This window comes from Streptomyces sp. NPDC005402 (genome assembly GCF_040606575.1).
In the GTDB taxonomy this organism is placed as follows: domain Bacteria; phylum Actinomycetota; class Actinomycetes; order Streptomycetales; family Streptomycetaceae; genus Streptomyces.
The window spans coordinates 57672-171207 of record NZ_JBEXFB010000021.1; the positions used below are offsets into that span (position 1 = coordinate 57672).

104 protein-coding genes, 2 pseudogenes and 1 riboswitch (2 of these 107 only partly in view) are annotated in these 113536 nt (G+C 71.5%); of the genes and pseudogenes, 77 read left to right on the top strand and 29 right to left on the bottom strand.

What is annotated here, in order from left to right; translation table 11 throughout:
- From mltG to nusB, 9 genes are all read left to right on the top strand, one after another.
- On the top strand, positions 1–90 hold the final stretch of the coding sequence (mltG, locus tag ABZT02_RS33335; RefSeq protein WP_356024235.1) for an endolytic transglycosylase MltG. The gene continues 1671 nt to the left of window position 1, outside the view; only the last 90 of its 1761 coding nucleotides appear in the window; its start codon lies off the left edge, out of view; the stop codon is at positions 88–90.
- Positions 71–910: a shikimate dehydrogenase gene (locus tag ABZT02_RS33340; RefSeq protein ID WP_356024238.1), complete on the top strand. Its 840-nt coding sequence runs from the start codon at positions 71–73 to the stop codon at positions 908–910. The genes mltG and ABZT02_RS33340 overlap by 20 nt, the downstream gene beginning before the upstream one ends.
- A gap of 226 nt (positions 911–1136) precedes the next feature.
- Positions 1137–2321: a chorismate synthase gene (gene aroC / locus ABZT02_RS33345; protein ID WP_356024240.1), complete on the top strand. Its 1185-nt coding sequence runs from the start codon at positions 1137–1139 to the stop codon at positions 2319–2321.
- On the top strand, positions 2318–2830 hold the full coding sequence (locus ABZT02_RS33350; protein ID WP_356024242.1) for a shikimate kinase: 513 nt from the start codon (positions 2318–2320) through the stop codon (positions 2828–2830). The genes aroC and ABZT02_RS33350 overlap by 4 nt, the downstream gene beginning before the upstream one ends.
- The gene (aroB, locus tag ABZT02_RS33355) at positions 2827–3918 is read left to right on the top strand and encodes a 3-dehydroquinate synthase (RefSeq protein ID WP_356024244.1); all 1092 of its coding nucleotides are present in this window, start codon (positions 2827–2829) and stop codon (positions 3916–3918) included. The genes ABZT02_RS33350 and aroB overlap by 4 nt, the downstream gene beginning before the upstream one ends.
- 291 nt (positions 3919–4209) lie before the next feature.
- Entirely contained in the window at positions 4210–5115 is a 906-nt protein-coding gene (locus tag ABZT02_RS33360; RefSeq protein ID WP_356024247.1) for a Pro-rich N-terminal domain-containing protein, read from the top strand.
- 133 nt (positions 5116–5248) lie between these two features.
- Positions 5249–6352, top strand: a complete 1104-nt coding sequence (locus tag ABZT02_RS33365; protein WP_356024249.1) for an aminopeptidase P family protein — start codon at positions 5249–5251, stop codon at positions 6350–6352.
- Between the two features lie 52 nt (positions 6353–6404).
- Positions 6405–6971: an elongation factor P gene (gene efp / locus ABZT02_RS33370; protein WP_057614159.1), complete on the top strand. Its 567-nt coding sequence runs from the start codon at positions 6405–6407 to the stop codon at positions 6969–6971.
- Between the two features lie 2 nt (positions 6972–6973).
- Entirely contained in the window at positions 6974–7408 is a 435-nt protein-coding gene (gene nusB / locus ABZT02_RS33375; protein WP_355756529.1) for a transcription antitermination factor NusB, read from the top strand.
- Between the two features lie 184 nt (positions 7409–7592).
- Here the strand turns inward: nusB and bldD are convergent, their stop codons facing one another.
- Positions 7593–8093 carry a transcriptional regulator BldD gene (bldD, locus tag ABZT02_RS33380; RefSeq protein WP_003956405.1) on the bottom strand — a complete coding sequence of 167 codons (501 nt, stop codon included), beginning with the start codon at positions 8091–8093 and terminating at the stop codon, positions 7593–7595.
- A 253-nt stretch (positions 8094–8346) separates the two neighbouring features.
- On the opposite strand from bldD, the gene pyrR reads away from it, so the two are divergent.
- The 14 genes from pyrR (at position 8347) to ABZT02_RS33450 (ending at position 25010) form a co-directional block, all read left to right on the top strand.
- Positions 8347–8922, top strand: coding sequence for a bifunctional pyr operon transcriptional regulator/uracil phosphoribosyltransferase PyrR (pyrR, locus tag ABZT02_RS33385; protein WP_356024251.1), 576 nt, complete (start codon positions 8347–8349; stop codon positions 8920–8922).
- A gap of 87 nt (positions 8923–9009) precedes the next feature.
- Entirely contained in the window at positions 9010–9987 is a 978-nt protein-coding gene (locus ABZT02_RS33390) for an aspartate carbamoyltransferase catalytic subunit (protein WP_356024254.1), read from the top strand.
- 5 nt (positions 9988–9992) lie between these two features.
- Positions 9993–11279: a dihydroorotase gene (locus ABZT02_RS33395; RefSeq protein WP_356024256.1), complete on the top strand. Its 1287-nt coding sequence runs from the start codon at positions 9993–9995 to the stop codon at positions 11277–11279.
- On the top strand, positions 11276–11854 hold the full coding sequence (locus tag ABZT02_RS33400; protein WP_356024258.1) for a hypothetical protein: 579 nt from the start codon (positions 11276–11278) through the stop codon (positions 11852–11854). The genes ABZT02_RS33395 and ABZT02_RS33400 overlap by 4 nt, the downstream gene beginning before the upstream one ends.
- Positions 11851–13020 (top strand): glutamine-hydrolyzing carbamoyl-phosphate synthase small subunit, encoded by a 1170-nt coding sequence (gene carA, locus ABZT02_RS33405; RefSeq protein ID WP_356024261.1) that lies wholly within the window; start codon positions 11851–11853, stop codon positions 13018–13020. Before ABZT02_RS33400 ends, carA begins: the two co-directional genes overlap by 4 nt.
- On the top strand, positions 13013–16321 hold the full coding sequence (gene carB, locus ABZT02_RS33410; RefSeq protein ID WP_356024264.1) for a carbamoyl-phosphate synthase large subunit: 3309 nt from the start codon (positions 13013–13015) through the stop codon (positions 16319–16321). The genes carA and carB overlap by 8 nt, the downstream gene beginning before the upstream one ends.
- Before the next feature lie 51 nt (positions 16322–16372).
- Complete coding sequence (locus ABZT02_RS33415) at positions 16373–17482, top strand: quinone-dependent dihydroorotate dehydrogenase (protein WP_356024267.1); 1110 nt, start codon at positions 16373–16375, stop codon at positions 17480–17482.
- Positions 17479–18318, top strand: coding sequence for an orotidine-5'-phosphate decarboxylase (pyrF, locus tag ABZT02_RS33420; protein WP_356024269.1), 840 nt, complete (start codon positions 17479–17481; stop codon positions 18316–18318). The genes ABZT02_RS33415 and pyrF overlap by 4 nt, the downstream gene beginning before the upstream one ends.
- A 324-nt stretch (positions 18319–18642) precedes the next feature.
- The gene (locus tag ABZT02_RS33425; protein WP_003977346.1) at positions 18643–18966 is read left to right on the top strand and encodes an integration host factor; all 324 of its coding nucleotides are present in this window, start codon (positions 18643–18645) and stop codon (positions 18964–18966) included.
- A gap of 59 nt (positions 18967–19025) precedes the next feature.
- Complete coding sequence (gene gmk / locus ABZT02_RS33430) at positions 19026–19619, top strand: guanylate kinase (protein ID WP_356024271.1); 594 nt, start codon at positions 19026–19028, stop codon at positions 19617–19619.
- A gap of 65 nt (positions 19620–19684) precedes the next feature.
- The gene (gene rpoZ / locus ABZT02_RS33435; protein WP_003988945.1) at positions 19685–19957 is read left to right on the top strand and encodes a DNA-directed RNA polymerase subunit omega; all 273 of its coding nucleotides are present in this window, start codon (positions 19685–19687) and stop codon (positions 19955–19957) included.
- A gap of 113 nt (positions 19958–20070) precedes the next feature.
- Positions 20071–21273, top strand: coding sequence for a bifunctional phosphopantothenoylcysteine decarboxylase/phosphopantothenate--cysteine ligase CoaBC (coaBC, locus tag ABZT02_RS33440; protein WP_356024274.1), 1203 nt, complete (start codon positions 20071–20073; stop codon positions 21271–21273).
- A 240-nt stretch (positions 21274–21513) separates the two neighbouring features.
- On the top strand, positions 21514–22722 hold the full coding sequence (metK, locus tag ABZT02_RS33445; protein ID WP_356024277.1) for a methionine adenosyltransferase: 1209 nt from the start codon (positions 21514–21516) through the stop codon (positions 22720–22722).
- Positions 22723–22847: 125 nt separating this feature from the next.
- Positions 22848–25010, top strand: coding sequence for a primosomal protein N' (locus tag ABZT02_RS33450; RefSeq protein ID WP_356024279.1), 2163 nt, complete (start codon positions 22848–22850; stop codon positions 25008–25010).
- A gap of 146 nt (positions 25011–25156) precedes the next feature.
- On the opposite strand, the gene ABZT02_RS33455 is transcribed toward ABZT02_RS33450, so the two are convergent.
- The gene (locus tag ABZT02_RS33455) at positions 25157–25705 is read right to left on the bottom strand and encodes a hypothetical protein (protein ID WP_356024282.1); all 549 of its coding nucleotides are present in this window, start codon (positions 25703–25705) and stop codon (positions 25157–25159) included.
- Positions 25706–25974: 269 nt separating this feature from the next.
- Between ABZT02_RS33455 and fmt the strand changes: the two genes are divergently transcribed.
- Together fmt and ABZT02_RS33465 are read left to right on the top strand one after the other, a co-directional pair.
- Entirely contained in the window at positions 25975–26907 is a 933-nt protein-coding gene (gene fmt / locus ABZT02_RS33460) for a methionyl-tRNA formyltransferase (protein ID WP_356024285.1), read from the top strand.
- A gap of 138 nt (positions 26908–27045) precedes the next feature.
- Entirely contained in the window at positions 27046–28464 is a 1419-nt protein-coding gene (locus tag ABZT02_RS33465) for a transcription antitermination factor NusB (protein ID WP_356024287.1), read from the top strand.
- A 1-nt stretch (position 28465) separates the two neighbouring features.
- Here the strand turns inward: ABZT02_RS33465 and ABZT02_RS33470 are convergent, their stop codons facing one another.
- On the bottom strand, positions 28466–30622 hold the full coding sequence (locus ABZT02_RS33470; protein ID WP_356024289.1) for an MMPL family transporter: 2157 nt from the start codon (positions 30620–30622) through the stop codon (positions 28466–28468).
- 134 nt (positions 30623–30756) lie between these two features.
- On the opposite strand from ABZT02_RS33470, the gene rpe reads away from it, so the two are divergent.
- From rpe to ABZT02_RS33510, 8 genes are all read left to right on the top strand, one after another.
- The gene (gene rpe, locus ABZT02_RS33475) at positions 30757–31443 is read left to right on the top strand and encodes a ribulose-phosphate 3-epimerase (RefSeq protein WP_356024291.1); all 687 of its coding nucleotides are present in this window, start codon (positions 30757–30759) and stop codon (positions 31441–31443) included.
- Between the two features lie 78 nt (positions 31444–31521).
- Positions 31522–32565 (top strand): sugar-binding domain-containing protein, encoded by a 1044-nt coding sequence (locus ABZT02_RS33480; RefSeq protein ID WP_356024293.1) that lies wholly within the window; start codon positions 31522–31524, stop codon positions 32563–32565.
- A gap of 40 nt (positions 32566–32605) precedes the next feature.
- On the top strand, positions 32606–32974 hold the full coding sequence (locus tag ABZT02_RS33485; protein ID WP_356024296.1) for a ribonuclease domain-containing protein: 369 nt from the start codon (positions 32606–32608) through the stop codon (positions 32972–32974).
- Positions 32971–33273: a barstar family protein gene (locus ABZT02_RS33490; protein ID WP_356024298.1), complete on the top strand. Its 303-nt coding sequence runs from the start codon at positions 32971–32973 to the stop codon at positions 33271–33273. Before ABZT02_RS33485 ends, ABZT02_RS33490 begins: the two co-directional genes overlap by 4 nt.
- A gap of 132 nt (positions 33274–33405) precedes the next feature.
- On the top strand, positions 33406–34848 hold the full coding sequence (locus ABZT02_RS33495) for a GuaB1 family IMP dehydrogenase-related protein (RefSeq protein WP_356024469.1): 1443 nt from the start codon (positions 33406–33408) through the stop codon (positions 34846–34848).
- 68 nt (positions 34849–34916) lie between these two features.
- A complete protein-coding gene (locus ABZT02_RS33500) occupies positions 34917–35447 on the top strand; it encodes a GNAT family N-acetyltransferase (protein WP_356024301.1) in 531 nt (176 codons plus the stop codon).
- 411 nt (positions 35448–35858) lie between these two features.
- Positions 35859–37316: an amino acid permease gene (locus ABZT02_RS33505; RefSeq protein ID WP_356024303.1), complete on the top strand. Its 1458-nt coding sequence runs from the start codon at positions 35859–35861 to the stop codon at positions 37314–37316.
- 10 nt (positions 37317–37326) lie between these two features.
- Entirely contained in the window at positions 37327–37779 is a 453-nt protein-coding gene (locus tag ABZT02_RS33510) for an Lrp/AsnC family transcriptional regulator (RefSeq protein ID WP_007380661.1), read from the top strand.
- On the opposite strand, the gene ABZT02_RS33515 is transcribed toward ABZT02_RS33510, so the two are convergent.
- Together ABZT02_RS33515 and ABZT02_RS33520 are read right to left on the bottom strand one after the other, a co-directional pair.
- The gene (locus tag ABZT02_RS33515; RefSeq protein WP_356024306.1) at positions 37748–38230 is read right to left on the bottom strand and encodes a hypothetical protein; all 483 of its coding nucleotides are present in this window, start codon (positions 38228–38230) and stop codon (positions 37748–37750) included. The two genes, ABZT02_RS33510 and ABZT02_RS33515, sit on opposite strands and share 32 nt — an antisense overlap.
- A 104-nt stretch (positions 38231–38334) precedes the next feature.
- Positions 38335–39075, bottom strand: a complete 741-nt coding sequence (locus ABZT02_RS33520) for a GntR family transcriptional regulator (protein WP_356024308.1) — start codon at positions 39073–39075, stop codon at positions 38335–38337.
- Between the two features lie 214 nt (positions 39076–39289).
- Here ABZT02_RS33520 and ABZT02_RS33525 point away from each other — a divergent pair, with 214 nt between their 5' ends.
- The 8 genes from ABZT02_RS33525 (at position 39290) to ABZT02_RS33560 (ending at position 48614) form a co-directional block, all read left to right on the top strand.
- A complete protein-coding gene (locus ABZT02_RS33525) occupies positions 39290–40444 on the top strand; it encodes an extracellular solute-binding protein (RefSeq protein WP_356024310.1) in 1155 nt (384 codons plus the stop codon).
- A complete protein-coding gene (locus ABZT02_RS33530) occupies positions 40441–41337 on the top strand; it encodes an ABC transporter permease subunit (protein ID WP_356024312.1) in 897 nt (298 codons plus the stop codon). The genes ABZT02_RS33525 and ABZT02_RS33530 overlap by 4 nt, the downstream gene beginning before the upstream one ends.
- Positions 41325–42137: an ABC transporter permease subunit gene (locus tag ABZT02_RS33535; RefSeq protein WP_356024315.1), complete on the top strand. Its 813-nt coding sequence runs from the start codon at positions 41325–41327 to the stop codon at positions 42135–42137. Before ABZT02_RS33530 ends, ABZT02_RS33535 begins: the two co-directional genes overlap by 13 nt.
- Before the next feature lie 3 nt (positions 42138–42140).
- Complete coding sequence (locus tag ABZT02_RS33540) at positions 42141–43190, top strand: ABC transporter ATP-binding protein (RefSeq protein WP_356024317.1); 1050 nt, start codon at positions 42141–42143, stop codon at positions 43188–43190.
- Between the two features lie 43 nt (positions 43191–43233).
- The gene (locus ABZT02_RS33545; protein ID WP_356024320.1) at positions 43234–44643 is read left to right on the top strand and encodes an HAD-IA family hydrolase; all 1410 of its coding nucleotides are present in this window, start codon (positions 43234–43236) and stop codon (positions 44641–44643) included.
- A 105-nt stretch (positions 44644–44748) separates the two neighbouring features.
- Positions 44749–45972 (top strand): MFS transporter, encoded by a 1224-nt coding sequence (locus tag ABZT02_RS33550; protein WP_356024322.1) that lies wholly within the window; start codon positions 44749–44751, stop codon positions 45970–45972.
- A 115-nt stretch (positions 45973–46087) separates the two neighbouring features.
- Entirely contained in the window at positions 46088–46876 is a 789-nt protein-coding gene (locus ABZT02_RS33555) for a carbon-nitrogen hydrolase family protein (RefSeq protein WP_356024325.1), read from the top strand.
- Positions 46877–46916: 40 nt separating this feature from the next.
- Positions 46917–48614: an NAD(P)/FAD-dependent oxidoreductase gene (locus ABZT02_RS33560; RefSeq protein ID WP_356024327.1), complete on the top strand. Its 1698-nt coding sequence runs from the start codon at positions 46917–46919 to the stop codon at positions 48612–48614.
- 242 nt (positions 48615–48856) lie between these two features.
- Here the strand turns inward: ABZT02_RS33560 and ABZT02_RS33565 are convergent, their stop codons facing one another.
- The gene (locus ABZT02_RS33565) at positions 48857–49543 is read right to left on the bottom strand and encodes a DUF5995 family protein (RefSeq protein WP_356024329.1); all 687 of its coding nucleotides are present in this window, start codon (positions 49541–49543) and stop codon (positions 48857–48859) included.
- A 172-nt stretch (positions 49544–49715) separates the two neighbouring features.
- On the opposite strand from ABZT02_RS33565, the gene ABZT02_RS33570 reads away from it, so the two are divergent.
- The gene (locus ABZT02_RS33570) at positions 49716–50852 is read left to right on the top strand and encodes a glycoside hydrolase family 6 protein (RefSeq protein WP_356024471.1); all 1137 of its coding nucleotides are present in this window, start codon (positions 49716–49718) and stop codon (positions 50850–50852) included.
- A gap of 82 nt (positions 50853–50934) precedes the next feature.
- The gene (locus ABZT02_RS33575; protein ID WP_356024332.1) at positions 50935–51393 is read left to right on the top strand and encodes a thioesterase family protein; all 459 of its coding nucleotides are present in this window, start codon (positions 50935–50937) and stop codon (positions 51391–51393) included.
- On the opposite strand, the gene ABZT02_RS33580 is transcribed toward ABZT02_RS33575, so the two are convergent.
- On the bottom strand, positions 51353–52564 hold the full coding sequence (locus ABZT02_RS33580; RefSeq protein WP_356024334.1) for an MFS transporter: 1212 nt from the start codon (positions 52562–52564) through the stop codon (positions 51353–51355). The genes ABZT02_RS33575 and ABZT02_RS33580 overlap by 41 nt on opposite strands.
- Before the next feature lie 112 nt (positions 52565–52676).
- Here ABZT02_RS33580 and ABZT02_RS33585 point away from each other — a divergent pair, with 112 nt between their 5' ends.
- From ABZT02_RS33585 to ABZT02_RS33630, 10 genes are all read left to right on the top strand, one after another.
- Positions 52677–53921: an ROK family transcriptional regulator gene (locus tag ABZT02_RS33585; protein WP_356024336.1), complete on the top strand. Its 1245-nt coding sequence runs from the start codon at positions 52677–52679 to the stop codon at positions 53919–53921.
- A gap of 296 nt (positions 53922–54217) precedes the next feature.
- A riboswitch (FMN riboswitch) is annotated at positions 54218–54348 on the top strand.
- 145 nt (positions 54349–54493) lie between these two features.
- On the top strand, positions 54494–55099 hold the full coding sequence (locus tag ABZT02_RS33590; protein ID WP_356024338.1) for a riboflavin synthase: 606 nt from the start codon (positions 54494–54496) through the stop codon (positions 55097–55099).
- Complete coding sequence (locus ABZT02_RS33595; protein ID WP_356024341.1) at positions 55096–55737, top strand: nicotinamide mononucleotide transporter family protein; 642 nt, start codon at positions 55096–55098, stop codon at positions 55735–55737. Before ABZT02_RS33590 ends, ABZT02_RS33595 begins: the two co-directional genes overlap by 4 nt.
- Positions 55734–57077: a bifunctional 3,4-dihydroxy-2-butanone-4-phosphate synthase/GTP cyclohydrolase II gene (locus ABZT02_RS33600; protein ID WP_356024343.1), complete on the top strand. Its 1344-nt coding sequence runs from the start codon at positions 55734–55736 to the stop codon at positions 57075–57077. The genes ABZT02_RS33595 and ABZT02_RS33600 overlap by 4 nt, the downstream gene beginning before the upstream one ends.
- Positions 57078–57101: 24 nt before the next feature.
- The gene (gene ribH, locus ABZT02_RS33605; RefSeq protein ID WP_356024345.1) at positions 57102–57587 is read left to right on the top strand and encodes a 6,7-dimethyl-8-ribityllumazine synthase; all 486 of its coding nucleotides are present in this window, start codon (positions 57102–57104) and stop codon (positions 57585–57587) included.
- A gap of 34 nt (positions 57588–57621) precedes the next feature.
- Positions 57622–57894 (top strand): phosphoribosyl-ATP diphosphatase, encoded by a 273-nt coding sequence (locus ABZT02_RS33610; protein WP_020117406.1) that lies wholly within the window; start codon positions 57622–57624, stop codon positions 57892–57894.
- A gap of 44 nt (positions 57895–57938) precedes the next feature.
- Entirely contained in the window at positions 57939–58796 is an 858-nt protein-coding gene (gene hisG, locus ABZT02_RS33615; protein WP_356024347.1) for an ATP phosphoribosyltransferase, read from the top strand.
- Between the two features lie 14 nt (positions 58797–58810).
- A complete protein-coding gene (locus ABZT02_RS33620; protein ID WP_356024349.1) occupies positions 58811–59269 on the top strand; it encodes a PH domain-containing protein in 459 nt (152 codons plus the stop codon).
- 179 nt (positions 59270–59448) lie between these two features.
- Positions 59449–60783, top strand: coding sequence for a hemolysin family protein (locus ABZT02_RS33625; RefSeq protein ID WP_356024352.1), 1335 nt, complete (start codon positions 59449–59451; stop codon positions 60781–60783).
- The gene (locus ABZT02_RS33630; RefSeq protein WP_356024354.1) at positions 60780–61856 is read left to right on the top strand and encodes a hemolysin family protein; all 1077 of its coding nucleotides are present in this window, start codon (positions 60780–60782) and stop codon (positions 61854–61856) included. Before ABZT02_RS33625 ends, ABZT02_RS33630 begins: the two co-directional genes overlap by 4 nt.
- Positions 61857–61963: 107 nt before the next feature.
- Here ABZT02_RS33630 and ABZT02_RS33635 read toward each other — a convergent pair whose 3' ends face one another.
- Together ABZT02_RS33635 and ABZT02_RS33640 are read right to left on the bottom strand one after the other, a co-directional pair.
- The gene (locus tag ABZT02_RS33635; protein ID WP_356024357.1) at positions 61964–63829 is read right to left on the bottom strand and encodes an AAA family ATPase; all 1866 of its coding nucleotides are present in this window, start codon (positions 63827–63829) and stop codon (positions 61964–61966) included.
- Between the two features lie 432 nt (positions 63830–64261).
- On the bottom strand, positions 64262–64882 hold the full coding sequence (locus tag ABZT02_RS33640; protein WP_356024360.1) for a hypothetical protein: 621 nt from the start codon (positions 64880–64882) through the stop codon (positions 64262–64264).
- A 244-nt stretch (positions 64883–65126) separates the two neighbouring features.
- Here ABZT02_RS33640 and ABZT02_RS33645 point away from each other — a divergent pair, with 244 nt between their 5' ends.
- From ABZT02_RS33645 to ABZT02_RS33655, 3 genes are all read left to right on the top strand, one after another.
- The gene (locus tag ABZT02_RS33645) at positions 65127–66488 is read left to right on the top strand and encodes a peptidase C39 family protein (protein WP_356024362.1); all 1362 of its coding nucleotides are present in this window, start codon (positions 65127–65129) and stop codon (positions 66486–66488) included.
- Positions 66489–66631: 143 nt separating this feature from the next.
- Positions 66632–66772 (top strand): SCO1431 family membrane protein, encoded by a 141-nt coding sequence (locus tag ABZT02_RS33650; RefSeq protein ID WP_356024364.1) that lies wholly within the window; start codon positions 66632–66634, stop codon positions 66770–66772.
- 66 nt (positions 66773–66838) lie between these two features.
- Positions 66839–67501, top strand: a complete 663-nt coding sequence (locus ABZT02_RS33655) for a TetR/AcrR family transcriptional regulator (protein WP_356024366.1) — start codon at positions 66839–66841, stop codon at positions 67499–67501.
- A gap of 61 nt (positions 67502–67562) precedes the next feature.
- Here the strand turns inward: ABZT02_RS33655 and ABZT02_RS33660 are convergent, their stop codons facing one another.
- Positions 67563–68795 (bottom strand): glycoside hydrolase family 18 protein, encoded by a 1233-nt coding sequence (locus tag ABZT02_RS33660; protein ID WP_356024368.1) that lies wholly within the window; start codon positions 68793–68795, stop codon positions 67563–67565.
- 343 nt (positions 68796–69138) lie between these two features.
- Between ABZT02_RS33660 and ABZT02_RS33665 the strand changes: the two genes are divergently transcribed.
- Positions 69139–70311 (top strand): acyl-CoA dehydrogenase, encoded by a 1173-nt coding sequence (locus tag ABZT02_RS33665; protein ID WP_356024370.1) that lies wholly within the window; start codon positions 69139–69141, stop codon positions 70309–70311.
- A gap of 337 nt (positions 70312–70648) precedes the next feature.
- Positions 70649–71348: pseudogene (locus ABZT02_RS33670) on the top strand (phosphotransferase).
- Between the two features lie 10 nt (positions 71349–71358).
- Here the strand turns inward: ABZT02_RS33670 and ABZT02_RS33675 are convergent.
- Positions 71359–71793: a hypothetical protein gene (locus ABZT02_RS33675; protein WP_356024372.1), complete on the bottom strand. Its 435-nt coding sequence runs from the start codon at positions 71791–71793 to the stop codon at positions 71359–71361.
- A 268-nt stretch (positions 71794–72061) separates the two neighbouring features.
- On the opposite strand from ABZT02_RS33675, the gene ABZT02_RS33680 reads away from it, so the two are divergent.
- The 4 genes from ABZT02_RS33680 (at position 72062) to fxsA (ending at position 76193) form a co-directional block, all read left to right on the top strand.
- Entirely contained in the window at positions 72062–72502 is a 441-nt protein-coding gene (locus ABZT02_RS33680) for an Lrp/AsnC family transcriptional regulator (RefSeq protein WP_004002750.1), read from the top strand.
- 119 nt (positions 72503–72621) lie between these two features.
- On the top strand, positions 72622–74208 hold the full coding sequence (locus tag ABZT02_RS33685) for an amidohydrolase (protein WP_356024375.1): 1587 nt from the start codon (positions 72622–72624) through the stop codon (positions 74206–74208).
- 551 nt (positions 74209–74759) lie between these two features.
- On the top strand, positions 74760–75554 hold the full coding sequence (locus tag ABZT02_RS33690; protein WP_356024377.1) for a polyprenol monophosphomannose synthase: 795 nt from the start codon (positions 74760–74762) through the stop codon (positions 75552–75554).
- A 72-nt stretch (positions 75555–75626) separates the two neighbouring features.
- Positions 75627–76193: an FxsA family membrane protein gene (fxsA, locus tag ABZT02_RS33695; RefSeq protein WP_356024380.1), complete on the top strand. Its 567-nt coding sequence runs from the start codon at positions 75627–75629 to the stop codon at positions 76191–76193.
- A gap of 104 nt (positions 76194–76297) precedes the next feature.
- On the opposite strand, the gene ABZT02_RS33700 is transcribed toward fxsA, so the two are convergent.
- The 4 genes from ABZT02_RS33700 to ABZT02_RS33715 all read right to left on the bottom strand — a co-directional run bounded on the left by ABZT02_RS33700 (position 76298) and on the right by ABZT02_RS33715 (position 79765).
- Positions 76298–76672 carry an RNA polymerase-binding protein RbpA gene (locus ABZT02_RS33700; protein WP_003977404.1) on the bottom strand — a complete coding sequence of 125 codons (375 nt, stop codon included), beginning with the start codon at positions 76670–76672 and terminating at the stop codon, positions 76298–76300.
- Between the two features lie 268 nt (positions 76673–76940).
- Positions 76941–78287 (bottom strand): MFS transporter, encoded by a 1347-nt coding sequence (locus ABZT02_RS33705; RefSeq protein ID WP_356024382.1) that lies wholly within the window; start codon positions 78285–78287, stop codon positions 76941–76943.
- Between the two features lie 60 nt (positions 78288–78347).
- Complete coding sequence (locus tag ABZT02_RS33710; RefSeq protein WP_356024384.1) at positions 78348–79115, bottom strand: glycerophosphodiester phosphodiesterase; 768 nt, start codon at positions 79113–79115, stop codon at positions 78348–78350.
- Positions 79112–79765, bottom strand: a complete 654-nt coding sequence (locus ABZT02_RS33715; protein ID WP_356024387.1) for a hypothetical protein — start codon at positions 79763–79765, stop codon at positions 79112–79114. Before ABZT02_RS33715 ends, ABZT02_RS33710 begins: the two co-directional genes overlap by 4 nt.
- Before the next feature lie 101 nt (positions 79766–79866).
- Between ABZT02_RS33715 and ABZT02_RS33720 the strand changes: the two genes are divergently transcribed.
- Positions 79867–81366 carry a PLP-dependent aminotransferase family protein gene (locus ABZT02_RS33720; RefSeq protein ID WP_356024389.1) on the top strand — a complete coding sequence of 500 codons (1500 nt, stop codon included), beginning with the start codon at positions 79867–79869 and terminating at the stop codon, positions 81364–81366.
- An 84-nt stretch (positions 81367–81450) separates the two neighbouring features.
- On the opposite strand, the gene ABZT02_RS33725 is transcribed toward ABZT02_RS33720, so the two are convergent.
- Both ABZT02_RS33725 and ABZT02_RS33730 read right to left on the bottom strand, forming a co-directional pair.
- A complete protein-coding gene (locus ABZT02_RS33725) occupies positions 81451–83094 on the bottom strand; it encodes an ATP-binding protein (RefSeq protein ID WP_356024392.1) in 1644 nt (547 codons plus the stop codon).
- Positions 83095–83134: 40 nt separating this feature from the next.
- Positions 83135–83329 carry a hypothetical protein gene (locus ABZT02_RS33730; protein WP_007380617.1) on the bottom strand — a complete coding sequence of 65 codons (195 nt, stop codon included), beginning with the start codon at positions 83327–83329 and terminating at the stop codon, positions 83135–83137.
- A gap of 216 nt (positions 83330–83545) precedes the next feature.
- Here ABZT02_RS33730 and ABZT02_RS33735 point away from each other — a divergent pair, with 216 nt between their 5' ends.
- From ABZT02_RS33735 to ABZT02_RS33755, 5 genes are all read left to right on the top strand, one after another.
- Positions 83546–83938, top strand: coding sequence for an ankyrin repeat domain-containing protein (locus ABZT02_RS33735; protein ID WP_356024395.1), 393 nt, complete (start codon positions 83546–83548; stop codon positions 83936–83938).
- A gap of 300 nt (positions 83939–84238) precedes the next feature.
- Positions 84239–85657 carry a HEAT repeat domain-containing protein gene (locus tag ABZT02_RS33740; protein WP_356024398.1) on the top strand — a complete coding sequence of 473 codons (1419 nt, stop codon included), beginning with the start codon at positions 84239–84241 and terminating at the stop codon, positions 85655–85657.
- Between the two features lie 192 nt (positions 85658–85849).
- Positions 85850–86983, top strand: a complete 1134-nt coding sequence (locus ABZT02_RS33745) for a glycosyltransferase family 1 protein (RefSeq protein ID WP_356024400.1) — start codon at positions 85850–85852, stop codon at positions 86981–86983.
- Positions 86980–88143, top strand: coding sequence for a glycosyltransferase (locus ABZT02_RS33750; RefSeq protein WP_356024403.1), 1164 nt, complete (start codon positions 86980–86982; stop codon positions 88141–88143). Before ABZT02_RS33745 ends, ABZT02_RS33750 begins: the two co-directional genes overlap by 4 nt.
- A 31-nt stretch (positions 88144–88174) precedes the next feature.
- Positions 88175–89026 carry an SGNH/GDSL hydrolase family protein gene (locus ABZT02_RS33755; RefSeq protein ID WP_356024405.1) on the top strand — a complete coding sequence of 284 codons (852 nt, stop codon included), beginning with the start codon at positions 88175–88177 and terminating at the stop codon, positions 89024–89026.
- Between the two features lie 106 nt (positions 89027–89132).
- On the opposite strand, the gene ABZT02_RS33760 is transcribed toward ABZT02_RS33755, so the two are convergent.
- From ABZT02_RS33760 to ABZT02_RS33780, 5 genes are read right to left on the bottom strand one after another with little or no spacing between them, the layout of a single operon-like run.
- Positions 89133–90002, bottom strand: coding sequence for a biotin-dependent carboxyltransferase family protein (locus tag ABZT02_RS33760; RefSeq protein ID WP_356024408.1), 870 nt, complete (start codon positions 90000–90002; stop codon positions 89133–89135).
- On the bottom strand, positions 89999–90610 hold the full coding sequence (gene pxpB / locus ABZT02_RS33765) for a 5-oxoprolinase subunit PxpB (RefSeq protein WP_356024410.1): 612 nt from the start codon (positions 90608–90610) through the stop codon (positions 89999–90001). Before pxpB ends, ABZT02_RS33760 begins: the two co-directional genes overlap by 4 nt.
- Complete coding sequence (locus tag ABZT02_RS33770; protein ID WP_356024412.1) at positions 90607–91365, bottom strand: 5-oxoprolinase subunit PxpA; 759 nt, start codon at positions 91363–91365, stop codon at positions 90607–90609. Before ABZT02_RS33770 ends, pxpB begins: the two co-directional genes overlap by 4 nt.
- A gap of 59 nt (positions 91366–91424) precedes the next feature.
- Positions 91425–92246, bottom strand: coding sequence for a putative hydro-lyase (locus ABZT02_RS33775; protein WP_356024415.1), 822 nt, complete (start codon positions 92244–92246; stop codon positions 91425–91427).
- Positions 92243–93538, bottom strand: coding sequence for an MFS transporter (locus tag ABZT02_RS33780; protein WP_356024417.1), 1296 nt, complete (start codon positions 93536–93538; stop codon positions 92243–92245). Before ABZT02_RS33780 ends, ABZT02_RS33775 begins: the two co-directional genes overlap by 4 nt.
- A 130-nt stretch (positions 93539–93668) precedes the next feature.
- Here ABZT02_RS33780 and ABZT02_RS33785 point away from each other — a divergent pair, with 130 nt between their 5' ends.
- The 4 genes from ABZT02_RS33785 to ABZT02_RS33800 all read left to right on the top strand — a co-directional run bounded on the left by ABZT02_RS33785 (position 93669) and on the right by ABZT02_RS33800 (position 101713).
- Positions 93669–94364, top strand: coding sequence for a GntR family transcriptional regulator (locus ABZT02_RS33785; protein WP_356024420.1), 696 nt, complete (start codon positions 93669–93671; stop codon positions 94362–94364).
- Between the two features lie 132 nt (positions 94365–94496).
- A complete protein-coding gene (locus tag ABZT02_RS33790) occupies positions 94497–96026 on the top strand; it encodes a hypothetical protein (protein WP_356024422.1) in 1530 nt (509 codons plus the stop codon).
- 91 nt (positions 96027–96117) lie between these two features.
- Entirely contained in the window at positions 96118–96996 is an 879-nt protein-coding gene (locus ABZT02_RS33795) for a hypothetical protein (protein WP_356024424.1), read from the top strand.
- A gap of 37 nt (positions 96997–97033) precedes the next feature.
- Positions 97034–101713 carry a hypothetical protein gene (locus tag ABZT02_RS33800; protein ID WP_356024426.1) on the top strand — a complete coding sequence of 1560 codons (4680 nt, stop codon included), beginning with the start codon at positions 97034–97036 and terminating at the stop codon, positions 101711–101713.
- Between the two features lie 78 nt (positions 101714–101791).
- Here ABZT02_RS33800 and ABZT02_RS33805 read toward each other — a convergent pair whose 3' ends face one another.
- The gene (locus tag ABZT02_RS33805; protein WP_356024429.1) at positions 101792–102331 is read right to left on the bottom strand and encodes a hypothetical protein; all 540 of its coding nucleotides are present in this window, start codon (positions 102329–102331) and stop codon (positions 101792–101794) included.
- A 432-nt stretch (positions 102332–102763) separates the two neighbouring features.
- On the opposite strand from ABZT02_RS33805, the gene ABZT02_RS33810 reads away from it, so the two are divergent.
- The 4 genes from ABZT02_RS33810 (at position 102764) to ABZT02_RS33825 (ending at position 107537) form a co-directional block, all read left to right on the top strand.
- Positions 102764–105781, top strand: a complete 3018-nt coding sequence (locus ABZT02_RS33810) for a nitrate- and nitrite sensing domain-containing protein (protein ID WP_356024431.1) — start codon at positions 102764–102766, stop codon at positions 105779–105781.
- Entirely contained in the window at positions 105778–106200 is a 423-nt protein-coding gene (locus ABZT02_RS33815) for a roadblock/LC7 domain-containing protein (protein WP_356024433.1), read from the top strand. Before ABZT02_RS33810 ends, ABZT02_RS33815 begins: the two co-directional genes overlap by 4 nt.
- 9 nt (positions 106201–106209) lie before the next feature.
- The gene (locus tag ABZT02_RS33820) at positions 106210–106605 is read left to right on the top strand and encodes a DUF742 domain-containing protein (protein WP_356024435.1); all 396 of its coding nucleotides are present in this window, start codon (positions 106210–106212) and stop codon (positions 106603–106605) included.
- A gap of 326 nt (positions 106606–106931) precedes the next feature.
- Positions 106932–107537, top strand: coding sequence for an ATP/GTP-binding protein (locus ABZT02_RS33825; RefSeq protein WP_356024438.1), 606 nt, complete (start codon positions 106932–106934; stop codon positions 107535–107537).
- Positions 107538–107610: 73 nt separating this feature from the next.
- On the opposite strand, the gene glpK is transcribed toward ABZT02_RS33825, so the two are convergent.
- The 5 genes and pseudogenes from glpK to ABZT02_RS33850 all read right to left on the bottom strand — a co-directional run bounded on the left by glpK (position 107611) and on the right by ABZT02_RS33850 (position 112704).
- A complete protein-coding gene (gene glpK, locus ABZT02_RS33830) occupies positions 107611–109122 on the bottom strand; it encodes a glycerol kinase GlpK (RefSeq protein ID WP_356024441.1) in 1512 nt (503 codons plus the stop codon).
- Positions 109123–109205: 83 nt separating this feature from the next.
- Entirely contained in the window at positions 109206–109931 is a 726-nt protein-coding gene (locus tag ABZT02_RS33835) for an MIP/aquaporin family protein (RefSeq protein WP_356024443.1), read from the bottom strand.
- 379 nt (positions 109932–110310) lie between these two features.
- A pseudogene (locus ABZT02_RS33840) lies at positions 110311–111044 on the bottom strand (diguanylate cyclase); the annotation flags it as partial.
- Positions 111045–111091: 47 nt separating this feature from the next.
- Positions 111092–112282, bottom strand: a complete 1191-nt coding sequence (locus ABZT02_RS33845) for a lipid-transfer protein (RefSeq protein ID WP_356024445.1) — start codon at positions 112280–112282, stop codon at positions 111092–111094.
- Positions 112279–112704 carry a zinc ribbon domain-containing protein gene (locus tag ABZT02_RS33850; RefSeq protein ID WP_356024473.1) on the bottom strand — a complete coding sequence of 142 codons (426 nt, stop codon included), beginning with the start codon at positions 112702–112704 and terminating at the stop codon, positions 112279–112281. Before ABZT02_RS33850 ends, ABZT02_RS33845 begins: the two co-directional genes overlap by 4 nt.
- Before the next feature lie 135 nt (positions 112705–112839).
- Between ABZT02_RS33850 and ABZT02_RS33855 the strand changes: the two genes are divergently transcribed.
- Positions 112840–113376 carry an NUDIX domain-containing protein gene (locus tag ABZT02_RS33855; RefSeq protein WP_356024447.1) on the top strand — a complete coding sequence of 179 codons (537 nt, stop codon included), beginning with the start codon at positions 112840–112842 and terminating at the stop codon, positions 113374–113376.
- A gap of 3 nt (positions 113377–113379) precedes the next feature.
- Here the strand turns inward: ABZT02_RS33855 and ABZT02_RS33860 are convergent, their stop codons facing one another.
- Positions 113380–113536 carry the 3' portion of a TIM-barrel domain-containing protein gene (locus tag ABZT02_RS33860; protein WP_356024450.1) on the bottom strand. 2210 nt of this gene lie beyond the right edge of the window, so the window shows 157 of its 2367 coding nt (coding positions 2211–2367); its start codon lies off the right edge, out of view; the stop codon is at positions 113380–113382.

Genomic DNA, 113536 nt, shown 5'->3' on the forward strand with positions numbered 1-113536 from the left:
ACCGACGGCGTGAAGACCACCGAATTCGCCAAGACGCACGCTGAATTCCTGAGGCTCAAGGACAAGTTCGATGCAAGCACGGGCAGTTGACGCCCGCCGGGCCGCCGTTCTCGGCAAGCCCATCGCCCACTCCCTCTCGCCGGTCCTGCACCGGGCCGCCTACCGGGAGCTGGGGCTCACGGGCTGGTCGTACGACCGGTTCGAGCTCGACGAGGCCGCGCTGCCCGGGTTCGTCGAGCAGCTCGGACCGGAGTGGGCCGGGCTGTCGGTGACCATGCCGCTCAAGCGGGCGGTCATCCCGTTGCTCGACGGGATCAGCGACACGGCCGCCTCGGTGGAGGCGGTCAACACGGTCGTGTTCACCGAGGGCGGCCGTCGTCTCGGCGACAACACCGACATCCCGGGGATGGTCGCCGCCCTCAGGGAGCGGGGCATCGAGCAGGTCGACTCGGCGGCGATCCTCGGCGCGGGCGCCACCGCCTCCTCCGCGCTCGCCGCGCTGGCCCGGATCTGCACCGGCGAGGTCGTCGCCTACGTGCGCAGCGAGGCGCGCGCCGCCGAGATGCGGCAGTGGGGCGAGCGCCTCGACGTCGAGGTCCGCACCGTGGACTGGGCGAATGCGGCCGAGGCCCTGGGTGCCCCCCTGGTGATCGCCACCACCCCCGCCGGGGCGACGGACGCCCTCGCCCAGGCCGTACCGGAGCGCCCCGCGGCCCTCTTCGACGTGCTCTACGACCCCTGGCCGACCGAGCTGGCGGCCCGCTGGTCGATGATCGGCGGAGCCGTGGTCAGCGGCCTCGACCTACTCGTGCACCAGGCGGTGCTTCAGGTCGAGCAGATGACGGGCCGCGGGCCCGCGCCCGTGGAGGCCATGCGCAAGGCGGGCGAGCACGCGCTGGCGGCCCGCTGAGCCCCTCGGCCAAGTGATCGCCGCGATCCGGAACGCGGCGGAGCGGATGGTCCCACTGCTCGGTACGCGGGTCCGTCCGTCTGCTGGACCTGTGACCGGCTGTCGCCGCCGAACGTGGGAGGATCGGACGTGGCGGGCCGGGGCCGCGCACCTGGTCGCGCCGTTGCCGTACGCGAGGACGCGCGTAAGCAGGGCAGTACCAGAGCGCGAGCACTGAGGAGCACCGTTGAGCAGGTTGCGCTGGCTGACCGCGGGGGAGTCCCACGGTCCCGCACTCGTCGCGACGCTGGAGGGCCTTCCCGCCGGCGTGCCCATCACCACGGAGCTGGTGGCGGACCACCTGGCGAGGCGTCGGCTGGGCTATGGCCGCGGTGCCCGGATGAAGTTCGAGCAGGACCAGGTCACCTTCCTCGGCGGTGTCCGGCACGGTCTGTCCCTCGGTTCCCCGGTCGCGATCATGGTGGGCAACACCGAGTGGCCGAAGTGGGAGCAGGTCATGTCGGCCGACCCCATCGACCCGGAGATCCTGGCGGGCCTCGCGCGCAACGCCCCGCTGACCCGCCCGCGCCCCGGCCACGCCGACCTCGCGGGCATGCAGAAGTACGGCTTCGACGAGGCCCGGCCGATCCTGGAGCGCGCCTCCGCGCGGGAGACGGCGGCCCGGGTGGCGCTGGGCGCGGTGGCCCGGTCGTACCTGAAGGAGACGGCCGGCATCGAGATCGTCTCGCACGTGGTCGAGCTGTGCTCCGTGAAGGCCCCGGCCGGTGTGTACCCCACCCCGGCCGACGTCGAGAAGCTGGACGCCGACCCGCTGCGCTGCCTGGACGCGGACACCTCGAAGGCGATGGTGGCCGAGGTCGACCAGGCCCACAAGGACGGCGACACCCTCGGTGGTGTGGTCGAGATCCTGGCGTACGGCGTGCCCGTGGGCCTGGGCTCGCACGTGCACTGGGACCGCAAGCTGGACGCCCGCCTCGCGGGTGCGCTGATGGGCATCCAGGCGATCAAGGGTGTCGAGCTCGGTGACGGTTTCGAGCTGGCGCGGGTGCCCGGGTCGAAGGCGCACGACGAGATCGTGAACACGCCCGAGGGCATCCGGCGGGTCTCCGGCCGCTCGGGCGGCACCGAGGGCGGGCTGAGCACGGGTGAGCTGCTGCGGGTGCGGGCCGCGATGAAGCCGATCGCGACCGTGCCGCGGGCCCTGCAGACCGTGGACGTGACCACCGGTGAGGCCGCGCAGGCCCACCACCAGCGCTCCGATGTGTCCGCGGTCCCGGCCGCCGGCATCGTCGCCGAGGCGATGGTGGCGCTCGTCCTGGCGGACGCGGTGGCGGAGAAGTTCGGCGGCGACAGCGTGCCCGAGACCCGCCGCAACGTGCAGTCGTACCTCGACAACCTGGCCATCCGATGAGCCCTGTGGTGGTTCTCGTCGGTCCGATGGGCGTGGGCAAGTCCACCGTGGGGCGGTTGCTGGCCGAGCGGCTCGCGGTGGGATACCGGGACACCGACGACGACATCGTCGCCGAGCAGGGCCGCGCGATCGCGGAGATCTTCGTCGACGAGGGCGAGCCGGCCTTCCGGGCGATCGAGAAGGCCGCCGTGCGGCGGGCGCTCGCCGGGCACGACGGCGTCCTGGCGCTCGGCGGCGGCTCGATCCTCGACCAGGACACCCGTGCCCTGCTGGCCGGTCAGCGGGTGCTGTACCTGTCGATGGACGTCGAGGAGGCGGTCAAGCGCACCGGCCTGAACGCCGCGCGTCCGCTGCTCGCGGTCAACCCGCGCAAGCAGTGGCGCGAGCTGATGGAGGCGCGCCGCCACCTGTACGAGTCGATCGCCACGGCGGTCGTGGCCACCGACGGCCGCACCCCCGAAGAAGTCACCGAAATCGCGCTGGACGCACTGGAGTTGAAGGAAGCATGAGCGAGGCAGTGACGCGCATCCAGGTCGGCGGTACCGCGGGCAGCGAGCCGTACGAGGTCCTGGTGGGACGTCAACTCCTGGGTGAGCTCGGCGCGTTGGTCGGGGAGAAGGCCCAGCGGGTCGCGGTCATCCACCCCGAGGCGCTAGCGGACACCGGTGACGCGCTGCGCGCCGACCTCGCCGGGCAGGGCTTCGAGGCCGTCGCCATCCAGGTCCCGAACGCGGAGGAGGCCAAGACCGCCGAGGTCGCCGCCTACTGCTGGAAGGCGCTCGGCCAGTCCGGCTTCACCCGCTCCGACGTCGTGGTCGGCGTCGGCGGCGGCGCGACCACCGACCTCGCCGGGTTCGTGGCCGCGACCTGGCTGCGCGGGGTGCGCTGGATCGCCATCCCGACGACCGTGCTCGCCATGGTCGACGCCGCGGTCGGCGGCAAGACCGGCATCAACACCGCCGAGGGCAAGAACCTCGTCGGCGCCTTCCACCCGCCCGCCGGCGTCCTGTGCGACCTGGCCGCGCTGGACTCCCTGCCGGTCAACGACTACGTCTCCGGGCTCGCCGAGATCATCAAGGCCGGTTTCATCGCCGACCCGGCGATCCTGGAGCTCATCGAGTCCGACCCGGAGGCCGCGCGCACCCCGGCGGGCCCGCACACCGCCGAGCTCATCGAGCGCTCGATCCGGGTCAAGGCCGAGGTGGTCTCCTCCGACCTCAAGGAGTCGGGTCTCAGGGAGATCCTCAACTACGGCCACACGCTCGCCCACGCCATCGAGAAGAACGAGCGGTACAAGTGGCGGCACGGCGCCGCGGTGGCCGTAGGCATGCACTTCGCCGCCGAACTGGGCCGTCTGGCGGGCCGGTTGGACGACGCGACGGCCGACCGTCACCGTACCGTCCTCGAATCCGTGGGCCTGCCGCTGCACTACCGTTACGACCAGTGGCCCAAGCTCCTGGAGACCATGAAGGTCGACAAGAAGTCCCGTGGCAACCTGCTGCGGTTCATCGTCCTCGACGGACTGGGCAAGCCCACCGTTCTGGAGGGCCCGGACCCGGCCGTTCTGCTCGCCGCGTACGGCGAGGTCGGCCAGTAGGTCCCGCGACGGGCGTTGCGCCGGATTCGCCTTGCGTCAGGGGCACTTCGGGGCGCCCCCGGCCGTTTCACCAAACGTGGGCCGGGGACGGTACCGTTCGGTGGCGAGCGGGGTATGCACCACCCCGTAACCAGCGCCGATCAGCCTGACGCGAGCGAGCCGGAGGGGCGCGTCGGAGGCGAGAGGACGAGCGAGCGGAGGCCTTCGGGCCGCGCCCGGTCGGACTCCCGGCACCGACGCGAGCGTCCCGGAGGCGAGCAAGCCGAAAAAGACGAGACGGAGTGGCACCGGATGCAGCACGCAGTGGGTTCTCCGCTGCCGCCGCCCCATCAGCCGGGGCACGGACCGGCCACCGGCTGGTCGCCGGCCGCACACCACCCGGGACCGCATCACCCGGGTGCGCACCAGGGCTCCGCCCCGGTGCCCCCACCGCCGCCGGCACCGGGCTTCTCCCCGGCTCCGGTCCCGCCGACACCACCCCATTCCCAGGCACCGCCGACGCCGCAGCACTCACCGGTCCCGCCCGCGCCGCAGCACTCACCGGGGCCGGTACCCGACACCACCGGCCATGTGCCGCTGCCGCCCGGTGCCCCCGTGGGCGCCCCCAGCACCCCGCCCGTCGCCGCGCCCGACCCCGCGGGCACCACCCTCGCGGTGCTGCTCATCGGTCCGGCGGGCGCCGGAAAGACGAGCGTCGCCAAGTACTGGGCCGACCATCGCCGGGTCCCCACCGCCCACATCAGCCTCGACGACGTACGCGAGTGGGTCCGCTCGGGCTTCGCCGACCCGCAGTCCGGCTGGAACGACCACTCCGAGGCCCAGTACCGCCTCGCCCGCCGCACCTGCGGCTTCGCCGCCCGCAACTTCCTCGCCAACGGCATCTCCTGCATCCTCGACGACGCGGTCTTCCCGGACCGGCCGGTGGTCGGCCTCGGCGGCTGGAAGCGGCACGTGGGCCCAGGGCTGCTGCCGGTGGTCCTGCTGCCGGGCCTGGAGATCGTCCTGGAGCGCAACGCGGAGCGGTCCGGCAACCGCCGCCTGACGGATGAGGAGGTCGCGCGGATCCACGGCCGGATGGCCGGCTGGTACGGCTCGGGTCTGCCGATCATCGACAACTCGCAGATGGACGTACCGCAGACGGCGAGGGTCCTGGACGACGTACTGGCGAGGTCCATCGCGAGCCCGCCGAGCTGGTAGTCGCAGGGGATCCGCACCTGCCCAGGGGCGGGGGACCGCGCGACCAGCCCCCACCCCGCCCGCGGCCGGCAACGAACCCCCACTCGGCCTCTCCCGAACGGCGCCGCACCGCCATGGCTCCTACGCTCGTGTCATGTCAGAGGTGTACGCCACCCGTAGAGCCCGCCTGAGAGACCGCTGCCAGGCCGGCGGCAGCCAGTCCGCGCTGATCTCCCGCCCCGCCAACGTCCGCTACCTCGCGGGCGCCGCCCCCCGCGGCGCCGTCCTCCTGCTCGGCGCCGGTGAGGACGTGCTGCTCTGCCCCGGACCCCTGGACGACCGCACGGACGGCCGTCCCGACGAGGCCCTGCGGCTCCACACCCTGCCCGGCGCCGGTGGCGACCCCGCCGTCGCGGCGGCCGACCTCGCGGAGGCACGGGGCGGGGGGTGCCTCGCCGTCGAGGAACACCACCTCACCGTGGCCCGCCACAGAGCCATCCGCTCGGTCGTCCCGCGCCTGCGCCTCGCCGACCTCGGCGGCGCGGTCGAACAGCTCCGCGTCATCAAGGACGAGGAGGAGATCTCCTGCCTGCGGATCGGCGCCGAGATCGCCGACCAGGCGCTCGGTGAGCTGCTGGAGTCCATCCTGGTCGGCCGCACCGAGCGGCACCTGGCCCTCGAACTGGAGCGCCGCCTCGTCGACCACGGCGCCGACGGCCCGGCCTTCGCCACCTCCGTCGGCACCGGCCCGAACTCCGGCCGCCCCGCCCACCACCCCACCGACCGTCGCGTCGAGGAAGGCGACTTCCTCTCCGTCTGTCTGGGCGCGAGCTACCGCGGCTACCGCTGTGAGATCGGCCGAACCTTCGTCATCGGGACGTCCCCGGCCGACTGGCAGATCGAGCTCTACGACCTCGTCTTCGCCGCTCAGCGGGCCGGACGGGAGTCACTGGCACCCGGCGCCGCCTACCGTGACGTGGACCGTGCGGCACGCCAGGTACTGGAGTCCGCGGGCCACCACGAGGGGCTCCCGACCCTCATCGGACACGGTGTGGGACTGGAAATCGCCGAGGACCCGCAGTTGGCCCCCGCGGCCATGGGTAAACTGGACGCTTGCGTGCCGGTCACCGTCGAACCGGGGGTCCACCTCCCGGGACGGGGCGGCGTCCGGATCGATGACACGCTCGTCGTACGCCCCGAGGCGGACGGCGGACCCGAGCTACTCACCATCACGACCAAGGAGCTGCTCGCACTATAGGCAACGTGCGTGCGCCGGGGTCGTCCACGTCAGTCCAGGAGATTCCGCAACCGTGGCTTCCACGAACGACCTCAAGAACGGCCTGGTGCTCAAGCTCGAAGGCGGCCAGCTCTGGTCCGTCGTCGAGTTCCAGCACGTCAAGCCCGGCAAGGGCCCCGCATTCGTGCGCACCAAGCTCAAGAACGTGCTGTCCGGCAAGGTCGTCGACAAGACGTTCAACGCCGGCGTCAAGGTCGAGACGGCCACTGTCGACAAGCGCGACATGCAGTTCTCGTACATGGACGGCGAGTACTTCGTCTTCATGGACATGGAGACCTACGACCAGCTCATGATCGACCGCAAAGCGGTCGGCGACGCCGCCAACTTCCTGATCGAGGGCTTCACCGCCACCGTGGCGCAGCACGAGGGCGAGGTGCTCTTCGTCGAGCTGCCGGCCGCCGTCGAGCTCGTCGTGCAGGAGACCGAGCCCGGCCTGCAGGGCGACCGCTCCACCGGTGGCACCAAGCCCGCCACCCTGGAGACCGGTCACCAGATCCAGGTCCCGCTCTTCATCACCACCGGTGAGAAGATCAAGGTCGACACTCGCACGAGCGACTACCTCGGCCGGGTGAACAGCTAACCGTGGCTGCCCGCAACACGGCCCGCAAGCGCGCCTTCCAGATCCTCTTCGAGGGCGACCAGCGCGGCGCCGACGTCCTGACGGTCCTCGCGGACTGGATCCGGCACTCCCGGAACGACACCCGGCAGCCGCCGGTGAGCGAGTACACGATGCAGCTGGTCGAGGGCTACGCGGAGCACGCGCGGCGCATCGACGAGCTGATCGCGCAGTACTCGGTCGGCTGGACGCTGGACCGGATGCCGGTCGTCGACCGCAACATCCTGCGTCTGGGCGCCTACGAGCTGATCTGGGCCGACGAGACGCCGGACGCGGTGGTGCTCGACGAGATGGTGCAGCTGGCCAAGGAGTTCTCCACGGACGAGTCGCCCTCGTTCGTGAACGGCCTGCTGGGCCGGCTCAAGGACCTGAAGCCGTCGCTGCGCCGAGACGAGGCGTGAGTCGAGACGCTGAGGCGCTCGACGAGACGCGAATCGCCTGAGGGCCCGCAGCGTGACCGCTGCGGGCCCTCAGGCGTCCTCGTACGTGTGAGCTCCACCAGGCCCGCAGAAAGCCGCCGGGGTGGCCGGAACCGTGAAGTTCCGGCCACCCCGGCGGCACGTTTCTGCTGAGGCTGGGAGCGGCTCAGCTCTCCTCGTGGGACACCGCGCGACGCGCGTCCGCGTCCAGCACGCCCCAGCTGATCAGCTGCTCGGTGAGGACCGAGGGCGACTGGTCGTAGATGACGGCGAGTGTGCGCAGGTCGTCCTGGCGGATCGAGAGCACCTTGCCGTTGTAGTCACCGCGCTGCGACTGGATCGTCGCGGCGTAGCGCTGGAGGGGGCCCGCCTTCTCGGCCGGGACGTGGGCCAGCCGCTCCAGGTCGAGGACCAGCTTCGGCGGGGGCTCGGCGGCCCCGCCCGGAGTGGTGCCGGGCAGCAGCTCCTGCACCGGAACGCCGTAGAAATCCGCCAACTCGGCAAGACGCTGCACGGTCACCGCGCGGTCGCCGCGCTCGTACGAACCGACCACGACCGCCTTCCAGCGTCCCTGGGACTTCTCCTCGACACCGTGGAGGGAAAGGCCCTGCTGGGTGCGGATGGCCCGGAGCTTGGCCCCGAGCTGTTTGGCGTATTCGCTGGACATATAGCTCCCCGGACACTGGATCGACGCGGCCGCAGTGGTTTCGAGCCGCGCGTCTGGTAACTCACTGTGAGGTTACGCAGCGTGACTCTTCTGCGTCAAGCCGAATGGTCCACACCGACTCTTCCGTGAGAGTGGTGGCTGATTGGGCCAAGGGGGTGATCAGGGGCCTCGTTCGGGCCTGATACGGTGGATGGCGCAAATCCGACGTCCTTTAAGGTCCGTCCCGTGAGGCGGAGAAGGAGGTCCGTTTCGTATGGACAAGCAGGACACTTCCGACCTCATCCAGGCGTCCGATGCCCGGCCCGTTCTTGAGGGCCCCGACATCGCACGCGTGCTGACCCGCATCGCCCACGAGATCGTCGAACGCGCCAAGGGCGCCGACGACGTGGTGCTCCTCGGCATCCCCACCCGAGGCGTCTTCCTCGCCCAGCGGCTCGCCGCGAAGCTGGAGGAGATCACCGACCGCACGATTCCGGTCGGTTCCCTCGACATCACCATGTACCGCGACGATCTGCGCATGCATCCGCCGCGAGCGCTGGCCCGTACCGAGATCCCCGGTGACGGCATCGACGGCCGCCTGGTCGTCCTCGTGGACGACGTGCTCTTCTCCGGGCGCACCATCCGCGCCGCCCTGGACGCCCTGAACGACATCGGGCGACCCCGCGCGGTGCAGCTCGCGGTCCTCGTCGACAGAGGCCACCGTGAACTGCCCATCCGCGCCGACTACGTCGGCAAGAACCTCCCCACGTCGTTGCGGGAGACGGTCAAGGTCCAGCTCGTCGAGGAGGACGGTCGCGACACCGTGCTGCTCGGTGTGAAGCAGACCTAGCAGCAGGTGTGCCGGGGCACTTCTTTCGGTGTGCCCTCACCTGCCCGGATCCTCCCGATACCTGAACTGCCTTACGGAGCCTGACAGATGCAGCGTCATCTCATCTCGGCCGCCGACCTCACCCGCGACGACGCCGTCCTTCTCCTCGACACCGCCGAGGAGATGGCCCGGGTCGCCGACCGGCCGATCAAGAAGCTGCCGACCCTGCGCGGCCGCACGATCGTCAACCTCTTCTTCGAGGACTCCACGCGTACGCGTATCTCCTTCGAGGCCGCCGAGAAGCGGCTCTCGGCGGACGTCATCAACTTCACCGCCAAGGGCTCCAGCGTGTCCAAGGGCGAGTCCCTCAAGGACACCGCCCAGACCCTGGAGGCCATGGGCGTCGACGCCGTCGTCATCCGCCACGGCGCCTCCGGGGCGCCGTACCGGCTCGCCAACTCCGGCTGGATCGACGCGGCCGTCATCAACGCCGGCGACGGCACCCACCAGCACCCCACCCAGGCCCTGCTGGACGCGTTCACCATGCGCCGCCGGCTCGTCGGGCGGGACGCCGGGATCGGCCAGGACCTCGCGGGCAAGCGCATCACGATCGTGGGGGACGTCCTGCACAGCCGCGTCGCCCGCTCCAACGTCGACCTGCTGCACACCCTCGGCGCCCAGGTCACCCTCGTCGCCCCGCCCACCCTGGTGCCGGTCGGCGTCGAGACCTGGCCCTGCGAGGTGGCCTACGACCTCGACAGCACGCTCGCCAAGTCCGACGCAGTGATGATGCTGCGCGTCCAGCGCGAGCGCATGAACGCCGCGTTCTTCCCCACCGAGCGCGAGTACTCGCGGCGCTACGGCCTCGACGGTGACCGCATGGCCCGGATGCCGGAGCACGCCATCGTGATGCACCCCGGCCCGATGGTGCGCGGCATGGAGATCACCGCCGAGGTCGCCGACTCCGATCGCTGCACCGTCGTCGAGCAGGTCGCAAACGGAGTCTCCATCCGGATGGCCGTTCTCTATCTGCTGCTCGGTGGAAACGAGCCTGCCGTCAGCCACACCCGTATCGAGGAGAAGTAAGTCACATGAGCAAGATCCTGATCCGTGGTGCGAAGGTCCTCGGCGGCGAGCCGCAGGACGTGCTGATCGACGGCAACGTGATCGAGGCGGTCGGCACCGGGCTGTCCGCCGAGGGCGCCGAGGTCGTCGAGGCCGCCGGCAAGGTGCTCCTGCCGGGCCTGGTCGACCTGCACACCCATCTGCGTGAGCCGGGCCGCGAGGACTCCGAGACCGTACTGACCGGCACGCGTGCGGCGGCGAGCGGCGGCTACACGGCCGTGTTCGCCATGGCCAACACCTTCCCGGTCGCCGACACCGCCGGTGTGGTCGAGCAGGTCTACCGGCTGGGCCAGGAGCACGGCTACTGCGACGTGCAGCCCATCGGCGCGGTCACCGTCGGCCTGGAGGGCCGCAAGCTCGCCGAGCTGGGCGCCATGCACGAGTCGGCAGCCGGTGTCACGGTCTTCTCCGACGACGGCAAGTGCGTCGACGACGCCGTGATCATGCGGCGCGCGCTGGAGTACGTGAAGGCCTTCGGCGGGGTCGTCGCCCAGCACGCGCAGGAACCGCGGCTGACCGAGGGCGCCCAGATGAACGAGGGCATCGTCTCCGCCGAGCTGGGGCTCGGGGGCTGGCCCGCGGTGGCCGAGGAATCGATCATCGCCCGGGACGTCCTGCTCGCCGAGCACGTCGGCTCCCGCGTGCACATCTGCCACCTGTCGACCGCCGGGTCCGTCGAGATCGTCCGCTGGGCCAAGTCCCGCGGCATCGACGTCACCGCCGAGGTGACCCCGCACCACCTGCTCCTCACCGACGAGCTGGTGCGGTCGTACAACCCGGTCTACAAGGTGAACCCGCCGCTGCGCACCGAGCGCGATGTGCTCGCCCTGCGCGAGGCGCTGGCCGACGGCACCATCGACATCGTCGCCACCGACCACGCCCCGCACCCGCACGAGGACAAGGACTGCGAGTGGGCCGCCGCCGCCATGGGCATGGTCGGCCTGGAGACCGCGTTGTCAGTGGTGCAGGAGACCATGGTGGACACCGGGCTCCTCGACTGGGCCGGGGTCGCCGAGCGCATGTCCGTCACGCCCGCCCGCATCGGGCGGGCCACGGGACACGGCCGTCCCGTCTCGGCTGGTGAGCCCGCCAACCTCACGCTGGTCGACACGGAATACCGTGGCTCTGTGGACCCCGCGGGCTTCGCCTCGCGCAGCCGCAACACTCCGTACGAGGGGCGTGAGCTGCCGGGCCGTGTCACGCACACGTGGCTCCGGGGCAAGGCCACGCTCGTCGACGGGAAGCTCACGTGACATCTGAAACCCTGCTGGCCGCCGGTCTCGCAGCCGAGAGGAAGTCGGCCGAGGTCACCGACTGGGCCGCCCGCATCGGCTGGCTCGTCGGCCTCGCCCTCTTCGTCGCGCTCGTCTACTGGCTGATGCGCGAGGGCTGGAAGTGGCGCGGCACGCTCCAGGGCGACCTGCCCGAGCTGCCCGGCGCGCCGGACGACCCCGGCCCGGCGAGACTGGCCATGAGCGGCCGCTACCACGGCTCCACCACCGCCGGGCAGTGGCTCGACCGGATCGTGGCGCACGGCCTCGGCACCCGCAGCCGGGTCGAGCTCACGCTGAGGGACACGGGACTGGACGTCGTCCGCCCCGGAGCGACCGACTTCTTCATCCCGCGCGAGGCCCTGCGGGAGGCGGTGCTCGGCAAGGGCATCGCCGGCAAGGTCCTGACCGAGGGCGGCCTGCTCCTGGTGACCTGGGCGCACGGCGAGCGGCTGATCGACTCGGGGTTCCGCTCGGACCACGCGGCCGAGCACACCGAGTGGATCGACGCCATTAACTCCATGATCAACAAGACGGAAACGGAAGGCGCACGATGACGACCTCCACAAGGGGGGCCTCGAAGGTCCCCGCGGTACTCGTCCTGGAGGACGGCCGGATCTTCCGCGGCCGTGCCTACGGGGCCGTGGGGGAGACCTTCGGCGAGGCCGTGTTCTCCACCGGCATGACCGGCTACCAGGAGACCCTGACCGACCCCTCGTACGACCGCCAGATCGTCGTCGCGACCGCCCCGCAGATCGGCAACACCGGCTGGAACGACGAGGACGACGAGTCCCGCCGCATCTGGGTCTCCGGCTACGTGGTGCGCGACCCCGCGCGCGTGCCGTCCAACTGGCGGGCCAAGCGCTCCCTGGACGACGAGCTGGTCGCGCAGGACATCGTCGGGATCTCCGGCATCGACACCCGCGCCCTCACCCGCCACCTGCGTGAGAGCGGCTCCATGCGCGCCGGGATCTTCTCCGGCGAGGCGATCGCCGCCGAGTCCGAGCTCGTCGCGCGCGTGCAGGCCCAGCCGCACATGAAGGGCGCCTCGCTGTACGAGGAGGTCGCCACCAAGGAGACGTACGTCGTCCCCGCGGTCGGCCCCGACGGCGAAGCCGTTCCGATCGGCAACGCGAGGTTCACCGTCGCCGCGATCGACCTCGGCATCAAGGGCATGACCCCGCACCGCATGGCCGAGCGGGGCATCGAGGTGCACGTGCTGCCGGCCACGGCCACCGCGGACGACGTCTACGCCGTCGGCCCCGACGGGGTCTTCTTCTCCAACGGGCCCGGCGACCCGGCCACCGCCGACGGCCCGGTCGCGCTCATGACCGCCGTCCTGGAGCGCAAGACGCCGCTGTTCGGCATCTGCTTCGGCAACCAGATCCTCGGCCGGGCGCTCGGCTTCGGCACCTACAAGCTGAAGTACGGCCACCGCGGCATCAACCAGCCGGTCCAGGACCGTACGACCGGCAAGGTCGAGGTCACCGCGCACAACCACGGCTTCGCCGTGGACGCGCCGCTCGACAAGGTCAGCGAGACGAAGTTCGGCCGCGCCGAGGTCTCCCACGTCTGCCTGAACGACGACGTCGTGGAGGGGCTCCAGCTGCTCGACCAGCCGGCCTTCTCCGTCCAGTACCACCCCGAAGCGGCAGCGGGCCCGCACGACGCCGCCTACCTGTTCGACCGCTTCGTATCTCTGATGGAGGGCCAGCGTGCCTAAGCGCTCCGATATCCAGTCCGTCCTGGTCATCGGCTCCGGCCCGATCGTCATCGGCCAGGCCGCCGAGTTCGACTACTCCGGCACCCAGGCGTGCCGCGTGCTCAAGGCCGAAGGCCTGCGCGTCATCCTCGTCAACTCCAACCCGGCGACGATCATGACCGACCCGGAGATCGCCGACGCCACCTACGTCGAGCCGATCACCCCGGAATTCGTCGAGAAGATCATCGCCAAGGAGCGCCCCGACGCCCTGCTGCCCACCCTGGGCGGCCAGACGGCCCTCAACACGGCGATCTCGCTGCACGGGGCCGGCACCCTCGACAAGTACGGCGTCGAGCTGATCGGCGCCAATGTCGAGGCCATCAACAAGGGCGAGGACCGCGACCTGTTCAAGGACGTCGTCGAGGAGGTCCGCAAGAAGATCGGGCACGGCGAGTCCGCCCGCTCGGTCATCTGCCACTCCATGGACGACGTCCTCAAGGGCGTCGAGACGCTCGGCGGCTACCCGGTCGTCGTCCGCCCGTCCTTCACCATGGGCGGCGCCGGCTCCGGCTTCGCGCACGACGAGGAGGAACTGCGCCGCATCGCCGGCCAGGGCCTGACCCTCTCGCCGACCACCGAGGTGCTCCTGGAGGAGTCCATCCTCGGCTGGAAGGAGTACGAACTGGAGCTGATGCGCGACAAGAACGACAACGTCGTGGTCGTCTGCTCCATCGAGAACTTCGACCCGATGGGCGTGCACACCGGTGACTCGATCACCGTGGCCCCCGCCATGACCCTCACCGACCGCGAGTACCAGGTCCTGCGCGACGTCGGCATCGCGATCATCCGTGAGGTCGGCGTCGACACCGGCGGCTGCAACATCCAGTTCGCGGTGGACCCCGAGGACGGTCGCGTGATCGTCATCGAGATGAACCCGCGCGTGTCGCGTTCCTCGGCGCTCGCCTCCAAGGCGACCGGCTTCCCGATCGCCAAGATCGCCGCGAAGCTCGCCGTCGGCTACACGCTGGACGAGATCCCCAACGACATCACCGAGCAGACCCCGGCCTCCTTCGAGCCGACGCTCGACTACGTGGTGGTCAAGGCCCCGCGGTTCGCCTTCGAGAAGTTCCCGTCGGCCGACTCCACCCTCACGACCACCATGAAGTCGGTCGGCGAGGCCATGGCGATCGGCCGCAACTTCACCGAGGCCTTCCAGAAGGCGCTGCGCTCGCTGGAGAAGAAGGGGAGCCAGTTCACCTTCGTGGGCGAGCCCGGCGACAGGACCGCCCTGCTGGAGGAGTCCGTACGGCCCACCGACGGCCGTATCAACACCGTCATGCAGGCCATCCGCGCGGGCGCCACGCCCGAGGAGGTCTTCGAGTACACGAAGATCGACCCCTGGTTCGTCGACCAGCTCTTCCTGATCAAGGAGACCGCGGACGAGCTGGCCGAGGCCCCCGAGCTGACCCGCGAGCTGCTCGCCGAGGCCAAACGGCACGGCTTCTCCGACCAGCAGATCGGCGAGATCCGCGGCCTGCGCGAGGACGTGGTGCGCGAGGTGCGGCACGCCCTCGGCGTACGCCCGGTCTACAAGACGGTCGACACCTGCGCGGCCGAGTTCGCCGCGAAGACGCCGTACTTCTACTCCTCCTACGACGAGGAGAGCGAGGTCGCGCCCCGCACCAAGCCCGCGGTGATCATCCTGGGCTCGGGTCCGAACCGCATCGGCCAGGGCATCGAGTTCGACTACTCCTGCGTGCACGCGTCCTTCGCGCTGTCGGACGCCGGGTACGAGACGGTGATGGTCAACTGCAACCCCGAGACCGTCTCCACCGACTACGACACCTCCGACCGGCTGTACTTCGAGCCGCTCACCCTGGAGGACGTCCTGGAGATCGTCCACGCCGAGCGGCAGGCCGGCCCGGTCGCGGGCGTCATCGTGCAGCTCGGCGGCCAGACCCCGCTGGGCCTGGCGCAGGCGCTCAAGGACAACGGCGTGCCGATCGTGGGCACCCCGCCCGAGGCGATCCACGCCGCCGAGGACCGCGGCGCCTTCGGCCGTGTCCTCGCCGAGGCGGGCCTGCCGGCCCCCAAGCACGGCACCGCCACCACTTTCGCCGGCGCCAAGGCCATCGCGGACGAGATCGGCTACCCGGTCCTCGTACGGCCCTCCTACGTCCTCGGCGGGCGCGGCATGGAGATCGTCTACGACGAGACCCGCCTGGAGTCCTACATCGCCGAGTCCACCGAGATCAGCCCCTCGCGGCCGGTCCTGGTCGACCGGTTCCTGGACGACGCCATCGAGATCGACGTCGACGCCCTCTACGACGGCCAGGAGCTCTACCTGGGCGGTGTGATGGAGCACATCGAGGAGGCCGGCATCCACTCCGGCGACTCGGCGTGCGCGCTGCCGCCGATCACGCTGGGCGGCTTCGACATCAAGCGCCTGCGGGCCTCCACGGAGGCCATCGCGCGCGGGGTGGGCGTCCGGGGCCTGATCAACATCCAGTTCGCGATGGCCGGGGACATCCTCTACGTCCTGGAGGCCAACCCGCGCGCGTCCCGCACCGTGCCCTTCACCTCGAAGGCGACCGCGGTGCCGCTCGCCAAGGCCGCCGCCCGCATCTCGCTGGGCGCGACCGTCGCCGAACTGCGCGCCGAGGGCCTGCTCCCGGCCAACGGCGACGGCGGCGAGCTCCCGCTGGACGCGCCGATCTCCGTCAAGGAGGCCGTCATGCCGTGGTCGCGCTTCCGCGACATCCACGGTCGCGGTGTCGACACGGTCCTCGGCCCGGAGATGCGCTCCACCGGCGAGGTCATGGGCATCGACTCCGTGTTCGGCACGGCGTACGCCAAGTCGCAGGCGGGCGCCTACGGCCCGCTGCCGACCAAGGGGCGCGCCTTCATCTCCGTCGCCAACCGGGACAAGCGCTCGATGATCTTCCCGGCGCGCGAGCTCGTCGCCCACGGCTTCGAGCTGCTCGCCACCTCCGGCACGGCCGAGGTCCTCAAGCGCAACGGCATCAACGCCACGGTCGTGCGCAAGCAGTCCGAGGGCACCGGCCCGAACGGTGAGAAGACCATCGTCCAGCTCATCCACGACGGTGAGGTCGACCTGATCGTCAACACCCCGTACGGCACCGGAGGCCGCCTCGACGGCTACGAGATCCGTACGGCGGCCGTGGCGCGGTCGGTCCCGTGTCTGACGACGGTCCAGGCGCTCGCCGCCGCCGTCCAGGGCATCGACGCCCTCAACCACGGTGACGTGGGTGTGCGTTCACTCCAGGAACACGCGCAGCACCTGACCGCGGCCCGCGACTAGCAGCCCTGAGGGGGACACCGGAAACGGTGTCCCCCTCTTCATGAGGACACCATGTACAAGATCTTCTTCAATCTCGTCTTCCAGCGCATGGACCCCGAGAAGGCCCACCACCTCGCCTTCCGCTGGATCCGGCTCGCCGTCCGCGTCCCCGTGCTGCGCACCTTCGTCGCGGCCGCCCTCGCGCCCCGCCACAGGGAACTGCGCACCGAGGCCTTCGGGCTGCGCATGCACGGCCCCTTCGGGCTCGCCGCGGGCTTCGACAAGAACGCGGTCGCGATCGACGGCATGGCGATGCTGGGCTTCGACCACATCGAGATCGGCACGGTGACGGGGGAGGCCCAGCCGGGCAACCCCAAGAAGCGGCTGTTCCGCCTCGTGAAGGACCGCGCGCTCATCAACCGCATGGGCTTCAACAACGAGGGCTCACTGGCCGTCGCGGCCCGCCTGGCGTCCCGTGAGGCGGTCTTCAAGACCGTCGTGGGCGTCAACATCGGCAAGACCAAGGTCGTCCCCGAGGCCGAGGCCATCGGCGACTACGTGAAGTCGGCGCAGCGCCTCGCGCCCTTCGCCGACTACCTCGTCGTGAACGTGTCGTCGCCCAACACACCCGGTCTGCGCAACCTGCAGGCCACCGAGGCGCTGCGGCCGCTCCTGACCGCCGTCCGTGAGGCCGCCGACCGGACCGTCACGCACCGCCGTGTCCCGCTCCTGGTGAAGATCGCGCCCGACCTCGCCGACGAGGACGTCGACGCGGTCGCCGACCTGGCCGTCGAACTCGGCCTGGACGGCATCATCGCCACCAACACCACCATCGCGCGCGAGGGACTCGGTCTGAAATCCGGACCGGCCCTGGTGAAGGAGACGGGCGGCCTCTCCGGAGCACCCCTCAAGGAGCGCTCCCTGGAGGTCCTCAGGCGCCTGTACGCGCGCGTGGGCGACCGGATCACCCTGGTGGGCGTCGGGGGCGTCGAGAACGCCGAGGACGCCTGGCAGCGCATCCTGGCGGGTGCCACGCTGGTCCAGGGCTACAGCGCCTTCGTCTACGAGGGGCCCTTCTGGGCGCGAGCCATCCACAAGGGCCTCGCCGCGCGCCTGCGCACGAGCCCGTACGCCACCCTCGCCGACGCGGTCGGCGCCGACGTGAGGAAGACCACGGTATGACCGAGCCCTTCGGCGCCCGTCTGCGCCGCGCCATGGACGAACGCGGCCCGCTGTGCGTGGGGATCGACCCGCACGCCTCGCTGCTCACCGAGTGGGGCCTGAACGACGACGTGGCGGGTCTGGAGCGGTTCAGCCGCACGGTCGTCGAGGCGCTGTCCGACCGGGTCGCCGTGTTCAAGCCCCAGAGCGCGTTCTTCGAGCGTTTCGGCTCGCGCGGCGTCGCCGTCCTGGAGAAGACCGTCCAGGAGGCCCGCGCGGCCGGTGCGCTGGTCCTCATGGACGCCAAGCGCGGTGACATCGGCTCGACCATGGCCGCGTACGCGGAGGCCTTCCTGCGCAAGGACTCCCCGCTGTTCTCGGACGCGCTGACCGTGTCGCCGTACCTCGGCTACGGCTCGCTCTCGCCGGCGATCGCGCTGGCGCGCGAGAGCGGCGCGGGTCTGTTCGTGCTCGCGCTGACCTCCAACCCGGAGGGCCGCGAGGTCCAGCACGCGGTCCGCCCGGACGGCCGGAGCGTCGGCGCGACCATGCTGGCCCATCTGGCCGCCGAGAACACGGGGGAGGAGCCCCTGGGGTCCTTCGGCGCCGTCGTCGGGGCCACGCTGGGCGATCTGTCGTCGTACGACCTGGACATCAACGGTCCGCTCCTCGCGCCCGGGGTCGGCGCGCAGGGGGCCACCCCGGCCGATCTTCCCCGGGTCTTCGGGGCGGCGATCGGCAACGTCGTCCCGAACGTCAGCCGGGGGGTGCTGCGGCACGGCCCGGACACCGCTGCGCTGCGCGAGTCCGTCGCACGGTTCGCGGACGAGATCCGGTCCGCGCAGCCGACGGGTTGAGGCGGTCGTCGCAGGACCGGATGAAGCGTTGGCGACGGTCGTCGCGGATGTTCGACGCCCCAGTTCGAGTCCTCCCAGGCGTCCTTCGAGGCCCGCTTGAATCTGAATACATCCTCAAATCCGGGGCATTATGTCAGGAATGTCCGGCCTGTCGGAGGCTGACCAGGACTTTTCCGCTGTTCTCGCTGACTCTGGCGGACTTGCCCGCTAGTCTCCGACGCAGAGTCAACGGGCAAGCGTGTTGCTCGTGGCTCCCCAGGTGTGGGGCGACTAGGTTCCTCACCGGTCCGTATCCGACAGTTCGACATCCGAGGTGACGTAGGCGTGGCTCTTCCGCCCCTTACCCCTGAACAGCGCGCAGCCGCGCTCGAAAAGGCCGCCGCGGCTCGCCGGGAGCGGGCCGAGGTCAAGAATCGACTCAAGCACTCCGGCGCCTCCCTGCATGAGGTCATCAAGCAGGGCCAGGAGAACGACGTCATCGGCAAGATGAAGGTCTCCGCCCTGCTCGAGTCCCTGCCGGGCGTGGGCAAGGTCCGCGCCAAGCAGATCATGGAGCGACTCGGTATCTCCGAGAGCCGTCGTGTACGCGGCCTCGGCTCCAACCAGATCGCTTCGCTGGAGCGTGAGTTCGGCAGCACCGGTTCCTGAACCGGGTCACTCCGGACAGGGAGTCCCGGGCACTCCGGGATTGCTGGAATAATCGCTGCATGGCTGCAACATTCCGGGGGACGACCCCCGAGCCCCCGGACGTACGTCCGCGGCTGACCGTGCTCTCCGGCCCCTCCGGGGTCGGCAAGAGCACGGTCGTCGCCCATATGCGCAAGGAACACCCCGAGGTCTGGCTCTCGGTGTCGGCGACGACCCGAAGGCCCCGCCCCGGCGAGAAGCACGGAGTCCACTACTTCTTCGTCACCGACGAGGAGATGGACAAGCTGATCGCCAACGGCGAGCTGCTGGAGTGGGCGGAGTTCGCCGGCAACCGCTACGGCACGCCGCGTGCGGCCGTGCTGGAGCGGCTGGAGGCGGGCGAGCCCGTCCTCCTGGAGATCGACCTCCAGGGTGCCCGGCAGGTCCGTGAGTCCATGACGGACGCCCAGCTGGTGTTCCTGGCTCCTCCCTCCTGGGAGGAGCTCGTGCGCAGACTCACCGGACGTGGCACCGAGCCGCCCGAGGTGATCGAACGCCGCCTGCAGGCGGCGAAGATCGAACTGGCGGCAGAACCCGAGTTCGATGTGACCTTGGTCAACACCTCCGTCGGGGACGTGGCTCGCGAGCTGCTAGCCTTGATGGATGTCGTGTGATCGTGCCTGCTCATCGAGGCTTGATCATTCGTACCGATTCTTTCCCATCCATCGGAAGGTAGAGCGTGTCCTCTTCCATCTCCGCGCCCGAGGGCATCATCAACCCGCCGATCGACGAGCTCCTCGAGGCCACTGACTCGAAGTACAGCCTCGTGATCTACGCGGCCAAGCGGGCCCGCCAGATCAACGCGTACTACTCGCAGCTCGGCGAGGGTCTGCTTGAGTACGTCGGTCCGCTGGTGGACACCCACGTCCACGAGAAGCCGCTCTCGATCGCCCTCCGCGAGATCAACGCGGGTCTGCTGACGTCCGAGGCCGTCGAGGGCCCGGCGCAGTAGTACTTTCAGCTTTTCGCTGACTTATCCACAGGCCCGGCAGCGCGACTGTCGGGCCTGTGGTGTGTGATGGACCCGTACGTCGCACTCGTACGTTGCCGAACCGGGGAGAGACGGTGGACAAGCCGAAGGTCGTGCTGGGGGTCAGCGGCGGCATCGCCGCGTACAAGGCCTGCGAGCTGCTGAGAAGGCTCACGGAGTCCGGCCACGACGTCCGCGTCGTCCCCACCGCCTCCGCCCTGCACTTCGTGGGCGCCGCCACCTGGTCCGCCCTGTCCGGCCATCCGGTCTCGACCGAGGTCTGGGACGACGTCCACGAGGTCCCGCACGTCCGCATCGGGCAGCACGCCGACCTCGTGGTCGTGGCCCCGGCGACCGCCGACATGCTCGCCAAGGCGGCGCACGGCCTGGCGGACGACCTGCTCACCAACACGCTCCTCACGGCTCGCTGCCCGGTCGTCTTCGCGCCCGCCATGCACACCGAGATGTGGGAGCACCCGGCCACCCAGGAGAACGTGGCGACCCTGCGCCGCCGCGGCGCCATCGTGATCGAACCGGCCGTCGGCCGTCTGACCGGCGTCGACACCGGCAAAGGGCGGCTGCCGGAACCCGCAGAGATCTTCGAGGTCTGCCGCCGCGTGCTGGCCCGCGGTGTCACCGAGCCCGACCTCCGGGGCCGGCACGTCGTCGTCAGCGCCGGCGGCACCCGCGAGCCCCTCGACCCGGTCCGTTTCCTCGGTAACCGCTCCTCCGGCAAGCAGGGCTACGCCCTCGCCCGCACCGCGGCCGCGCGCGGCGCCCGGGTCACGCTGGTCGCGGCGAACACCGGTATGCCGGACCCGGCCGGCGTGGACGTCGTCCCCGTGGGGACGGCCGTACAGCTGCGCGAAGCGGTCCTGAAGGCGGCGGCCGACGCCGACGCGGTCGTCATGGCGGCGGCGGTCGCGGACTTCCGGCCGCAGACGTACGCGGCCGGAAAGATCAAGAAGAAGGACGGAAAGGACCCCGAGCCCATCGTCCTGGTGCGGAATCCGGACATCCTCGCGGAGATCTCGGCCGACCGCGCCCGCCCCGGCCAGGTGATCGTCGGATTCGCCGCCGAGACCGACGACGTGCTGGCCAACGGGCGTACGAAGTTGCAGCGCAAGGGCTGCGACCTGCTCGTCGTCAACGAGGTGGGCGAGCGCAAGACCTTCGGGTCGGAGGAGAACGAGGCGGTCGTTCTGGGCGCCGACGGCAGCGAGACTCCGGTACCGCACGGCCCGAAGGAGTTCCTGGCCGAAACCGTGTGGGACCTGGTGGTGGGGCGCCTGCACTGAAGGTTTCATTCGTTTCTCGGTCCCCATGAACCTCTGCAGCCAAGGTGTGGCGCCCCTGGCCAAGTCCACTCGGAATTGTGCACAATGCCCGTGCCGCAGGTCACAGCACTCCCGAGAGGCGAGACAGGGGGGCCGGTGGCCGAGCACGACCGATAAACTGTTCCCGGACGATGCCGGGCGCAGCCCCCGAGCCCGTCCGCCAATGATCAGCCAGCAGCCGCTGCAACCCCAGGGAGCATTGTGTCCCGTCGTCTGTTCACCTCGGAGTCCGTGACCGAGGGCCACCCCGACAAGATCGCTGACCAGATCAGTGACACCATCCTCGACGCGCTCCTCAAGGAGGACCCGACCTCCCGGGTCGCCGTCGAGACCCTGATCACCACCGGTCTGGTGCACGTGGCCGGTGAGGTCACCACCAAGACCTACGCGCCGATCGCCCAGCTGGTCCGCGACAAGATCCTCGAGATCGGTTACGACTCCTCCAAGAAGGGCTTCGACGGCGCCTCCTGCGGTGTCTCGGTGTCGATCGGCGCGCAGTCCCCGGACATCGCGCAGGGCGTCGACACGGCGTACGAGAACCGGGTCGAGGGCGACGAGGACGAGCTGGACCGCCAGGGCGCGGGCGACCAGGGTCTGATGTTCGGCTACGCGACGGACGAGACCCCGACCCTGATGCCGCTGCCGATCTTCCTGGCGCACCGTCTCGCGAAGCGCCTGTCCGAGGTCCGCAAGAACGGCACCATCCCCTACCTGCGCCCCGACGGCAAGACGCAGGTCACCATCGAGTACGACGGCGACAAGGCCGTCCGTCTCGACACGGTCGTCGTCTCCTCGCAGCACGCGTCCGACATCGACCTGGAGTCCCTGCTGGCCCCCGACATCCGCGAGTTCGTCGTGGAGCCGGAGCTGAAGGCGCTCCTGGACGAGGGCATCAAGCTGGAGACGGAGAACTACCGCCTCCTGGTCAACCCCACCGGACGCTTCGAGATCGGCGGCCCGATGGGTGACGCCGGCCTGACCGGCCGCAAGATCATCATCGACACGTACGGCGGCATGGCCCGCCACGGCGGCGGCGCCTTCTCCGGCAAGGACCCGTCCAAGGTGGACCGCTCGGCGGCGTACGCGATGCGCTGGGTCGCCAAGAACGTCGTCGCAGCCGGGCTCGCCTCCCGCTGCGAGGTCCAGGTCGCCTACGCCATCGGCAAGGCCGAGCCCGTGGGTCTGTTCGTCGAGACCTTCGGCACCGCGAAGATCGACACCGACAAGATCGAGAAGGCGATCGACGAGGTCTTCGACCTCCGTCCGGCCGCCATCATCCGCGACCTCGACCTGCTGCGCCCGATCTACTCCCTGACGGCGGCGTACGGCCACTTCGGCCGCGAGCTGCCGGAGTTCACGTGGGAGCAGACGGACCGTGTGGAGGCGTTGCGGAAGGCTGCGGGCCTGTAGGTCCGCCCCACCCCGTACGAGGCCCGGCCCCCGAGGGGGCCGGGCCTCGGCTTGTCCGGCAAGCGGCTCACCGCCCTCGCGGACCGTACGGCCCACTGTCAGTGGGGTCTGGTACCAATGATGCTGTGAGCAGCGAGAACGGGTCGGAGGACAGCGGCGTCGAGGGAGCGCGGCCCGAACAGCTTGCGCTCATTCGGGAGAGTGTGCGGAAGGCCAAGGTGCCGCGGGCCAAGCCGCGGACGTGGCGGGGGGCCGCGCTGGCCAAGGAGTTGCCGGTCGCGCGGGTGCTGGTCGACAAGGGCGTACTGCATCTCGACCGCTACTTCGACTACGCCGTGCCCGAGGAACTCGACGCGGACGCGCAACCGGGAGTACGCGTGCGGGTGCGGTTCGGGGCCGGGCGCGGGCGGGTCCGGGACGGGCGGCGTGAGGGCGGGGGCCTGATCGACGGGTTTCTGATCGAGCGGCTCGCCGAGTCGGACTACTCCGGGCCGCTGGCGGCGCTCGCCCAGGTCGTCTCGCCCGAGCCGGTGCTCGGCGAGGAGCTTCTGGGGCTCGCGCGGGCCGTGGCCGACCGGTATGCGGGGAGCCTCGCCGATGTGCTGCAGCTCGCCGTGCCGCCTCGCAGTGCTCGGGCGGAGCAGCGGCCGTCGCCTGAGCCGTTGCCGCCGCCCGCCGCCCCGGAGCCGGGATCCTGGGGGCGGTACGAGCGGGGGGACGCGTTTTTGGAGTCGCTGGCCTCGGGGGGCGCGCCGCGCGCGGTGTGGAACGCCCTGCCCGGGCCGGAGTGGAGTGAGGAGCTGGCGCGGGCCGTTGCCGCCACCTTGGCCTCGGGGCGGGGCGCGCTCGTCGTCGTGCCGGACGGGCGAGCGGTCGCGCGCGTCGACGCCGCGCTGGTCTCGGTGCTGGGGGAGGGGCGGCACGCGGTCCTGACCGCCGATGCCGGGCCGGAGAAGCGGTATCGGGAGTGGCTGGCCGTGCGGCGGGGGGCCGTGCGGGCCGTGGTCGGGACGCGGGCCGCCATGTTCGCCCCGGTGCGGGACCTGGGGCTGGTCGCCCTCTGGGACGACGGTGACGACAGTCACAGTGAACCGCACGCCCCGCAACCGCATGCGCGTGAGGTGTTGTTGTTGCGGGCAGCGCAGGACAAGTGCGGGTTTCTGCTCGGGAGTTGGAGCTGCACCGTGGAGGCCGCGCAGCTCGTGGAGAGCGGGTGGGCCCGGCCGCTCGTGGCCTCGCGGGAGCAGGTCCGGGCGGTCGCTCCGCTGGTGCGGACCGTCGGGGACCAGGATCTCGCGCGGGACGAGGCCGCGCGGGCGGCCCGGCTGCCCACGCTCGCCTGGCAGGCAGTCAGAGAGGGTTTGCGGCACGGCCCGGTGCTCGTGCAGGTGCCCCGGCGGGGGTATGTGCCGCGGATGGCCTGCGCCAACTGCCGGGCGCCCGCGCGGTGTCGGCACTGTGCCGGACCGTTGGAGGGGCAGGAGGCCGGGGCGGCGCTGCGGTGCGGGTGGTGCGGGCGCGAGGAGGGGGCCTGGCACTGTCCGGAGTGCGGGGGGTTCCGGTTGCGGGCGCAGGTGGTGGGGGCCCGGCGTACCGCGGAGGAGTTGGGGCGGGCCTTTCCTGCGGTTCCGGTACGGACGTCCGGGCGTGAGCATGTGCTGGACACCGTGCCGGGGGCGCCGGCGCTGGTGGTGAGTACGCCGGGGGCGGAGCCGGTCGCCGAGGGCGGCTATGCGGCGGCGCTGTTGCTGGACGGGTGGGCCATGCTCGGGCGGCCGGATCTGCGGGCCGGGGAGGATGCGCTGAGGCGGTGGATCGGGGCGTCGGCGCTGGTGCGGCCGCAGGGAGCGGGTGGCACGGTGGTGGTGGTTGCCGAGCCCACCTTGCGGCCTGTGCAGGCGTTGGTGCGGTGGGACCCGGTGGGGCACGCGGTGCGGGAGTTGGGGGAGCGGGCCGAGTTGGGGTTTCCGCCCGTGTCGCGCATGGCCGCGGTGTCGGGGACGGTGGAGGCGCTCGCCGAGTTCCTGACGGCTGTGGAACTGCCCGGTGAGGCCGAGGTGTTGGGGCCTGTGCCGTTGCCGGTGACGGTGGCGGCGGGATCTCGGAGGGTGGGGGCGCCGCCGGTCGGTGAGCGGTGGGAGCGGGCGCTGGTGCGGGTTCCGCCGGGGAGGGGCGCCGCGTTGGCGGCTTCACTCAAGGCCGCCCAGGCTTCACGGATGGCCCGGGGTGGGGGGAGCGGGGGCGAGGGGGCGGTGTGGGTCAGGATCGATCCGCCTGACATCGGCTGACGGGCCTGGTCGGGGGAGCGAAGGGAGGGGGCCGGGCACGCGTCACCGTAGAGACGTCCACGGAGGCGCGGGCACGGATCAGAGGGGTGTGCGGACATGCGTCTGCCCTCCCGGTCGTGGGGTGGGAGGGCAGAGAGGGAAGACGGTCAGCCGTTGCGGGGGCCGGGGAAAGCTGTGGGCCTTGCCTCGTCACGAAGGGCGGAGCTGCCCGCGGTGGGCTGGGTCGGCATGGAGCGGGCCGCGGGGACCGTGGGGACCGCCGGCACCGTGGGGATACCGGTGTTGACGCTCACCGTGCGGCCCGACGGTTCCGTGGCACGCTCGGCGTCGGCCGTCGCCTGGGCCGCGGCACGGCGGGCGCCGTAACGACGGTGGACCGCCTGCTTGGTGACGCCGAGGGCGGAGCCCACCGCGTCCCACGAGAAGCCCAGCGAGCGGTCGAAGTCGACCGCGGCCGTCACCAGGGTCTCGACACTGTCCCGCAGTTCCTGCGCGAGACGGACCGTGGGGGCGGGGGCGCGTCCGTAGACGACGAAGCCCGTGGAGGGGCCGGAGCGGCGCGGGCGGTAGACGTTGCCCAGCTGGGCGGTCAGGGTGCGCAGCGCGTCCACCTGCCGGCGGACCCGCTCGATGTCCCGCACCAGCAAGTGCAGGCTGGCCCGAGCCTGGGCGTCGTGGGTTGCGTGGTCGGCCATGAACAAGCCTCTCGAACCGGCGTTGCAAAGGATGGGGCCGCGATCGCGGCCCGTTGTGGTCAACTCTTTCTTGACCAACGCGTTTACGCTCCGCTGGTCACGCAGTGGGGGCGTACCGGCATATGCGTGCGCCGGGGGTGGGGAGTTCGCGCCTTGGTCAGGAGCGCGGGCAGTGCCGGTGGGCCCGCTCCGGCCGTGCGGCGCTTGTGTGCCCCGCCCTAGACTTGTGCGTTGCCCGTCGTCACCCGTCCGAGAGGCCCTGCCCACCCATGAAGCTCGTCTTCGCCGGTACCCCCGAGGTCGCCGTTCCCGCCCTGGACGCTCTCCTCGCCTCCGGGCGGCATGAGGTCGCCGCCGTCGTCACGCGGCCGGACGCGCCGGCCGGGCGGGGGCGCAGGCTGGTCGCGAGTCCGGTCGCGGAGCGGGCCGCGGAGGCGGGGATCGAGGTGCTGAAGCCCGTCAAGCCGCGTGATCCGGACTTCCTGGAGCGGCTTCGCGAGATCGCCCCGGACTGCTGCCCCGTCGTCGCCTACGGCGCCCTCCTGCCCCGCGTCGCCCTCGACATCCCCGCACACGGCTGGGTCAACCTGCACTTCTCGCTGCTGCCGGCCTGGCGTGGAGCCGCTCCGGTGCAGCACTCCATCATGGCGGGGGACGAGCTCACGGGCGCTTCGACCTTCCTCATCGAAGAGGGGCTGGACTCCGGGCCCGTGTACGGCACCGTCACCGAGGAGATCCGGCACACCGACACCAGCGGTGACCTGCTGACCCGGCTCGCCTTCGCCGGGGCGGGGCTGCTCGCCGCCACGATGGACGGCATCGCGGACGGCACGCTGAAGGCCGTACCGCAGCCGTCCGAGGGCATCACGGTCGCCCCGAAGATCACCGTCGAGGACGCGCGGGTCGACTGGTCCGCGCCCGCGCTGCGGGTGGACCGGGTCGTGCGCGGGTGCCACCCGTCGCCCGGCGCCTGGACGACCTTCCGCGGCGAGCGGCTCAAGCTCATCCAGGTCCAGCCGGTTCCCGACCGTACGGATCTCGCCCCCGGCGCGCTCTCCGTCGGCAAGAACAGCGTCCACGTCGGTACCGGGTCGTACGCCGTGGAACTGCTGTGGGTGCAGGCACAGGGCAAGAAGCCGATGAAGGCCGCGGACTGGGCGCGGGGTGTCAGGATCTCGGACGGGGAGACCGTCGGCGTGTGACGCGTGGCGGGTGGCGCGCGGGGACCGGCCGGGTGGCTGCGCTGTCGGTTCGGTGACGCGGGTGCTCCTGGGGCACCCGGCTCCCGGCGGACGTACGCTTGGGGCGTCATCAGACCTTGAACCCGGAGCACCTTTTTCGTGAGCGACCAGCCCCGTCGGCCCCAGAAACCCGGCAAGCCCTACCGTCGGCCCCAGAAGGACCCCGTCCGCATCCTCGCCTTCGAGGCGCTGCGGGCCGTGGACGAGCGGGACGCGTACGCCAACCTCGTCCTGCCGCCGCTGTTGCGCAAGGCGCGGGAGAAGGGCGGTTTCGAGACGCGGGACGCGGCTCTCGCCACCGAGCTCGTGTACGGGACGCTGCGGCGCCAGGGGACGTACGACGCGATCATCGCCGAGTGCGTGGACCGGCCGCTGCGCGAGGTGGACCCGCCGGTGCTCGACGTGCTGAGCCTCGGGGTCCATCAGCTGCTCGGGACGCGCATCCCGACGCACGCCGCCGTGTCCGCCTCCGTCGAGCTCGCGCGGGTCGTGCTCGGGGACGGACGGGCCAAGTTCGTCAACGCCGTGCTGCGGAAGGTCGCGCAGGACGACCTCGACGGCTGGGTCGCGAAGGTGGCTCCGCCCTATGACGACGACCCCGAGGACCATCTCGCCGTCGTCCACTCCCACCCCCGCTGGGTCGTCTCCGCCCTGTGGGACTCCCTGGGCGGCGGGCGGGCCGGCATCGAGCGGCTGCTGGAGGCCGACAACGAGCGGCCCGAGGTGACCCTTGTCGCCCGGCCCGGGCGGGCCACCACCGAGGAACTGCTGCGCGAGGAGTCCGCGGTGGCGGGGCGCTGGTCGCCGTATGCCGTGCGGCTGGCCGAGGGCGGTGAGCCCGGGGCCGTCGCCGCCGTACGGGAGGGCCGGGCCGGCGTGCAGGACGAGGGCAGTCAGCTCGTCGCGCTGGCCCTCGCGAACGCGCCCCTGGACGGGCGGGACGAGAAGTGGCTCGACGGGTGCGCGGGGCCGGGCGGCAAGGCCGCGCTGCTCGCCGCGCTCGCCGCCGAGCGGGGCGCCATGCTGCTCGCCTCCGAGAAGCAGCCGCATCGGGCCGGGTTGGTGGCCAAGGCGCTCGACGGGAATCCGGGGCCGTACCAGGTCATCGCCGCGGACGGAACCCGGCCGCCGTGGCAGCCGGGGAGTTTCGACCGGGTGCTGATGGACGTGCCGTGCACGGGGCTCGGGGCGTTGCGGCGGCGGCCGGAGGCCCGGTGGCGGAGGCGGCCCGAGGATCTGGAGGGGTTCGGGCCGTTGCAGCGGGGGCTGTTGAGCACCGCGTTGGACTCCGTCAGGGTGGGCGGAGTGGTCGGGTACGCCACCTGTTCTCCGCACCTCGCGGAGACGCGGGCCGTTGTGGAGGACGTGCTCAAGCAGTGGCCTTCTGCCGAGCTCGTCGATGCGCGGCCGTTGTTTCCCGGTGTGCCGGAGCTGGGTGAGGGGCCGGACGTTCAGTTGTGGCCGCATGTGCACGGGACCGATGCGATGTATATGGCGGTCATTCGCAGGACAGGGTGATCTAGTCGTGCGTCTGCCGCGCCGTCTCGGCCGGTCGCGCAGTTCCCCGCGCCCCTGAGTCGGCCACCTGCTCCTTGGCCAGGCTGTGCGGCCACCACACCTTCGCGCCCACGTCCAGGAACAGGGACGTCACCAGGACCGACCGCACGATGAACGTGTCCAGCAGGACTCCCAGCGCCACCGCGAAGCCGATCTCCGCGAAGGCGACCATCGGGAGGGTGCCGAGGGCGGCGAAGGTGCCGGCCAGGACCAGGCCGGCGGAGGTGATGACCGCGCCGGTCGCGGCCAGGCCGGTGATCACGCCCGGGCGGGTGCCCTGACGGACCGCCTCCTCGCGGATGCGGGTGGTCAGGAAGATGTTGTAGTCGATGCCGAGGGCCACCAGGAAGACGAAGACGAACAGCGGGAAGTCCGTCGACTCGCCCGCGTAGTCGAACAGGTGGCGGAAGGCCAGGGCGCTGATGCCCAGGGCCCCCGCGAAGGACAGGATCACCGTCCCGATCAGGATCAGCGGGGCGACCAGGGCCCGCAGCAGGGCGCACAGGATCAGCAGGACGACCGCCAGCACCAGCGGGATGATCAGCATGTTGTCGTGCGTGGTCGCCTTGTCCATGTCCAGCAGGGCGGCCGTACCGCCGCCGACCTGGGCGTCGGCGGCCGGGACCGCGTGGACGGCGTCCCGGACCCGTTCCACCGTCTGTTTCGCGGCCTCGCTGTCGGCCGGGGCGGTCATCGTCGCCTCGAAGAGGACCTTGCCCTCGTACGACGGTTTCGTGCCCGGTGGCAGGCCCAGGGACGTGGGCACGACTCCCCGCGTTCCCGCGACCGCCTCGCCGACCTGTCGGGCCTGGGCCTGGTTGCTGACGACGACCAGGGGATCGCCGCTGCCCGCCGGGAAGTACTTCGCGGACACCTCCTGGCCGACGATCGAGTCCGGTTTCCCGGTGAACGCGTCCGCGTTGCTGATGCCCTCGGCTCGCAGCTGGATCAGACCGAGGGAGCAGACCGCGAGAACCAGTGCCGTGACGCCCCAGACCAGGCGCGGACGGCGGGCGATACGGCGGCCCGCGCGGGCCCAGATGCCGGTCTCGATGCGGTCGGGCGAGCCGAAGTGCGGGATCGTCGGCCAGAAGATCCAGCGGCCGAAGATCACCAGCAGGGCCGGGAACAGCGTCATCATCGCCAGCAGGGCGACCGCGACACCGATCGCGGCGACCGGGCCGAGGCCGCGGGTCGAGTTCATCTCGGCGGCCAGCAGGACCAGCATGCTCAGGACGACGGTCGCGCCGGAGGCGAGAACGGCCGGGCCGGCGCGGTGCAGGGCGAGGGCCATCGCCTCGTGGCGGTCCTCGTGACGGTGCAGTTCCTCCCGATAACGCGCCACCAGCAGCAGGGCGTAGTCGGTCCCCGCCCCGAAGACGAGGACCGTCAGAATGCCCGCGCTCTGGCCGTTGACCGTCAGGCCGGCGTGCTCGGCGAGCAGGTAGATGAAGGCCTGCGCGGTGAACAGCGCGGCGACCACCGACAGCAGCGGGACCAGGAGCAGCGTGGGGCTGCGGAAGGTGATGAGCAGCATGACGACGACGACCGCCATCGCGGACAGCAGCAGCGTCGAGTCGATGCCCTCGAAGGCCTCGGAGAAGTCCGCGGACGTACCGCCAGGGCCGGTGATGTGCACGGCGAGGCCGTCGCCGCCGTCGCCCACGACGTCACGGAGGGAGTCGACGGCCGGCGAGATCTCCTGCCAGCCCTTCTCGTCCATGGTGATCGGGACGAGGATCTGGGCCGCGCGCGGGTCGCTTCGCCGGTCGTAGACCGGGCCCCGGGTCTCCGAGCCGCGGATGCCGTGTGCCGTGAGCCGCTTGATCTCGGCCGCGTCCTCGGCGATCGCTGCCCGCTCCTGCGGCGTGAGGCCGCTCTCGCGCGCGTAGACGACGACCGCCGGGATCTGTTCCGGCCTGAAGTCCTCGGAGAGCTGCAGAACTTGGGTGGACTCCGCGGAGCCCGGCAGCCAGGAGGCCGCGTCGTTGTCCTGGGCGTCGGTGAGCTTGGAGGCGAGGGGCGCCGTCAGGAACAGCACCACCAGCCACAGCGCCAGTACCACCCACTTGGCACGCCGTCCGCAGACGAAGTGCGCGATGCCCCGATTCCCGGTCATGGCCACCCCCGGCGCCACCAGTCGAGCCGATCAGCCGCCCAGCATGTCACGCACAGGTCGTCCACAACATCCGATGAACGGCTTAGGTCTGGACCGGCGCGCCCCTTCGCGCTCCGGCATGGGAGGCTTGGGGCATGGCCGCGCAGATCAACCCCAGCATCCTGTCCGCCGACTTCGCCCGCCTCGCGGACGAGGCGAAGGCGGTCGGGGGAGCCGACTGGCTTCACGTCGACGTCATGGACAACCATTTCGTCCCGAACCTCACGCTCGGTGTGCCGGTCGTAGAGTCTCTGGCCCGTGCGACGGACACCCCGCTGGACTGCCATCTGATGATCGAGGCCCCCGATCGCTGGGCCCCCCAGTACGTAGAGGCGGGGGCCTCCTCCGTCACCTTCCACGTGGAGGCGGCCGCCGCTCCGGTCCGGCTCGCCCGGGAGATCCGGGCCAAGGGCGCCCGTGCCTCCATGGCGCTGAAGCCGGCGACGCCCATCGAGCCGTACGAGGACCTGCTCCCCGAGCTCGACATGCTGCTGATCATGACGGTCGAGCCCGGTTTCGGGGGACAGTCGTTCCTCGACATCATGCTCCCCAAGATTCGCCGGACCCGCGAGTTGATCAGCAAGCACGGGCTCGAACTGTGGCTCCAGGTCGACGGTGGCGTCTCGGCCTCCACCATCGAGCGCTGCGCGGACGCGGGCGCCGACGTGTTCGTCGCCGGGTCGGCGGTGTACGGGGCGTCCGACCCGGCCGAAGCGGTACGTGCATTGCGCAATCAGGCCGAGGGGGCGACCGCGAAGGCTTCGTGGGCGTGCGACCACTGAGCGTCAGGAACGTGAACGGCTCCGATCAGGGCTGATCAAGTGCGCCGGATCTGCAAGGATGAACGGCGAATCCAGAGTGTGAACAGCAGTGAGGAGATCGCCGTGTCGGGTATGTCGGCTGGCCGGTCAGCCATGCGGATGGGACCCGCTGAGCTGGTGCAGGCGGCGGCCATGGCCCGCCGCTTCTACCTCGAGGGCAAGTCCAAGATCCAGATCGCGGAGGAGTTCGGCGTCAGCCGCTTCAAAGTGGCCCGGGTCCTGGAGACCGCCCTCGAACGGGACCTCGTACGCATCGAGATCCGCGTGCCGGCCGAGCTGGACGCCGAGCGCTCCGACGCGCTCCGCGCCCGCTACGGCCTCAGGCACGCCGTCGTGGTCGAGTCCCCGGCCGAGGCCCAGGACTCGACCGACCCCGAGAACCTGGGAGAAGTGGCCGCCGACCTGCTCGGCGAACTGGTCGACGAGGGCGACATCCTGGGCCTGGCCTGGGGTCGTTCCACCATCCACATGGCGGCCGCGCTCGACCGGCTTCCGCCGTGCACGGTGGTGCAGTTGACGGGTGTGTACGACGCCGGGACCGCCGAGCGCGGTTCGGTGGAGGCGGTGCGGCGGGCCGCCCAGGTGTCCGGCGGGGACGCCCACCCCATCTACGCGCCGATGCTGCTGCCGGACGCGGCCACCGCGCAGGCGCTGCGTCACCAGACCGGGATCGCCCGGGCCTTCGAGTACTTCGACAAGGTCACGGTCGCCTGCGTCTCCATCGGTTCCTGGGAGCCGGGCATCTCGACGGTGCACGACATGCTCAGCGACGAGGAGCGCGGCCACTACGCCTCGCTCGGGGTCGCCGCCGAGATGTCCGCGCACCTCTTCGACGCCGAGGGGCGCAGGGTCGGGCGGGACCTGGGCGAGCGGTGCATCACCGTCAAGGCCGACCAGCTCCGCCGTATCCCCGAGGTCGTCGCGATCGCGGGCGGGCAGCGCAAGGCGGCCGCGATCGACGCGGTGCTGCGGTCCGGGCTCGTCACCAGCCTGGTGACGGACACCTCCGCCGCGGACTACCTGATGACGGCGGGGACGACGCCGAAGCCGGCGCTGAACAGGGCGGACCCGGACGGGGCCTGACGGAGGGTCATGAGGGGACGGCCGTGGCAGCATCGGACGCATGCTGCTGCGGTTCGTCTCCCGAATGCTTCTGTGCGTACTGGTCCTGACGGGGTGTTCGGCCACCGACACCGATCCGTCGCCGGGCGGCGGCCAGGCCACTGTCCAGGAGTCAAAGCTCCCGGCCGAGGCCCGGCGGACTCTCGAACTCATCGACAGGGGCGGGCCGTTCCCGTATGCCAAGGACGGCTCGGTCTTCGGGAACTTCGAGCGGCTGCTGCCCGCGCACCAGCGCGGTTACTACCACGAGTACACCGTCCCCACGCCGGGCTCGCGCGATCGCGGGGCCCGGCGCATCGTCACCGGGCGGGGCGGGGAGATCTACTACACCGATGATCACTACGACTCGTTCAGGGCGGTACTGAGATGACGGCACGCGTGGTCACGCTGGACCTCGACGGGGTCACGGACAAGGCGGCCCTGATGGACCGCTGCGCCCGGGACCTGCGGCTGCCGGACTGGTTCGGCCGCAACTGGGACGCGCTGGCCGACGTCCTCTCCGACCCGGGCCTGTGGTCGAAGGACGGCGTCGAGGAGGACACCGTCGTCGTCGTATGGCACTGGGACCGGTACGCCGAGGAGCGGCCGGACGAGTGGGCGACCGCTCGCGAGGTGTTCTCGGAGGCGGCCGCGCTGACGGTGGCGCTCGCCCTTGGAGGTTCGTCCTAAGGCCCCCGCGGCCGGTCTGGACGATTCGCCCGTGGGTGCCGCCGCGCCCGGCGTGGGAGAATGAAGTACGTGCTCTTTCCCCCTGGCTGACCTGTCCGGGGGCCACCTCTGATCGACTGGGATGTGCAGCACGTGCGTTTCCTCAACGACATCCAGCCCCCGTACGACCTGACGTACGACGACGTCTTCATGGTGCCGAGTCGCAGCGCCGTCGGATCGCGGCAGGGCGTGGACCTCAGCTCCCCGGACGGCACGGGCACCACGATCCCGCTGGTCGTCGCCAACATGACCGCCATCGCCGGGCGCCGCATGGCCGAGACCGTGGCCCGCCGCGGTGGCCTCGTGGTCATCCCGCAGGACATCCCGATCGAGGTCGTCACCGAGGTCGTCTCCTGGGTGAAGAGCCGCCACCACGTCCTGGACACCCCGATCGTGCTGGTCCCGCACCAGACCGTCGCCGACGCGCTGGCCCTGCTGCCCAAGCGCGCGCACAACGCCGGCGTGGTCGTCGACGAGGAGGGCCGGCCCGTCGGTGTCGTCACCGACCGGGACCTGTCCGGGGTCGACCGCTTCACGCAGCTCGCCGAAGTCATGTCGCGCGATCTGCTGCTGCTCGACGCGGACATCGACCCGCGTGAGGCCTTCAACCGCCTCGACGCGGCCAACCGCCGCTACGCCCCCGCCGTGGACCGGGACGGCCGCCTCGCCGGCATCCTCACCCGCAAGGGCGCCCTGCGCGCCACGCTGTACACCCCGGCCGTCGACGCACAGGGCAGGCTGCGCATCGCCGCCGCCGTGGGCATCAACGGCGACTTCGCGGAGAAGGCCAAGCAACTGCTCGACGCGGGCGTCGACACCCTCGTCATCGACACCGCGCACGGCCACCAGGAGTCGATGATCACCGCGATCAGGACGGTCCGGGCGCTCGACCCGCAGGTCCCGATCGCGGCCGGCAACATCGTGGCCGCCGAGGGTGTGCGGGACCTGGTCGAGGCCGGCGCGGACATCATCAAGGTCGGTGTCGGCCCCGGCGCCATGTGCACCACCCGCATGATGACCGGCGTCGGCCGGCCGCAGTTCTCCGCAGTCCTGGAGTGCGCGGCCGAGGCGAGGAAGTACGGCAAGCACGTGTGGGCCGACGGCGGTGTCCGGCACCCGCGCGATGTCGCCATGGCGCTGGCCGCCGGCGCCTCCAACGTGATGATCGGGTCGTGGTTCGCGGGCACCTACGAGTCGCCGGGCGACCTCCAGCAGGACGCGAGCGGACGGCTCTACAAGGAGTCCTTCGGCATGGCGTCCGCGCGGGCGGTGCGCAACCGTACGTCGGACGAGTCGGCGTACGACCGGGCCCGCAAGGCGCTGTTCGAGGAGGGCATCTCGACCTCCCGGATGTTCCTCGACCCGGCCCGCCCGGGTGTCGAGGACCTGATCGACTCGATCATCGCGGGCGTCCGCTCCTCCTGCACGTACGCCGGTGCGGGTTCCCTGGAGGAGTTCGCGGAGAACGCGGTCGTGGGCATCCAGAGCGCGGCCGGCTACGCCGAGGGAAAGCCGCTGCACGCCAGCTGGAGCTAGGCCTGTCTGTGCGCGGCCCCCGTCGAAAACCGGGGGCCGTTCGCGTTCCCGGACCGTACGGTCGTCGTATGGAGATCACCGTCTGCCGGAGCGGCGATGTCGCGCTGCTCGACCGGTACATGGGCTCGCCGGGAGCCACGTCCTTCCATGCCCGGCGGTTCGCGCGGCAGGAGGCGGGGGAGTGCACCTACCTCGTCGCGTGGCTGGACGGGCGGCCCGTGGGGCACGCCGAGATGCGCTGGACCGGGTGTGCCGCGCCCGAGGTCACCCTGGACTGCCCCGAGATCGGCGGCCTCGCGGTGTGGCCCGAGGAGCTGCGCTCACGGGGGATCGGCACCGAGCTGATCCGGGCCGCCGAGGAACTGGCCAGGCAGCGGGGCCTGACCACCGTGGGCATCGGGGTCGGGCGGGACAATCCGCGCGCGGTCGCCCTGTACGCACGGCTCGGCTATCGGCCGGTGACCGACTATCTGGACCGCTACGCGTACCAGGACCACGACGGCACGACCCGTGAGTGCGTCGAGGCCTGCACGTTTCTCCTCCGAGAACTCTTGCCGGGCCACCTTGACGTCAGGCACTGCTCGAACTCCTCGCGCTGAGCGAGGTCGTGGCGCGCACGGCGACCTACGGCCGTCAGCTGACCGTGCGCGCGGCCCGTGAGGCGGGGCCTCCTGGTCGCAGATCGGGGCCGCGCCGGGCACCGGCAAGCAGGCCGCGGGGGAGGCGCACACACGCTGGATCGACGGCCGGGCAGCGGCCTACGGCAAGCCCGGGCGGCTGGGGTTCGACGAGACGGACGTGGCCGAGGCGCGGGCGGTCGCCGGGGAGCCGGAGGGCCGCTGACGAGCCCCGAAGGGAGTCGGCGGGGGCCGCGCGCAACGAACGCCCACCCATCGGCGCGGAACGCAACGATCTTGCGAGTGCGTGCAAGGTTGCTGCATTACGACTGTGACGTCCGGGCTCGTAGGGTGCTTCGCTGTACTCACCTGCAGCGACGAAGGAGTCAGCGCGTGCTCGACCAAGGCGCACCCCCGCAACAGCGCACACCACGGGCGACGGGGCTCGGCGCGCGCCTCATGCGCCGCAAACCGGTGGAACGCCTCGTCGCCGAGGGCGGCCAGGGTGAGGGTGGGGCCCTCAGGCGCTCCCTCGGACTGTGGCAGCTGACGATGATCAGCATCGGCGCCACCCTCGGCACCGGCATCTTCGTCGTCCTCGGCGAGGCGGTCCCCAAGGCCGGCCCGGCCGTCACCCTCTCCTTCGTGATCGCCGGCCTCACCGCCCTCTTCTCGGCCCTGTCCTACGCCGAGCTCGCGGGCACCATCCCGGTCGCCGGGTCCTCGTACTCGTACGCGTACGCAACCATGGGCGAACTGATCGCCTGGATATGCGGCTGGTGCCTGGTCCTGGAGTACGGCGTCTCGGTCGCCGCCGTGGCCGTCGGCTGGGGCGAGTACCTGAACGAACTCCTCGACGGGACCATCGGCGTCACCATCCCGGACGCGCTGTCCGCCCCGCCCGGCGACGGCGGCGTCTTCAACCTCCCGGCGCTGATCGTGGTCCTGCTCGCCATGGCCTTCCTGCTGGGCGGCGCCCGCGAGTCCGCCCGCGCCAACACCGTCATGGTGGTCGTGAAGATGGCCGCGCTGGTGCTGTTCTGCGCGATCGGCGTCCAGGGCTTCCGCTCGGGCAACTACGAGCACTTCATGCCGCTCGGGATGGCCGGGGTCAGCGCGGCCGGTGCCACGCTCTTCTTCTCGTACATCGGCTTCGACGCGGCCTCCACGGCCGGTGAGGAGGCGAAGAACGCCCAGCGCGACCTGCCGCGCGCGATCATGCTGTCGCTGGTCATCGTCACCGCGCTGTACGTCCTGGTCGCCGCCGTCGCGGTCGGCGCGAAGCCCTGGCAGCACTTCAACGACTCCGAGGCCACGCTCGCCCAGATCATGCGCGAGGTCACCGGGCAGAGCTTCTGGGGCACCCTGCTGGCGTTCTGCGCGGTGATCGCCATCGCGAGCGTCGTCCTGACCGTCCTCTACGGCCAGACCCGCATCCTCTTCGCGATGTCCCGGGACGGACTGGTGCCGAAGGTGTTCGCCCGGGTCCACCCCAAGACCGGCGCGCCCCGTGCCAACACGGTGATCGTGTCCCTGTTCTGCGGGGTGCTGGCCGCGGCGATCCCGCTCGGTCAGCTGGCCGACGCCACCAGCATCGGCACGCTCTTCGCCTTCGCCCTGGTCAACATCGCCGTCGTGGTGCTGCGCCGGACCCGCCCGGACATGCCCCGCACCTTCCGCGTCCCGCTCTCGCCGTTCTTCCCGGCGCTGGGCTTCGCCTTCTGCGTGTGGATGATGGGCAGCCTGTCCACCGTCACCTGGGTGGTCTTCGGGGTCTGGATGGCCGTCGGGCTCGTGTTCTACTTCGTGTACGGCCATCGCCGTTCCCGACTCGCAACACCCGAAAGCTGATCCACCCACCGTGCTGAACGATCTCGACGAACGCATCGTGCACGCCCTCGCCGAGGACGCGCGCCGCTCCTACGCGGACATCGGGCAGATCGTCGGCCTGTCCGCGCCCGCCGTGAAACGGCGCGTGGACCGGCTGCGCGCCACCGGGGCCATCACCGGATTCACCGTACGGGTGGACCCGGCGGCCCTCGGCTGGGAGACCGAGGGGTTCGTCGAGATCTACTGCCGGCGCAACACCTCCCCGGAGACCATCCAGCGGGGCCTGGAGCGCTACCAGGAGGTCGTCGCCGCCTCGACCGTCACCGGCGAGGCGGACGCGGTCGTACAGGTCTTCGCCTCCGACATGCGGCACTTCGAACGGGTCCTGGAGCGGATCGCCGGGGAGCCGTTCGTGGAGCGCACCAAGTCGGTGCTGGTCCTCTCCCCGCTGCTCAGGCGTTTCTCGTCGGGCTCGCCCACCTGAGCCGCTCGGCGCGGTGCCGGACGGCGGCCACCAGGCGTCCGGTGAGCAGGGCGTGCGCCCCGGAGGAGATGACCAGCAGCCGGTAGAGGGCACCGCCGGGTCCGGGGAACCGGGCCCGGCTCTCGGCCCGCAGCCGCATGCGGCCGCCTTCGGTCTCCTCCATACGGAAGACCAGGGCGTACGTCGAGAAGTAGTGGCGGCCGACGAGGACCAGCTGTCGTCCGGGGACCGCATCGGCCACCCGGAACCCGGGAAATGCCGAGCCCATGGCGAGGGGCCGCGGCCCGGACGCCGTACGGTCGGCGACGCCCACGAGACGGGCGTAGCGGGCGGAGCGGGGGCGGCCGAAGGACTCCTCCAGGGTCTCGCCGAGCGCCTGCCAGACATCGTCGGCCCGGGCCGCGACCAGCGTGGCGTGCTCGTCGATCCGGGGGAGTGCGGCGATGTCCACGGGAACCTCCGTCGCGGGTGGCGGTACGACCGTACGCGTGCGAGGAGAACGCCTTCGTCGTCGCTCCCTCCGCAGAGTAGCCCTGTGCATCCGAGCGCGCGGGCCTACTCCGCGGTCTTGCGGGCCAGCGCGTTGTTGCCGATCGAGTTGTGCACGCTGAAGCTCACCGCGTCCGAGCGGTACCGGTCGTCCGACCACTCCACCGGGCGCCCTTCACGGGTGGTGGTCACCCGGCGTACCCGCAGGAGCGGACTGGTCCGCCGGACCCCCAGCAGCTCCGCGTCCTGCGCGCCCGCCGCCACCGCGTCGATGACGTGCTCCCCATAGGCGAACACCAACCCCGTGTCGTCGTACAGGCGTTGGGTGACCGAGGGGCACTCGGGCTCGATGGCCTCGACGGTCCCGGAGATCCAGTCGGCGTACACCGTCCGCTCCAGCAACACCGGTTCGCCGTCCAGGCCGCGCACCCGCAGGACATGCAACACCGGGATTCCGACGCTCAGTTGGAGGCGTACCGAGTCCTCCTTCGAAGCCGGCCGGTACTCCTGTGCGACCACCCGCCCCGACGCCTCGCGCCCCATCGCACGCGCCCACTCGGCGAAGCTCCGCAGTTCGGCGAAGCTCTGGCTGCGGCGACTGGCCAGCACCACCCGCCGGGCGCCCTGGCGGGAGCCGATGAGCCCCTCCGCCGTGAGCGCGGCGACCGCCTGGCGGACCGTCCCGCGTGAGACGCCGTAGTGCGCCGCGAGCTCCGTCTCGGCGGGCAGCAGACTGCCGACGGTGTACTCCTCGCGGTCGATCGCCCGGCGCAGTTCGTCGGCGATCTCCTCGTGTCGCGCCCCCATGCTTCCCCTCTGAGTCCATCGCTGTGCACAGCGTGACCAGCGTAGTCGACATCCCGCGCGGTTCGGAGAAGCCCGGATTGTGCGGGAATTCGGGGGCCATCGTTTCGCCAGTGTTTACGAACAGGACACCAGCGGCAGCCTTACTGAGGCCAACTTGTTCAGACAAGTTCTCTCCCTTTGGCTCCTGCACCCTCGCGCGTCCCCTGGAGAAGCCGTGACCGTGTCCCTGCCGAGAACAGCCGCCCTCGGCGTTCTCGCCACCCTCGCCGCCCTCGCCCTGAGCGCCTGTGGCGCCGCCCCCGACACCGCGTCGACCACCGCCGACGGCAAGAACGCCGCCACCGCCGGCTCCGCCGCCGACTTCGGCGGCATGGACAAGCTGGTCGCCGCGGCGAAGAAGGAGGGCACGCTCAACGCCATCGCGCTGCCCCGCGACTGGGCCAACTACGGCGCCCTCATCGACGGCTTCACGAAGAAGTACGGCATCAAGATCTCCGTCGAGAACCCCGACGGCTCCAGCCAGGACGAGATCAACGCCGTGACGTCAAGGAAGGGCCAGAACCGCGCCCCGGACGTCCTCGACCTCGGCAGCTCCTTCGCGCTCAGCGTCGCCCAGCAGGGCCTGCTCGCGCCCTACAAGGTGGCGTCGTACGACGCCATCCCCACCGGGCAGAAGGACCCGCAGGCCCGCTGGTACAACGACTACGGCGGCTACATCTCCATCGGGTGCGACGCCAAGCGCGTCAAGACCTGCCCCACCACCTTCGCCGACCTGCTCAAGCCGCAGTACAAGGCCCAGGTCGCCCTCAACGGCAACCCCACCAAGTCCGGTTCGGCCTTCGGCGGCGTCTACGCGGCCGCGCTCGCGAGCGGTGGCTCCTTCGACGACATCCAGCCCGGCCTCGACTTCTTCGCCAAGCTGAAGAAGAACGGCAACTACACGCCCGTCGAGTCGACCCCGGCCACCGTCGAGAAGGGCGAGACGCCGATCAGCATCGACTGGGACTACCTGAACGCCGGGTACGCCGACGAGTTCAAGTCCAAGGGCGTCGACTGGAAGGTGTCGGTGCCGAGCGACGGCCAGTTCTCGCAGTACTACTCCCAGGCCGTCAACAAGGACGCCCCGCACCCCGCCGCCGCCCGCCTGTGGCAGGAGTACCTCTACAGCGCCGAGGGCCAGAACCTCTGGCTCAAGGGGTACGCCCGCCCGGCCCTGATGACGGCCATGGAGAAGGCCGGCACCCTCGACAAGACCGCCGCGGCCAAGCTGCCCGAGGTCTCCGGAACGCCCAAGTTCCCGACCGAGGCCCAGCAGGACAAGGCCAAGACGGTCATCGCACAGGGCTGGGCGAAGGCCGTCTCCGGATGACGGCCACCGCCGTACGGGTGGACACGGCGCCCGCCGCGCAGGCGAAGCGGCGGCGCCGGTCCCTCGGCTGGATCGCCGTCGTCCCGCTGCTCGCGTTCGTCGCGGTCGCCTTCGGGCTGCCCGCGATCGCCATGCTGGACGGCGCGTTCACCGCCAAGAACCCGGCCACCGGGGCGACTTCGTACACCGTCGACAACCTGACGGCGTCTCTCAAGGGCGCGTATCTCACCGCACTGCTCGGCAGCGTGAAGCTGTCGGCCGTGTCCGCCGCCCTCGGTACCCTCTTCGGTCTGCCGCTCGCCCAGGCCGTGGTGTCCTCCCGCTTCCGCGTCCTGCGCGAGGCCGTGCTCACCGCGTCCGGGGTCCTCGCCAACTTCGGCGGCGTCCCGCTGGCCTTCGCCTTCGTCGCCACACTCGGCAACGCCGGTGTGCTGACCCGGCACTTCGGCCTCACCGACAAGGGCTGGGACCTGTACAGCTTCTGGGGCCTGGTCATCGTCTACCTGTACTTCCTGATCCCCCTCATGGTGCTCACCGTCACCCCCGCCCTGGAGGGGCTGCGCGCCCAATGGCGCGAGGCCGCGCAGAACAACGGGGCAACGGGCGTGCAGTACTGGCGATTTGTCGCCCTGCCGGTCCTGCTGCCCACGCTGCTCGGCGGGTTCGTGCTGCTCTTCGGCAGCGCCTTCGCCGCGTACGCCACCGCCGCCGCCATGGTGGGCAGTTCGATCCCGCTGGTCACCCTCCAGATCGCCGACGCCATCTCCGGCAACGTGCTCGTCGGCCAGGAGAACGTGGCACTCGCCCTCAGCCTCGACATGGTCCTGGTCGCGGGCCTGGTCATGGCCGTGTACCTGCCCCTTCAGCGAAGGAGCGCCCGATGGCTCGCCTGAACGCGTGGCGGTGGGGCGTGCTCGGCCTCGCCGGGCTGTACTTCCTGATACCGCTGGCCGCGTCCGTCGTCTTCACCGTCGACGTGCCGGGCCAGGGGATCACCTTCGACGCCTACACCCAGATCTTCTCCACCGACGGCTTCGTCTCCAGCCTGCTGCTCTCGCTGGAGCTGGCCCTCGCCACCATCGTCGTCGTCCTGCTGCTGATGGTGCCCGCGATGGTCGCGCTGCGGCTCGGCGCGCCCCGGCTCAGGCCGGTCGTCGAGGTGGTGTGCTCGCTGCCGCTGGTCGTCCCGCCGATCGCGTTCGTCGCCGGCATCGGAACGGTCCTCAAGTGGGGGCCCGACCACCTCTCCCGCACTCCGCTCTTCGAGACCTTCGTGGCGATCCAGAACCCCGACTTCCCCTTCGTCCTGGTCCTGGCCTACGTCGTGATGGCGCTGCCCTTCGTGTACCGGGCCCTGGACGCCGGGCTGCGCGCGGTCGACGTCCGCACCCTCGTCGAGGCCGCCCGCAGCTGCGGTGCCGGCTGGCCGCAGGCCCTCGTCCGGGCCGTACTGCCCAACCTGCGCGGCGCTCTCCTCAACGCCTCCTTCCTCACCCTGGCCCTGGTGCTCGGCGAGTTCACTGTGGCCCAGCTGCTGGGCTTCCAGCCCTTCGCCGTGTGGATCGTCAACGTCAGCGGCTCGCAGGCCCAGTTGTCCGTCGCCGTGTCCGTGCTCAGCCTCCTCGTGACGTGGGTGCTGCTCCTCGTCCTGGCCGGCTTCGGCGGCCGTACCCGATCTACCTCCCGGGGATGACCCATGCCTGAAACAGCTGCAACCGTCGAATTCCGGGGCCTCAGGCGTGAGTTCGGCCCGACGATCGCCCTGGACGGACTCGACCTGACCGCCCGGCCGGGCGAACTGCTCGCCCTGCTCGGCCCGTCCGGCTGCGGCAAGACCACCGCCCTGCGGATGCTGGCCGGCTTCGAACACCCCGACTCCGGCGAGGTGCTGGTGGACGGCGAGGACGTGACCCGGGTACCGGCCCACCGCCGGGACGCCGGAATGGTCTTCCAGTCGTACAGCCTCTTCCCGCATCTCGACGCCCTCGACAACGTGGCCTTCGGACTGCGCATGCGCAAGGTCCGTACCTCCGAACGGCGCTCCCGGGCCGCCGAGTTGCTGGAACTGGTCGGACTCGCCGAGAAGGGCGGCCAGTACCCGCACCAGCTCTCCGGCGGCCAGCAGCAGCGGGTCGCGCTGGCCCGCGCGCTCGCCCTGCGACCGCGCGTGCTGCTCCTCGACGAGCCCTTGTCGGCACTGGACGCCAAGGTGCGGCTCAGCCTTCGCGAGGAGATCCGGCGGCTCCAGCAGGAGCTCGGCATCACCACCCTGTTCGTCACCCACGACCAGGAGGAGGCCCTGTCCATGGCGGACCGGGTCGCCGTGATGCACGCCGGCCGGCTCGAACAGTGCGCGCCCCCGGGCGAGTTGTACGGCCGTCCCGCCACCGCCTTCGTCGCCGAGTTCGTGGGCACGATGAGCCGGATCCCGGGACGGCTCACCCAGGGCACGGTGGACGTGCTCGGGCAGCGGCTGCCGGTCGACGGTCCCGAGCCGTCCGCGACCGAGGTCGACGTGCTGGTGCGGCCGGAGGCCGTGCGGGTGCGGGCGGAGGCCGACGGGAAGTCGCGCGTGGTCGCCACGTCCTTCCTGGGTGCGGCCGTCCGCATCACCGTCCGCCTCGCCGACGGCACCGAGGTCAAGGCCGACCTGCCTCCCCACGAGGCCGCCGAGCTCACCGCCGGTGCCGCGGTGAGCGTGTCACTGCCCGAGCGGCCGGTGCTGGTGGCGGAACGCGTCCGCTGACCGTCGTACCGCCGCTGACTCCCCCCACATGAAAGAGATCACTGTGACTCGACTCCCCCTCCAGGCCGTCCTGTTCGACATGGACGGCACGCTCGTCGACACCGAGCGGCTCTGGTGGGAGGCGGTGGAGCAGGCCGCGGGACGGCCCCTGACCGAGGCGGACCGGCCGGACGTGCTCGGCCGCCCGGTCGAGCACACCGCCGCCTGGCTGGCGGCCGCCACGGGCGCGCCCGCCGCCGACCTCGCCGACACCCTGCACCGGGAGTTCGCGGACCGCGTCCGCACCGGTGTCGTGCCCCGCCCCGGCGCGCTCGACCTGCTCGACGCCCTGGCCCGGGAGCAGATCCCCACCGCCCTGGTCACCGCGTCCCCCCGCTCGGTCGCCGACACCGTCCTGGCGGCCCTCGGGGGCGCGAGCCGCTTCGCCGTCTCCGTCACCGCCGACGACACCGAGCACACCAAGCCCGCCCCCGACCCCTACCTCGCCGCCTGCCGCGCGCTCGGCGTGCGGCCTTCGGGGTGTGTGGCCGTCGAGGACACGGAGACCGGCGTCCGCTCCGCCGAGGCGGCCGGCTGCGCGGTCCTCGCCGTGCCCTCCCTGGCCCCCATCGAGGCGGCCCCGGGGCGCACGGTCCTGACCGGCCTGGAGGACGTCACCGCGGCCCGGCTGCGCGCCCTGCTGCCGTACCGGCTCCGGGTGATGACCTGGAACCTCTGGTACGGCGGCACCAAGGTCCGCGACCACCGGGCCAAGCAGCTCAAGGTCATCACCGAGACCGACGTGGACGTGGTCGGGCTCCAGGAGACGTACGGCAGTGCCGCCGAGGAACTCGCCGAGGCGCTCGGCTGGCACCACCACCGGGCCGGGACGAACCTCGGCATCATCAGCCGCTTCCCGATCACGGCCGTGCCGGGCGACCCGGACGTCGGGTTCTACGGGGCGGCCGGCGCACGGATCGCCGTGGGGGAGCGGGAGGTCGACGTGTGGACGGCCCACCTCGACTCCGAGCGGTACGGGCCCTACGAGTCCGAGCCGCTCGCCCACGAGGAGGTGCGGCTCGGGCAGCTGCGGGACACCCTGCGCCGGATCGGGGACGCGGCGCCCGTCGTCCTCGTCGGCGACTTCAACAGCCCCTCCCACCTGGACCGGCCGGACGTCGAGTGGCCGGTCACGAAGGCGGCGGAGGAGGCGGGCTTCCGGGACTCCTTCCGGGAGGCCCATCCCGATGCCGTACGGGCCCCGGGGCACACCTGGTCGCCGGTGCACGGTCACCCGGAGCCGCAGGACCGGATCGACTTCGTGCTGCACCGCGGGCTGCGGGTGCTCGACTCGCGGACGTACGTCAGCGGCACCCCGCGGACCTGGCCGGATGTCGAGGACAACGACTGGCCGTCCGACCACGCGGCGGTCATCACCACATTTTCGCTGGGCAGCGGGCCCGGACCTGTCTAGCATCGGTGCCATGACCTGGCGACATTGATCCACCAGCCGTGCCTCCCGAGGGCCGCCTCGGACGCCGTTCCCACGACGTCCGAACCGCCCTTCCGGGAAGGCCTCATGACACTCTCACCCGCACGTGTGCCCGCGACCGGTGTCCGCCGGCTGACGACCACGCTGTACGGCTACGCGTTCCTCGACGACCTCGTCCTGCTCTACCCGGTGTACGCGCTGCTGTTCGTCGACACCGGTCTGCCGCTCTGGCAGATCTCCTCGCTGTTCGCCCTGTGGTCCCTCACGGCCGTCGTCCTCGAGGTGCCGTCCGGCGCCTGGGCCGACACGGTCTCGCGGCGCAGGCTCCTGTGGATCGGCCCGCTGCTCACCGCCGCCGGCTTCACCCTGTGGGTGACCGTGCCGTCGTACGGCGCCTTCGCGCTGGGCTTCGTCCTGTGGGGAGCCGGCGGCGCGCTCGGCTCCGGCTCGCTGGAAGCCCTGGTCTACGACGAACTGGAACGCCTCGGAGCCGCCGAGCGGTACGCGCGCGTCATGGGGCGGACCCGGGCGGCCCGGCTGCTGGCCACGGTCGTGGCGATGGGACTCGCCGGACCGGTCCTCGCCCTCGGCGGCTACCCGGCCGTGGGCGCCGCGAGCGTCCTGGCCTGTCTGCTGGCCGCGGCGACGGCCACCCGGCTCCCGGAACACCGGGTACCGGCCCAGAAGGGGAGCACGCGCTGGTCGGCGACCCTGCGGGCCGGACTCGCCGAGGCCCGCGGTGACCGGACCGTCCGGGGTGCCCTGCTGCTCATCCCGGCCGTCGCCGCCGTATGGGGCGCCCTCGACGAGTACGTCTCGCTGCTGATCCGCGACCTCGGCGTGGCCGACACGACCGTGCCCTACCTGGTCCTGCTGGTCTGGGCCACCGTGACCGTCGGCAGCCTGTTCGCCGGACCCGCCGAACGCCTCGGCACCCGGGGCCTCGCCGCCCTGATCGCCGGTTCCGCGCTCGCCCTGGCCGTGGGCGCCGGAGTGCGCACCCCGGCCGGCATCGCCCTCGTGGGCCTCGCCTTCGCCGGTTTCCAGCTGGCCGAGGTCCTCACCGACGTCCGCCTCCAGCACCGCATCGACGACGCCCGCCGGGCCACCCTGACCTCGGTGGCGAGCCTGGGCACGGAACTGGTCACGATCGCCGTGTTCGGCGTGTACACCCTGCTCAGCGCGTCCCTGGCGCACAGCACGGTGTTCGTGATCCTCGCGGCGCCGTATCTGGTGACGGCGCTGGTGCTGGGCCGGGGGAGCGGGCCCGCACGCAACGAATCGCCGCAGGAGCGTCCTCGTACGCAATGAACCGCTCACCGGCGCGCAACGGCTTCTCCTTGTCCGCCCCGGTGAGCCGCCCGTACCGTCTACATGGCCCTTCCAGTGGCCCCCACATCCACCTTCCGCCCGGTGAGGATCACGCATGCGCACCGTTCTGCTCCAGAGCTCCGGCCGTCCCGGGTCCGTCGAGGGGAACCTCAAGGTCCTCGACGAGGCCGCGGGCCGGGCCGCCGCCGCGGGCGCCGCACTGCTGGCCGCACCGGAGATGTTCCTCACCGGGTACGCGATCGGTGACGACATCGCCCGCCTGGCCGAGACGGCCGACGGGGACTCGGCGGACGCGGTCGCGGAGATCGCCTCCCAGCACGGCGTCGCGATCGCCTACGGCTACCCCGAGCTGGCAGGCGGGTCCGTCTTCAACTCCGCCCAGCTGATCTCCGCCGACGGCACCCGGCTCGCCAACTACCGCAAGACCCACCTCTTCGGCTGCTTCGAGCGCGACCAGTTCGAGCCGGGCGAACAGCCGGTGGTCCAGGCCGAGTTGGGCGGACTCACCGTCGGCCTCATGATCTGCTACGACGTCGAGTTCCCGGAGAACGTCCGCGCCCACGCCCTCGCCGGCACCGACCTCCTGATCGTGCCGACGGCCCAGATGCACCCGTTCCATTTCGTCGCCGAGTCCCTCGTGCCGGTGCGGGCCTGGGAGAACCAGATGTATGTCGCCTACGTCAACCGGGTCGGCCCGGAAGGGGAGTTCGAGTTCGTCGGACTCTCCGTGCTGGCCGGCCCCGACGGGGTGGCCCGCGCCCGCGCCGGACGCGCCGAGGACCTGGTGTTCGCCGACGCCGACCCCGCGTTCCTCACCGCCTCCCGTGCGGCGAACCCGTACCTGACCGACCGCCGGCCCGGCCTCTACGGGTCTCTCGTCTGACGTCTGCACCACCCTCATCGCTTCAAGGAGTCCGTACCCCATGACGTCCACCGTGCCCAACGCCGTCGAGCACGCAGACGAGCAGCAGCCGCCGATCACCATGTTCGGACCGGACTTCCCGTACGCCTACGACGACTTCCTCGCCCACCCGGCGGGCCTTGGCCAGATACCGGCGACCGAGCACGGCACCGAGGTCGCGGTGATCGGCGGCGGTCTCTCCGGGATCGTGGCCGCGTACGAGCTGATGAAGATGGGCCTCAAGCCGGTCGTGTACGAGGCCGACCGGATCGGCGGGCGGCTTCGGACCGTGGGCTTCGAGGGCTGTGATCCCACGCTGACCGCGGAGATGGGCGCGATGCGCTTCCCGCCCTCCTCCACCGCCCTCCAGCACTACATCGACCTCGTCGGTCTGGAGACCCGGCCCTTCCCCAACCCGCTCGCGGAGGCCACCCCTTCCACGGTCGTCGACCTCAAGGGCGAGTCCCACTACGCCGAGACCATCGGTGACCTCCCGCAGGTCTACCGCGATGTCGCCGAGGCCTGGAGCCGGTGCCTCGAAGAGGGCGCCGACTTCACCGACATGAACCGCGCCCTGCGCGAGCGGGACGTGCCGCGCATCCGCGAGATCTGGGGCAAGCTCGTCGAGAAGCTCGACAACCAGACCTTCTACGGCTTCCTCTGCGACTCCGAGGCGTTCCGGTCCTTCCGGCACCGCGAGATCTTCGGCCAGGTCGGCTTCGGCACCGGCGGCTGGGACACCGACTTCCCCAACTCCATCCTGGAGATCCTGCGCGTCGTCTACACCGAGGCCGACGACCACCACCGCGGGATCGTCGGCGGCTCGCAGCAGCTGCCGCTCAGGCTGTGGGAGCGCGAGCCGGAGAAGATCGTGCACTGGGCACACGGCACCTCCCTCGCGACACTGCACGAGGGCGGTGAGCCCCGGCCGGCGGTCACCCGTCTGCACCGCACGGCGGGCAACCGGATCACCGTGACGGACGCCCGGGGAGACATCCGCACCTACGCGGCGGCCATCTTCACCGCCCAGTCCTGGATGCTGCTGTCCAAGATCGCCTGCGACGACTCGCTGTTCCCGATCGACCACTGGACGGCGATCGAGCGCACCCACTACATGGAGTCCTCGAAGCTGTTCGTGCCCGTCGACCGCCCGTTCTGGCTGGACAAGGACGAGGAGACGGGCCGGGACGTCATGTCGATGACCCTCACCGACCGCATGACGCGCGGGACCTACCTCCTTGACAACGGGCCGGACAGGCCTGCCGTCATCTGCCTCTCCTACACCTGGTGCGACGACAGCCTGAAGTGGCTGCCGCTGTCCGCGAACGAGCGGATGGAGGTCATGCTGAAGTCGCTCGGCGAGATCTACCCCAAGGTCGACATCCGGGGGCACGTCATCGGCAGCCCGGTGACCGTCTCCTGGGAGAACGAGCCCTATTTCATGGGGGCCTTCAAGGCCAACCTGCCCGGCCACTACCGCTACCAGCGGCGCCTGTTCACCCACTTCATGCAGGACCGGCTGCCCGAGGACAAGCGGGGCATCTTCCTCGCCGGCGACGACATCTCCTGGACGGCCGGCTGGGCCGAGGGCGCGATCCAGACCGCCCTGAACGCGGTCTGGGGCGTCATGCACCACTTCGGCGGTGAGACCGACGCGACCAACCCCGGCCCGGGGGACGTGTACGAGGAGATCGCACCGGTCGAACTCCCTGAGGACTAGGGTCTGTTGCAGGGCGTTGAACCGGGTCGCGCCATGAAGTGACGGTGCAGTGGACATGGGCGTGCCGAAGAGCGATGACCACGCGAGGACCAGTGCTCGACTGACTCTGTGGGGCTGCCTTGCCGGACTGGCCGTGGCCCTGGCCATTCCGGTGACCATAGTGGTGACCGTTCTCCTGTTCGGGATGCCGAGCCCCTAGGGCTGTGTCGTCTGGGCGGTCGGCGTCGGCGGGACCTGTCGGATCAGTCCGGCAGCGGGGTGAGCAGCATGCGGCCCGCGAACCCCACCGCCGTGTCCAGCCGCTCGGTGAACTCCCCGGCCACGTCGGGCAGTCCGCGCAGGGCCCACAGGGCGCGGGCCGCGGTCCAGGTGGCGTCGCGGGCCCGCTCCAGGCTCCAGGAGCCCAGCAGATGGGTGAGCGGGTCGGCGATCTGGAGGAGGTCGGGGCCCGGCATCAGATCTTCGCGGATGCGCTCCTCCAGCGAGACGAGGAGATCGCCCACGCGGTCGAACTCGTCCTCCACGTCGGCGGGTTCGCAGCCGAGGCTACGACAGGTGTCCACCACGGCGAGCGCCAGGTCGTGCCCGATGTGCGCGTTGATGCCCGCCAGCGCGAACTGAAGCGGGCGTACGCCGGGATGGCGGCGGAACTGGAACAGGGGCCGCCAACAGGCCGGCGGACGGTGCTCGCGGGCGGCCGCGTCCACCGCCGCGAGATAGCGCTCGGCGAACCGCACGTCCAGCGTGATCGCGGCCCGCGCGTCCGTGAACCGGCCCCGGTCGACGCACCGGTCGACCGCCTCGGTGACGGCGAGGTAGACGCGGTTGAAGACCGCCAGGCCGTCCCGCTCCGGGAGCTCCTCGTCCAGGGCGCGCATACGGGAGACGACCGCGTCGAGGGGAGAGGTGAACTGTTCCAATTGCGCCATAGCGGCAGGGTCCCAGTCCTAGGCTGGCCAGGGTACCGGCGGGCCCGACGCTTCCCCAGAACGGGGGAACGCGCCTGCCGCGCGAGGGGGGAGCGACAGGGTGTCAGGCTTACGTGCCCAGCGGCTGGCCGCGCGCCGCGCCGCACGCAGGCGTGCCACGGGCCGCGGCGCGATGGTCGCGGCGGCCTCCCTGGTGGTCGCCGTCGGCACCGCGACCGGGATGCTCTCCGCACTCGGTGATCGTGACGGTTCCGACCAGGCGCGGCCGGGGTTCGTCAGCGGCTCCCCGAGCCGGGATTCGCCCTCTGCCGTGCCGTCGGCGTCCGAACCGGCCTCCCCTGACGTTTCCGTCTTCGCCTCTGACTCGCCTTCCGCGCGGGCGAGTGCGTCCCCGTCCGCCGAGAAGGCGAGCCCCGCCTCCACGAAGGCCCGGACCACCACCGCCACCCGCCTCTACCGGCACCCCTCCTCCCAGGTGCTCGACTGGGTGCAGGGCAACCCGCGCGACCCGCGCGCCGGCGTCATCGAGTCCCGCATCGCCGACCGGCCGGCCGCGGTCTGGTTCGCCGACTACGCCCCGGCGACCATCACCTCCCGGGTCCGCGCGGTCACTTCGGGCGGCGCCGCGCAGGGCCGGGTCCCGGTGCTCGTGGCGTACGTGATCCCGGACCGCGACTGCGGCGGCGCCTCCGAGGGCGGGGCGCCGGATCTCGGCGCGTACGACGCCTGGATCGACCGGTTCGCCGCGGGGCTCGGCTCCCGCGAGGTCGTCGTCGTCCTGGAGCCCGACGCGATCGCCCAGTCCGACTGCCTCTCGGCCGCGGGGCGCGCCGAACGCTTCGCCTCGCTGGCCCGCGCGGGCCGCGTCCTGAAGGCCGCGAACCCCGCGGCCCGCGTCTACTACGACGCCGGTCACTCCGGTTGGCGCCCCGCCGCGGAACAGGCGGCCCTGCTGAAGCAGGCGGGCGCCGCCTCGGCCGGGTCCTCCGACGGGATCTTCAGCAACGTCTCCAACTTCCACACCACCCCCGCCGAGATCGCCTACGACCGTCAGGTCCTCGACGCCCTGGGCGGACCGTCGAGCCTGGGCGCCGTCATCGACACCAGCCGCAACGGCAACGGCGCCCCGTCCGACGGCGAGTGGTGCGACCCGGCAGGGCGGAGGATCGGCCGGCCACCGACCCTGAACACCGGCGAGGCGAAGATCGACGCCTACCTGTGGGTGAAGCTCCCGGGGGAGTCGGACGGCTGCAAGGGCACACCGGGCACCTTCAGCCCGTCGTACGCCTATGAACTGGCCTCGCCGTAGGCCGGCCGGCGGCCACTCCGACACGGGGTGAGCAACCGCTTAGGATAGGGGTCGTTGCTCTATACATCCAGGAGTCCCGCCCGTGACCACCGAAGCCCCCCTCGCCCCCGCTCTGTCCTACGGCCGGCTGATCCCGGTCACGGTCCACTTCGACGACCTGGACGCCCTGGGCATGCTCCACAACGCCCGCTACCCGCTGCTCGTCGAGCGGGCCTGGAGCGAGTTCTGGGAGGACCACGGCATCCGCTTCGACGGTGACTGGGCGAGCGCCGGGGACGCCTGCAACGTCGTCAAGGAGCTACTGATCAGCTACGACGCCCCCGTCACCCGGAGCGGCCCCTACGCCGTCCACCTCTGGCTGGAGCGCCTCGGCACCACGGGTCTGACCTACGGCTTCCGGTTCTGTTCCGCGGACGGGGCCACGACCTACGCGCGCGGCACCCGGGTGCTGGTCCGGCTGGACGCGCGGACACTGCGCCCCGCGCCCTGGAGCGAGGGCTTCAGGGCCGCCGGTCGGGAACTGCTGCGGCCGCGGGGCTGAGCTTCGGGCGGTCGCGGTCGCCGGCGCGCAGCACACCCGCGAAGGCGACGAGGCCGCCGGCCAGGACGGTCACCAGGATGAAGGAGACCGTCAGGCTGGTGGCCTGGGCCACCCCGCCCAGCAGGCTCGGTGCGATGAGCCCCGAGGTGTAGGTGATGGTCGCGACGCCCGCGATCGCCTGGCTCGGGTTGGGCCCGCTGCGCCCCGCCGCCGCGAAGCACAGCGGCACGACCACGGCGATGCCGAGACCCATCAGGGCGAAGCCGGCCATCGCCACCGCCGGATGTTCCGCAACAACGATGAGCAGCCCGCCACCGGCGGCCAGGAAACCGCCCAGGCGGACCGTGCGCACCGAGCCGAAGCGGTTGACCACGGCGTCGCCCACGATCCGGGCCACCGCCATGGTGAGCATGAAGCCGGTCGTGCAGGCGGCCGCGAGTCCCGCCGAGGAGTCCAGCCGGTCCTTGAGATAGACCGCCGACCAGTCCAGGCTCGCCCCCTCCGCGAACACCGCGCAGAAACCGACCGTACCGATCAGCAGAGCCGACTTCGGGGGCAGCGCGAACCGGGGCGGTGGTTCCTCGTCCGCGTCGGCCTGCACATCGAGGACCCACTGGCAGGCCAGCACACCGAGCACGGTGAGACAGGCCGTCGCGAGCGCGAAGTGCACGCGCGCGTCCGCGCCGAGATGCGCGGCGAGCGTGCCGCCCGCGGAGCCCACCAGCGCGCCCGCGCTCCACATCCCGTGCAACCCGGACATGATCGACTTGCCCAGCAGGTTCTCGACCTCGACGCCCAGCGCGTTCATGACGACGTCCGCCATGCCGGCGCTCGCGCCGTACACGAACATCGCCATGCACAGGGTGTAGAGGTTGGGCGCGAGCGCCGGCAGCACCAGGGACAGCGTCCACATCACGATCAGCCCGCGCAGCGCCGTCCGGCTGCCGAAGCGGTGGCTGACCCGGGCGGCCAACGGCATCGCGCAGGACGCGCCGAACGCGGTGAACGCCAGGGCGAAGCCCAGTTGACCCGCGCCCACCGAGGCATGGTCCTGGATCCACGGCACCCGCGTCGCGAACGAACCGGTCACGGCCCCGTGCACGGCGAACACGGCGGCCACGGCGTACCGGGCCCGCCGTACCTCTGCCGACGCGTGCACCACATCCCTCATGGTCGGACCCCTCCCGGCTTCTCGTCCTCCGCTGCTGCCGCCGTAAACTATCAGGAACCCTGCCTGATAGATAGCGCATATCCCGCACTGCGGATCTGAGAGGATTCCCGGCATGCCCGCATCCCCGAGCACCGCCCGGGCCATCAACGACCGGCTCGCCCTGCGACTGCTCCAGCAGGAAGGCCCGCTGACGGCAGGGCAGTTGAAGCAGCTCACCGGACTGTCCCGGCCGTCCGTCGCCGACCTCGTCGAGCGCCTCGCCGCAGCCGGACTGATCGACGTGGTCGGGGAGTCGGGGGAGCAGCGCCGCGGCCCGAACGCCAGGCTGTACGGCATCGTCGCCGACCGGGCCCACCTCGCGGCCCTCGACGTCCGCACCGAGGGCGTCTCCGTCGTCGTCTCCGACCTGCTGGGGCGGGTGCTGGCCGAGGCGTCGGTGCCCATCGGCGGGGACACCGGGACCGGGCCCGCGGTCGAGCAGGCCGTCGCGCTGGTCGAGCGGGCGGCGAAGGAGGCGGGGGTGCCGGAGCTCCACACCGTCGGCATCGGCGCCCCCGGCCTGATCGACCCGGCCACGGGCGAACTCCGCGACTCCGGCGGCCTGCCCGCATGGCACCGGCGACTGATGCTGGCGCTGCAGGAGCGGCTCCCCGAGACCCGCATCCATGTCGAGAACGAGACCAACCTCGCGGCGCTGGCGGAACAGCGCGAGGGGGTCGCCCGGGACCGGGACACCTTCGTCCTGCTGTGGCTCGGCCATGGCACGGGCGCCGCCGTCGTCCTGGAGGGCACCCTGCGCCGGGGCGCGTCGGGCGGCACGGGGGAGATCGGTTTCCTGCCGGTGCCGGGCACCGCGGGACTGCCGTCGGCCGTGGACTGCGAGGGGGGTTTCCACTCCCTGGCGGGGTCGGCGGCGATCGTGGAACTGGCGCAGCGGCACGGGCTGACGGTCGCCGCGGAGGGGTACGAGCCGCTGGCCGCGAGCGTGGTCCGGGAGGCGGTGGCGGGCGCCGCGACGGAGTTCCTCGACGCCCTCGCCGACCGCCTCGCCGTGGGAGTCGCCTCGGTCGTCGCCATCCTCGACCCGGGCTGCCTGGTCCTGGCCGGCGAGGTGGGCCGGGCGGGCGGGGCGGACCTCGCGGCGAGAGTGGAGCGACGGGTCCGCCGTATGTCACCGCTGCCCACGGAGGTGCGGGCGAGCGCGCTGGGGGGAGGAGCCGTCCTGCGAGGAGCCCTGCTCACGGCCAGGGAGAGGGCTCAGGACGAGTTGTTCGGGCCCCTTCAAGGGCGCGCGGTGCTGCCGGGTCACGCGACTGCGCCGCGTGGGCGCGACCAGCTCCCGCCGGCTCGCGGATAGCCCTCGAACTTCCTTTTCCGTGCTGCCTTTTCGGGCGCGAGATGCCCGCCCTCGCGAGCGAGGGAGACCCGGCGGCGGGCAAGGGCCGTCGTCACCGCCGCCGGGCCCGTCTCTACGGGTGTCCACGCATGGCGACCCTAAAAAGGACTAGACCATTACGTCAATGGATCTGCGCCAACCGCTCCTTGGGAATCCGGGCTGTCGCACAAGTCCATCGGTACCGCCTGTGAGCCACCCCACACCCTTCGCCTGTATGGACGTCGATCAGGCGTGGCAGACTGGCTCTGTACCAGAAGCAGCGCACTCCGGGGTCGGTGAAAGTCCGAACCGGCGGTTACAGTCCGCGACCCGACCGCTTCCAGCGGCCGGTTGACCAGGTGAAATTCCTGGACCGACGGTTAAAGTCCGGATGGGAGGCAGTGCGCGCGGGCGGGCATTCGTGCGCGCCGTCGTATCCGCTCGTCCTGAGGGACGAGTGCGTCCGGCGTCGCCCCCGGTGTTCCCGCTCGTCCATTCTGTCGTCATCGACAGCCCCGGAGTCCGTGCCACATGAGGCAGGGAGGACCCGGGAAGTGTTCACCGGAATCGTCGAAGAGCTGGGCGAGATCACCGCCGTCGAGAACCTCGGCGACGCCTGTCGCTTCCGACTGCGCGGCCACGTCGTCACCGAGGGCGCGAAACACGGAGACTCCATCGCCGTCAACGGCGTCTGCCTCACCGTCGTCGACCACGAGGGCGACGAGTTCACCGCCGACGTCATGGCCGAAACCCTCGACCGCTCCAGCCTCGGCGCCCTGGGTGTGGGCTCCCGCGTCAACCTGGAGCGCCCCACCGCCGTGGGCGCCCGCCTCGGCGGGCACATCGTGCAGGGACACGTGGACGGCACCGGCGAGGTCCTGGAGCGCAAGCCCTCCGAGAACTGGGAGATCATCAAGATCTCGCTCCCGGCGGACCTGGCGCGCTATGTCGTGGAGAAGGGCTCCATCACGGTCGACGGCATCAGCCTCACCGTCGTGGACGCCGGCCCCGACTACTTCACCGTCAGCCTGATCCCCACCACCCTCGCCCTGACCACGCTCGGCCTCAAGCAGCCCGGCGCCCCGGTCAACCTCGAGGTGGACGTCGTCGCCAAATACGTCGAGCGCCTGCTCGCGAGCAGTCAGGGGGCAGGGAAGTGAACTCCCTCAACACCGAGGCCTTCACCCTGTTCGGCCAGCACATCCTCTGGTCGGACATGATCGGCAACATCCTCGGCCTCGTCGCCCTCGCCCTCGGCTGGCGGCGCAACCTGTGGAGCTGGCCGGTGCAGTTCGCCTCCGGCCTCATCCTCTTCGGCGCCTTCTTCGGGCACCTCACCGGCAGCGCCGGCAAGCAGGCCGTCGTCATGGTCGTCGCCCTGTACGGCTGGTGGCAGTGGAACCGCAACAAGGGCCAGTCCGGGGACGGTCACATCGCCCCGCGGTTCGCCACCTGGACCGAGCGCGCGGTGATGACCGGCGCGGCCGCCGCCGGCACCGTCGCGGTCGCCCTCCTCTTCAAGGCCTACCCGACCCTGTCCTGGGACCCCTGGCCGGACGCCTACATCTTCGTCGGCACCGTCGTCGCCATGTACGCCCAGGCCCGCGGCATGGTCGAGTTCTGGTTCGCCTGGCTCCTCGTCGACCTCGTCGGCGTCCCGCTGAACTTCGCCAACGGCTACGCCTTCTCCGGCTTCGTCTACGTCATCTACGGCGCGCTCGTCCTGTGGGGCATGCGCGACTGGTGGCTGCGCTCGCGTGAGTCCGCGCGGCCCGTCATGGAAGGAGCGCCGGCATGACCGCCCGCCCGTCACCCGCCACCACCCCAACCGAGGCGCTTCGCGTCACCCCTTCGATCCCACCCGTTCTGTACAGCACCGACGGGTTCGAGGACTTCGCGCTGGACCCGGTCGAGCAGGCCATCGCCGACATCGCGGCCGGCCGCCCCATCGTGGTCGTCGACGACGAGGACCGCGAGAACGAGGGCGACCTGGTCGTCGCCGCCGAGAAGGTCACTCCCGAGATCGTCGCCTTCATGATGAGCGAGTGCCGCGGCCTGATCTGCGCCCCCATGGAGGGCGACGAACTGGACCGGCTGAAGCTGCCTCAGATGGTCGACGACAACACCGAGTCGATGAAAACCGCGTTCACCGTCTCCGTGGACGCGTCCGGCGCCCACGGTGTGACCACCGGGATCTCGGCATCCGACCGCGCGACCACACTTCGGCTCCTCGCGGGCGGCGACGCCGAGCCCACCGACTTCGTCCGCCCCGGCCACATCTTCCCGCTGCGCGCCAAGGACGGAGGCGTCCTCACCCGCAACGGTCACACCGAGGCCGCCGTCGACCTCGCCCGGCTCGCGGGACTGCGCCCGGCCGGCGCGATCGTCGAGATCGCGGGCGAGGACGGCCGGATGCTGCGGCTGCCCGAGCTGATCCCCTTCGCCCGCAAGCACGGCCTGACGATCATCTCCATCGAGGATCTGATCGCCTACCGCCGCACCAGCGAGCCCACGGTCCGCCGCGAGGCCGAGACCCGGCTGCCCACCGCCCACGGCACGTTCAGGGCGTACGGCTACCGCTCCACCGTCGACGGCGTCGAGCATGTCGCCCTCGTCCACGGCGAGATCGGCGACGGCGAGGACGTCCTGGTCCGCGTCCACTCCGAGTGCCTGACCGGCGACATCTTCGGCTCCCTGCGCTGCGACTGCGGCCCCCAGCTGGACGCCTCCCTGGAGCGCATCCAGGCCGAGGGCAGGGGAGTGGTGGTCTACCTGCGCGGCCACGAGGGGCGCGGCATCGGCCTGCTCTCCAAGCTGCGGGCGTACGAACTCCAGGAACAGGGCCACGACACCCTCGACGCCAACCTGGAGCTCGGCCTGCCCGCCGACGCCCGTGACTACGGCGCCGGCGCGCAGATCCTGGAGGACCTGGGCGTGCGCAGCCTGCGCCTGATGACCAACAACCCCGACAAGTCCGACGCCCTCCTGCGCCACGGCCTCAAGGTCACCGGCCGGGAGCCGATGCCCGTACAGGCGGGTGAGCACAACCTCCGCTACCTGCGCACCAAGCGGGACCGGATGGGCCACGACCTGCCCTGGCTGGACACGAGCCCCGTGTCCACCTGCAGCAACCAGTAAGCACTTCGAGGAGAGTTCGAGAACGTGAGCGGCAAGGGTGCACCGGAGCTGTCCGTACGCAACGTGGGTGACCTGCGGGTCGCCGTCATCGCGGCACAGTGGCACGAGAAGGTGATGGACGGACTGGTCGACGGCGCCCTGCGCGCCCTGCGCGACCTGGGCATCGACGAGCCGACCCTGCTCCGGGTCCCCGGCAGCTGGGAGCTCCCGGTCGTCGCCAAGGTCCTCGCGGGCCGCGGCTACGACGCGATCGTCGCCCTCGGCGTCGTCATCCGCGGCGGCACCCCGCACTTCGAGTACGTGTGCCAGGGCGTCACCCAGGGCCTCACCCAGGTCTCCGTGGAGACCGGCGTCCCCGTCGGCATGGGCGTGCTGACCTGCGACACCGAGGAACAGGCGCTGGACCGCGCGGGCATCGAGGGCTCCAACGAGGACAAGGGGCACGAGGCGGTGACGGCGGCGGTGGCCACGGCGGCCACCCTCCGCTCAGTATCTGAACCGTGGCACTAGGTGGTCCGGGCTTACGCGTAAAGTGGGCGCCACCATGTCCAATAAGACGTTCGAGGAGCTCTTCACCGAGCTCCAGCACAAGGCCGCCAACGGCGACCCCGCCACTTCCCGCACCGCAGAGCTGGTCGGCAAGGGCGTCCATGCCATCGGCAAGAAGGTCGTCGAAGAGGCCGCCGAGGTCTGGATGGCCGCCGAGTACGAGGGTAAGGAGGCGGCCGCCGAGGAGATCTCGCAGCTGCTCTACCACGTCCAGGTGATGATGGTCGCGCGCGGGATCTCCCTCGACGACGTCTACGCCCACCTGTAAGCCACGCGCCGAAACCACCCCTGAGAGCAAAGGAAGCCGACCTCATGCTGCGCATCGCCGTCCCCAACAAGGGTTCCCTGTCAGGCCCTGCGGCGGACATGCTGCATGAGGCCGGCTACCAGCAGCGCCGCGAGTCCAAGGAACTGCGGATCGTCGACCCGGTCAACGACGTCGAGTTCTTCTACCTCCGCCCCCGCGACATCGCGATCTACGTCTCCTCCGGGCAGCTCGACATCGGCATCACCGGCCGCGACCTGCTGATCGACTCCGGCGCCGACGCCGAGGAGATCCTGCCCCTCGGCTTCGCCCGCTCCACCTTCCGCTTCGCCTCCAAGCCGGGCACGGCCAACGGCGTCGAGGACCTGAAGGGCAAGACGGTCGCCACCTCGTACGAAGGGATCGTCGCGGGGCACCTCGCCGACAACGGCATCGACGCCTCGGTCGTCCACCTCGACGGCGCGGTCGAGACCGCCATCGAGCTCGGGGTCGCCGAGGTCATCGCGGACGTCGTCGAGACCGGCACCAGCCTGCGCAACGCGGGCCTGGAGGTCTTCGGCGAGCCGATCATGAAGTCCGAGGCGATCGTCATCCGCCGCACCGGCGCCGACGGCGAGGAGGCTTCGGAGTCGAAGGTCCAGCAGTTCCTGCGCCGCCTCCAGGGCGTCCTGGTGGCCCGGACGTACGTGATGATGGACTACGACTGCCGGGTCGAGCAGCTCGAGAAGGCCGTCGCGCTCACGCCCGGCCTGGAGTCCCCGACCGTGTCCCCGCTGCACAACGAGGGCTGGGTCGCCGTCCGTGCCATGGTCCCCGCCAAGGAAGCGCAGCGGATCATGGACGACCTGTACGACATCGGCGCGCGGGCCATCCTGACCACGGCCATCCACGCCTGCCGTCTCTGAGGGGCGCGCCGCAGATGTCCTCCGAACTGCCCACCCTCCCCGTCACCTTCCGGCCCGGCCGCACCCGTGCCGTGCTGATCACCGCGGGTGTCGCGATCTTCGTGACGATCACGGTGATCGCGCTCCTGCTGGAGCAGCTGGGCCCCGGCGAGCGCCTGAGCTTCATCGTCACGGCGGCCCTGCTCGCCGGTGTGCTGTTCCTCCTGGCGCGGGTGAAGGTCGTCGCCGACGAGTCCGGTGTCACCGTCCAGAACATCGCCGGCCGGCGGCATCTGGAATGGGCCGAGATCATCCAGGTGAACCTCCGCCCGGGCGACCCGTGGGTGTTCCTCAATCTCAGCGACGGCACCAGCCTGCCCGCCCTCGGCATCCAGCCGGGCATCGCGAAACACCAGGCCATCGCCGACGCGAAGGCCCTGCGGGCGCTCGCCGAGGCGCACTCCACAGCCCGCTCCGACGAAGATCAGGGCTGACTCAGGTGCTGCCACCCTGCCGCAGTCGGCCATGTCTTGATTAATCTGTTGGCGGAGGCGTTTTCCTTGCGCCTCCGCCTCTCGTTGTTCCTGCTACCCGAGGAGTGACTCCCTCCAGCGATGGACGGATCGTCCTGTAGTACCTGCGCCGCCCCCTCCCCACATATCGAGGCGGCGGCATGACCATCCCCCTGCTGCTCCTGGGAGCGGCTTTCCTGCTGATCCTGGCCAACGGCTTCTTCGTGGCGGCCGAGTTCGGCCTTGTCACCGTCGAGGCCACGGACGCCGAGAAGGCCGCGGCCGAAGGCGACCGTCGTGCCCGCAGGGTCGCCGAGTCGCTCAAGGAGCTGTCGTTCCAGCTCTCCGGCACCCAGCTCGGCATCACCATCACCTCCCTGGTCGTCGGCATGCTCGCCGAACCGGCCCTGGCGGAACTGCTGCACGGCCCGTTCACGGCCGTCGGCGTCCCCGAGGGCGCGGTCTCCGGCGTGGCCGTCGTCGTCGGCATGCTGCTGGCCTCGGCCGTGCAGATGGTGATCGGCGAACTCGTACCCAAGAACTGGGCGATCTCCAAGCCGATGCAGGTCGCGCGCTTCGTCGCGGGCCCGCAGCACGTCTTCGCCCGGCTGTTCCGGCCGGTGATCGCCGCCCTGAACTCAGTGGCCAACCGCCTCGTCCGCGCGCTCGGCATCGAGCCGGCCGAGGAACTGGCCTCCGCCCGCACCCCGGGCGAGCTGGTCTCCCTGGCCCGCCACTCGGCGCAGGCCGGCGCCCTGGAACAGGACACCGCGGACCTCTTCGTCCGCACCCTGTCCCTCGCCGAGCTCACCGCGCAGCACGTCATGACCCCGCGTGTGAAGGTCAGCTCGCTCCAGGCCTCCGCCACCGCCGAGGACGTCGTCAACCTCACCCGCGCCACCGGCCTGTCCCGCTTCCCGGTCTACCGGGAGAAGATCGACGAGATCGTCGGCATGGCCCACCTCAAGGACGCCCTGGCGGTCCCGGTGCAGGACCGCCTGCGCACCCCGGTCTCCCGCATCGCGCGCCCGGCGCTGCTGGTCCCCGAGACCCTGCCGGTCCAGCCCCTCCTCGCCCAGCTGCGCAACGAGCAGCCCATCGCCGTCGTCGTCGACGAGTACGGCGGCACGGCCGGCGTGGTCACCCTGGAGGACATCGTCGAGGAGATCGTCGGCGAGGTCCGCGACGAGCACGACGGACAGGACGTCCCCGAACTCGCCGCCGCCCCGCCCGAGGACGGCCGCCTCGCCTGGGACGCCGACGGCAGCTGCCGGGTCGACGTCCTGCAGCGCATAGGCCTCGACGTGCCCGAGGGCCCGTACGAGACCGTCGCCGGGCTGGTCGCCGACCTGCTCGGCCGTATCCCCGCCGTCGGCGACCGGGCCGAACTGCCCGGCTGGCGGCTCACCGTCCGCCAGGTCGGGCACTACCGCGCCGAGCGGGTCCGCCTGGTCCGGACGGTCCCCGCGGTCAACGTCATGGAGGCCGCCCGATGAGCGTGCTCCAACTCCTCTTCGCAGCCCTGCTCGTGCTCGCCAACGGCTTCTTCGTCGGCGCCGAGTTCGCGCTGGTCTCCGTACGCCGCAGCCAGATCGAACCGCTCGGCACGGCGCGGGCCCGCCAGGTGCTGTACGGCCTCGAGCGGCTGCCCCAGATGATGGCGGCGGCCCAGTTCGGCATCACGGTGTGCTCGCTGACGCTCGGCGCGGTCGCCGAACCGACGGTCGCGCACCTGCTGGAGCCGGTCTTCGAGTGGGTCCACCTGCCGCACGGCATGATCCATCCGCTGGGCTACATCATCGCCCTGGCCGCGGTCGTCTTCTTCCACCTCGTCATCGGCGAGATGGTCCCGAAGAACCTCGCGATGGCCGCCCCCGAGAAGGTCTCGCTCTGGCTCAGCCCCGGCCTGGTCTACTTCGCCCGCCTGTGCAGGCCGATCACCATCGCCCTCGGCGCCTGCGCCCGGGCCATCCTGCGGCTCTTCAACGTCGAGCCCAAGGACGAGGTCGAGGCGGTCTTCACCAGCGAACAGCTGAACCGGCTGGTGGAGGACTCCGGCCAGGCGGGTCTCCTGGACCCCGAGGAACAGGAACGCCTGGAGGACGCGCTGGAACTGGGCTCGCGCCCGGTGACGGACGTCCTGCTGAGGCGCGAGTCCCTCGTGACGGTGCGCCCGTCGGTGACCCCGGGCCAGATCATCGAACTCACCGGCCGGACCGGGTACTCCCGCTTCCCGATCGCCGCGGAGAACGGTGCGTTCATGGGGTATCTGCACGTGAAGGACGTACTGGATCTGGAGGACTCGCAGCGGGCGGTGCCCCAGCAGATCTGGCGGCCGATGACGAAGCTGCGATCCGATCTGCCGCTGGATGACGCGCTCACCGTGATGCGCAGGGCGGCGACGCACCTGGCCCAGGTGGCGGACGGGTCGGGCAAGGTGCTCGGGCTGGTCGCGCTGGAGGACGTGCTGGAGCTGCTGGTCGGTGAGGTACGGGATCCGGCGCACCGGGAGCTTCCGGAGGTCCGGGTCACGGAGCCGCGGAGCAGCGAGGAAGCGCTGGCGTCGTAGTTCTTCGGCTGCGGGTTCCCCGCGCCCCTGAGTAGGTGACTGCACCCACTTGTTTTCAGGGGCGCGGGGAACCGCGCGAGAAGCCCCACCGGCCCGCAGCCGACGAACTACATCGCCGACGGATCCTGCGGTCCCCGACCCGACAGAACCTCTCCGTACGCCTGCATCAGATCCGGCAGCCGAAGTGTCGACAAGTCGTCCCGGCTCAGCATCCCGGGATACACGGACAACCGAAGATCCCGATACGCGCAGCTCTTCTCGTACAGCGTCCGCAGGAACCGTCCGTTGCCCAGTTCGTCGATCCAGCCCTGGTCCACCACGTGTCCGGCGATGGAGCGCAGCTCGTCCAACGCCTCCTCGTCCCAGATGTCGCCGTTGTCCGCCGCCAACACCTCGCCGATGGAGGTGAGTTCGAGGGGGCGGTAGGACGGAAAGTCGACGCGGGTCGTGAAGCGGGACGACAGTCCGGGGTTCGCGGCCAGCAGCCGGTCCATGCCCTCCGGGTAACCCGCGAGGATCACGACCAGGTGGTCCCGGTTGTCCTCGGCCCGCTTCAGCAGTACCTGGAGCGCCTCGTCGCCGTACGCGTCGCCCTTGCCGTAACCGGAGTTGGAGAGCGAGTACGCCTCGTCGACGAAGAGGACGCCACCGAGGGCCGAGTCGATGAGCTCGTTGGCCTTCACCGCCGTCTGCCCGAGGTACTCCCCGACCAGATCGGCCCGCTGCGCCTCGACGAGATGGTCGCCGCCGAGCAGTCCCAGGGCGTAGAAGACGCGGCCCAGGATGCGGGCCACCGTGGTCTTGCCGGTGCCGGAGGGCCCGGAGAAGACGAAGTGACGTTTGGGCGGCTGGACCGGCAGGCCCTGCCCGGCGCGGAGCCGGGCCATGTTCAGCTGGGCGGACAGGGCCTTGACCTGGCGCTTCACGGGTTCCAGCCCCACCATGCGCTCAAGCTCGGTGAGCGCCTCCTCCAGTAAGACCGGATCGGTGGGCCCCGCGGGCAGCGGCACCGCCCCCGCGCCGGACCTGTCGCGCCCGGCCGGGTCGGTCATCGAGGGCAGCGGACCGGTGGGCGGCGGCTCCGGATCGGAGAGCTTCAGCTCCCGTCCCTCGGCGCCGAAGAGCGGGTCGATCCCGTCGGGCCCCTCCAGGACGTCCTGGCCGAACCCGGTGAGCGTGATCGCCGCGAGGTCGGCGGGGTCGTCGTACCCGTCGCCCTCGGCGATCGCGGCGAGCCGGGCCGAGGTGTCCATGAAGGCGGGGTCGACGCGGTGCACGGCCCGGTAGAGGGGGAGCGCGGCCGCGGACCGGCCCGTCCCCTCGTGCGCCCGGGCCAGCCAGTACCGCAGCTCCTTGCGCTGGGGCTGCTCGCTGCGGCAGCGCATCAGGGCCGCCGAGAGCAGAGGTTCGGCCTGGCCGTACATCTCCAGGCGGACCCGGGCCATGCCGCCGAACAGACCCGCCTCGATGCCGAGCATGGCGTCGTCGATCAGCGGGTCGGTGTGCCGGACCAGCTGTTCCCAGTCCTTGACGAGATACGCGCGGCACGCGTGCAGGAAGCGGACCTGGTGGTCGGTGTCCACCGGAGGCAGCCCCGCCAGGGCCCGGTCGAGCTCGGGGACGTGACGCCCGTCCAGCCAGTGCGAGGCGTGGGCGAGCAGCAGGTCGCGCGGGCTCTCCAGGACCGGTTGCACCCACCAGCCCAGCCAGTACCAGGAGTTGAGGGTGCGCCGGTGCCGCGCGCGCTGTTCGCCGAAGCGTTCGCGGTGCCGGAACATCCGGAGCAGCGCGGTCGTCGTGTCGACGCGCAGCGCGTGCAGCCCGAGCCAGCCGTCGGCCATCCCGGGATCGATCCGCACCGCGGCCCGGAACTCCTCCTCCGCCTGTGGGTAGGCGCCCATCGTGTAGGCGTCCACACCTCGCAGCCAGGCGAGGTCGGCCGGGGCCTCGGGGCCCTGCGTGCCGAAATCCATCACGTCCCCCACAAACCGTGCCCCCGTGGTTTCACCACCGGGCCGACGCCCGGTGGCCGCCTTCGTCCAACCGCTGTGCCGCGGACCGGAGTTGCAACGGTGCGCAGAGCAGTCGTCCGTAGGTCGCACCGAGGGCATCGTACCTGCGGTGGCGTCGCCCGCCGTAGGGTGCCGCACAGGCCGTTTGGCGAGGTGGGAGCAGATGGGGCGCACCGTGGGTGGTGACCGAGGGTGAGCGAATCGCGCCTCACAGGGTCCGGAAATCCGTGTGAGGGCAGAACGAAGCCCCCGATCACGGGGGAACAACCGGGGGCTTCGCGACTGCGGGCGGCCTCGAACGGCCGCACATTGAGAACGTAAGACCTGTACGGCCCCTCGGTCAAGCGGAGTTGGGCGACTCAGGCAAGTTCCTACCGGTGGGTCTTCACAGGTTCAACACATTGCCGCCGGGCCGTCACCCTGAGTGACATCGCGGTCCGGACCAACGGTCTCCGCAGGCCCTTTGGTGGTCGCGTATCCCTCCTGGCACTGGTGTACCAGGAGATCGGCGAAGGGGCGGGAGGGGTCTTCGGCGAAATGCCGTTGTTCCGCCACGACCCACTGCTCCCAGAACTCCCGCAGGTCCGCCCCGTCCCGGGAGCGGCCGCGTGCCCAGGACTCCTCGCGGGGCAGCTCCATCCACAGCAGCCGCGCCAGGTACGGCCGCAACGCGCGCCGGCCCGCGCCGACCCCCTCCAGGAGGATCACCGGCGCGGGCGGCAGGGCGCGGGGCGGACCGAAGCGGCGCGCGTGCCAGTCGTAGGGGGCGTAGTGCGCGGTCTCGCCCCGGCCGAGCGGGGTGATCACCTCGCTCAGCAGCCGGCCGGTCCAGTCGAAGAGTTCGTCGTGGCTGGCGATGTCGTCGAGGTGCAGCACCGGCGCGCCGCCGAAAGCGTCGGCCAACTGCCGGGCGAACGTGGACTTTCCGGAGCCCGCGTGCCCGTCGATGCCGATCAGACGGACCGGGCCGCAGGACGGCGGAAGTCGGCGAAGCCGGGAGGCGAGGTCGTGCACGGCGTTCCTGGGGATGGACGGGCGGACGGACGGGCAGGCGGGGCGCGGCCAGTCTAGTGACGGCCGCGGCCGGGCGACGGAACCCGGAACCACGGATTCCCAGGTCATGCCAGTGGACGAGACCAATATTCGTGGGCGTGGCATGGGCCGAAGTGCTGGCAGGAGCATGCCGCCTCATCCATAGTTGGCGCACAACCGTGCATTGGAACCGCCCCGACTCGGACACCTGGGGGTCTTCCCACCCATGAGCAGAGCCGAACAGCCGTCCCGCAGAACCGTTCTGGCCGTGGCGGTCGCCGCCGCGGTGGCAGGCGGCGCGGGCCCCGCGAACGCCACCGGCAACACGGCGGTGGCGGAACCCGACGAGACCACCGCCCGCCCGGTCGACCACCACGCCTGGACCACCTACAGCGACTGGCGCAGCGGCACCGCCAACGGCGCCCGTGCCGTCGCCGGCCACCGCCCCGGTGTCGTGATCGGCGCCCCCGCGGGCGCCACCGAGTACACCGACCCGCACACCGGGATCACCGCCCCCTGGGAGTACGCGACCTGGACCTCACCGGTCCACGCACTCTCCGTGCCCTCGACCGAGGTGATCGCCTCCTGGAACGCGCACACCCCGGCGGGCACCTGGATCCAGGTCGAGCTGCAGGGGACGTACTCCGACGGCACGGCCACCCCCTGGTACGTGATGGGCCGCTGGGCGGCGGGCGACGGGGACATCAAGCGGACCTCGGTCGACGACCAGACCGACGGCAAGAGCACGATCTGGACGGACACCTTCGCCATCGACGACCCCTCGACCGGGCTGCGCCTGGCGTCGTACCGGCTGCGGCTGACCCTGTACCGCAAGCCCGGCGCGAAGAACACGCCGACCGTCTGGCGGCTCGGCGCGATGGGCTCGGACGTCCCGGACCGCTTCACCGTCCCGGCCTCCGCACCCGGCCTCGCCCGGGAGCTGATCGTCCCGCGCTACTCGCAGGAGATCCACAAGGGCCAGTACCCGGAGTACGACAACGGCGGCGAGGCCTGGTGCAGCCCCACCTCCTCGCAGATGATCATCGAGTACTGGGGCGGCCGGCTCACCAAGGAGCAACTGGCCTGGGTCGACCCGTCGTACGCCGACCCGCAGGTCTGCCACGCGGCCCGGTACACCTACGACTACCAGTACGCGGGCTGCGGCAACTGGCCGTTCAACGCGGCCTACGCGGCCACCTTCAAGGATCTCCAGGGAGTGGTGACGCGGCTCGGCTCGCTCACCGACCTGGAGACGCTGATCGCGGCCGGCATCCCGGCCATAACGTCCCAGTCGTTCCTCAAGGAGGAGCTCACGGGGGCCGGTTACGGCACCTCGGGCCACCTCATGACGGTGATCGGCTTCACCGCCGAGGGCGATGTGATCGCCAACGACCCGGCCTCGCCGAGCGACGAGGCGGTGCGGCGCGTGTACAAGCGGCGCGAGTGGGAGAACATCTGGCTGCGCACCAAGCGGTACAACGCCAGTGGCAAGGTCGTCTCCGGCACCGGAGGCGTCTGCTACCTGTACTTCCCCGCCCGCCCGACCCCGCGCCAGCGCAAGGCGCTCGCGGCGGTGGGCGTGCGCTGAGTCGTCCTCGAACCGCCCCCGGCACCCGCCCGGGGGCGGTTCGCTGTGACCAAGGTCTCGGCCGCAAAAGCGACCGAGAGTGGCAAGGTGGACGGATCGGCGGGGGGATTCCGACCCATGTACCCGAGAATCAGCGAGACGCCATGACCGCACACTCTGCCACCGCCGCCCGCGCCCGTACCGGAGGCCCCGAGGACGGCGGCCCGAAGATCCTCGAACACGTCGCGGGATGGACCCTCGTCGCGGTGATCGCGATGCTCGTCACGCAGCTCGGCCTGCTGTGACCTGATCCACAGGTGACCTGACATACTGCGCATGTCCCGCCGCCAGCCCGAGACCAGGGTCGAAATGTGAATATCAGTGATCAGCGTGAAGCCGCCCGGCCGCGGGCTCGCGGCACCGAGCGCTCGGTTGCGCGCCGCGCCGAACTCATCGCCATCGGGCGGAAGTTGTTCGCGGACACCTCCTACGACGCGCTCTCCATGGACGACATCGCCAAGCAGGCGCATGTCGCCAAGGGGCTGATCTACTACTACTTCCAGTCCAAGCGGGGCTACTACCTGGCGATCATCCAGGACTCGGTCGCCGACCTGGTCACCTACGCGGCGAGCGGCCTGGAGATGGAGCAGGTGGACCGCGTCCACCGCACCCTGGACAGCTATCTGCGGTACGCCGAACACAACCAGGCGGCCTACCGCACCGTCGTCAGCGGCGGTGTCGGTTTCGACGCCGAGGTGCACGCCATCCGGGACGGGGTGCGGGAGGCGATCGTCGCGACCATCGCCGAAGGGGCGTACGGCCGTACCGACATCTCCCCGCTGGCCCGCATGGGCCTGCTCGCCTGGGTGTGCAGTGTCGAGGGCGCCACCCTCGCCTGGATCGACGGCCCGCCCCAGCTCTCCCGCGACACCATGCGCGACCTCCTGGTGAAGACGCTCGGCGCCTCGATGCGCGCCATCGAGGAGCTGGACCCCGCCCACCCGGCCCCGGAACCGGCTCGCCGCGACGGCTGACGGCCGGACCGGTTGGGGCGGAGGCTCGTGGTCCCCCGCCCCAAGTCCTGCCCGGATCCGGTCAGTTGATCGCCCTGATCAACTCTCCGCCCGTGGTGTCGCCGCTCAGCTCCCAGAAGAAGGTGCCGCCCAGGCCCTGCTGGTTCTTGTACGACATCTTCGTCGCGATGGTCGCGGGGGTGTCGTAACTCCACCAGTTGTTGCCGCACTTGGCGTACGCCGTGCCGCCGACCGTCCCCGTCGCCGGGCACTTGGTCCTGAGCACCTTGTAGTCGTCGATGCCCTGCTCGTAGGTGCCCGCCGCCGGGCCCGTCGCGGTGCCGCCGGGGGCCGACTGGGTCACACCGGTCCAGCCGCGGCCGTAGAAGCCGATGCCGAGCAGCAGCTTCGAGGCCGGTATGCCGAGGCCCCTGAGCTTGGCGATGGTGGCCGAGGTGTGGTAACCCGCCCTGGGGATACCGGAGTAGGAGTTCAGCGGGGAGTGCGGGGCCGTCGGTCCTGACGCGTCCCAGGCGCCGAAGTAGTCGTACGTCATCGGGTTGTACCAGTCGACGTACTGGGCCGCCCCCGCGTAGTTCGCCGCGTCGATCTTGCCGCCGGCCGTGGCGTCCGCGGTGATCGCCGCGGTGACCAGCGAACCGCTCCCGAACTTCGAACGCAGCGCCGCCATCAGGTTCTTGAACGCCTCCCTGCCGCTGGTGTCGCAGGAGTTGCCGCAGGCGTTCGGGTACTCCCAGTCGATGTCGATGCCGTCGAAGACGTCGGCCCACTTGGAGTTCTCCACCAGGTCGTAGCAGGACTGCGCGAACGCGGCGGGGTTGCGGGCGGCCTCACCGAAGCCGCTCGACCAGGTCCAGCCGCCGAAGGACCAGATGACCTTCAGGCCGGGGTGCTTCTTCTTCAGCTCGCGCAACTGGTTGAAGTTGCCCCGCAGCGGCTGGTCCCAGGTGTCCGCGACCCCGTCCACGGACTCGGCCGCCGTGTAGGTCCGGTCGGTCGCCGCGTAGGCGTCGCCCATCGCGCACTTGCCGCCGGTGACGTTGCCGAAGGCGTAGTTGATGTGGGTCAGCTTCGCCGCCGAGCCGGAGGTCTCGATGTTCTTGACGTAGTACTTGCGGTCGTAGGTGCCCCATTCGGTGAAGTAGCCGACGACCTTGGAGCCGGCCGCCTTCACCTGGGGAGCCTCCCGGGTCGCGGTCGCGCTGCTCGCGCCGGCCAGCAGGCCCGCGCCGAGGACCGCGCAACACGCGGCGGAGATCAGCGCCCGGAAGCGGGCGCGGTGGGGAACGTGCATCGGTGTCTCCTCGTGGGGGAGAGGGGAACGCCAGCCGATTGGCATGAACGCGGTGAAGCGCTGCCGGAACAGTAGGAGGACTAGACCACCTCGTCAATGGTTCGGACCAATACCGCGTCGATTCCGAGGCCGGTTGTCGGTGCGCCGGTATATCTTGAAGTAAGCGGTCGTTAACCAGTGACCCGGTGTCTCCTTTCGGGCATACTCACAGGGCGCAGCCGCTGGTCAGCAGCTTCCGTGACCCGGGAGACGCGAGCAGCGACCGGCGCCCAGTGAGACCTGCGGAGCCGCCCCACCCCACGGCGTGCGCCCGCCAGCGCCCTACAGGGAGGAGAGCGTCGCCATGCCCGACCGCGCCCCGCAGCCGGTGGACCGGCAACTGCCCACGGATGAGGCCCGGGACCTGATCTCACTCGTTCGCGACATCGCGCAGCGTGAGATCGCCCCCCAGGCGGCCGAGGAGGAGGACGCCGGGCACTTCCCGCGCGAGGTCTTCACCCTGCTCTCCCGGACCGGCCTGCTCGGTCTGCCCTACGACTCCGAACACGGCGGCGCCGACCAGCCGTACGAGGTCTACCTCCAGGTCCTCGAAGAACTCGCCGCGGCCCGCCTCACCATCGGCCTCGGCGTCAGCGTGCACACCCTCGCCTCCTACGCCCTCGCCACCTACGGCACCAAGGAACAGCAGGTCGAGCACCTGCCCGCGATGCTCGGTGGTGGACTGCTCGGCGCGTACTGCCTCTCCGAGCCCTCGTCCGGCTCGGACGCGGCCTCGCTGCGCACCAGAGCAATCCGGGACGGCGACCACTGGGTGATCACCGGCACCAAGGCCTGGATCACCCACGGCGGGGTCGCCGACTTCTACACGGTCATGGCGCGCACCGGTGAGGAGGGACCGCGCGGGATCACCGCGTTCCTGGTGCCCGCCGACGCGGAGGGCGTGAGTGCCGCGGCCCCCGAGAAGAAGATGGGCATGAAGGGCTCGCCCACCGCCCAGGTCCACTTCGACGGGGTGCGCGTGCCGGACGCGCGGCGCATCGGCGACGAGGGACAGGGCTTCGCGATCGCCCTGTCCGCGCTCGACTCGGGGCGGCTCGGCATCGCGGCCTGCGCGATCGGGGTGGCCCAGGCGGCCCTCGACGAGGCGGTCGGCTATGCGACCGGGCGACAGCAGTTCGGGCGGCCGATCGCCGACTTCCAGGGGCTGCGCTTCATGCTCGCCGACATGGCGACCCAGATCGAGGCGGGCCGGGCGCTGTACCTCGCGGCGGCGCGGCTGCGCGACGCCGGACGGCCCTTCGCCAAACAGGCGGCCATGGCCAAGCTGCACTGCACCGACACCGCGATGAGGGTCACCACCGACGCCGTCCAGGTCCTCGGCGGCTACGGCTACACCGCGGACTTCCCGGCCGAGCGGTACATGCGCGAGGCCAAGGTCCTCCAGATCGTCGAGGGCACCAACCAGATTCAGCGGATGGTCATCGCCCGTCACCTGGCGGGTCCTGAGACGCGCTGAACTGACCCGGCCTGACCTGCGGCGCCGCGAGCCGTACCCACTCCGGGTCGTGGCGCCCGGGCAAGGTCCGGCCCCGGTTGGCCCAGGCGCGCATCAGGTCACGGTAGATGGGCGGGTCCTGAGGTGGCGGCGGGGCCGGCCGATAAGGGGCCGGGACCGACGGAACCGATTCTGCGACCGGTGCATACGTACGGGTCATACCGGGGCAACGCGGGAGTCGGCGGACGGGTCACCGGTGTCCGCAATCGAGCGTGAGTTCGCGGACGTCCGGCCGAACATCTGGCCACTCACAGCGGTCTGACGTGCCGTCAGCCACCCGCCGACAGGAAGGTCGGCCATGCCCGACGACCGCCCCGTACCGCTCGACGAGTACCCCGTGCACCAGGTCCCCCTGTCCATGGAGGCGGCCACGATCGCGCTGTTGGTCCGCCTGCACGACCAAGTCCCCACGGTCGAAGCCGAGTTCCTGGCATCACCTGGCGACGGCGACGCATCGCGCCGCCACGCATCACCGCTCAACGCGCCTACTACGACTGGGTGGTCGACGGACTCGCCCGCTCATCCCTCATCGAGCAGACCTTCGACCGGCTGGAGGAACTCTGGCCACCCGACCCGGGACCGCCCGTCCTCAACTGGGGCGACGCGCGCATCGGGACGTGATCTACGACGGGTTCGACCCCGCCGCCGTCCTGGACCGGGAGATGGCGGCCCTGGCCCCGCGCTGGGTCGACCTGGGCTGGACCGTCTACCTGCACCGCTTCTTCCAGGACCTGACGGTCGCCGCAGGCCTGCGCGGACTGCCCGGCTTCCTGCGCCGCGACCGGATCGAGGCCCGCTGCGCCCGGCTCACCGGCCACACACCGCACGACGTGGACTTCTTCACGCTGTACGCCGCGCTGCGGCAAGCGATCGTCATGCCGCGCATCGCCTGTCGCCAGGCGCACTTCGGCGACGTGGCCGTACCGGCGGACTCGGACACACTGATCCTGCACCACGGCAGCCTGCGAGCCATGGTGCAGGGCAGCTACTGGGACTGAGCGAGGCCGCTCAGGCGGCCTGACGGCGCAGCACCGGTACGCGCAGGGGGCGCGAACCGGGGCCACCGACGTGCGAGAACGGCTGGGTCCGCCAGTCGAGTCCCTGAGGGAGCGTCAACAGCAGGGCGGTGTCCTGCTCCTGGGGCTCCGCCGACTCGTCCGCCGACCGGGCCTCGGAGGCCCTGCGGCCCGTACCGGCACAGACCGTGAGGCCGAACGGATTCCACGGCGAGGCGCACAGCGCGTGCTCCGGCAGCACCTCCTCGTCCGCCAGCAGGGCGATGGGCTGCGCGCAGTCCGGGCAGATCACCCGGTACATCTCGAAGGTGTCGTACGCGTCGAACTCCTCGTCGAGAGCGTCGGGTTCGACGCCCTCCGGCTCGGACACGATGACCGCCTGGAGGCGCTTGGGCGCGGTACGACCAGGACGCTGAAGACTCTGCATTGGGTTCTCCCCCTCGGGCTGGGCCGTGAAGGCACTGCGGCCTCGACCACAGCAAGCACTTCCCGTCCCGTCACGGCGGTAATCACGAGAACATCACGGAGGCCTTCGCGGGGGTGTGGCCTTCGTCACATGCCGCTCGCAGATGCCCCTGGCGGTCGCTTTGTCCCTCAGGCGGCTCACAGGCACCTCTCGGTCACATCACGAACCGGGCATGACCTGGGGCGCTCAGGTATCGGAGGAGATCAGGCGCACTGTAGGTTCTTGCGCCATGGAGGAGCTGGACCGACAAATCGTGCAGCTGCTCGTCAAGGACGGGCGGATGAGTTACACGGACCTGGGCAAGGCCACGGGCCTGTCCACCTCGGCCGTGCACCAGCGGGTGCGACGGCTGGAGCAGCGTGGTGTCATCCGCGGGTACGCCGCGGTGGTCGACCCCGAGGCGGTGGGCCTGCCCATGACCGCCTTCATCTCGGTGAAACCGTTCGACCCCAGCGCCCCCGACGACATCGCGGACCGCCTGGCCGGTGTCCCCGAGATCGAGGCGTGCCACAGCGTGGCCGGCGACGAGAACTACATCCTGAAAGTGCGGGTGGCGACTCCGCACGAGCTGGAGGAGCTGCTGGCGAGGCTCAGGTCGCTGGCGGGGGTCTCGACGCGTACGACGGTGGTCCTCTCGACCCCGTACGAGGCAAGGCCACCGCGCATCTGACCAGACGGGATCCATAGGCTTTCAGGGGCGCGGAGCACGGCGCGACCAGCCACAACGCACCGGCATGCGGCAATCGACCCGCACCGCTGGGGCGCGAAGCCCCCTGCGAAACTGTCCCCATGAGTGAACCGAAGACCGTCCTCCTGCGCCGAGGCGAGGTACACAGCCCCGCCGACCCGTTCGCCACGGCGATGGTCGTGGAGCGAGGCCAAGTCGCCTGGGTCGGCTCGGAGGGCGCCGCGGACGCCTTCGCCGACGGCGTCGACGAGACCGTGGACCTGGACGGAGCTCTGGTCACCCCCGCGTTCACGGACGCACATGTGCACACCACCGCCACGGGCCTCGCCCTCACCGGCCTCGACCTTTCCGACGCCCCCTCCCTGGACGCGGCCCTGAACCTCGTCCGAGAGTTCACCGGCGCCCGCCCCCATGACCGCGTCCTCCTCGGCCACGGCTGGGACGCCGCCCGCTGGCCCGAGAACCGCCCGCCCACACGCGAGGAACTCGACCGGGCCACCGGCGGCCGCCCCCTCTACCTGAGCCGCATCGACGTCCATTCGGCGGTCGCGACGACAGCCCTCCTCGACATGACGTCCCTCGGGGCAGTGGACGGCCCCCTCACGGCGGACGCCCACCACACGGTCCGCGCCAAGGCGCTCGGCTCCGTCTCGCCGTCCCAGCGCGCGCAGGCGCAGCGCGCGGCCCTCGCCCACGCCGCCTCCCTCGGCATCGGCACCCTTCACGAATGCGCAGGCCCCGAGATCTCCTCCGAGGACGACTTCACGGGGCTGCTGCGGCTGGCGAGAGATGAGCCGGGCCCGAGGGTGGTCGGCTACTGGGCCGAGCAGGACGTCGACAAGGCGCGCGAGCTCGGCGCGCTCGGCGCCGCCGGAGACCTCTTCGTCGACGGCGCCCTCGGCTCCCACACCGCCTGCCTGCACGAGCCGTACACCGACGCCGACCACACCGGTCTCGCCTACCTGGACGCCGCCGCCGTGGCCGCCCATGTCGCGGCCTGCACCGAGGCGGGCCTCCAGGCCGGCTTCCACGCGATCGGCGACGCGGCGGTGACCGCGGTGGTCGACGGTGTGCGCGCCGTGGCGGAGAAACTCGGCCTCGCCCGCGTCCGTGCCGCCCGGCACCGCGTCGAGCACGTCGAGATGCTCTCCCCCGAGGCCGTCGCCGCCTTCGCCGAGCTCGGTCTGACCGCCTCCGTCCAGCCCGCCTTCGACGCCCTGTGGGGCGGCGAGGACGGCATGTACGCCCGGCGCCTGGGCCGGGAGCGGGCGAGCCGTCTGAACCCCTTCGCGGCCCTTCTGCGCGCCGGTGTGCCGCTCGCCTTCGGCTCCGACAGCCCCGTCACCCCCCTCGACCCCTGGGGCACGGTCCGCGCGGCCGCCTTCCACCACACCCCCGAACACCGCGTCTCCGTGCGCGCCGCCTTCACCGCGCACACCCGCGGCGGCTGGCGGGCGGTCGGGCGGGACGACGCGGGCGTCCTGGTGCCCGGCGCCCCCGCCGACTACGCCGTGTGGCGCAGCGGCGAACTGGTCGTGCAGGCCCCCGACGACCGGGTCGCCCGCTGGTCCACCGATCCCCGCTCCGGCACCCCCGGTCTGCCGGACCTGACACCGGGCCGTGACCTGCCCGTCTGCCTGCGCACGGTGGTCGGCGGACGGACGGTCTTCGTACGGCCGGGCGAGTGATCTGTGGGGGTGGCGCGGTAACGATCGCCCGCCGCCCCGCTGTCGCGCGACCTGCGCATCCTCCGCCCTGACCAGGGCATTGACGGAAGACGTGCAGGTCGAACGGCTGTTGACAGCCGACGGCAGGAGGCCGGTAGGTTCGGCCGGGTCCACCACCGGACGCCCGACCGGGGAACCTCCGCCCAGTCGTGGCAGCGCCGCTGGGTCAGGGACGGTGTACCGCACCGGAACACCGCCACTGGGAGCCAGGCTCAGCGCTCGCGCCACGGCGAGGGGACGTTCCGTCCGGCCGGGGAGGTGTGACCCGGGTGGGGCCCGGGCGCTCAGTAGACAACGGCTTTCGGTCGACCCGCAGCCAGCGGGCCCCAGGTCGGCCCGAAGAGCGCCGGGCCCCCATCCGCAGCGAGGGCGACACTTCCGCCAAAATGGCCGAAACTTGTGTTCTTACCCCGCTTTTGTGGAAACGACACCAGCATACGAACGCCTTGTCACGTCATCGCAGGCCGTGCGCACTATGGTGGACGCCTGCGCATTGACTCGAAGGGGCAGCAGTGAACGACGGTGACGGGACCCACACGGGCCAGGAGAGGCGATTCGGCCCGCTCGGCACGGCGTTGGTGATCATTCCGACCTACAACGAGGCGGAGAACGTCAAGGCCATCGTCGGCCGGGTGCGCAAGGCTGTCCCGGAGGCGCACGTCCTCGTGGCCGACGACAACAGCCCCGACGGCACCGGCAAGCTAGCCGACGAACTGGCCGTCGATGACGACCACGTCCAGGTCCTGCACCGCAAGGGCAAGGAGGGCCTCGGCGCCGCCTATCTGGCGGGCTTCCGCTGGGGCCTGGAGCACGGTTACGGCGTCCTGGTCGAGATGGACGCCGACGGCTCCCATCAGCCCGAGGAACTGCCCCGTCTGCTGACCGCCCTCAAGAGTGCCGACCTGGTCCTCGGCTCCCGCTGGGTGCCCGGCGGCCGGGTCGTGAACTGGCCCAAGTCCCGCGAGTTCATCTCCCGCGGCGGCAGCCTCTACTCACGCGTCGCCCTCGACCTTCCCCTCCGTGACATCACGGGCGGCTACCGCGCCTTCCGCCGCGAGACCCTCGAAGGCCTCGGCCTCGACGACGTCGCCTCCCAGGGCTACTGCTTCCAGGTCGACCTGGCCCGCCGCGCGGTCAAGGCCGGCTACCACGTCGTCGAGGTGCCGATCACCTTCGTCGAGCGCGAACTCGGCGACTCCAAGATGAGCCGCGACATCCTCGTGGAGGCCCTGTGGCGGGTCACCACCTGGGGTGTGGGGGAGCGGGTCGGCAGGATCACGGCGCGGGGAAAGCGCGCACAGCCGTAGTCCGGCGGCCGCACAGGCGTGGTTGATCGTCCTCTTATGCCGTGTTGAGCCGCGTCCAGGCACACTGGACGCATGACGACAGGCGCTCCGACCCCCACGTACCCCGCCCGGCCCCGCCGCTCCCGTGTGCGCACCTTCCTGCCGCTGGGTCTGGCCGCCTGGCTGGTGCTGGAGATCTGGCTGCTGACCGTGGTCGCGGGCGCGGCGAGCGGATTCGCGGTCTTCCTGCTGCTGGTCGCCGGTTTCGTGCTCGGCTCGGTGGTCATCAAGCGGGCCGGCCGCCGCGCCTTCCGGAACCTGAACGAGGCGCTCCAGCGGGGCGGGGCCCCGTCGAGCTCCGGCAGCGGTGGCAACGGCCTGATGATGCTGGGCGGCCTGCTCCTGATGATCCCCGGCCTGCTCTCCGACGCGCTGGGCCTGCTCCTGCTGATCCCGCCGGTCCAGAAGGCGGTCGGCCGTTACGCCGAGCGCACCTTCGACCGCAAGCTCCGCGCCGCCGGCCCCGGCACCCTGGGGGACGCGTTCCAGCAGGCCCGTATGCAGCGCCCGGACGGCAAGGTGGTCCAGGGTGAGGTGATCGTCCGGGACGAACCGGCTGGCGACAGCCCTCAGGGTCCGCGCCCGCCGCTTACCCGCTGAGGCGGGGAGGCCGCCCGCGGGCAGCCGCGGGCAGCACAAACCGCGGGCGCGGTACGTGGATCACGTACCGCGCCCGCGGTTACTTGTATGTGCTGTGTTGCCGCTCAGGCCGACTTGCGGCTGTCCCGGGGATGAACAGCGATGTTCATCGCTCCGGAACGCAGAACCGCCAGACGCTCCTCGAGGACCTCTTCGAGTTCCTCTCGGGTGCGTCGCTCCATCAGCATGTCCCAATGTGTACGCGCGGGCTTGGCCTTCTTCTCTTCAGGGCCGTCGCCGTCCACGAGGAGTGCCTGGGCCCCGCAGACCTTGCACTCCCACTCCGGCGGAATCTCCGCCTCGACCGAGAAGGGCATCTCGAAGCGATGCCCCTTCTCGCATGCGTACTCCACGGCCTGGCGCGGGGCCAGGTCGATGCCGCGGTCCGTCTCGTAGCTGGTCACCACGAGGCGCGTGCCGCGAAGAGCTCGCTCACTCATGAATCGTGCCTCCCGGGCTTGTCGCCCACAGGACAGGTGTCGCTGTCGTCGTCATACCGGTCAACGTCCGGTCGGCGGTAAAGATTCCCGTTCCGGGTCCCGTCCCGGGCAATGCGTCGCCGTCGTAGCCGCCCCTTGTTGTACCCACCAGCGCCCGGTTTGTCACATCTACTAGCAGATGTCACCCAGCGTTTCGGCATCTTTGACGCGCAGTAACGGTACGCCTGGCAGGCCAAACGCGTACACTACAGCGCTTTGGTGTTGAACGCTAAATCCTTTCGGGTACGGGATTGCCCGCGTCGCTGATCGCCCGCCGCACCGGAACCCGCGCGAGCAGGGCGAACCCGAGAACGAAGAAGGTCACCAGCGAGATGATCGCGTCCCGATAACTCCCCGTCAGCTGGTAGGTCACCCCGAACAGCAGCGGGCCCAGCCAGCTCATGCCGCGGTCGCTCATCTCGTACGCCGAGAAGTATTCCGCCTCCTTGCCGGGCGGGACGAGATGGGAGAACAGGGAGCGGGACAGGGCCTGGCTGCCGCCGAGCACGAGCCCGATGCCGGCGGCCAGCACGAAGAACCACCCGGGCGCGCCGGCGGGCAGGAAGAACCCGGCCCCCAGGACCACCGCCCAGGCGACCAGCGAACCGAGGATCGTGCGCTTGGCCCCGTAGGTGCGGGCGAGCCGGCCGAGCGCCAGGGCTCCCGCCACCGCGAGCACCTGGACCAGGAGCACGGCCGCGATGAGCGTCGACTGCCCGAGATCCAGTTCCTCGGAGCCGTAGAGCGACGCCTGGGAGATCACGGTCTGGATGCCGTCGTTGTAGATCAGGTACGCCAGCAGGAAGGCGAGCGTGAGCGGGTGGCGGCGCATGTCGCGGACGGTGGCGGCGAGCTGCCGGAAACCGGGGGCCGTCGACTCCCTGGTGGCAGGGCGCCGGTCGTGCAGCCGCCGTAGCGGAATCAGCGTGAAGGCACCCCACCACAGCCCGGCCGAGGCCAGACAGATACGGACCGCGGCGCTCTCGGAGAGGCCGAAGGAGTCGTGGCCCATGTAGAGAACGAGGTTCACGACCAGCACCAGCGCGCCCGACGCGTAACCGAAGGCCCAGCCCTTGGAGGAGACGGCGTCGCGCTCCTCGGGCGGGGCGATCTGCGGGAGGTAGGAGTTGTAGAGCATCATCCCGACGGACTGCGCCGCGTTCGCGACGATCAGGAGGACGCCGCCGAGGAGGTAGCGGTCGCCGCCGAGGAAGAACATGCCGGTGGTCGCGGCGGCCCCCGTGTAGGCGGCGGCCGCCAGGAGGGGCTTCTTGCGGCCGCTGCGGTCGGCGGCGGCGCCCACCAGGGGCATCACCAGCACGGCCACGATCACCGACAGGGACACCGAGTACGCGAAGAAGGAACCGGCGCGGACGGGGATGCCCAGCGGATGGACATAGCCGTCGCCGTCTGCCGCGTTCTTGGCGACCGACGTCAGATAGGGGCCGAGGAACACGGTGAGCACGCTCGTCGAGTAGACGGAGCACGCCCAGTCGTAGAAGTACCAGCCGCGCTGCTCACGCCGCCGGTCGGCGGCCTCGTCCGCCGCGCCCGCCCGCACGGTGTCGGTGCCCACCCGTGCCCTCGCTTCCCCGTGTGCCGTGCGCGGGCCGCGGGACGGGCGGTCGGTCGTGGGTCAGACCCAGACGCCCCGGTCCTCCATGACCTTGCGCAGTGTGTCGATGTGATCGGTCATGATGCCATCGACTCCCAGGTCCAGAAGCCGGTGCATGCGATCGGGTTCGTTGATGGTCCACACGTGCACCTGCAGCCCGCGCGCGTGGGCGGCGCGCACGAAGCGGTGGTCGACCACCAGGATGCCGGACTGGGTCTCGGGCACCTGGGCGGCGACGGCCGAGCGGCGCAGTGCCGCCGGGACCCCCCACGAGCGCAGCCGAAGGTTGAGCACTCCCCGGGTGCCGTACGACGTCGCCAGGCGCGGCCCGGCCAGCCGCTGGGCGCGCATCACCCGCGCCTCGGAGAAGGAGCCCACACAGATGCGGTCCCAAGTGTTGGTGCGCTCGACGAGGTCCAGGAGCGGCTGGAGGGCGGGCTCGGCCTTGACGTCGACGTTCCAGCGGGCCTCGGGGAAGATCTCCAGGAGTTCCTCGAACAGCGGCACCGGCTCCTTGCCCGCCACACGCGCGTGCCGTACCCGCGCCCAGGACAGGTCCGCTATCCGGCCCGCCCCGTCGGTCACCCGGTCCAGGGTCTCGTCGTGGAAGGCGACGAGCCTGCCGTCCGTCGTGGCGTGGACGTCGGTCTCCAGGTACCGGTAGCCCGCTTCGACCGCCCGCCGGAACTGGAACGCGGTGTTCTCCAGGCCGTCCGCCGCCCCGCCCCGGTGGGCGAAGGGGATGGGGCCGGGATGGTCGAGGTAGGGGTGGCGTATCCGCGAGGTCACGGACGCAGTATCGCTCCCCGCGGTTGCCCGCCGGCAACGACCGTGCTGCCGTCGGATGCCGGAGGAACGGCGAACACGCGCAGGAAGACCTGGGCGAGCGGCCCGATGGATACCGCGTAGAGGACGGTTCCGGCGCCGATGGTGCCGCCGAGCACGAACCCTGTGACCACGACGGCCACTTCGACCGCGGTCCGCATCAGCCGGATCGAGCGTCCCGTCCGCCGGTGCAGCCCGGTCATCAGGCCGTCCCTGGGCCCCGGGCCGAAACTGGCGGCGATGTAGAGGCCGGTGGCCACACCGTTGAGCGCGATGCCGGCCAGCAGGAGAGGGACGCGTACGGCGAGGCCGTGCAGGTCGGGGACCGCGGCGAGGGTGGCGTCCATGGCGATGCCGACCACGAAGACGTTGGAGACCGTGCCGAGGCCCGGCCGCTGGCGCAGCGGGATCCACAGGAGCAGCACCGCCGCGCCCACGATGATCGACACGACACCGATCGACAGACCCGTCAGCTCGGCGAGGCCCTGGTGCAGCACACCCCAGGGCTCCAGGCCGAGGCCCGCCTCGACGAGCAGCGCTGAGCTGGCCCCGTACAGAGCGAGTCCGACGTACAGCTGGATCAACCGTCGTCCCGGACGGCTCTGCGTGGACAAGGCGGTTGCCCCCTGTGGTGGTAGTGGCCTGACGCATGACACCCTGTGGCTTGGGATGACACACCATCCATGGCCAATTCGGGGAAGGTGGACTGATTTCAGTGGCGCAGTGGACCTCGGCGGTGGGTGCGGCGCAGCTCGCCCGGCTGCTCAACTCCCAGCAGGACCGGCCGGCGGGCCCCGGCACGCGCCGCCCCCCGGCCTACCGCGCGCTCGCCGACGGCATCCGCCTGCTGGTCCTGGAAGGGCGAGTACCGGTGGCCGCACGCCTCCCCGCGGAACGCGAGCTGGCCCTCTCCCTGTCCGTCAGCCGTACGACCGTGGCGGCGGCCTACGAGGCGCTGCGGGCCGAGGGGTTCCTGGAGTCCCGGCGCGGCGCGGGCAGCTGGACGGCCGTGCCCGCCGGCAACCCGCTCCCCGCGCGCGGCCTGGAACCCCTCCCGCCCGAGGCCCTCGGCTCGATGATCGACCTGGGCTGCGCGGCCCTGCCCGCCCCCGAGCCGTGGCTGACGCGTGCGGTCCAGGGCGCCCTGGAGGAGCTGCCGCCCTACGCCCACACGCACGGGGACTACCCGGCGGGTCTTCCGGCCCTGCGCGCGATGATCGCCGAGCGGTACACCGCGCGCGGAATCCCGACCATGCCCGAGCAGATCATGGTCACGACCGGGGCCATGGGCGCGATCGACGCGATCTGTCATCTCTTCGGGGGCCGGGGCGAGCGCATCGCGGTGGAGTCCCCGTCCTACGCGAACATCCTTCAGCTGATGCGGGAGGCGGGCGCCCGCCTCGTGCCCGTGGCGATGGCGGAGGGGCTGACCGGCTGGGACATCGACCGCTGGCGTCAGGTGCTGCGGGACGCGGCCCCGCGGATCGCCTATGTCGTCGCCGACTTCCACAACCCGACCGGTGCGCTGGCCGGCGAGGACCAGCGGCGGCAGTTGGTGGAGGCGGCGCGGTCCGCGGGGACCGTGCTGGTGGCGGACGAGACGATGACCGAGCTGTGGCTGGACGATGACGTCTCGATGCCGCGGCCGGTGTGCGCCTTCGACCCGGCCGGCTCCACCGTGGTCACCGTCGGCTCCGCCAGCAAGGCCTTCTGGGCGGGGATGCGGATCGGGTGGGTCCGGGGGGCACCGGACGTGATCCGCAGCCTGGTCGCCGCGCGGGCCTACGCCGACCTCGGCACGCCGGTCCTCGAGCAGCTCGCCGTGAACTGGCTGTTCAGCACCGGCGGCTGGGAGCAGGCGGTCGAGCTGCGGCGCGATCAGGCCCGGGAGAACCGGGACGCGCTGGTGTCGGCGCTGCGCAGGGAGCTGCCGTCATGGGAGTTCGAGGTGCCGCAGGGCGGCCTGACGCTGTGGGTGCGGGCCGGGGGTCTGTCCGGGTCGCGGCTGGCGGAGGTCGGCGAGCGGGTGGGGGTACGGGTGCCGTCGGGGCCGCGGTTCGGGGTCGACGGGGCCTTCGAGGGGTACGTGCGACTGCCGTTCACCGTCGGGGGCGCGGTGGCCGACGAGGCGGCGGCACGCTTGGCCGCGGCGGCGCGGGTCGTGGAGAGCGGGGGGTCCGGGGCGGGGGAGTCGCCTCGTACGTTCGTGGCCTGACTTCGGTGAGCGGACCTGGGCACGGGCGCGGGGAACGGCGCGACCAGCCCCCACCGGCCCGCAGCCGCCCGACCGGCCGCGTCCCTACGGTGCCTTGGCGACCACCGCTTTCGAGGGGGCCGTGTTGTCCGTGTCGGCCGGAGTCGCCCCTTCCGAGGGGGCCGTGTCCGGGTCGGCCGGAGCCGTCCCTTCCGAGGGGAGCGTCTCCGCGTCGGCCGGAGTCGTCCGCTCCGGCAGCAACGCCAGTACCGCCTGCCGGTCCGCCTCGCTCGTCGCGTCGTCGTACGGATCCGGGGTCGCCGGCACCTGAAGGCGATGCACCGGTCCCGTCCCGAGGCGGGCGTAGCCGCGGCCCGGGGGCACCTCGGCCACCGGTGTCGTGTGCGGAGGCGCCCCCAGGAAGGCCTCCAACTGCTCCGGCGTCGCGGGCCCGAGCACGACACGCGCGCGCGTGTGCTGTCGTACCGGATCGCTCAACGCCTCCGCGCCGTCGAACTGGTCGGCCACCACCACCGTGACATTCGCCGCCCGCCCGTGCCGCAGGGGGACCTGGAGCAGGGACTGCGGATCCTTGCGGCCGTCCGCGGCCGCCAGGTGGGTGAAGGCGCTCGGACGGTCCAGGAGGATCCACAGCGGACGCTTGGTGTCCTCGGGCGGCGGATGGCCGGCCTGTCGGGCGCGGTTGGTCGCGATCAGACGGCGCTCCGTCTCGGTCGCCACCCACTCCAGGCTCGCCGTCGCTCCCGCCAGCCCGCACTCGACCGCGAGCACCCCGTCCCGCCCGGTCAGGCACGCGTACTCGCCGGTGGCGCCGCCGTCGACGATGACGACATCGCCGTACTGAAGGGCCTGGAGCGCGATCGAACGCAGCAGGGTCGAGGTGCCGCTGCCCGGCTGGCCCATGACCAGCAGGTGCGGCTCGGTGGAGCGGATGCCGGTGCGCCAGACGACCGGCGGGACGTCGCGCTGCCCGTCGCCGTAGCCGAGCGGGAGAGTGCGCTGGACCTGGGTGGGGTCGGTGAAGCCGAGGACCGTCTCGCCCGGGGCGGTGACGAAACGCTGGGCGGCGATGTCGGTGGGCAGCGGGGCGAGGACGGTGACGGTGAGTTCGTTGCCCTCCTCGTCCCAGGTGAAGTGGTACTCCCGGCCGCGGCCCGACTTGGCGTGCAGCAACTGCTCGATGCGGGCCCGGGACTCGGCCTCGCCGTCGGTGAAGTACGCCGGGTAGCTGATCAGCAGATGGGTGATGCGGCCGGTGGCGTCGAAGTCGTAGGCGGGGAAGGCCTTCTCCCACTCGCCGCCGTGGGTGTACAGCGGGGCCGGGTCCTCGGCCGCGGAGAAGTACGGGACGAGTGCTTCGTACAGCGACTGGAGGCGCTGTGTCTGCGACTCGTCGGGTCCGTCCGGCTCCGGCGGCTTGCGGTCCCGGCCCTGCCAGGCTGCCGCCGCCATCAGGCTGATGACGGCGAGCAGCGGACCGTACGGAACGAGCGCCACGACCAGGACCACCGAGGCCACCAGGAAAAGCAGCGGTCCGCGCTTGTCCCTGGGGGCCTCGGCCCACCTGCGCCGCCCGGCCGAGGCCAGCCGGCGCAGACCGCGAGTGATCGTGATCAGCGGGTGGAGGACGTCGGTGGCGCTGTCGGCCGCCGTCCGGGCCAGCTCCCGGCTCCGGGCGATCTGGGCGCTGCCTGTGCTCAGGATGCGGGGGAGGGGGCGGCGGGCCACTGCTGTCTCCTGGAGGTGCGTACGGACGGGAGGGGCGGCGTCAGAACTTGATGCCGCCGAGGAGGCTCGCCAGGCTCTCGCCGCCGGCCTTGATGCTCGGGGCGATGGCCGTGCTGGCCAGGTAGAAGCCGAACAACGCCGAGATCAGGGCGTGGGAGGCCTTGAGCCCGTCCTTGCGGAAGAAGATGAAGACGACGATGCCGAGCAGTACGACACCCGAGATGGAGAGGATCATTTCGGTGCTCCTGGTTGTGGGGACAGTCACCATGAGTACTTCCAGGATCACAGCATGTATCCATACGACAAAAGGTGCAAATGGTTGAATTTCTCGCGATTTCACTTGGTTGGTGGAGTCGTGGTGATCCTTACCTCCGGCACTTCGGGTCATCTGCCGCGCGAGCCAGTACCCTTGCGATTCACCTGAACGGTTGTATGAGAGGCGGTCCGGCCGATGACTGAAGCCCCCGACCCCGAGGTCGTGGAGCTGGCGACCAAGATCTTCGATCTGGCCCGGCAAGGGCAGACCGAGGCGCTCCTGGCGTACGTCGACGCGGGCGTTCCGGCAGGCCTCACCAACGACCGCGGGGACTCGCTCGTGATGCTCGCCGCCTACCACGGTCACGCGGACGCGGTGCGCGCGCTCGTCGCCCGCGGGGCGGCGGCCGGCGGGGTCAACGACCGGGGGCAGACGCCCCTCGCCGGTGCGGTCTTCAAGGGCTTCACCGACGTCATCGAGGCCCTGCTGGAAGGCGGCGCCGATCCGGCCGAGGGCACCCCCTCGGCCCTCGACACGGCCCGGATGTTCGGCCGGACGGAACTGCTCGACATGTTCGCCGCACACTGATCCGACTGTTCTGACCAGCGAAAACACAGATAACGGGGGAGGCGGTACAGGGCCGCCGAAATTTCGGTCGCGGCAGACGGAAGTGCCGAGTCATCATGACCTCGTGGTTCACGGACGTGATGGCAGGGCAGGTGATGCCGCACCGCGCGGACCGTGATGCGGTCCGCATGGGCCACCGACGAGAGGCAGAGGAAGATGGCTTACAGCAAGCAGGAAACGGCGGGCGCCCCGACGTGTTGTCACGCGGCCAGGTAATGCAGGTCCCCGGTTGCGTCGACGCTTGATGTGAGGCTGTTTCCCATGTTCGATCCGGTCATAGCGCCCAGCGGTACGCTGCTCGGCCTGCTCCAGCGGGGCCGCGGCGACGGCACACTGCACGCGCTCACCGCCCCGCGAGCCGAGGCGCTCGCGGCCCTGAACCACTGCGTGCTGCGCGATCCCCGCCACGACTGGCAGGTGGAGAACCGCTCGCTGTACTACGCCCGTCTCTTCCTCGACCTGGGTGGCGAGCTCGACGAGATCGAGGCGCACCTCTTCGAGGTGGACGACGTCTTCGACACCGAGGAGTCGCGCACGGGCCTCGCCCTCGCCGTCCTCGGCCACCTCGCCTCCTACGGCAGGCGCGACGCGCTCGAACTGCTGCGCAGGTACGCCGCCTCGGGCTCCAACTGGGCCTGGGCGCTGGACGAACTGGCGCTGCGGGACGACGACGCCGGTCTGCGCGCCCTCGCCGCGCCCGTGCTCGCACGCTTCGGGACCGATCCCGAGGGCGAGTCCGAGCTCGCTGCCGCCGTCCGTGACGCCTTCGAGCCGAGGCCATGGCGGCTGTGGGCCGACGATCCCCGCGAATCCGTCTCCACGCGCGTGCGTGCCGCTCAGGAGGCCGGCTGTTTCGACCGCTGGCAACGCCAGATGCGACCCGCCGGACCCCGCCCGGGCTGGAGCGTGCAGGCCGTCTTCGAATGGGCCCAGCAGGGCATCGAGCGAGGCGCCGCACTCCATGTGCCCGCCGCCCGCTGTCTGACCGCCGTCGCCGGGCCGGAGGACCGTCCGGAGATCCTGACGGCCGCCAAGGACGGCACCGACGGGGCGCGCTCCACCGCGCTGCGTTACCTCGCCGACAGCAATGATCCCGACGCCTTCGATCTGATCGAGTCGGCCGTCGCCACCGGTTCACCGGTCGTGGTGGAAGCCGCCCTCGACTCATTCGAACGCATGCGCAGTATCGCCGCCGTCGACCGGGCGCGCGGCTGGGCCCGCCGGCCGGATCCGCTGGGCGCCGCCGCCGGACGCATGCTCGCCTGTCTGGGCGGAGCCCAGGACCGGGACCTCGTACTCGCGGCCCTCCGGGAGGCCGTACGGGGCGAGGGCCCCGACGCGCCCACCCTGTGGACCCTCGTCGACGGCACCGGACGCCTCGGCATCGCCTGCGCCGCGCCCGTGCTGCGCCACATCTACCGGGAGACGGCCTCCTCCCATCTCCGCGGCCGCGCCGCCCGCGCGCTCGCCGCCACCGACCCCTCCTTCGCCACCGGCTTCGCCGTCGAATGCCTCTGGGACTGCGAGGAGACCACCCGCGAGATCGCCGCCCGGCACGCCGAGACCGGCGACGCCCGGGTCGTGGAGCGACTGCGCCGACTGGCCGCCGACCCGGCCGAGGAGGCCGAGGTCCAGACGGCCGTCCGCAGCCGTATCGGACCGGACACCGCAGCCATGTGACACCACCCCCGGGGTGGGGTGAACCTTTCGGTCCTGTCACGCCCGCCCGGTGAACTCGGGACGACCCGCGGGTCAGGTCGGCATGGACACGACCTGACCTGCTCGGGTGTGCAGCGCAACGCTCACGGGACGTTCATCGTTCGCAAAGATCCACGTTGACGTGGCCACGTCCAGGGCGGCGAGAACACCCGTATGCGTGTCGTCATAGTGACCGAATCCTTTCCCCCTGACGTGAACGGCGTGGCCCACTGCGCGCTCCAGACCGCCCGGCACCTCGTGGATCGCGGTCACCTCCCGCTCGTCGTCGCGCCGGCCACCGCGTCCGGCCCCGGGCCCGGCGTCGACGCCCTCGCGCCGTGCCCCGTCGTCCGTGTCCCCTCCCTCCCCCTCCCGGGCTACCCCCAGGTCCGCGTGGCTCTCCCCAGCCGTCGTGTGGCCGCGGCGATCGCCGAGCACCGTGCCGACGTCGTCCACCTGGCCAGCCCCTTCGTCCTCGGCGTCCGCGGCATGGCCGTCGCCGCCCGGCTCGGCATCCCCGCCGTGGCCGTCTACCAGACCGACCTCGCCGGATACGCCCGCACCTACGTGCACGCGGGAGAAGCCGCCGCCTGGCGCCGTATCCGCTCCGTCCACGCCGCCGCCGACCTCACCCTCGCCCCGTCCAGCGCCTCCCTACAGGACTTGGAGGCGCACGGTGTGCCCCGGGTCGAGCTGTGGCCCCGGGGTGTGGACACCGTCCGTTTCCGCCCCGACCTGCGCGACGAGGCGCTGCGCCGCCGGCTCGCCCCGAACGGCGAGACGATCGTCGGCTATGTCGGACGGCTCGCCCCCGAGAAGCACATCGAGCTGCTGGCCGACGCCTGCCGCCTGGAGGGCGTCAAGGTCGTGGTGGTCGGGGACGGGCCGAGCCGGCCCCACCTCGACCAGGCACTGCCCGGCGCGGTCTTCCTGGGCCGTCGCACGGGCGACGAACTGGCCCGGATCTTCGCCTCCTTCGACGTCTTCGCACACACCGGCCCCTTCGAGACCTTCTGCCAGACCGTGCAGGAGGCCATGGCCAGCGGTGTGCCCGTCGTCGCGCCCGCCGCCGGAGGTCCGCTCGATCTGGTCGCCCACGGGCGCACCGGATTCCTCGTCCCGCCGCGCGACCCGGCCGCCGTACGGGACGCGGTGTGGTCCCTGGCCGCCGACCCCGAGATGCGTGCCTCGTTCGGTGTCGCCGCACGGGCCCTGGTCGAGGGGCGCACCTGGGCGGTCGTCGGCGACCAGCTGATCGCGCACTACGCCGCCGTGCTCACCGGCCGGAAGACGGCGGTGGCGGCATGAGCGGACAGCCGTTGCGGATCGTCCGTCTCGCCAACTTCGTCGCTCCGGCCTCGGGCGGCCTGCGCACCGCCCTGCGCGAGCTCGGCAGGGGGTACCGGGCGGCGGGTCACGAGCCCGTGCTGATCGTGCCCGGTGACCGTGCGAGTGATCGCGAGACCGAGCAGGGGCGGGTGATCACGTTGCCCGGCCCGCTACTGCCCGGTACCGGGGGTTACCGAGTCCTCGCCGACAAGCGGAGGGTGGCCCGGCTCCTGGAGGAGCTGGCCCCCGACCGCCTGGAGGTCTCCGACCGTACGACCCTCAGGTGGACCGGCAAGTGGGCCCGGCGTGCCCGCGTCCCCGCCGTGATGGTCTCCCACGAGACCGCCGACGGCGTCCTGCGCACCTGGGGCCTGCCGGACGGCGCGGCCCGGCGTGCCGCCGACGCCCTCAACGTCCGTACGGCGCACACGTACGCGCGCGTGGTGTGCACCACCGAGTTCGCCGAGCGGGAGTTCGTGCGGATCGGCGCCCGCAATGTCGTACGGGCCCCGCTGGGCGTCGATCTGGTCGAGCGGCGCCCGGCACTGCGCGACGCGGGACTGAGGGCCCGGTACGCGCGCGAGGACGAGACACTCCTCGTGACGTGCACCCGGCTGTCCGTCGAGAAACGGCCCAGTACGGCGCTGGACGCTCTGGAGTCCCTGGTGCGCCGCGGGCGGCGGGCCGTGCTCGTGGTGGCCGGAGACGGGCCGCTGCGGCCCCGCCTCGAACAGCGCGCGCGGGAGCGCGGGCTGCCGGTCACCTTCCTCGGGCACGTCTTGGACCGCGGGCTCCTGGGTGCGCTCCAGGCCTCCGCCGACGTGTGCCTGGCCCCTGGACCGGCCGAGACCTTCGGGCTGGCCGCGCTGGAGGCCATGGCGTGCGGCACGCCGGTGGTGGTGAGCGCCTCCTCCGCGCTGCCGGAGGTCATCGGATCCGCCGGGGCCGTCGCCGCCGACCGTGGGGAGGCCTTCGCGGACGCCGTGGACACGCTGCTGGAAGGCTCCGAGGCCGACCGGCGCGAGATCGCACGCGCGCGTGCGGAGTGCTTCGGGTGGGACACGGCGGTCCGGGCGTTCCTCGCCGCGCACGACGCGGACGTCTTCGAACGGCCCTCCGTGCCCGGAGGCGTGGCATGAGCGGGTGCGCGTGCGTGAGCGGGTGCGCGTCATGAGAGCCCCGCGCTTCGTCGCCCTCGGTGACTCGCTCACCGAGGGCGTGGGGGACCCCGTGGGCGACGGGTGGCGCGGCTGGGCCGCGCTGCTCGCCGACGGACTCCGCGCCGGGGACGTGGACTTCACCAACCTCGCGGTCAGCGGGGCGCAGACCCGGGACGTGCTGGAGCGGCAGCTGCCCGCGGGACTCGCGCTGCAGCCGGATGTCGTGTCCGTGGTCGTCGGCGTCAACGACACCCTGCGCTGCACCTTCGACGTCCACGCCGTGGCCGCCCGGCTCGACACGATCTACGCGGCCTTCCGCGCGCAGGGGGCCGTGCTGCTCACGGCGTGTCTGCCGGACCCGGGCACGATGCTCGGGCTGCCCGGAGCGTTGGCGCGACCGCTGGCCCGGCGGCAGCGGGCGGTGAACGCCGTGGTGCACGCGTTGTCCGAGCGATACGGGGCGGTGCATCTGCATGCCGCCGAGGGGAGTTGGACCACCGAGCGGGCGATGTGGAGTTCGGACCGGCTGCATCCCAGCGAGCGGGGGCATCGGCAACTGGCCGTCCGGTTCCACGAGTTGCTCGCGGCGCGGGGGATCGCGACCGGAGGCGCGCCCTCGGTCGAGCCGGAGCTTCCCGTGCCCACTAAATCGGCGAGTCTGTGGTGGCTGGCCACGGCGGGGACCGGGTGGGTGGCGCGGCGGTGCACGGATCTGCTGCCTCAGCTGGTGACCCTGGCTGTGGACGAGATGCGGCACCGGGCCCGGGGGACGAGCGGACGGCTTGACCTGCGGGCGGCGCACGCGGTGTCCATGGCGTTGGTCGCGTTGTCCGTGCAGGAGCGTCCGGCCGAGGCGGCTTGAGTGCGATGTCGGGTGCGGGTGCGGGTGCGGGTGCGGGTGCGTGGGGCTGGTCGCGCCCACGCGGCGGAGCCGCATATCGGACAGCGCCCCGCGCCCCTGAAGAGAGTTATCGGCGTCGTACCTCCACGAAGCGCACCGGGGTTCCCGGCACGGCCTGGGCCGCTGCTGGGAGGTCGGTCTCGCGGACCACTGCGATGACCGGGTAGCCGCCGGTCGTCGGGTGGTCGGCGAGGAAGATCACGGGTCTGCCGTCGGGCGGTACCTGGACCGCGCCCAGGACCATTCCCTCGCTGGGGAGTTCGCCCTTCAGGGCCCTCTCCAGGGCGGGTCCCTCCGTCCGCAGGCCGATGCGGTTGCTCGCTGCGGACACCTGGAAGGTGCGGGAGGTGAAGACCCGTACCGCTTGCGGTGTGAACCAGTCGTCACGTGGGCCCAGCGTGACGCGTAGGACCAGTTCTATGGGAGGTGCGGGGTGCGGTGCCGCGTCCACGCGCGTGTGGAGCCGTGTCGGAGCACCGAGGGGGAGTACCGCGCCGTCCGTGAGAGGGGTCGGACCCAGGCCCGACAAGAGGTCCGTGGAGCGGCTGCCCAGGACCGGCTCCACGGTGATGCCGCCGGAGACGGCCAGATAGCTGCGTACGCCTTTCAGGGCTGTCCCGATGTTCAGGAGTGCTCCTGCCGGTACGTGCACGGGTGCGCTCCAGGCTGCCGGTCGCCCGTCGACCGTCACGGGGCAGGGGGCCCCTGTCACGGCGACGGTGACCGTCGAACGGGGGCGCACCGCGCAGCCGTTGAGCGTGGTCTCCAGGACGGCTGCCTCGGGGCGGTTGCCGACCAGACGGTTGGCGAGGTCGGCCGCCGGGCCGTCCAGGGCGCCCGAGCGGGGGACGCCGAGGTGGGCGTGGCCCGGGCGGCCCCGGTCCTGGGCGGTGGTCAGTGCTCCGGCCCGGACGACGGAGAGGGCACGGTCTGTCATGTCGCCCCCACGAAACGCACCCGTGTCCCCGGCGACAGCAGCGCGGCCGGCACGCGCGCGTGGTCCCACAGAACGGCGTCCGTGGTCCCGATGAGCTGCCAACCGCCCGGCGACGAGCGCGGGTACACGCCGGTGTACGGGCCCGCGAGCGCCACCGAACCCGCCGGGACGGCCGTGCGCGGCGTGGCCCGGCGCGGCACGTCGTAACGGGAGGGCAGACCGGTGAGGTAGCCGAAACCGGGCGCGAACCCACAGAAGGCGACCGTGAACTCGGTCCCGGAATGGATGCGGCCCACCTCCTCGGGGGACACGCCCCAGTGCGCGGCCACGTCGGCCAGGTCCGGGCCGTCGTAACGCACCCGGAGTTCGATCACCTCACGCGCGCGTGGGGGAGCGGGCGGTACCTCGGAGGCGGCGAGTTCGGCGGCCAGGCGGGCCGGGTCGGCGAGGCCGTCGAGGAGGACCGTGCGGGCGGCGGGGACGATCTCGCGGACCGACAGCGACCCCTCCGCGCGGCGGCGCACCAGCTCGGCGTGCAGCGCCTGCGCCTCCTCGCCCGAGGAGACCTCGACGAGCAGGGCGGCGTCTCCGACCGGAAAAGTCCTCATACGAAGGCCTCCACCCGGATACCGGAAGTCTCCAGTCGCTCCCGGACCCGTCGGGCCAGCTCCACCGCGCCCGGCGTGTCGCCGTGCAGGCACAGCGAGCGGGCCTCGACGCGGATGCGGGCGCCGGAGCACGCGGTGACCGAGCGGTCCCGGGCCAGGCCCAGCGAGCGCTCCACCACCGCCTCGGGGTCGGTGACCACCGCGCCCTCCCGGCCGCGTGGCACCAGGGTGCCCTCCTCGGTGTAGGCGCGGTCCGCGAAGGCCTCCGTGACGGCCTCCAGGCCCGCCTTCCCGGCCGCCTCCAGAAGACGCGAGCCGGGCAGGCCCAGCACCGGCAGCGTGGCATCGGCGAGGCGCACGCCGTCGACGACCGCCGCGGCCTGTTCCTCGTCGTGGACGACCCGGTTGTAGAGCGCGCCGTGCGGCTTGACGTACGACACGCGCGTGCCCGCCGCGCGGGCGAAGACCTCCAGGGCGCCGATCTGGTAGGCCACCTCGGCCGTCAGTTCGGCGGACGGCACGTCCATCGCGCGCCGCCCGAACCCCGCGAGGTCCCGGTAGGAGACCTGGGCGCCGATCCGGACCCCGCGCGCGACCGCCAGCTCGCACACCCGCCGCATGGTGGCCGCGTCCCCGGCGTGGAACCCGCAGGCCACGTTGGCGCTGGTGACGACGGACAGCAGTTGCTCGTCGTCGGTCAGCTGCCAGCGGCCGAAGCCCTCGCCGAGGTCGGCGTTCAGATCGATCGAGGCCATGCGGTCTCGTGTCTCCTTCCCTTGCTTTTCAGTAGGTTCCAGCGGTTTTTCAGTGAGGCTCAGGCCACTCGGTACTGCTCGTCGCGGGCGTCCGTCAGGAACATCTGCCCCGGCGCGTGGGTGATGGCGAACGGCGGGCGCGAGGCCATCACCGCGGCCTGCGGGGTCACTCCGCAGGCCCAGAACACCGGGATGTCGTCCGGCTCGGCCTCCACCGGGTCACCGAAATCGGGGCGGCCGAGATCGTCGATGCCGAGCGCCGAGGGATCGCCGCAGTGCACGGGGCTGCCGTGCACGGCCGGGAGCAGACTGCTCTCCCGCAGGGCCGCCGCCAGGTGCTGCGGCGGCACCGGGCGCATGGAGACCACCATGGGTCCGTGCAGCCGCCCCGCGGGACGGCACCGTCGACTGGTCACGTACATGGGAACGTTCCGGCCCTGCTCGATGTGCCGGATCGGGACGCCCGCCTCCGAAAGTGCCCACTCGAAGGTGAAACTGCACCCGATCAGGAACGAAACGAGGTCGTCACGCCAGTGTGCGCGCACGTCCGTCGGCTCGTCCACCAGCTCGCCGTCCTCCCACACCCGGTAGCGAGGGAGATCGGTGCGCAGATCGGCGCCCTCCGCGAGGACCGTGGTCCAGTCACCGGCGTCCGTGACATCGAGGACCGGGCACGGCTTGGGGTTGCGCTGGCAGAACAGCAGCATGTCGTACGCCCAGTCGGCGGGCACGGAGATCAGGTTGACCTGGGTGTGGCCGGCCGCGACCCCTGCGGTGGGCCCGGTCAGGCCCGCGCGGAAGCGGGCGCGAGCCTGGGCCGGGCTCCACGCGTGCGCGTGCGCGTCGACGAGGGTCAGGGGACGGTCTTCCGTACGGGTCACGCGAGTTCCTTCCCACGAGTCTCCGGCAGCCCGAGCAGGGCCAGGGCGGCGATGCCGTAGCCGATGGCGCCGAAGACCAGCGCCCCGCCCACGCCCCAGCTGTCGGCCAGGAACCCGACGGTGGTCGGGAAGACCGCGCCGACCGCCCGGCCCGCGTTGTACGTGAAGCCCTGTCCCGAGCCGCGCACGGCCGTCGGGTACAGCTCGCTCAGGTAGGACCCGAAGCCGCTGAAGATCGCCGACATGCAGAACCCGAGGGGGAACCCGAGGATCAGGAGCCAGGTGTCGGCTCCGCTCGGGATGTTGCCGTACGCCACGATGCAGACGGCCGACAGCAGGGCGAAGAGCCAGATGTTGCGCCGTCGGCCCAGCCGGTCGGTGAGGTACCCGCCGGTCAGATAGCCGAGGAACGCGCCGGAGATCAGGAACGTCAGATAGCCGCCGGTGCCGACGACCGACAGCCCGCGGTCGCTCTTGAGGTAGGTCGGCACCCAGGTGGCGAGCGTGTAGTAGCCGCCCTGGACTCCGGTGGACAGCAGCCCGGCGAAGATCGTCGTGCGCAGCAGGTCCGGCTTGAAGATCGCCGCGAACGACCCCTTGCCGGCACTCTTCTCGCGTACGGCGATCGCCTCGGGGGCGTCCTGGACCTGGCGCCGCATCCAGACGACCAGCAGCGCGGGCAGCGCACCGGTCCAGAACATCACGCGCCAGGCCGTGTCCGCGTCGAAGACCGAGAAGACCAGCGTGTACATGATCGCCGCCAGGGCCCAGCCCACGGCCCAGGAGCTCTGGACCGCGCCCAGGGTGCGGCCGCGGTGCTTGGCGCTCGCGTACTCGGCGACCAGGATCGCGCCGACTGCCCACTCGCCGCCGAACCCGAGGCCCTGCAGCGCGCGGAACACCAGCAGGGACTCGAAGTTGGGGGCGAAGCCACAGGCCACGGTGAAGATCGCGTACGTCACCACCGTGATCATCAGCGCCCTGACCCGGCCGGCCCGGTCGGCCAGCACCCCCGCCAGGGCGCCGCCGATGCCGGAGGACAACAGGGTGACGGTGGTGAAGAGACCGGTCTGGCCGCTGTCGAGGCCGAAGTAGGCGGCCAGCGCGACCATGCTCAGCGGGAGCGTGAAGTAGTCGTAGGAGTCGAGGGCGTAGCCGCCGAAGGCACCGGCGAAGGCGCGCCGGCCGCGCGGACCGAGGGCGCGGAACCAGCCCAACGCCCCGTTGTCGGAGGGGAGTTCGGTCGCTGTGGGGTGATCGGTCAGGGCCTGTGGGGGCGGGGTCGTGCTCATGGGCACCTCGCAGTAGGGGGACGGAGGATGCGGAGCTGGGCCGTGCGGTGTAGAGCAACGTAGAGGATCGTTCAACGATCCTTCAATACCCCTGTTGTTTCGTTCTCGTGTCTGCGGTTGAATTCCGGGCATGGCAGAGCAGCTGAGCGGACTGGCCGACGACCGCGCCCTCCTGGGCCGCACCAGCACGGCCGAGCGGGTCTCGGACATCCTCAGGAGCCGCATCGCCGACGGCTACTTCCCGCCGGGGACACGGCTGTCGGAGGACAGCATCGGGGGAGCGCTGGGTGTGTCCCGCAACACATTGCGCGAGGCGTTCCGCCTGCTCACGCATGAACGGTTGCTCGTCCACGAGTTGAACCGCGGCGTGTTCGTCCGGGTCCTGGCGGTCGAGGACGTCGAGGACATCTACCGCACCCGCGCGCTCGTGGAGTGCGCCGTCGTCCGCGGGCTGGGCGAACCGCCGTACGCCCTGGACGCGCTCGCCGAGGCGGTCGTGGAGGGCCGGCGTGCGGTGCGCGAAGGTGACTGGAAAGCGCTGGGCACGGCCAACATCCACTTCCACCGGGAACTCGTCGCCCTCGCGGGCAGCGACCGCACCGACGAACTGATGCGCAGCGTCTTCGCCGAACTCCGCCTGGCCTTCCACGTGGTGGACGACCCCAAGGCCCTGCACGAGCCGTACCTGGCCCGCAACCAGCAGATCCTCGGCGCGCTCCAGGCGGGTGACAGGCAGGAGGCGGAGCGGCTGCTCGCCGTGTATCTGGCCGACTCCTTGAAGCGCGTGGTCGAGGTCTACAGGCGAAGGGTCGGCGAGGACGTCTAGGGGCGCGGGGAACTGCGCGACCGGCCCCCACCGGCCGACACGCGACGAACAACCGGTGGTCACCCGTCCAACCGCCGGCGGCGATCCGCGCCGTTTGGGGAGTTGTCAGACCGAGGACCTAGTCTGTGCAGCGTGACTTCGCCTGCGACGACGGACAGCGTTCCGCCCCAGTTCAGCGCGGGGCCGCGCCCCGCACCGGGCCCGGCCGCCGACGAGGGACTGGCGCGTCGGCTGCGCGCGCTCGCCTGCACCGCGCCGCTGCACGACCTCGACGCACGCAAGGCCAATCTCGCGGGCGAGTACTCCGTGTACGGCATGGCGGAGGTGGCCCTGGCCGCCATCGACCTCGTCACCCTGAACATGGACTTCGACACCGGCGCCGACCACGACCAGATCGTCGCCCGCCTCATCCCGCGCATCGCCGCGCAGGCCCCGCGGCGTCCCGTCGCCGAGCACGAGCGCGTGGCCCGCTGGGTCCTGGAGAACCTGATCAACGTCGGCAGCGTCGACCGGGGCTTTCGCGCGGTCTACGGCACCTTCGCGCCGGACGGGACCTACGTCCGGCGCGACTACGACTTCAAGCTGATCGAGGAGGTGCCGGGGCCCGGCGGTTCGGTGTACCTCCGGACCACGGACGAGGCGGTCAACGTCCTCGTCGGTGCCCTCGACACCGACGTCACCAGCGCGCAGATCGCCGCCGAGGTCAAGCTGGAGGTGCTGATCAGCCGCGGCCGCCTCGCCGACGCCCAGCTCGCCGCGGAACAGGCCCGGTACCGGACCGTCCAGTACTCGGAGACCTTGCGCAGGGCGCTGGACGCCACCCGGCGCAATGTCCGGGCCGTCGACTGGCTCAACTCCGTGCCGGACATGATCGCCGAAGCGCTCGACCACGTCGCCGACCGGTACCGCCACGAGAACGCGATCCTGACCAACATCCGCAAGGCGCGCGACGAGTCCGAGGACCTCGAGCAGAAGCGGCGGGCCGCCGAACTCGTCGACATCGTCAAGGACTGCATCCGGCGCCACACCCAACTCCAGTCCAGGCTCCTGGAGGCGGGCCCGCTGTTCCGCGCCGAACAGGACCGGCAGGCCTTCGCCACACCCATGACGACGTCGGGGACAGACCTGTACGGCCACCTCGTCGCGCCGGTGCTGCCCTTGCCGTTGGAGCAGGCCACCCGGGTCACCGACGCGTTCTTCGCGCACGGGACCGGCCTGCGCACGCCGGTGTCGGTCCGGGTGGGCGACCTCGTCGACATCCTGCTCACGCCTCCGATAGAACGGGAGCACCTGGGCGCGGAGATGCCGGAGCCGGACCTCATCGCCACGCCCGACGACAGCCGGTTCAGCGAGGAACAGCTGTCCCTGGCGAAGGACCTGCTGGACCTGCCGGCGGACGCGCCGCGACGACTCTCGGGACTGCTCGCGGAGGCTCGCCGGACGGGTGGGTTCGATCTCGCCTACCTCGTCGCCCTGTTGGCGATCCACGCGGCCAGCCCCGCTGTCGGCACCGCCTACCGGCAGGGCGAGCAGAAGCTCCTCTTCGCCGTGGACGACGGGACGGAACTGGACGATCCGGACTTCGGCGGCGCCGACCTCATCGTCGGCACAGCCCTGCTGGACGCCGCGGGAATGGCGGCGGACCGGACGGAAGCGGCATGAGTGAGGTCAGGCCGGGTGAAAGCGGCATAAGTGAGGTCGGGTCGGACGGAAGCGCCATGAGCGAGCAAGAGCGTGACAAGGAGCCCCAGCCGTGAGTGAGCATGTCGAGTGGAGCGACCCGGAGGTCCCGGCCCCGTCGGCGCCCGCCGCCGTCACCCCCGCCGACGCCGCCGACGCCGCTCGGCTCGTCGCCTTCGGGCTGCAGCCCAAACTGCAGCCCGCGCGCGACCAGGAGTACGCCGAGCTGCTGCGGCGCTACCGGGAGGACCCGCCGTTCGCGCGGCTCGCCGACGCCGTCGCCGCCGGACTCGGACTGGTCGTGCTCGAAGTGTCCCCGCGCGCGGGGATGGCCGTGACCGCCGCCGAGGACTCCGTGTTCGCCGTCCGGATGGGGGACTACGCGCGTCGTACGTCCGCCGACGGCGGCGACCGGTTCCTGCACGGCCTCGCCCATCTCGCCGTGGCCGCCATGGCGTTCCCGCGGCCAGAGGACCTCGCCGACGACGGATACATCGGGCGCGTCTCGGTCAACGGAGTCGACGCCTTCGTACGGCAGGCCTGCCGGCGCCTCGAGGAGCGGGCCGAGGAGGTCGGTGAGAACACCGACCCGGCCACCGACGCTCCAGGCCTGGAGGCGGCCTGGCGGATCTGGGCCAGACGCAGCGCGGCCGGCGCCACCAAGGACGCGCGCCGGCTCGCCGGGTCCACGACCGGCATCGTGGGCAAGGCCGCGGCCTTCCTCACCGACTCCGGATTCCTCCAGCGCACCGGGGACGACAACGGCGGCACCTACCGGACCACGGCTCGTTACCAGCTCCAGGTGCGGGACATGGCCGGAAGCGCCGCCATGGCCGAGCTGCTGGAGCTGGGCGTCGTCCCGGTCACCGACGGCACGCCGACGCTGCTGCCCCCCGAGGACGGCGACGACCTGGAGCTGGTGGCCGATGCCGGGCTGCCGTTCCACTCCTGAACTTCCCTGATCTGCCGAAGACTTACGAGAGTCCGCCATGTACGAGCTGTCCCGGGTCCGCCTCTACTCCATCGGTCCCGCCGGTGCGCGTTACGCCGATACCGTGCTTGACCTGCGGGGCGTCGGCGCGGAGGTGCCCGACCCCGCGCCCACCCAGGCGGAGTTCTTCGAGGAGGAGCCGGTCGGTCCGCCGCGCCGGCCCGCGCCCGCCGGAGTGCTCTTCCTGGAGAACGGCGGCGGTAAGTCCGTTCTGCTCAAGCTGATCTTCTCGGTGATGCTGCCGGGCCACCGGAACACGCTCGGCGGCGCCAGCTCGGGTGTGCTGCGCAAGTTCCTGCTGGCCGACGACTGCGGGCATGTGGCACTGGAGTGGCAGCACACCCTGACCGGCGAGTGTGTCGTGGTGGGCAAGGTCAGCGAGTGGCGGGGACGCCAGGTCTCCAACGACCCGCGGAAGTTCGCCGAGGCCTGGTACTCGTTCCGGCCCGGGCCGGGGCTCAGCCTCGACAACCTGCCCGTCGCCGAGTCCACAGCCGTACGGCCGCCCGCCGAGGGCCAGTCCGCCGCGCAGGGCCGTCGCCGCACGATGAAGGGCTTCCGGGACGCCATGACCGAGGCGGGCAAGGCCTATCCGCACCTGGAGGTGCACTGGGAGGAGATCCACGACCGGTGGATCGAGCACCTGGGAGACCTCGGTCTGGACCCCGAACTCTTCCGCTACCAGCGGGAGATGAACGCCGACGAGGGCGAGGCCGCCGGCCTGTTCGCGGTGAAGAAGGACTCCGACTTCACCGACCTGCTGCTGCGTGCCGTGACCGACACCCGCGACACCGACGGACTCGCCGACCTGGTCAGCGGGTTCGGGAACAAGCTCGGGCGACGCGCCGAACTCATCGCCGAACGGGACTTCACCGCGGGCTCCGTGGACCTGCTGGGCCGGATCGTCGAGGCCGCCGAGGCACGCTCACGCGCGCGTGACATCCACACGGGCGCCGAACGCCGTACCCGGACGCTGGCCCGTCGCCTGTCCGCGCGGGGCGTCCAGGAGCGGGTACGGGCAACGGACCTCGCCCAGCGGGTCACCGCCGCCGCGTACGCCGTCACCCACGCCGAAGCGGGCCGCGAGCGCAGTGCGCTCATCGCCGCCCAGCTCGCCTACCGGCACGCCTCGCTGGCGCTCGCCGCCGCCGAGAAGTCGGCCGCCGCCCAGAAGCGCGAGCTCGCCGAAGCGCGCACGCTGCACTCCGCCTGGCAGGCCGCCGAGGTTGTCCTGCGCCACCGTGCCGCCGCCGACCGTGTCGCGCGCGTGGCCGCCGCCATCCAGGAGGCCGAGCGGGACGCGGCCCCCGCGCTCGCCGCCCGCGCCAGGGCCGCCGTCGATCTCGTACGGGCCCTGCACGCGGCCGCCGAGAGCGCCGAGACGCTCGCCAACGAGGAGGAGGAGCGGTCCGCCGCTCTCCAGGAAGTCAGCGAGTCGGCCCACCGGGACGCCACCTCGGCCGCCACCGAGGCGCAGCGCGCCCGCAGCGAGATCGGCCACCTGCGCCAGCGGCTGAGCGAGGTCGAGCACGAGACCGCCGAGGCGGTGCGCGCGGGCTGGCTCGACGACAGCGCCCCCGACGCCGACCCCGCACGCGCGGCCCTCGCCGCGAGCGACGCCGAGAAGACGGCCGTGGCCGCCTGGGACACCGCGCGCGAGGCCTCCCACCGGGCCGCCGAGCACGCGCGTGAGGCGGCCGCCGCCGAATCCCGCGCGGAACTCACGGCCGCCCGCGCGGAGGACGCGGCCACGGCGGCCGCCCGGTCCTACGAGGCCGAACGGCGCCTCGCCGAGGGTCTGGCGGGGGAGGAGCGGCTGGCGGAGCTGCTGAGCCTGACCGGGGTCTCCGGGGCAGTGCCGGGGCAGCGCACGGGAGCCGAGGGCGGCGCGAGAAGGGGTGGCACGGCCGGGCACGAGGGCGCCGACGCACACGCCGGCTTCACTGGTGCCGTCACCGATGCCGGTCTCACCCCTGAGGATCTCGACCGGTTCGCCGACGAACTGCGTGAGCTGCTCGACGACTCCGTCTCCTCGGCCGAACGCCAGCTCTTCGAGCTGCGCACGGCCGCCGCCGACGACTCCCGCATCCTCGGCGCGCTCGGTGACGGCGGCCTTCTGCCACCGGGGCCGGACGTGCTGGCCACGGTCGAGTTCCTCGGGGAGAACGGCATCCCCGCCCTGCCCGGTTGGCGCTACCTGGCCCAGGCCGTCGACCCCGCCGACCACGCGCGCGTGCTGGCCGCCCGGCCGGAGCTGGTCGACGGTGTGATCATCACCGACCCCGACACGCACGCGCGTGCCCGCGAGGCACTGAACGACGCGGCCCTGCTCCCGCGCTCCGCCGTCGCCGTCGGCACGGCCGCCGCTCTGCTGGCGCCGACCCCGGCGACTGATGCCCGGAGCGCCGACGTCTTCCTCGTACCGCCGAACCCGGCCATGCACGACGAACACGCCGCCGACGAGGAGCGCCAGGCCCTGCGCGCGCGGGCCGGCGAGCGGGACGAGGAGATCCGGTCGCTCGCGGCACGCCTGGGCAAGGACCGTGAGCTGGCCGCCCGGCTCGCCTCCTGGCGCACCGGGTGCCCGGCCGGACGGCTCGTCGAGCTGGCGCAGGCCGCGCAGGACACGCGCGTGTTCGCCGAGGAGGCGGAGGCCGAGCTGGCCGAGGCGCGGACGGTGCGGACCGAGGCCGACGAAGCCGCCGCCGAGGCCGCGCAGACACGCGACGAGCGCCAGGAGGCCGCCCAGAAGGCCCGGCGCGCCGCCGACGCCCTCGCCGGCCTGGCCTACCGGCTGCGTGAGCGGGCCGGCTGGCAGGCCAAGCTGCGCGAACTGGCCGACGAGGCCACCGAGTCGGAGGCCCGCGCCCAGACCTGCCTGGACCGCGCCCGGGCCGCCGACGAGGACCGGCGCGGTGCCCAGCGGGCCGCCGACGACGCCCGCCGCACCGCGCGTGCGCTGCGTGCCGAGCGCGCCGAGATCGCCGGCGCCCCGGACGACGTACCGGACAGTGACCCGGATGCCTCCAAGGCGTCCCTGCCCGCGCTCCGTGAGGCCTACCGGGCCGCCTCCCAGCTGTACGAGAAGGTGGGTGTCGGTGCCGACCTGCGGGCCGAGCAGGCCCGGGCGGAGAGCGACGAGAGCGCGGCCCTCACCGAACTGGACCGGCTGAGCAACAAGGTCCGCACACGCGCGGAGCAGTTGCTCCAGTCGCCCGACGGCTCCGACGGGCCCTCCCGGCAGGCCGCCGCCGCCCGCGCGGAGGAGCTGGTGCAGCTGTTGGAGACGCGTATGTCGACCGCGAGCGAGCAGCTCGGCCGGTTGCGCGGCGAGGCCGAGCGGCACGCACCCGAGGACGGGGAGGCGCACACCGAGCTGTCGCAGGAGCTGGAGCCGCGCGACGCCGAGCACGCGCAGGCACTGTTGCGTACGGCCACCGGCGAACTCGCCTCACGCACCGAGGCGTTGGCGCAGGCCCGGGAGGCGCACGCGGAGCTGCTCGGCTCCCACCGGGCCGCCGAGGACGCGGCAGGCGGCTTCGACGAGATCGCCGCGATGCTGCGCGACCTGCTGCGCGAGCACCCCATGGAGGACGAGCAGGACGAGTCGGAGCCGTACCCGGGCAGCCCCGAGGAGGCCCGTCAGGCCGCCGCCGAGGCCCGCCGGTCCCTGCGTGGCTGTGCCGCCGACCTCTCCGCCGCCGAGGCCGCCGTGCGTGAGGCGAGCGACGTGCTCGTCCGGCACGCCAACTCCACACGCTACGAGCAGGTCCGCACCCCCGCGCGGCAGCAGATCCGCGAGCTGCCCGCGTCCGCCCTGCCCGAGCACGCGCAGAAGTGGGCGGACGCCTTCGCGCCCCGACTCCGGGTGCTGACCGACGAGTTGGCGCAGCTGGAGCGGAACCGTGATTCGATCGTGGACCGGCTGCGGGGGCTGGTGGAGTCCGCGCTCGCCACGCTCAGGTCCGCCCAGCGGCTGTCCCGGCTGCCGGAGGGGCTCGGCGAGTGGTCCGGGCAGGAGTTCCTGCGGATCCGCTTCGAGGAGCCCGACCAGGCGACGCTGACCGTGCGGCTGGGCGAGGTCATCGACGAGGCGACCAGGGCCGCGGTGAAGAAGAACTCCGACCTGCGGCGGGACGGGATGTCCCTGCTGCTGCGCGGAGTCGGGGCGGCGCTTCAGCCCAGGGGGGTGGCCGTGGAGATCCTCAAGCCGGACGCCGTGCTGCGCGCCGAGCGGGTGCCCGTCGGACAGATGGGTGACGTGTTCTCCGGCGGCCAGCTGCTGACGGCGGCCATCGCGCTGTACTGCACGATGGCGGCCCTGCGGTCCAACGACCGGGGCCGGGACAAGCACCGGCACGCCGGCACACTCTTCCTGGACAACCCGATCGGCCGCGCCAACGCGACGTATCTGCTGGAGCTCCAGCGGGCGGTGTCGGACGCGCTGGGTGTCCAGCTCCTGTACACCACGGGCCTGTTCGACACGACGGCACTGGCCGAATTCCCCCTGGTCATCCGCCTGCGCAATGACGCGGACCTCAGGGCCGGCCTGAAGTACATCAGCGTGGAGGAGCACCTGCGCCCGGGCCTGCCGCAGCAGCCGCAGGCGGACGAGGTGGGGCACAGCGAGATCACGGCGACCCGGATGTTCAAGCGTCCGACGCCTGCGACCGGGTGATCCGACGCCCGCAACCCCTTGAGGGCCGCGGGGCCGCACCCGGTTCGCGGTCCCGCCGCGCGGTCACACTCGCCGCGCTCAGGAGTGGGACAGCCGCCCCGTGCTGCCGCCCTGCCGCCGTATCCGCTCCTGGGACCGCTCCGTGACCCGGGCGTGCCGCCGAACCTTGCGCCGCTCACGCCGCAGCGCACGCGCGGTGCTGCTCGGGGTCGACACCACACCGTGGCGCTGGTTCCACACCTGGCGGGTCACCCAGACGTCCAGGGCGCCCCAGGTGGCCACCACGGTGCCGGCCACACTGCTCAGCACCATCGGGAACGCCAGCCAGGATCCGGCCAGGGTGCACAGGAAGGCCACCATCGCCTGAAGCAGGGTCACCGCGATGATGAGCACCGCCCGTACCGCGGAGGTCCGCACCGGGTCCGGCAGCCGGCGCCTGCGCGCGGGCTCCTCGATCCACAATGGCCGGTACGGCTCCTCCCGTGCCGCGGCGCGCCCGCTCGGCGCGTCCCGCTCCGCCGGTATGCCGAGAATCCGCGCTCCGGGGCGCCGTGGCACCGCCGGACCCGCTGTCTTCGCGCCGATTCCCGGCGCCTCCTGCCGTTCCGCCGTGCCCATCACCGAGTCACTCCCCACCGCCGGCAGACCCCTCGTCCCCGGTGTCCGTGGACCGGGCTTCCTAGGTGGCTGCCCGGCTTGCGCTGCTTTACGCCGCCCAGTTGCAGATGCGGCTCCTGTGGCCGAATCCACCGCCATTTCCCGAAGAGAAGGACGAACAAGACCCCTTCAAGATTCCCCCGGGACGTCAAAGAAACGAAAAATTCCAGCCAACCACCCACCCTGGCCGATCGGTTCCGGTCCGACACGGACCACCTGGTCGCAGGAGGCAATCTCCCGCAATGTGAGGACAACTCCCCATGTCTGGATCCTGGAGCGGAAGTTCGTGTTCCGGACGCAACTTCGAGTTACGCGTGCGTCGGTAGTAGGCTCGCGCCGTTTGTTGACGTACATGTGTACCCCCGGCCGGCGGGGGTCGAGCTGGGGGAGGCCATGCGCTTTCGCGGGAAGTCCATCCGCCGGAAGATCGTGGCGCTGCTTCTCGTGCCGCTGGTGTCCCTGGTCGCGGTGTGGGGCTTCGCCACGGTGCTGACGGGACGCGAGGTCGCCCAGCTCTTCCAGGTGTCGAGCGTCACGGAGAAGCTCGGTTATCCCATCGAGGACACCGTGCGCGTGCTCCAGCAGGAACGCCGCCAGACGCTCGTCTACCTGGCCGACCCGCGCGCGTCGGACGCCCTGTCCGCGCTGCGCGGCACGAGGAACGCCTCGGACGACGCCATCGCCAAGTTCCGGAAGAACGCGCACGATCCCGATGTCCGCGACGGTCTGGACCAGGACGACGACGAGCGCCTCACCGCCGTCCTGGACGCCTTCGACGGCATCGACGCGCTGCGCCGGAGTGTCGAGGACGGCACCGTCTCCAGGCTTCAGGCCCTCGACCAGTACAACCGCCTGGTCGACCCCGCCTACGCCCTCCTCGCCACCCTCGACGGCATCGACAACGTGGAACTGGACAAGCAGGCACGGGCGTTGGTCAACATCACCCGTGCCCGCGAACTGCTCTCCCGCGAGGACGCCCTCCTCGGTTCCGGCCTCGTGGTGGGGAAGCTCACCCGCGACGAGATCCGTGACGTCTCCGACCTCGTCGCCCAGCGGACCGTGATGTACGACATCAGCCTGGGAGTGCTGCCGGCCTCGGAGCGCGAACGCTACGAACGCTTCTGGAAGAACGCCGGCACCGCTCCGCTGCGCTCCGCCGAGAAGTCCGTCTCCACCGCGGAGCCCGGCACGACCGGCAGCGTCAGTGCCAAGAGCTGGGACGCCGCCGCGGGCGGTGTGCTCGACGAACTCGCCAAGCTCGACGACCAGGCGGGCGACCGCCTGCAGGACCGTGTCCGGCCGGACGCGATGGGCGTCATCGTCAAGGCCGCCGCCGTCGGCGTCCTCGGCCTGATCGCGCTGCTCTTCTCGCTGGTCCTGTCCGTGCGGGTCGGCCGCGGTCTCATCCGCGATCTGAGGCAACTGCGTCTGGAAGCCCATGAGGCCTCCGGCGTACGGCTGCCCAGCGTGATGCGCCGCCTCTCCGTGGGCGAACAGGTGGACATCGAGACCGAGGTCCCACGCCTGGAGTACGACAAGAACGAGATGGGCGAGGTCGGCCAAGCCCTCAACACCCTCCAGCGCGCCGCCGTCGAAGCCGCCGTCAAACAGGCCGAGTTGCGCGCCGGCGTCTCCGAGGTCTTCGTCAACCTCGCCCGTCGCAGCCAGGTTCTGCTGCACAAGCAGCTCACCCTGCTCGACACCATGGAGCGCCGCACCGAGGACACCGACGAACTCGCCGACCTGTTCCGCCTCGACCACCTGACGACCCGTATGCGCCGGCACGCCGAAGGCCTGGTGATCCTCTCCGGCGCCGCGCCCTCCCGGCAGTGGCGCAAACCCGTCCAGCTGATGGACGTCGTGCGCGCAGCCGTCGCCGAGGTCGAGGACTACGAGCGCATCGAGGTCCGCAGGCTGCCCAGGGTGGCCGTGACCGGGCCGGCCGTCGCCGACCTCACGCATCTCGTGGCCGAACTCCTGGAGAACGCCACGGTGTTCTCCCCGCCGCACACGGCCGTCCAGGTCCTGGGCGAGCGGGTCGCCAACGGCTTCACCCTGGAGATCCACGACCGCGGACTCGGCATGGCCGCCGACGCGCTGCTGGACGCCAACCTCCGGCTCGCCGAGACACCGGAGTTCGAACTGTCCGACACCGACCGGCTGGGGCTGTTCGTGGTCAGCCGGCTCGCCCAGCGGCAGAACGTCCGGGTCTCGCTGCAGCCCTCGCCGTACGGCGGCACGACGGCCGTCGTCTTCATCCCCGACGCGCTGCTGACCGACGACGTCCCCGACACCAACGGCATCGGTTTCCGCCTCGACCGCCCCCGGCCGTCGAAGGAGGCCGAACTGGAGGAGGCCCAGCGGGTCTCGCTCACCAGGGGACCGGCCCAGCTGCCGGGCAGGCCGCCCGCGATCCTGAACGGTCCGGTCGAGCTTGAGGCTCCCGTCGACCTGGACACCCTGAACGACCTCCCGGACGTGCTCGAATCCGAGGACAGTGAGCGCGGCGGACTGTTCCGGCCGCGCCGCTCGCTTGCCCAGGTCGACGACACAGCCCCCGGAACCGACGGGGCGGACCTCGGCGGCGACGGCCCGGGCGCCCCGGTGTCACTGTCCCGCCGCCGAACCCCCAAGCTGGTCAGCTCCCATGGACGCCCGGTCTCCGACGAGCGGACGGGACGCGGGGAGGCGGACGTGCCGCCAGCGCTCGGCCCGGGCGCGTCCCGGCCGCAGACCACCCCCTCGGCGGGGCCTGCGCGCTCCGAACCGCCGACGCTGCCGAGCCGCCGCCGTGCCGCGGCCCTGCGCCGGAGCACCGGCGTGGCCGACCGCCTCGACGAGCTGACGCAGACACCGGCCTCATCGGCGTCCCCGAGTCGTGAACTCGGCGGGGTCCCTGGAGCTCCTGCCCTGCCCCGGCGCACCCGGCGTGCCGAAATCGCGTCGAGCGGCCCGGCCGTGGACGACTCCGCCCTCGGTGCCACCGACGGGCCGGGGCCGGATACGTCCGCTCTCGGCGCCGTAGGTCCGGCTGTGGACGCCCTCGGGAGGGACGGCGCTGCCGACTCCGCCCCGGGCGGCGTCGTACGGCCCGGCTGGGGCGAGTCCGCCCGCGGTGCCTCCGGCTCGGGCAGGCCGCCCCTCGGCGCCGCCCGCGGGGCCGTCGACGCCGGCTCCGCTCCGCTGCCGCGCCGCGTACGCCAGGCCAACCTGGCCCCGCAGCTCAAGCAGGCTCCGGAGCGGCGCCCCCAGAACCAGGCGGAGCCCGCCGAGCGGGACGCCGACGAGGTACGCAGCCGGATGGCCTCGCTCCAACGGGGCTGGCAGCGCGGCCGCGAGGAGAACGCCGAGGGCGACGACACGTCCGGCGGCACAGCACCACAACGAACGACTAAGGGGGACGGTCGATGACCGCACCGAAGGCTACCGACAAGTCCGGCGAGCTCAACTGGCTCCTCGACGACCTGGTGGAGCGCGTCGCGAGCATCCGCAAGGCCTTGGTGCTCTCCAGCGACGGCCTCCCGACCGGCGTGTCCAAGGACCTGACCCGCGAGGACAGCGAGCACCTCGCCGCCGTGGCGTCCGGGTTCCACAGCCTGGCCAAGGGCGTGGGCCGGCACTTCGAGGCGGGCAGCGTCCGGCAGACCGTCGTGGAACTGGACGACGCGTTCCTGTTCGTGACGGCCGCGGGTGACGGCAGCTGCCTCGCCGTCCTCTCCGACGCCGACTCGGACGTGGGTCTCGTCGCGTATGAGATGACGCTCCTGGTCAAGCGGGTCGGTGCGCATCTCGGTGCCGCCCCGCGCACCGATCTGCCTCAGGGCGGGTAGTGAGATGGCATGAGCACAGACGGTCAGGGAAGAAGCCACTGGTTCGACGACGAGGCCGGACCGGTGGTCCGTCCGTACGCCATGACACGCGGCCGCACCACGAGTGCCGGCCAGCACCGTCTCGACCTGATCGCGGTCGTCGTGGCCGAACCCCACTCGGACGATCCCGAAGGGGACCACTCGCTGTCCCCGGAGCACGTGGACATCGTCGACCTGTGCCGGGACACCCCGCAGTCGGTCGCCGAGCTGTCCTCCGAACTCGACCTGCCCATCGGGGTCGTACGGGTCCTCATAGGCGACCTCGTCGCCTCGGAGTGGGTCCATGTGAACCGGCCGGTGCCGCCCGCCGACCTGCCGGACGAGAGCATCCTGCGCGACGTGATCAACGGCCTGCGGGCCCTGTGACCCGTCGTCCGTCCGGACGCGGCGCGGCCCAGCCGGCCGCGGCGGACGTCGGAGCACCCCTGTCGATATGATCTGACTGATCGTCGACGACCACCCGCGGACGGCCGGCCACCGGCCCGCGGGCACGGTTCCGAGCAGTGCGATCGGGGAGACGGACGTGACGACAGGCCGGCAGTTCCGGGTTCCGCGAGTTGGTCAAGCGGGGGCTGGACGACGTCGGTGCAGGTGCCGTCCCGATCGCCGGACGGTGATACGGCGCAGACGGCGCCGTACGCCGCCTCGGCCCGCGTCGACCCCACCCCCCCAGCAAGCAGGAGAAGAGACCAATGATCTTCGGGCGTTCTGAGCGCGGCAAGTCGCCGGTCGAGCCCGTCACGCTCAAGATCCTGGTGGCCGGCGGCTTCGGCGTGGGAAAGACCACGCTCGTGGGCGCGGTCAGCGAGATCAGACCGCTGCGCACCGAGGAACTGCTCACCGAGGCAGGACGCCCCGTCGACGACACGAGCGGTGTCGAGGGCAAGCGCACCACCACCGTCGCCATGGACTTCGGGCGCATCACCCTGCGCGAGGACCTGGTGCTGTACCTGTTCGGCACACCCGGACAGGAACGGTTCTGGTTCATGTGGGACGAGCTCTCCGAGGGTGCCCTGGGAGCCGTCGTGCTCGCCGACACGCGTCGCCTGGAGGACTGCTTCGCCGCCGTCGACTACTTCGAGCGGCGTTCCATACCGTTCATCGTCGGTGTCAACTGCTTCGAGGGAGCGATCCGTTACCCGGAGGACGACGTACGGCAGGCCCTGGACCTCGACGACGACGTACCGATCGTGCTGTGCGACGCCCGGGACAAGCAGTCGGTCAAGGACGTGCTCGTAGGCGTCGTCCAGCACGCGATGGCGTACTCGGCACGGCACCGCCAGACCGTGACCACCTGAGCGCGGGGGGCGCGGCCCGTACCCCCGCCGACAGGGGTACGAACCGCGGCTTCACGGCACCACGCGCGCGTGCCTAGTTCTCGCCGTCCTCCTCCCAGCCGAAGCTCTTCTCCACGGCCTTGCGCCAGTTGTGGTACTGGCGGTCCCGGACGGACGCGTCCATGTCCGGCGTCCACTCGACGTCCTTCTGCCAGTGGGACTTCAGCTCGTCCAGGTCGTTCCAGACGCCGGTGGCGAGCCCGGCGGCGTACGCGGCGCCCAGGCACGTGGTCTCGGAGACCATCGGCCGGACCACCGGCACGTCGAGCACGTCCGCCTGGTGCTGCATGAGCAGGTTGTTCTTGGTCATGCCGCCGTCCACCTTGAGGGTGGTGATCTGCACCCCGGAGTCCTGGTACATGGCGTCCACGACCTCGCGCGTCTGCCAGCTCGTCGCCTCCAGTACGGCCCGCGCGAGGTGCGCCTTGGTGACGTACCGCGTCAGGCCCGTGACGACTCCGCGCGCGTCGGAACGCCAATAGGGCGCGAAGAGACCGGAGAAGGCGGGCACGATGTACGCGCCGCCGTTGTCCTCGACGCTCGCCGCGAGGGGCTCGATCTCGTCGGCGGTACGGATGATGCCGAGCTGGTCGCGGAACCACTGGACCAGGGCGCCCGTGATGGCGATCGAGCCCTCCAGGCAGTACACCGGCGCCTCACCGCCGATCTTGTAGCCCATCGTCGTCAGCAGCCCGTTCTTCGACGGGACCGGCCGGTTGCCCGTGTTGAGCAGCAGGAAGGAGCCCGTGCCGTAGGTGTTCTTCGCCGTGCCCACGTCGTAGCAGGCCTGCCCGAACACGGCGGCCTGCTGGTCGCCCAGCGCCGACGCCACCGGCACGCCCGCGAGTTGGCCCACGGCGGTGCCGTAGACCTCGGCGGACGACCTGATCTCGGGCAGGACAGCTTCGGGCACGTTCATGGCGGACAGGATGGACTGGTCCCACTGGAGGGTCTCCAGGTTCATCAGCATGGTCCGCCCGGCGTTGGTCACATCCGTGACGTGCCGCCCGCCGTCCGTGCCGCCGGTGAGGTTCCAGATCAGCCAGGAGTCGATGGTGCCGAACGCGATCTCGCCGTTCTCGGCACGCGCGCGCAGCCCCGGCACGTTGTCGAGCAGCCAGGCCGCCTTCGGCCCCGAGAAGTAGGTGGCCAGCGGCAGCCCGGTCTGCTCGCGGAACCGGTCCTGACCGTCCGAGCCACCGAGCTGGTGGGTCAGGGCCGCGGTGCGCGTGTCCTGCCACACGATCGCGTTGTGCACGGGCTTGCCCGTGGCGCGGTCCCACAGGACCGTCGTCTCGCGCTGGTTGGTGATACCCAGGGCGCTGAGCTGGTCGGCGCGCAGCCCGGCCTTGGCGATCGCCCCGGCGACTACGGCCTGCACCTTGGACCAGATCTCGGTGGCGTCGTGCTCCACCCAGCCGGGCCTGGGGAAGATCTGGCGGTGCTCGCGCTGGTCGACGGCCACGATCGCGCCGTCCTGGTTGAAGATGATGCAGCGGCTGGAGGTGGTGCCCTGGTCGATGGCGGCGACGAACTTGTCCGTCATGACGTCCCCTTCGTCGGTTCCTGCACAAGGCTGCGTTGGATACGGGCTGGGTCTGGCCGGCGCTGTGTTCGGAAGGGCTGCGTTCAGAAGGCCGCGTTGAAGATCACCCCGGACAGCGCACCGCCGATCAGCGGTCCCACCACCGGGATCCACGCGTAACCCCAGTCCGAGGTGCCCTTGTTGGGGATCGGCAGCAGGGTGTGGACGATGCGCGGGCCCAGGTCGCGGGCCGGGTTGATGGCGTATCCGGTGGGCCCGCCGAGCGACAGACCGATGCCGACCACCAGGAAGGCGACGACGAGGACCGCGGTACCGGACTCGCCGAGCCCCTTGGTGAGTCCGAAGGCGAGGATGGGAAGGACCAGGCCGACGGTCGCGATGATCTCCGTGACCAGGTTCGCCACCGGATTGCGGATCGCGGGCGCGGTGGAGAAGATCCCGAGCGTCGGCTGGGCCAGCTCCTCCTCGGCGTTGGCCCGGAACTGCGCGTAGTAGGTCAGCCAGCACAGGACCGCCCCGAGCATGGCGCCGACCATCTGCCCGGCGATGTAGACCGGCACCTGGTCCCAGTCCCCGGTGTCGACGGCGATCCCGAGGGTCACGGCGGGGTTGAGATGCCCACCGGACAGCGGCGCGGCGGTGTACGCCCCGGCCAGCACGCCGAAGCCCCAGCCGAACGCGATGACGACCCAGCCGGCGTCCTTCGCCTTGGAGTGGTTGAGTACGACGGCGGCGACCACGCCGGCGCCGAAGAGGATCAGAATCGCCGTACCGATGACCTCACCGAGGAATACGTCTCCGTTGCTCATGGCGGCTCCTAGGCCCTGGCCCGGGACGTTCCCGCCCCGGTCCTCCGTGCAGGGGAGTTGCGGTTCCCTTGGCGAACTGCCGAGGGCAGGGAGGATCCGCGCCCCGCCCGGCGTCCGCGACGAGCGTGCCGTCGCGGCCGAATCGCCCGTGGGGGATGGGCCTTGGCTCGTGGGGGGCCCGCGCGGCGTGGTGCCTGGAACGCCGAGAATGTACGGCGATGTCGACCGACACCGGAAGTGTTCACCGGGCCTCGGGGAGCGTCAAGGTCGCTGACGACAACGGTTGGAACGGGCGGCCGAACCGCCTCGATCAACAGGCGCGGGGTCGGCCGGGTCCTGTTCGAGCCGAACGGCGCTCCACCGCCTTCCCTTCAGCCCGTCACCCCGCCGAAGCCGCTTGCGCCCCCGTCCCACGCCGGATCCCCTGCCCCGGCAGCCCGGCTCGACCCACGACCCGGTTCGCCCCGCTGAGCGCCTTCGCTGTCTTCTTGAGCGGCGCCCGACATGCGGCCGCCTCCCGATGGCCCGCCACACCGCCCGGCAGGCACACCACGGTCGCCAGGGACAGCGTCACCTGCCGCCCGCCCGCCGCCAGTTCGCGTCCAGTGCGGAGGCGGCCGCCGGAGCCAGGTCCTCCGGGTCCGTCAGCACCAGGAAGTCGCCGCCGGCGAGGTGCCCACGCGCGGTGCCGGTCGCCGAATGCTGCCACCGCGCGGATGAGCTCGTCGCCCGCCACGAAACCCACCGTGTCGTTGACCTGCTGGAAGTGGTCGATGTCCAGCCGGCTCAGCGTCAACGTCCGCCGGCCGCGATACGCCGGTCCACCTCGCCCGTGATCGCGTCCGAGCCGGGCAGCCGCCTCAGCGGGTCGAGCCCGATGGTCTCCTCCACCCGCGTCTCGCTCAGCGCCCGTACGAGATCCGCGAGCCGTACGACTCCTACGCAGCGCGTACCGGTCGACCACGGCGACATCGTCCGACGTACGGTCCCGGCCGCCGACGGCGACCACGTCCAGGAAGACCCACGCGGTGGCGTCGATCCCCACCGTCCGCGGAGGATCCTCGAGTTGGCCGCGGGGCGGTCGGTATACAGGGTGTGGCCGTAGCGTCCCGAGATTCCCGGTCGCTCACCCAGCGCACGGGAAGCCCCCCTCGCTCCGGTCATCGCACGGCGATCACCGCCGACCCGTGCCCGAACAGCCCCTGGTTCGCGGTGATCCCCGCGCGCGCGTGCTCGACCTGCCGGTCACCCGCGACGCCCCGCAGCTGCCAGGTGAGCTCACACACCTGGGCGATCGCCTGAGCCGGCACCGCCTCGCCGAAGGAGGCGAGTCCGCCGCTCATGTTGACGGGTATGCGCCCGCCCGGCGCCGTCGCCCCCTCGCGCAACAGCTTCGCGCCCTCGCCCTCCCCGCACAGCCCGAGGTCTTCGTACCACTGCAACTCCAGGGCGGTGGACAGGTCGTAGACCTCGGCGAGGGAGAGATCCCGCGGCCCGACACCGGCCTCCTCGTAGGCCGTGCGCGCGATCGACGCACGGAACGTCTCCGCGGCGGGCTCGACCGCCACGGCGGAGTCCGTCGCGATGTCCGGCAGATCCAGCACCGTGTTCGGATATGTCGGCGTCACCGTCGACACCGCCCTGATCCGCACGGGCTCGGCCACGCCCCTCCGGCGCGCGAAGTCCATGCTGGACAGCACCAGCGCCGCCCCGCCGTCCGAGGTGGCACAGATGTCGAGCAGCCGCAGCGGATCGGCCACCACGGCGGAGGCCGCCACCTCTTCCGCGCTGACCCGCTTCCGGTAGCGCGCGTAGGGATTCAGCGCGCCCAGGGCCGAGTTCTTCACCTTGACCTGAGCGAAGTCCTCCACGGTGTCCCCGTGAACTGCCATGCGGCGACGCGCGTACAGCCCGAAGTAGGTCGGATTGGTCGCCCCGAGGACCCGGAACCGCAGCCAGTCCGGATCGTCGGCCCGGTCGCCGCCCGCGGGTCGGAAAAACCCTTTCGGAGCCGCGTCGGCACCCACCACGAGCACCACGTCGGCCAGCCCCGCCAGAATCTGCGCCCGCGCTGCGGCCACCGCCTGCGCCCCGGACGCGCACGCCGCGTACACGCTGGCGACACGGGCCCCCTGCCAGCCCAGCGCCTTGGCGAAGGTCGCCCCCGCCACATAGCCCGGATAGCCACCCCGCACGGTGTCGGCGCCGACGATCGAGCCGACCTCCCGCCACTCCAGACCCGCGTCGGCCAGCGCCGCGCGGGCGGCCACCACGCCGTACTCGACGAAACCGCGCCCCCACTTGCCCCATGGGTGCATACCCGCGCCGAGCACCGCCACCTCTCCCGTCATGCCGTCACCCCCGTCGGCCGCCACTGCCACGTCGTCCAGGCCGTCTCCCCGTCCTCATGGAGCACACCGGGGACGACCTCCACCTCCGCGCCCACCGTCAGATCGGCGACGGTGACCCCGGGAACCGCCTGCCCCAGCACCACGATCCGCTCGGCGGCCAGCTCCACAGCGATCAACGTGTACGGCTCCCACGGAAGTTCCGGATCGGTCACATAGGGTGACGGAGGCCGGTATCTGCTGTCCGTGTACGACCAGACGCGACCGCGCCGCGAAAGGGGAATCTCCGCCAGATCGCCACCGGCGCATCCGGGGTTGCGGCAATGGCCGTCCTCACGCGGGAAGAAGACCGAGGCGCAGGCGGAGCAGCGGGTCCCGAGAAGCGTGAAGTCGTCTCCGTCACCGGCGAACCACCCGGCGACCACAGGTGTGCGCGTGCGCGGCAAAGTCCCTCCCCAGGAAGCGATCTGACGGTACGTCAGAAGTGTCGCACGGGCAGCCGCAAAGAGGCAGAGGGCCCAACGGAACCGGCGCACTGATGATCGGATACAGTCCGCGGCGTGTCCGAAACTCAGCACTCCACCCCCAACTCCGCGCCCGGCTCCCACTGTTCGAGCTGCGGAGCGTCCTACGGAGAGGGTGTCGCGGGCTGGCCCCGCACCTGTCCCGTCTGCAACACGGTGGCCTACCGCAACCCCCTGCCGGTCGCCGTCGCACTCCAGCCCGTGTACGACACACAGGGCACCGCCCTGGTCGTCATCACCCGAACCATCGCTCCCGCGCGCGGAGGTATCGCGCTGCCCGGCGGTTACATCGACGACCGCGAGGACTGGCGGCACGCCCTGGTCCGTGAACTCAAGGAAGAGACCGGCATCGACGCGGCGAGCCGCGACGTACGGCTCGTCGACGCGCTGAGCTCGCACGACGGCCACCTGCTGCTGTTCGGGGTGTTGCCGGAGCGTCCCGCCGACGGTCTCCCGCAGTCCGCCGCCACGGACGAGACGGAGGGCTGGCACCTCCTGCGCAGGCCGGAGGAGCTCGCCTTCCCGCTGCACACGCTGGCCGTACGGGCCTGGTTCGAGGGTCGCTACGTCTGAGCCTCAGTGGGCTCCCAGCCCCCGTAGCCGCACCGGGTGGGACGGCTCGCTCAAGCCGTCCTCGCCCTCGCGCTGAACGACCACCTTCCGGCCCTCCCAGCGGGCGACGTAACGTTCGATCTCCGGTTCGTCCCAACCGTCGCCCGCATCCTCGACGACC

Bases quoted from the DNA above. Each gene is read 5' to 3' on its own strand.
- ABZT02_RS33340 (WP_356024238.1), top strand. From the start codon at position 71: ATGCAAGCACGGGCAGTTGACGCCCGCCGGGCCGCCGTTCTCGGCAAG.
- ABZT02_RS33350 (WP_356024242.1), top strand. From the start codon at position 2,318: ATGAGCCCTGTGGTGGTTCTCGTCGGTCCGATGGGCGTGGGCAAGTCC.
- aroB (WP_356024244.1), top strand. From the start codon at position 2,827: ATGAGCGAGGCAGTGACGCGCATCCAGGTCGGCGGTACCGCGGGCAGC.
- ABZT02_RS33360 (WP_356024247.1), top strand. From the start codon at position 4,210: ATGCAGCACGCAGTGGGTTCTCCGCTGCCGCCGCCCCATCAGCCGGGG.
- ABZT02_RS33365 (WP_356024249.1), top strand. From the start codon at position 5,249: ATGTCAGAGGTGTACGCCACCCGTAGAGCCCGCCTGAGAGACCGCTGC.
- bldD (WP_003956405.1), bottom strand. From the start codon at position 8,093: ATGTCCAGCGAATACGCCAAACAGCTCGGGGCCAAGCTCCGGGCCATC.
- pyrR (WP_356024251.1), top strand. From the start codon at position 8,347: ATGGACAAGCAGGACACTTCCGACCTCATCCAGGCGTCCGATGCCCGG.
- ABZT02_RS33390 (WP_356024254.1), top strand. From the start codon at position 9,010: ATGCAGCGTCATCTCATCTCGGCCGCCGACCTCACCCGCGACGACGCC.
- ABZT02_RS33395 (WP_356024256.1), top strand. From the start codon at position 9,993: ATGAGCAAGATCCTGATCCGTGGTGCGAAGGTCCTCGGCGGCGAGCCG.
- carA (WP_356024261.1), top strand. From the start codon at position 11,851: ATGACGACCTCCACAAGGGGGGCCTCGAAGGTCCCCGCGGTACTCGTC.
- ABZT02_RS33415 (WP_356024267.1), top strand. From the start codon at position 16,373: ATGTACAAGATCTTCTTCAATCTCGTCTTCCAGCGCATGGACCCCGAG.
- pyrF (WP_356024269.1), top strand. From the start codon at position 17,479: ATGACCGAGCCCTTCGGCGCCCGTCTGCGCCGCGCCATGGACGAACGC.
- gmk (WP_356024271.1), top strand. From the start codon at position 19,026: ATGGCTGCAACATTCCGGGGGACGACCCCCGAGCCCCCGGACGTACGT.
- ABZT02_RS33455 (WP_356024282.1), bottom strand. From the start codon at position 25,705: ATGGCCGACCACGCAACCCACGACGCCCAGGCTCGGGCCAGCCTGCAC.
- fmt (WP_356024285.1), top strand. From the start codon at position 25,975: ATGAAGCTCGTCTTCGCCGGTACCCCCGAGGTCGCCGTTCCCGCCCTG.
- ABZT02_RS33470 (WP_356024289.1), bottom strand. From the start codon at position 30,622: ATGACCGGGAATCGGGGCATCGCGCACTTCGTCTGCGGACGGCGTGCC.
- rpe (WP_356024291.1), top strand. From the start codon at position 30,757: ATGGCCGCGCAGATCAACCCCAGCATCCTGTCCGCCGACTTCGCCCGC.
- ABZT02_RS33485 (WP_356024296.1), top strand. From the start codon at position 32,606: ATGCTGCTGCGGTTCGTCTCCCGAATGCTTCTGTGCGTACTGGTCCTG.
- ABZT02_RS33490 (WP_356024298.1), top strand. From the start codon at position 32,971: ATGACGGCACGCGTGGTCACGCTGGACCTCGACGGGGTCACGGACAAG.
- ABZT02_RS33500 (WP_356024301.1), top strand. From the start codon at position 34,917: ATGGAGATCACCGTCTGCCGGAGCGGCGATGTCGCGCTGCTCGACCGG.
- ABZT02_RS33520 (WP_356024308.1), bottom strand. From the start codon at position 39,075: ATGGGGGCGCGACACGAGGAGATCGCCGACGAACTGCGCCGGGCGATC.
- ABZT02_RS33530 (WP_356024312.1), top strand. From the start codon at position 40,441: ATGACGGCCACCGCCGTACGGGTGGACACGGCGCCCGCCGCGCAGGCG.
- ABZT02_RS33535 (WP_356024315.1), top strand. From the start codon at position 41,325: ATGGCTCGCCTGAACGCGTGGCGGTGGGGCGTGCTCGGCCTCGCCGGG.
- ABZT02_RS33540 (WP_356024317.1), top strand. From the start codon at position 42,141: ATGCCTGAAACAGCTGCAACCGTCGAATTCCGGGGCCTCAGGCGTGAG.
- ABZT02_RS33550 (WP_356024322.1), top strand. From the start codon at position 44,749: ATGACACTCTCACCCGCACGTGTGCCCGCGACCGGTGTCCGCCGGCTG.
- ABZT02_RS33555 (WP_356024325.1), top strand. From the start codon at position 46,088: ATGCGCACCGTTCTGCTCCAGAGCTCCGGCCGTCCCGGGTCCGTCGAG.
- ABZT02_RS33560 (WP_356024327.1), top strand. From the start codon at position 46,917: ATGACGTCCACCGTGCCCAACGCCGTCGAGCACGCAGACGAGCAGCAG.
- ABZT02_RS33565 (WP_356024329.1), bottom strand. From the start codon at position 49,543: ATGGCGCAATTGGAACAGTTCACCTCTCCCCTCGACGCGGTCGTCTCC.
- ABZT02_RS33570 (WP_356024471.1), top strand. From the start codon at position 49,716: ATGGTCGCGGCGGCCTCCCTGGTGGTCGCCGTCGGCACCGCGACCGGG.
- ABZT02_RS33580 (WP_356024334.1), bottom strand. From the start codon at position 52,564: ATGAGGGATGTGGTGCACGCGTCGGCAGAGGTACGGCGGGCCCGGTAC.
- ABZT02_RS33585 (WP_356024336.1), top strand. From the start codon at position 52,677: ATGCCCGCATCCCCGAGCACCGCCCGGGCCATCAACGACCGGCTCGCC.
- ABZT02_RS33600 (WP_356024343.1), top strand. From the start codon at position 55,734: ATGACCGCCCGCCCGTCACCCGCCACCACCCCAACCGAGGCGCTTCGC.
- ABZT02_RS33610 (WP_020117406.1), top strand. From the start codon at position 57,622: ATGTCCAATAAGACGTTCGAGGAGCTCTTCACCGAGCTCCAGCACAAG.
- hisG (WP_356024347.1), top strand. From the start codon at position 57,939: ATGCTGCGCATCGCCGTCCCCAACAAGGGTTCCCTGTCAGGCCCTGCG.
- ABZT02_RS33620 (WP_356024349.1), top strand. From the start codon at position 58,811: ATGTCCTCCGAACTGCCCACCCTCCCCGTCACCTTCCGGCCCGGCCGC.
- ABZT02_RS33625 (WP_356024352.1), top strand. From the start codon at position 59,449: ATGACCATCCCCCTGCTGCTCCTGGGAGCGGCTTTCCTGCTGATCCTG.
- ABZT02_RS33630 (WP_356024354.1), top strand. From the start codon at position 60,780: ATGAGCGTGCTCCAACTCCTCTTCGCAGCCCTGCTCGTGCTCGCCAAC.
- ABZT02_RS33635 (WP_356024357.1), bottom strand. From the start codon at position 63,829: ATGGATTTCGGCACGCAGGGCCCCGAGGCCCCGGCCGACCTCGCCTGG.
- ABZT02_RS33645 (WP_356024362.1), top strand. From the start codon at position 65,127: ATGAGCAGAGCCGAACAGCCGTCCCGCAGAACCGTTCTGGCCGTGGCG.
- ABZT02_RS33650 (WP_356024364.1), top strand. From the start codon at position 66,632: ATGACCGCACACTCTGCCACCGCCGCCCGCGCCCGTACCGGAGGCCCC.
- ABZT02_RS33660 (WP_356024368.1), bottom strand. From the start codon at position 68,795: ATGCACGTTCCCCACCGCGCCCGCTTCCGGGCGCTGATCTCCGCCGCG.
- ABZT02_RS33665 (WP_356024370.1), top strand. From the start codon at position 69,139: ATGCCCGACCGCGCCCCGCAGCCGGTGGACCGGCAACTGCCCACGGAT.
- ABZT02_RS33675 (WP_356024372.1), bottom strand. From the start codon at position 71,793: ATGCAGAGTCTTCAGCGTCCTGGTCGTACCGCGCCCAAGCGCCTCCAG.
- ABZT02_RS33680 (WP_004002750.1), top strand. From the start codon at position 72,062: ATGGAGGAGCTGGACCGACAAATCGTGCAGCTGCTCGTCAAGGACGGG.
- ABZT02_RS33685 (WP_356024375.1), top strand. From the start codon at position 72,622: ATGAGTGAACCGAAGACCGTCCTCCTGCGCCGAGGCGAGGTACACAGC.
- fxsA (WP_356024380.1), top strand. From the start codon at position 75,627: ATGACGACAGGCGCTCCGACCCCCACGTACCCCGCCCGGCCCCGCCGC.
- ABZT02_RS33700 (WP_003977404.1), bottom strand. From the start codon at position 76,672: ATGAGTGAGCGAGCTCTTCGCGGCACGCGCCTCGTGGTGACCAGCTAC.
- ABZT02_RS33730 (WP_007380617.1), bottom strand. From the start codon at position 83,329: ATGATCCTCTCCATCTCGGGTGTCGTACTGCTCGGCATCGTCGTCTTC.
- ABZT02_RS33735 (WP_356024395.1), top strand. From the start codon at position 83,546: ATGACTGAAGCCCCCGACCCCGAGGTCGTGGAGCTGGCGACCAAGATC.
- ABZT02_RS33740 (WP_356024398.1), top strand. From the start codon at position 84,239: ATGTTCGATCCGGTCATAGCGCCCAGCGGTACGCTGCTCGGCCTGCTC.
- ABZT02_RS33745 (WP_356024400.1), top strand. From the start codon at position 85,850: ATGCGTGTCGTCATAGTGACCGAATCCTTTCCCCCTGACGTGAACGGC.
- ABZT02_RS33750 (WP_356024403.1), top strand. From the start codon at position 86,980: ATGAGCGGACAGCCGTTGCGGATCGTCCGTCTCGCCAACTTCGTCGCT.
- ABZT02_RS33755 (WP_356024405.1), top strand. From the start codon at position 88,175: ATGAGAGCCCCGCGCTTCGTCGCCCTCGGTGACTCGCTCACCGAGGGC.
- ABZT02_RS33760 (WP_356024408.1), bottom strand. From the start codon at position 90,002: ATGACAGACCGTGCCCTCTCCGTCGTCCGGGCCGGAGCACTGACCACC.
- pxpB (WP_356024410.1), bottom strand. From the start codon at position 90,610: ATGAGGACTTTTCCGGTCGGAGACGCCGCCCTGCTCGTCGAGGTCTCC.
- ABZT02_RS33770 (WP_356024412.1), bottom strand. From the start codon at position 91,365: ATGGCCTCGATCGATCTGAACGCCGACCTCGGCGAGGGCTTCGGCCGC.
- ABZT02_RS33780 (WP_356024417.1), bottom strand. From the start codon at position 93,538: ATGAGCACGACCCCGCCCCCACAGGCCCTGACCGATCACCCCACAGCG.
- ABZT02_RS33785 (WP_356024420.1), top strand. From the start codon at position 93,669: ATGGCAGAGCAGCTGAGCGGACTGGCCGACGACCGCGCCCTCCTGGGC.
- ABZT02_RS33800 (WP_356024426.1), top strand. From the start codon at position 97,034: ATGTACGAGCTGTCCCGGGTCCGCCTCTACTCCATCGGTCCCGCCGGT.
- ABZT02_RS33805 (WP_356024429.1), bottom strand. From the start codon at position 102,331: ATGGGCACGGCGGAACGGCAGGAGGCGCCGGGAATCGGCGCGAAGACA.
- ABZT02_RS33810 (WP_356024431.1), top strand. From the start codon at position 102,764: ATGCGCTTTCGCGGGAAGTCCATCCGCCGGAAGATCGTGGCGCTGCTT.
- ABZT02_RS33815 (WP_356024433.1), top strand. From the start codon at position 105,778: ATGACCGCACCGAAGGCTACCGACAAGTCCGGCGAGCTCAACTGGCTC.
- ABZT02_RS33820 (WP_356024435.1), top strand. From the start codon at position 106,210: ATGAGCACAGACGGTCAGGGAAGAAGCCACTGGTTCGACGACGAGGCC.
- ABZT02_RS33825 (WP_356024438.1), top strand. From the start codon at position 106,932: ATGATCTTCGGGCGTTCTGAGCGCGGCAAGTCGCCGGTCGAGCCCGTC.
- glpK (WP_356024441.1), bottom strand. From the start codon at position 109,122: ATGACGGACAAGTTCGTCGCCGCCATCGACCAGGGCACCACCTCCAGC.
- ABZT02_RS33835 (WP_356024443.1), bottom strand. From the start codon at position 109,931: ATGAGCAACGGAGACGTATTCCTCGGTGAGGTCATCGGTACGGCGATT.
- ABZT02_RS33845 (WP_356024445.1), bottom strand. From the start codon at position 112,282: ATGACGGGAGAGGTGGCGGTGCTCGGCGCGGGTATGCACCCATGGGGC.